The 108,351-nt window shown below is 58.4% G+C and carries 104 protein-coding genes, 1 tRNA gene, 3 pseudogenes and 1 riboswitch; of the genes and pseudogenes, 68 read left to right on the top strand and 40 right to left on the bottom strand.

The window, feature by feature from the left end:
• The 3 genes from NW828_RS01165 to NW828_RS01155 form a co-directional block, all read right to left on the bottom strand.
• Positions 1-630: hypothetical protein (locus NW828_RS01165; protein ID WP_414380933.1), on the bottom strand; the 630-nt coding region annotated here is incomplete at its 3' end.
• Between the two features lie 20 nt (positions 631-650).
• A complete protein-coding gene (locus tag NW828_RS01160; protein ID WP_414380932.1) occupies positions 651-845 on the bottom strand; it encodes a hypothetical protein in 195 nt (64 codons plus the stop codon).
• 401 nt (positions 846-1,246) lie between these two features.
• Entirely contained in the window at positions 1,247-2,146 is a 900-nt protein-coding gene (locus NW828_RS01155; RefSeq protein WP_414380931.1) for a vWA domain-containing protein, read from the bottom strand.
• Positions 2,147-2,582: 436 nt separating this feature from the next.
• Between NW828_RS01155 and NW828_RS01150 the strand changes: the two genes are divergently transcribed.
• Positions 2,583-3,293 (top strand): hypothetical protein, encoded by a 711-nt coding sequence (locus NW828_RS01150; protein ID WP_414380930.1) that lies wholly within the window; start codon positions 2,583-2,585, stop codon positions 3,291-3,293.
• Between the two features lie 39 nt (positions 3,294-3,332).
• On the opposite strand, the gene tyrS is transcribed toward NW828_RS01150, so the two are convergent.
• Positions 3,333-4,529, bottom strand: a complete 1,197-nt coding sequence (tyrS, locus tag NW828_RS01145; protein WP_414380935.1) for a tyrosine--tRNA ligase — start codon at positions 4,527-4,529, stop codon at positions 3,333-3,335.
• Positions 4,530-4,776: 247 nt separating this feature from the next.
• On the opposite strand from tyrS, the gene NW828_RS01140 reads away from it, so the two are divergent.
• The 3 genes from NW828_RS01140 to NW828_RS01130 all read left to right on the top strand — a co-directional run bounded on the left by NW828_RS01140 (position 4,777) and on the right by NW828_RS01130 (position 7,984).
• On the top strand, positions 4,777-6,765 hold the full coding sequence (locus NW828_RS01140) for a transglycosylase domain-containing protein (protein ID WP_414380929.1): 1,989 nt from the start codon (positions 4,777-4,779) through the stop codon (positions 6,763-6,765).
• The gene (locus NW828_RS01135; protein WP_414380928.1) at positions 6,762-7,121 is read left to right on the top strand and encodes a hypothetical protein; all 360 of its coding nucleotides are present in this window, start codon (positions 6,762-6,764) and stop codon (positions 7,119-7,121) included. Before NW828_RS01140 ends, NW828_RS01135 begins: the two co-directional genes overlap by 4 nt.
• A gap of 263 nt (positions 7,122-7,384) precedes the next feature.
• Complete coding sequence (locus tag NW828_RS01130) at positions 7,385-7,984, top strand: superoxide dismutase (RefSeq protein WP_414380927.1); 600 nt, start codon at positions 7,385-7,387, stop codon at positions 7,982-7,984.
• Between the two features lie 97 nt (positions 7,985-8,081).
• On the opposite strand, the gene NW828_RS01125 is transcribed toward NW828_RS01130, so the two are convergent.
• Positions 8,082-9,731 carry a protein kinase domain-containing protein gene (locus tag NW828_RS01125; RefSeq protein ID WP_414380926.1) on the bottom strand — a complete coding sequence of 550 codons (1,650 nt, stop codon included), beginning with the start codon at positions 9,729-9,731 and terminating at the stop codon, positions 8,082-8,084.
• A gap of 277 nt (positions 9,732-10,008) precedes the next feature.
• Here NW828_RS01125 and NW828_RS01120 point away from each other — a divergent pair, with 277 nt between their 5' ends.
• On the top strand, positions 10,009-12,087 hold the full coding sequence (locus NW828_RS01120) for a cation:proton antiporter (protein ID WP_414380925.1): 2,079 nt from the start codon (positions 10,009-10,011) through the stop codon (positions 12,085-12,087).
• Between the two features lie 179 nt (positions 12,088-12,266).
• Positions 12,267-14,459 (top strand): glycine--tRNA ligase subunit beta, encoded by a 2,193-nt coding sequence (glyS, locus tag NW828_RS01115; protein ID WP_414380924.1) that lies wholly within the window; start codon positions 12,267-12,269, stop codon positions 14,457-14,459.
• Positions 14,460-14,791: 332 nt separating this feature from the next.
• Here the strand turns inward: glyS and NW828_RS01110 are convergent, their stop codons facing one another.
• The 3 genes from NW828_RS01110 to NW828_RS01100 form a co-directional block, all read right to left on the bottom strand.
• Positions 14,792-15,715, bottom strand: coding sequence for a fructosamine kinase family protein (locus NW828_RS01110; RefSeq protein ID WP_414380923.1), 924 nt, complete (start codon positions 15,713-15,715; stop codon positions 14,792-14,794).
• A 161-nt stretch (positions 15,716-15,876) separates the two neighbouring features.
• Positions 15,877-16,146 (bottom strand): IS630 transposase-related protein, encoded by a 270-nt coding sequence (locus tag NW828_RS01105; protein WP_414328998.1) that lies wholly within the window; start codon positions 16,144-16,146, stop codon positions 15,877-15,879.
• Positions 16,147-16,370: 224 nt separating this feature from the next.
• On the bottom strand, positions 16,371-17,663 hold the full coding sequence (locus NW828_RS01100; RefSeq protein WP_071818173.1) for a D-alanyl-D-alanine carboxypeptidase: 1,293 nt from the start codon (positions 17,661-17,663) through the stop codon (positions 16,371-16,373).
• Positions 17,664-18,287: 624 nt separating this feature from the next.
• On the opposite strand from NW828_RS01100, the gene NW828_RS01095 reads away from it, so the two are divergent.
• From NW828_RS01095 to NW828_RS01080, 4 genes are all read left to right on the top strand, one after another.
• Complete coding sequence (locus NW828_RS01095) at positions 18,288-18,494, top strand: hypothetical protein (RefSeq protein ID WP_414380922.1); 207 nt, start codon at positions 18,288-18,290, stop codon at positions 18,492-18,494.
• Positions 18,495-18,768: 274 nt separating this feature from the next.
• Positions 18,769-18,897, top strand: coding sequence for a hypothetical protein (locus tag NW828_RS01090; RefSeq protein WP_414380921.1), 129 nt, complete (start codon positions 18,769-18,771; stop codon positions 18,895-18,897).
• A gap of 38 nt (positions 18,898-18,935) precedes the next feature.
• Entirely contained in the window at positions 18,936-20,258 is a 1,323-nt protein-coding gene (locus NW828_RS01085; protein WP_414331633.1) for a dihydroorotase, read from the top strand.
• A 275-nt stretch (positions 20,259-20,533) separates the two neighbouring features.
• Positions 20,534-20,935: a SaoD/DsrE family protein gene (locus NW828_RS01080; protein ID WP_414331634.1), complete on the top strand. Its 402-nt coding sequence runs from the start codon at positions 20,534-20,536 to the stop codon at positions 20,933-20,935.
• A gap of 15 nt (positions 20,936-20,950) precedes the next feature.
• On the opposite strand, the gene clpB is transcribed toward NW828_RS01080, so the two are convergent.
• The 3 genes from clpB to phoU all read right to left on the bottom strand — a co-directional run bounded on the left by clpB (position 20,951) and on the right by phoU (position 26,787).
• Positions 20,951-23,593, bottom strand: a complete 2,643-nt coding sequence (gene clpB, locus NW828_RS01075) for an ATP-dependent chaperone ClpB (protein ID WP_414380920.1) — start codon at positions 23,591-23,593, stop codon at positions 20,951-20,953.
• Between the two features lie 199 nt (positions 23,594-23,792).
• Positions 23,793-26,078, bottom strand: coding sequence for a ribonuclease R family protein (locus NW828_RS01070; protein ID WP_414380919.1), 2,286 nt, complete (start codon positions 26,076-26,078; stop codon positions 23,793-23,795).
• Positions 26,079-26,145: 67 nt separating this feature from the next.
• Positions 26,146-26,787 carry a phosphate signaling complex protein PhoU gene (gene phoU, locus NW828_RS01065; RefSeq protein ID WP_414343567.1) on the bottom strand — a complete coding sequence of 214 codons (642 nt, stop codon included), beginning with the start codon at positions 26,785-26,787 and terminating at the stop codon, positions 26,146-26,148.
• Between the two features lie 207 nt (positions 26,788-26,994).
• On the opposite strand from phoU, the gene NW828_RS01060 reads away from it, so the two are divergent.
• The 3 genes from NW828_RS01060 (at position 26,995) to NW828_RS01050 (ending at position 30,403) form a co-directional block, all read left to right on the top strand.
• Positions 26,995-28,317: a four-carbon acid sugar kinase family protein gene (locus NW828_RS01060; protein ID WP_414380918.1), complete on the top strand. Its 1,323-nt coding sequence runs from the start codon at positions 26,995-26,997 to the stop codon at positions 28,315-28,317.
• A 35-nt stretch (positions 28,318-28,352) separates the two neighbouring features.
• Positions 28,353-29,885 (top strand): FAD-binding oxidoreductase, encoded by a 1,533-nt coding sequence (locus NW828_RS01055; protein ID WP_414380917.1) that lies wholly within the window; start codon positions 28,353-28,355, stop codon positions 29,883-29,885.
• A gap of 128 nt (positions 29,886-30,013) precedes the next feature.
• Complete coding sequence (locus NW828_RS01050; RefSeq protein ID WP_414380916.1) at positions 30,014-30,403, top strand: hypothetical protein; 390 nt, start codon at positions 30,014-30,016, stop codon at positions 30,401-30,403.
• A 62-nt stretch (positions 30,404-30,465) separates the two neighbouring features.
• Here the strand turns inward: NW828_RS01050 and treZ are convergent, their stop codons facing one another.
• Positions 30,466-32,319, bottom strand: a complete 1,854-nt coding sequence (treZ, locus tag NW828_RS01045; protein WP_414380915.1) for a malto-oligosyltrehalose trehalohydrolase — start codon at positions 32,317-32,319, stop codon at positions 30,466-30,468.
• A 102-nt stretch (positions 32,320-32,421) separates the two neighbouring features.
• On the opposite strand from treZ, the gene NW828_RS01040 reads away from it, so the two are divergent.
• Positions 32,422-34,485 (top strand): prolyl oligopeptidase family serine peptidase, encoded by a 2,064-nt coding sequence (locus tag NW828_RS01040; protein ID WP_414380914.1) that lies wholly within the window; start codon positions 32,422-32,424, stop codon positions 34,483-34,485.
• On the opposite strand, the gene eno is transcribed toward NW828_RS01040, so the two are convergent.
• Together eno and ntcA are read right to left on the bottom strand one after the other, a co-directional pair.
• Entirely contained in the window at positions 34,482-35,765 is a 1,284-nt protein-coding gene (gene eno, locus NW828_RS01035; RefSeq protein ID WP_011434092.1) for a phosphopyruvate hydratase, read from the bottom strand. The two genes, NW828_RS01040 and eno, sit on opposite strands and share 4 nt — an antisense overlap.
• A 238-nt stretch (positions 35,766-36,003) precedes the next feature.
• Positions 36,004-36,678 carry a global nitrogen regulator NtcA gene (gene ntcA, locus NW828_RS01030; protein WP_011434093.1) on the bottom strand — a complete coding sequence of 225 codons (675 nt, stop codon included), beginning with the start codon at positions 36,676-36,678 and terminating at the stop codon, positions 36,004-36,006.
• 273 nt (positions 36,679-36,951) lie between these two features.
• Between ntcA and NW828_RS01025 the strand changes: the two genes are divergently transcribed.
• Positions 36,952-38,802 (top strand): M61 family metallopeptidase, encoded by a 1,851-nt coding sequence (locus NW828_RS01025; RefSeq protein ID WP_414380913.1) that lies wholly within the window; start codon positions 36,952-36,954, stop codon positions 38,800-38,802.
• A 71-nt stretch (positions 38,803-38,873) separates the two neighbouring features.
• Positions 38,874-40,181: a hypothetical protein gene (locus NW828_RS01020; protein WP_414380912.1), complete on the top strand. Its 1,308-nt coding sequence runs from the start codon at positions 38,874-38,876 to the stop codon at positions 40,179-40,181.
• A 30-nt stretch (positions 40,182-40,211) separates the two neighbouring features.
• Here NW828_RS01020 and NW828_RS01015 read toward each other — a convergent pair whose 3' ends face one another.
• Complete coding sequence (locus NW828_RS01015; RefSeq protein ID WP_414380911.1) at positions 40,212-41,099, bottom strand: hypothetical protein; 888 nt, start codon at positions 41,097-41,099, stop codon at positions 40,212-40,214.
• A 321-nt stretch (positions 41,100-41,420) separates the two neighbouring features.
• On the opposite strand from NW828_RS01015, the gene psbV reads away from it, so the two are divergent.
• Both psbV and psbV2 read left to right on the top strand, forming a co-directional pair.
• Positions 41,421-41,963, top strand: coding sequence for a photosystem II cytochrome c-550 (gene psbV, locus NW828_RS01010; RefSeq protein ID WP_011434097.1), 543 nt, complete (start codon positions 41,421-41,423; stop codon positions 41,961-41,963).
• A 26-nt stretch (positions 41,964-41,989) separates the two neighbouring features.
• Entirely contained in the window at positions 41,990-42,493 is a 504-nt protein-coding gene (gene psbV2, locus NW828_RS01005; RefSeq protein WP_414380910.1) for a photosystem II cytochrome PsbV2, read from the top strand.
• 449 nt (positions 42,494-42,942) lie between these two features.
• Here psbV2 and NW828_RS01000 read toward each other — a convergent pair whose 3' ends face one another.
• The gene (locus NW828_RS01000) at positions 42,943-43,683 is read right to left on the bottom strand and encodes an urease accessory protein UreF (protein ID WP_148202769.1); all 741 of its coding nucleotides are present in this window, start codon (positions 43,681-43,683) and stop codon (positions 42,943-42,945) included.
• 12 nt (positions 43,684-43,695) lie between these two features.
• On the bottom strand, positions 43,696-44,268 hold the full coding sequence (gene hpf / locus NW828_RS00995; protein ID WP_414380909.1) for a ribosome hibernation-promoting factor, HPF/YfiA family: 573 nt from the start codon (positions 44,266-44,268) through the stop codon (positions 43,696-43,698).
• A gap of 890 nt (positions 44,269-45,158) precedes the next feature.
• On the opposite strand from hpf, the gene NW828_RS00990 reads away from it, so the two are divergent.
• The 4 genes from NW828_RS00990 to NW828_RS00975 all read left to right on the top strand — a co-directional run bounded on the left by NW828_RS00990 (position 45,159) and on the right by NW828_RS00975 (position 48,301).
• The gene (locus NW828_RS00990) at positions 45,159-46,451 is read left to right on the top strand and encodes an aminotransferase class I/II-fold pyridoxal phosphate-dependent enzyme (RefSeq protein WP_414380908.1); all 1,293 of its coding nucleotides are present in this window, start codon (positions 45,159-45,161) and stop codon (positions 46,449-46,451) included.
• A 162-nt stretch (positions 46,452-46,613) separates the two neighbouring features.
• Positions 46,614-47,420 carry a PPC domain-containing protein gene (locus tag NW828_RS00985; RefSeq protein WP_414380907.1) on the top strand — a complete coding sequence of 269 codons (807 nt, stop codon included), beginning with the start codon at positions 46,614-46,616 and terminating at the stop codon, positions 47,418-47,420.
• Positions 47,421-47,749: 329 nt separating this feature from the next.
• Positions 47,750-47,956: a hypothetical protein gene (locus NW828_RS00980; protein WP_238376795.1), complete on the top strand. Its 207-nt coding sequence runs from the start codon at positions 47,750-47,752 to the stop codon at positions 47,954-47,956.
• Between the two features lie 27 nt (positions 47,957-47,983).
• Positions 47,984-48,301, top strand: coding sequence for a TMEM14 family protein (locus NW828_RS00975; protein ID WP_011434105.1), 318 nt, complete (start codon positions 47,984-47,986; stop codon positions 48,299-48,301).
• Here the strand turns inward: NW828_RS00975 and hypA are convergent.
• The 3 genes from hypA to argJ are packed head-to-tail and all read right to left on the bottom strand — an operon-like array spanning position 48,298 to position 51,111.
• A complete protein-coding gene (gene hypA, locus NW828_RS00970) occupies positions 48,298-48,696 on the bottom strand; it encodes a hydrogenase maturation nickel metallochaperone HypA (RefSeq protein ID WP_414380906.1) in 399 nt (132 codons plus the stop codon). The two genes, NW828_RS00975 and hypA, sit on opposite strands and share 4 nt — an antisense overlap.
• Positions 48,697-48,699: 3 nt before the next feature.
• Positions 48,700-49,878 carry an agmatinase gene (gene speB / locus NW828_RS00965; protein ID WP_414329053.1) on the bottom strand — a complete coding sequence of 393 codons (1,179 nt, stop codon included), beginning with the start codon at positions 49,876-49,878 and terminating at the stop codon, positions 48,700-48,702.
• A 15-nt stretch (positions 49,879-49,893) separates the two neighbouring features.
• Positions 49,894-51,111, bottom strand: a complete 1,218-nt coding sequence (argJ, locus tag NW828_RS00960) for a bifunctional glutamate N-acetyltransferase/amino-acid acetyltransferase ArgJ (protein ID WP_414374640.1) — start codon at positions 51,109-51,111, stop codon at positions 49,894-49,896.
• A 196-nt stretch (positions 51,112-51,307) separates the two neighbouring features.
• Here argJ and NW828_RS00955 point away from each other — a divergent pair, with 196 nt between their 5' ends.
• A complete protein-coding gene (locus NW828_RS00955) occupies positions 51,308-52,129 on the top strand; it encodes an ABC transporter ATP-binding protein (RefSeq protein WP_414380905.1) in 822 nt (273 codons plus the stop codon).
• 47 nt (positions 52,130-52,176) lie between these two features.
• A complete protein-coding gene (locus NW828_RS00950; protein WP_414380904.1) occupies positions 52,177-53,193 on the top strand; it encodes an ABC transporter permease in 1,017 nt (338 codons plus the stop codon).
• Between the two features lie 257 nt (positions 53,194-53,450).
• On the opposite strand, the gene NW828_RS00945 is transcribed toward NW828_RS00950, so the two are convergent.
• Together NW828_RS00945 and NW828_RS00940 are read right to left on the bottom strand one after the other, a co-directional pair.
• The gene (locus tag NW828_RS00945; RefSeq protein ID WP_414380903.1) at positions 53,451-54,464 is read right to left on the bottom strand and encodes a phosphate ABC transporter substrate-binding protein; all 1,014 of its coding nucleotides are present in this window, start codon (positions 54,462-54,464) and stop codon (positions 53,451-53,453) included.
• 103 nt (positions 54,465-54,567) lie between these two features.
• A complete protein-coding gene (locus NW828_RS00940; RefSeq protein WP_414380902.1) occupies positions 54,568-56,628 on the bottom strand; it encodes a ribonuclease catalytic domain-containing protein in 2,061 nt (686 codons plus the stop codon).
• A 514-nt stretch (positions 56,629-57,142) separates the two neighbouring features.
• Between NW828_RS00940 and NW828_RS00935 the strand changes: the two genes are divergently transcribed.
• Positions 57,143-57,781, top strand: coding sequence for a response regulator transcription factor (locus tag NW828_RS00935; RefSeq protein ID WP_414380901.1), 639 nt, complete (start codon positions 57,143-57,145; stop codon positions 57,779-57,781).
• Positions 57,782-57,854: 73 nt separating this feature from the next.
• On the top strand, positions 57,855-58,025 hold the full coding sequence (locus NW828_RS00930) for a hypothetical protein (RefSeq protein WP_414380900.1): 171 nt from the start codon (positions 57,855-57,857) through the stop codon (positions 58,023-58,025).
• Positions 58,026-58,353: 328 nt separating this feature from the next.
• Here the strand turns inward: NW828_RS00930 and NW828_RS00925 are convergent, their stop codons facing one another.
• Entirely contained in the window at positions 58,354-59,235 is an 882-nt protein-coding gene (locus tag NW828_RS00925) for a LysR family transcriptional regulator (RefSeq protein ID WP_414380899.1), read from the bottom strand.
• Between the two features lie 174 nt (positions 59,236-59,409).
• On the opposite strand from NW828_RS00925, the gene NW828_RS00920 reads away from it, so the two are divergent.
• The 4 genes from NW828_RS00920 to rpaB all read left to right on the top strand — a co-directional run bounded on the left by NW828_RS00920 (position 59,410) and on the right by rpaB (position 62,833).
• The gene (locus tag NW828_RS00920; protein WP_414343843.1) at positions 59,410-59,874 is read left to right on the top strand and encodes a redox protein; all 465 of its coding nucleotides are present in this window, start codon (positions 59,410-59,412) and stop codon (positions 59,872-59,874) included.
• A 205-nt stretch (positions 59,875-60,079) separates the two neighbouring features.
• Positions 60,080-60,775, top strand: a complete 696-nt coding sequence (gene deoC / locus NW828_RS00915; protein ID WP_414380898.1) for a deoxyribose-phosphate aldolase — start codon at positions 60,080-60,082, stop codon at positions 60,773-60,775.
• Positions 60,772-61,629 (top strand): DNA repair protein RecO, encoded by an 858-nt coding sequence (gene recO / locus NW828_RS00910; protein WP_414380897.1) that lies wholly within the window; start codon positions 60,772-60,774, stop codon positions 61,627-61,629. The genes deoC and recO overlap by 4 nt, the downstream gene beginning before the upstream one ends.
• 463 nt (positions 61,630-62,092) lie before the next feature.
• A complete protein-coding gene (gene rpaB, locus NW828_RS00905) occupies positions 62,093-62,833 on the top strand; it encodes a response regulator transcription factor RpaB (protein WP_414329445.1) in 741 nt (246 codons plus the stop codon).
• Here the strand turns inward: rpaB and NW828_RS00900 are convergent.
• The 3 genes from NW828_RS00900 to NW828_RS00890 form a co-directional block, all read right to left on the bottom strand.
• Entirely contained in the window at positions 62,806-64,620 is a 1,815-nt protein-coding gene (locus NW828_RS00900) for a tetratricopeptide repeat protein (RefSeq protein WP_414380896.1), read from the bottom strand. The genes rpaB and NW828_RS00900 overlap by 28 nt on opposite strands.
• Before the next feature lie 149 nt (positions 64,621-64,769).
• Entirely contained in the window at positions 64,770-64,970 is a 201-nt protein-coding gene (locus NW828_RS00895) for a DUF2811 domain-containing protein (RefSeq protein ID WP_041436785.1), read from the bottom strand.
• Between the two features lie 619 nt (positions 64,971-65,589).
• The gene (locus tag NW828_RS00890) at positions 65,590-66,258 is read right to left on the bottom strand and encodes a RibD family protein (protein ID WP_414380895.1); all 669 of its coding nucleotides are present in this window, start codon (positions 66,256-66,258) and stop codon (positions 65,590-65,592) included.
• A 124-nt stretch (positions 66,259-66,382) separates the two neighbouring features.
• Here NW828_RS00890 and NW828_RS00885 point away from each other — a divergent pair, with 124 nt between their 5' ends.
• From NW828_RS00885 to clpS, 3 genes are all read left to right on the top strand, one after another.
• Positions 66,383-66,778, top strand: a complete 396-nt coding sequence (locus NW828_RS00885) for a hypothetical protein (protein WP_011434124.1) — start codon at positions 66,383-66,385, stop codon at positions 66,776-66,778.
• A gap of 140 nt (positions 66,779-66,918) precedes the next feature.
• Positions 66,919-68,760, top strand: a complete 1,842-nt coding sequence (locus NW828_RS00880; RefSeq protein ID WP_414380894.1) for a hypothetical protein — start codon at positions 66,919-66,921, stop codon at positions 68,758-68,760.
• A gap of 177 nt (positions 68,761-68,937) precedes the next feature.
• On the top strand, positions 68,938-69,243 hold the full coding sequence (gene clpS / locus NW828_RS00875) for an ATP-dependent Clp protease adapter ClpS (RefSeq protein WP_011434126.1): 306 nt from the start codon (positions 68,938-68,940) through the stop codon (positions 69,241-69,243).
• On the opposite strand, the gene cobT is transcribed toward clpS, so the two are convergent.
• A complete protein-coding gene (gene cobT / locus NW828_RS00870; protein WP_041436788.1) occupies positions 69,192-70,319 on the bottom strand; it encodes a nicotinate mononucleotide-dependent phosphoribosyltransferase CobT in 1,128 nt (375 codons plus the stop codon). The two genes, clpS and cobT, sit on opposite strands and share 52 nt — an antisense overlap.
• A gap of 150 nt (positions 70,320-70,469) precedes the next feature.
• Between cobT and NW828_RS00865 the strand changes: the two genes are divergently transcribed.
• The 4 genes from NW828_RS00865 to NW828_RS00850 all read left to right on the top strand — a co-directional run bounded on the left by NW828_RS00865 (position 70,470) and on the right by NW828_RS00850 (position 72,600).
• Complete coding sequence (locus tag NW828_RS00865) at positions 70,470-70,793, top strand: DUF1825 family protein (protein ID WP_011434128.1); 324 nt, start codon at positions 70,470-70,472, stop codon at positions 70,791-70,793.
• 29 nt (positions 70,794-70,822) lie between these two features.
• On the top strand, positions 70,823-71,272 hold the full coding sequence (locus NW828_RS00860) for a Fur family transcriptional regulator (RefSeq protein ID WP_414380893.1): 450 nt from the start codon (positions 70,823-70,825) through the stop codon (positions 71,270-71,272).
• A complete protein-coding gene (locus tag NW828_RS00855; protein ID WP_414330730.1) occupies positions 71,269-71,772 on the top strand; it encodes an AbrB family transcriptional regulator in 504 nt (167 codons plus the stop codon). Before NW828_RS00860 ends, NW828_RS00855 begins: the two co-directional genes overlap by 4 nt.
• Positions 71,773-71,904: 132 nt before the next feature.
• Complete coding sequence (locus NW828_RS00850; protein WP_414380892.1) at positions 71,905-72,600, top strand: chorismate pyruvate-lyase family protein; 696 nt, start codon at positions 71,905-71,907, stop codon at positions 72,598-72,600.
• Positions 72,601-72,725: 125 nt separating this feature from the next.
• On the opposite strand, the gene NW828_RS00845 is transcribed toward NW828_RS00850, so the two are convergent.
• Positions 72,726-74,297 (bottom strand): photosystem II high light acclimation radical SAM protein, encoded by a 1,572-nt coding sequence (locus NW828_RS00845; RefSeq protein ID WP_414343837.1) that lies wholly within the window; start codon positions 74,295-74,297, stop codon positions 72,726-72,728.
• Positions 74,298-74,431: 134 nt separating this feature from the next.
• On the opposite strand from NW828_RS00845, the gene NW828_RS00840 reads away from it, so the two are divergent.
• From NW828_RS00840 to NW828_RS00830, 3 genes and pseudogenes are all read left to right on the top strand, one after another.
• Positions 74,432-75,823, top strand: coding sequence for a serine/threonine protein kinase (locus NW828_RS00840; RefSeq protein WP_414380891.1), 1,392 nt, complete (start codon positions 74,432-74,434; stop codon positions 75,821-75,823).
• Positions 75,824-75,921: 98 nt separating this feature from the next.
• A pseudogene (locus NW828_RS00835) lies at positions 75,922-76,475 on the top strand (IS5 family transposase); the annotation flags it as partial.
• Positions 76,476-76,569: 94 nt separating this feature from the next.
• Positions 76,570-77,328, top strand: a complete 759-nt coding sequence (locus tag NW828_RS00830) for a DUF92 domain-containing protein (protein WP_414380890.1) — start codon at positions 76,570-76,572, stop codon at positions 77,326-77,328.
• A 321-nt stretch (positions 77,329-77,649) separates the two neighbouring features.
• Here the strand turns inward: NW828_RS00830 and NW828_RS00825 are convergent, their stop codons facing one another.
• From NW828_RS00825 to clpP, 4 genes are all read right to left on the bottom strand, one after another.
• The gene (locus NW828_RS00825) at positions 77,650-77,982 is read right to left on the bottom strand and encodes a ribulose bisphosphate carboxylase small subunit (protein WP_011434136.1); all 333 of its coding nucleotides are present in this window, start codon (positions 77,980-77,982) and stop codon (positions 77,650-77,652) included.
• Positions 77,983-77,990: 8 nt separating this feature from the next.
• Complete coding sequence (rcbX, locus tag NW828_RS00820) at positions 77,991-78,398, bottom strand: RuBisCO chaperone RbcX (protein ID WP_011434137.1); 408 nt, start codon at positions 78,396-78,398, stop codon at positions 77,991-77,993.
• Between the two features lie 66 nt (positions 78,399-78,464).
• Positions 78,465-79,889 carry a form I ribulose bisphosphate carboxylase large subunit gene (locus NW828_RS00815; RefSeq protein WP_414380889.1) on the bottom strand — a complete coding sequence of 475 codons (1,425 nt, stop codon included), beginning with the start codon at positions 79,887-79,889 and terminating at the stop codon, positions 78,465-78,467.
• A 508-nt stretch (positions 79,890-80,397) separates the two neighbouring features.
• Positions 80,398-81,000 (bottom strand): ATP-dependent Clp endopeptidase proteolytic subunit ClpP, encoded by a 603-nt coding sequence (gene clpP / locus NW828_RS00810; RefSeq protein WP_011434140.1) that lies wholly within the window; start codon positions 80,998-81,000, stop codon positions 80,398-80,400.
• A 391-nt stretch (positions 81,001-81,391) separates the two neighbouring features.
• Here clpP and NW828_RS00805 point away from each other — a divergent pair.
• Positions 81,392-81,464: transfer RNA gene (locus NW828_RS00805), tRNA-Glu, on the top strand.
• Positions 81,465-81,774: 310 nt separating this feature from the next.
• On the opposite strand, the gene NW828_RS00800 is transcribed toward NW828_RS00805, so the two are convergent.
• The gene (locus tag NW828_RS00800; RefSeq protein WP_011434143.1) at positions 81,775-82,122 is read right to left on the bottom strand and encodes a DUF1815 family protein; all 348 of its coding nucleotides are present in this window, start codon (positions 82,120-82,122) and stop codon (positions 81,775-81,777) included.
• Positions 82,123-82,607: 485 nt separating this feature from the next.
• Here NW828_RS00800 and NW828_RS00795 point away from each other — a divergent pair, with 485 nt between their 5' ends.
• A complete protein-coding gene (locus tag NW828_RS00795) occupies positions 82,608-83,855 on the top strand; it encodes a URC4/urg3 family protein (RefSeq protein ID WP_414380888.1) in 1,248 nt (415 codons plus the stop codon).
• Here the strand turns inward: NW828_RS00795 and NW828_RS00790 are convergent.
• Together NW828_RS00790 and cobO are read right to left on the bottom strand one after the other, a co-directional pair.
• The gene (locus NW828_RS00790) at positions 83,852-85,255 is read right to left on the bottom strand and encodes a cobyrinate a,c-diamide synthase (protein ID WP_414380887.1); all 1,404 of its coding nucleotides are present in this window, start codon (positions 85,253-85,255) and stop codon (positions 83,852-83,854) included. The two genes, NW828_RS00795 and NW828_RS00790, sit on opposite strands and share 4 nt — an antisense overlap.
• Positions 85,256-85,271: 16 nt before the next feature.
• The gene (gene cobO / locus NW828_RS00785; protein WP_414380934.1) at positions 85,272-86,006 is read right to left on the bottom strand and encodes a cob(I)yrinic acid a,c-diamide adenosyltransferase; all 735 of its coding nucleotides are present in this window, start codon (positions 86,004-86,006) and stop codon (positions 85,272-85,274) included.
• Positions 86,007-86,225: 219 nt separating this feature from the next.
• On the opposite strand from cobO, the pseudogene NW828_RS00780 reads away from it, so the two are divergent.
• The 3 genes and pseudogenes from NW828_RS00780 to metK all read left to right on the top strand — a co-directional run.
• Positions 86,226-86,409, top strand: a pseudogene (locus tag NW828_RS00780) (hypothetical protein); the annotation flags it as partial.
• Positions 86,410-86,483: 74 nt separating this feature from the next.
• Complete coding sequence (locus NW828_RS00775) at positions 86,484-86,813, top strand: hypothetical protein (RefSeq protein ID WP_414380886.1); 330 nt, start codon at positions 86,484-86,486, stop codon at positions 86,811-86,813.
• Between the two features lie 67 nt (positions 86,814-86,880).
• Positions 86,881-86,992: riboswitch (SAM riboswitch) on the top strand.
• Between the two features lie 298 nt (positions 86,993-87,290).
• Entirely contained in the window at positions 87,291-88,550 is a 1,260-nt protein-coding gene (metK, locus tag NW828_RS00770) for a methionine adenosyltransferase (protein WP_414380885.1), read from the top strand.
• 28 nt (positions 88,551-88,578) lie between these two features.
• On the opposite strand, the gene NW828_RS00765 is transcribed toward metK, so the two are convergent.
• The 5 genes from NW828_RS00765 to NW828_RS00745 form a co-directional block, all read right to left on the bottom strand.
• The gene (locus NW828_RS00765) at positions 88,579-89,097 is read right to left on the bottom strand and encodes a MogA/MoaB family molybdenum cofactor biosynthesis protein (protein WP_414380884.1); all 519 of its coding nucleotides are present in this window, start codon (positions 89,095-89,097) and stop codon (positions 88,579-88,581) included.
• 36 nt (positions 89,098-89,133) lie between these two features.
• Positions 89,134-89,661: a hypothetical protein gene (locus tag NW828_RS00760; protein ID WP_414380883.1), complete on the bottom strand. Its 528-nt coding sequence runs from the start codon at positions 89,659-89,661 to the stop codon at positions 89,134-89,136.
• Positions 89,662-89,845: 184 nt separating this feature from the next.
• Positions 89,846-91,663, bottom strand: a complete 1,818-nt coding sequence (locus NW828_RS00755) for a tetratricopeptide repeat protein (protein WP_414380882.1) — start codon at positions 91,661-91,663, stop codon at positions 89,846-89,848.
• Positions 91,657-92,037 carry a hypothetical protein gene (locus NW828_RS00750; protein ID WP_414380881.1) on the bottom strand — a complete coding sequence of 127 codons (381 nt, stop codon included), beginning with the start codon at positions 92,035-92,037 and terminating at the stop codon, positions 91,657-91,659. The genes NW828_RS00755 and NW828_RS00750 overlap by 7 nt, the downstream gene beginning before the upstream one ends.
• A gap of 562 nt (positions 92,038-92,599) precedes the next feature.
• Complete coding sequence (locus tag NW828_RS00745) at positions 92,600-94,612, bottom strand: hypothetical protein (protein ID WP_414380880.1); 2,013 nt, start codon at positions 94,610-94,612, stop codon at positions 92,600-92,602.
• A gap of 484 nt (positions 94,613-95,096) precedes the next feature.
• Between NW828_RS00745 and rplC the strand changes: the two genes are divergently transcribed.
• The 23 genes and pseudogenes from rplC to NW828_RS00630 all read left to right on the top strand — a co-directional run bounded on the left by rplC (position 95,097) and on the right by NW828_RS00630 (position 108,278).
• Positions 95,097-95,741 (top strand): 50S ribosomal protein L3, encoded by a 645-nt coding sequence (gene rplC / locus NW828_RS00740; RefSeq protein WP_011434152.1) that lies wholly within the window; start codon positions 95,097-95,099, stop codon positions 95,739-95,741.
• A gap of 50 nt (positions 95,742-95,791) precedes the next feature.
• Positions 95,792-96,418, top strand: a pseudogene (gene rplD / locus NW828_RS00735) (50S ribosomal protein L4); the annotation flags it as partial.
• A gap of 316 nt (positions 96,419-96,734) precedes the next feature.
• Positions 96,735-97,034 carry a 50S ribosomal protein L23 gene (locus tag NW828_RS00730; RefSeq protein ID WP_414330452.1) on the top strand — a complete coding sequence of 100 codons (300 nt, stop codon included), beginning with the start codon at positions 96,735-96,737 and terminating at the stop codon, positions 97,032-97,034.
• Positions 97,035-97,083: 49 nt separating this feature from the next.
• Positions 97,084-97,968: a 50S ribosomal protein L2 gene (gene rplB, locus NW828_RS00725; RefSeq protein ID WP_414380879.1), complete on the top strand. Its 885-nt coding sequence runs from the start codon at positions 97,084-97,086 to the stop codon at positions 97,966-97,968.
• 66 nt (positions 97,969-98,034) lie between these two features.
• Positions 98,035-98,316, top strand: a complete 282-nt coding sequence (gene rpsS, locus NW828_RS00720) for a 30S ribosomal protein S19 (RefSeq protein ID WP_414331934.1) — start codon at positions 98,035-98,037, stop codon at positions 98,314-98,316.
• A 44-nt stretch (positions 98,317-98,360) separates the two neighbouring features.
• Entirely contained in the window at positions 98,361-98,735 is a 375-nt protein-coding gene (rplV, locus tag NW828_RS00715; RefSeq protein WP_011434157.1) for a 50S ribosomal protein L22, read from the top strand.
• 42 nt (positions 98,736-98,777) lie between these two features.
• The gene (gene rpsC, locus NW828_RS00710; protein WP_011434158.1) at positions 98,778-99,548 is read left to right on the top strand and encodes a 30S ribosomal protein S3; all 771 of its coding nucleotides are present in this window, start codon (positions 98,778-98,780) and stop codon (positions 99,546-99,548) included.
• A 55-nt stretch (positions 99,549-99,603) separates the two neighbouring features.
• Positions 99,604-100,071 (top strand): 50S ribosomal protein L16, encoded by a 468-nt coding sequence (gene rplP, locus NW828_RS00705; RefSeq protein WP_011434159.1) that lies wholly within the window; start codon positions 99,604-99,606, stop codon positions 100,069-100,071.
• 13 nt (positions 100,072-100,084) lie between these two features.
• Positions 100,085-100,306, top strand: coding sequence for a 50S ribosomal protein L29 (gene rpmC / locus NW828_RS00700; RefSeq protein WP_011434160.1), 222 nt, complete (start codon positions 100,085-100,087; stop codon positions 100,304-100,306).
• Positions 100,306-100,557, top strand: a complete 252-nt coding sequence (gene rpsQ / locus NW828_RS00695) for a 30S ribosomal protein S17 (RefSeq protein ID WP_011434161.1) — start codon at positions 100,306-100,308, stop codon at positions 100,555-100,557. The genes rpmC and rpsQ overlap by 1 nt, the downstream gene beginning before the upstream one ends.
• Positions 100,554-100,922 (top strand): 50S ribosomal protein L14, encoded by a 369-nt coding sequence (gene rplN / locus NW828_RS00690; RefSeq protein WP_011434162.1) that lies wholly within the window; start codon positions 100,554-100,556, stop codon positions 100,920-100,922. Before rpsQ ends, rplN begins: the two co-directional genes overlap by 4 nt.
• On the top strand, positions 100,922-101,320 hold the full coding sequence (gene rplX / locus NW828_RS00685; protein WP_011434163.1) for a 50S ribosomal protein L24: 399 nt from the start codon (positions 100,922-100,924) through the stop codon (positions 101,318-101,320). Before rplN ends, rplX begins: the two co-directional genes overlap by 1 nt.
• Positions 101,321-101,386: 66 nt before the next feature.
• Positions 101,387-101,929 carry a 50S ribosomal protein L5 gene (gene rplE / locus NW828_RS00680; protein ID WP_414355946.1) on the top strand — a complete coding sequence of 181 codons (543 nt, stop codon included), beginning with the start codon at positions 101,387-101,389 and terminating at the stop codon, positions 101,927-101,929.
• A gap of 46 nt (positions 101,930-101,975) precedes the next feature.
• Positions 101,976-102,386, top strand: a complete 411-nt coding sequence (gene rpsH / locus NW828_RS00675) for a 30S ribosomal protein S8 (RefSeq protein WP_011434165.1) — start codon at positions 101,976-101,978, stop codon at positions 102,384-102,386.
• 33 nt (positions 102,387-102,419) lie between these two features.
• Complete coding sequence (rplF, locus tag NW828_RS00670) at positions 102,420-102,965, top strand: 50S ribosomal protein L6 (RefSeq protein WP_414355944.1); 546 nt, start codon at positions 102,420-102,422, stop codon at positions 102,963-102,965.
• Between the two features lie 31 nt (positions 102,966-102,996).
• Complete coding sequence (rplR, locus tag NW828_RS00665) at positions 102,997-103,365, top strand: 50S ribosomal protein L18 (RefSeq protein WP_414380878.1); 369 nt, start codon at positions 102,997-102,999, stop codon at positions 103,363-103,365.
• 18 nt (positions 103,366-103,383) lie between these two features.
• A complete protein-coding gene (gene rpsE / locus NW828_RS00660) occupies positions 103,384-103,920 on the top strand; it encodes a 30S ribosomal protein S5 (RefSeq protein WP_414344276.1) in 537 nt (178 codons plus the stop codon).
• A 38-nt stretch (positions 103,921-103,958) separates the two neighbouring features.
• The gene (gene rplO / locus NW828_RS00655; protein WP_414380877.1) at positions 103,959-104,411 is read left to right on the top strand and encodes a 50S ribosomal protein L15; all 453 of its coding nucleotides are present in this window, start codon (positions 103,959-103,961) and stop codon (positions 104,409-104,411) included.
• Positions 104,412-104,563: 152 nt separating this feature from the next.
• Positions 104,564-105,862: a preprotein translocase subunit SecY gene (gene secY, locus NW828_RS00650; protein WP_011434170.1), complete on the top strand. Its 1,299-nt coding sequence runs from the start codon at positions 104,564-104,566 to the stop codon at positions 105,860-105,862.
• The gene (locus NW828_RS00645) at positions 105,862-106,443 is read left to right on the top strand and encodes an adenylate kinase (protein WP_011434171.1); all 582 of its coding nucleotides are present in this window, start codon (positions 105,862-105,864) and stop codon (positions 106,441-106,443) included. Before secY ends, NW828_RS00645 begins: the two co-directional genes overlap by 1 nt.
• A 38-nt stretch (positions 106,444-106,481) precedes the next feature.
• On the top strand, positions 106,482-107,255 hold the full coding sequence (gene map, locus NW828_RS00640; RefSeq protein WP_414344308.1) for a type I methionyl aminopeptidase: 774 nt from the start codon (positions 106,482-106,484) through the stop codon (positions 107,253-107,255).
• Positions 107,256-107,385: 130 nt separating this feature from the next.
• A complete protein-coding gene (infA, locus tag NW828_RS00635) occupies positions 107,386-107,610 on the top strand; it encodes a translation initiation factor IF-1 (RefSeq protein ID WP_011434173.1) in 225 nt (74 codons plus the stop codon).
• Between the two features lie 23 nt (positions 107,611-107,633).
• Positions 107,634-108,278 (top strand): alpha/beta fold hydrolase, encoded by a 645-nt coding sequence (locus NW828_RS00630; protein WP_414380876.1) that lies wholly within the window; start codon positions 107,634-107,636, stop codon positions 108,276-108,278.
• Positions 108,279-108,351: the final 73 nt, after the last annotated feature.

The following is a 108,351-nucleotide window of genomic DNA, read 5'->3' as shown; positions in this document are numbered from 1 at the left end:
ATCCTCTTCGTCGGCATCGTCTGATGTGTATAAGAGAGAGCAGGTCGGGGTCGCGCAGCGAGGTGGGGCTGTTGGTGTTGGCGTTGGCGTCGGTGTTAGTGTCGGGGTAGAGGCAGGAGTGGGTCGAGGTGTCGGAAAGTCCGTCGGTGCAGGAGGTAGGGGCACCGGAATGCGGAGGCGGCAGGGCTGATCCGATTGATTACCTTCTGGGGCATAGCAAACGCGAATAAGATCCTCCACAAAGCGGAGCTGATTAAAACTAAGTTGATCCGCTTGTCGAATGATGTCAGTGATGATCTCCTCCAAGTTTCGCGCTGTTCTGGAAAGAGGTACGCTGACAAACAAAATGTTTTCCAGATCCCTAATTTCTGGAGGCGCTAAGTTGAAGAAAGACACTCTATCCCGTTCCCGCAGCAAGATGCGATAAAGGGCTTCGCTCCAAGGGGAAACATCCACGGCTGCGCTGAAAATAAATCCCCGCAGGGGTGTAGGCTGGCCGGACTGACGCCCTTGGCCCAGGAGATTGGACTGAACCGATACCAATTTCCCCGGCGGTTGAATAATCGATCCGGAAAAGGGGATGGTGAACCGCAAGTTGCCCTCCAAGGCAGTGGTTGACAGGGCAGGCAACAAAATGTCCCCTCTTGAGCTTAGGTTGAACAACTCAACCTTATTGCCTCTTGAAAAGAGCGGCCCTCCCGAACAAAGGGCGGCTGTTGAGCCTGAAGGGCAAAGCTGAGCAAAGGGATCCACCACCAATCCCAAAATGGCAGAGGTAGAGCCAGAGCCAGAGCCGGGATCCCTTGGCGGCGACCCCACGGTCGAGGGGCTGCTGGAGGTACCACCACCGCAACCTTTCAGGAAAACCGTTAGGGAACCTGTAAGCACTGCCGCCAGGACAAGCGCAGCCGGTTGCCAAAATCTTCTGGGTATACCGAGTCGTCGAAACATTTGCTTATCGCCTCGCTCTCGATTAGGGATGTTGTCAGCCTGCGGAATGACTCTAGCGGGATCCCACCGTGAGAACAGCATCGCTGAATGGCGCCACAAAACGGCTGCCTTCTCTCTCAACTCTCAGCTCGCCACTGAGAAGATAAGAACCAGCAGATAGCGGAACATTGCTTTGCACCCTCATTTGCAGGCGGTGCTCCCCAATAGCAGCAGGGAATAAGTTGGCAAAGGGAGCTTCCAGCCCTTCAGAAAACCGTGCCAGCACAAAAGTCCCCTCAGTAGCTGCAGCCAGACGCTATAACTCCAGAAGATTCAAATCGACCCCCAACCCAACCACATACACGGTGAGTTTTTGTCCTCGCTCTCTGGCCAAAGTTGTCAGCTCCTGAGTAGCTTGGTTGATGGAGCGGGTGCTTTCGTTGTCAATCCCATCGGTGAATACCACCAAACGGCGGTTGAAACGCTCGGTGGGCCGAAAGTCGCTTAAGAAACGCCCCGCTTCCACCGTGGCATCGTAGAGGGCAGTGTTCCCTCCGGGAACAGCACGCAAAACCCCTCGTCTCAGCAGCTCTCTGTCGCCGGTGAAGTCTTGCAACAGCTGAGCCGTGCGCAGAGGCTGCCCCAGGGCTGTAACGCCAAAGCCTGCTCCCCGGTTGTCAAAGCGCAGAATGGCGCCCAGATCCAGGGGTGCAGGGCGAAATTGATCCAAGAGCCGAAAAACAGCCAGGAAGCGCCGAGATTGGGGATCCAAAACCAGCAAGCTGCCTGAGCCATCCATCAGCACTGCCATGAGCAAAGGCCGCTGAGCCAGATCCGGCGGGGGGTTCTCGATCCGGGTGGGTGTCAGGGTCAAGGTTACCGGCTGCGGGATCCCTAGCAAATCGGTTACCCGGTTCACCTGCAAGCTGACCTGGCCGGCGGAGAGCTGGGTTACCGGTTGGGGCGGATCCCCGCCTTGCAGGAGGGCGATGTTGAACTCCATTTCCCCTTGTGTGCCAGAAAAGGAGCGGGTCAGAGCCCCATTGAATGTCAGGCGAGCTTGGGATCCCACAGCAGACGGATCAATGCCTGTGCCGCCGGAAGAGCCACAGCCGGCAAGGCAGCTTCCCACGAGCACTAGGAGAAGCAGGGATCCGGAAATCGTCTGTTCATCCCCCGCCGCCAGCTTCCCACGAGCACCAGGAGAAGCAGCCAACCAGCTTTTTGGCTTTTTACTTGACCGGGCTGTATTTTTACAGTCATTGCAGCTGCCAGTGCAAGCATAGTGGGGTGGCATGAAAGTAGGGAGTTACAATACCACCCAGTAATTCCGAAAGCTACTGTAGCGCTTGGTGTAGGCGTAAAGATTTTTACTGCAGTTAGAGGATCTCGAGTTCATCTTTTTTCAATCTTTTTTCATAATGCGAGCACAGCGGGTCTCAGCTTTGAGCCTAGTAGGGCGGCTAAAGCCTGTCTGCTCCGAGAATTGCTTCGAGATAAAGACCCCTTTGTTTTGCCACTTGTGGCAAGCGTTCTCGCTGACCAATTGTCAAATAAGCCGGCGCTCTCCTCCGTGGCCTATAGTTCATAGCAGCTCATCAGTGCAGGTGTAAGCTCTAAAAGGATCCCCTGGGTGAGGAGGAGAACTGAACATGGCGGCAAAGCAACTCAAGTTCTATTGGAGCCCCCAACACCAGCTCTTTAGCTGCGATGGCGCCAAGTTGGAGGGGCACGGCTACATCCAAACCAACCCCTCCCATGACCTGGTTCACCTGCTCATTGCCGCCAACGGCAACATGCCCTGGCAGCCGGTGGAAAGCCGCGAGCAAACCTGCTTTGCCGAGTACAACGCGGTGATGCTGGAGCATCTGCTGGTGAACTGTTTTAATGCAGGAGCACTGGGATCCCTGCCCGCCCAGCAGATCATCCCAGAGGCGCGGAAATTCTTGCGGTGGTTTGTTTCAGAACACTACGCCCCTTTCCCGGTTTCTGAAGAAGAGGCTTTTCGTCGCTTTGCTGCGCACCTGGATATTGGGCGCATTGTGCGTTTGTTCCCCTATTTTTACAGTTTGCGAGCTTGGGAATGCTTCAGCCCCGATTACCGCGCCGAGACCTACGATCTGGAGTTCACCTCCGAGGATGATCCCGTTCGAGAGGCCCCGGAATGGGCGGCGGATCCCAACATTTTGGAGACTCAGGAGCTGGTGCGGCAAAAGCTCTCTGAGGCAGTAGCCGAGGCGGGCTCGATCCGGCCCAAACCGGAGCCCGTTTTCCCGCCAACCTCGTCAGCTTCTCCTCTGTCCGATCCCCCAGCCAAGACCAGGCAGAAAAAAACCGGACTCGGCTTCAAGCCTGCCCGTTGATGGATCCCCTCACCCCTTTCCCACAGGGAGAGGGGAAGACTAATCTGCGCCTTTCACTAGCCGACGAAAGGCCTTTTTGCCCACCTGCAAAATCCGCCCGGCCAGCTCCGAGGCATGGGCAAACTCCAGGTCGGGATCCTCCACCTTTTGCCCATCCAGCCGCACGGCGCCCCCTTGAATCTGCCGACGGGCCTCGGCGGCACTCTTGCACAGGCCACACTCACGCAGGATGTAGCTGAGTTTAACAGGGTAAGACAACCCATCGATGGCAAAGGTGGGGATGGATCCCGTTTCGGCAAGAATACCGTCTAGTACCAGGGCTTGGGCGGTGCGCTGGGCCTCTTCTGCCGCTGCAGGGGAGTGAAACTGGGCCACTAGGGTCTTGGCTAGGAGGATCTGCCGCTGGCGGGGATCCTGCGGCAGCTCGGCAAGGGGCACTGAGGTGAGCAACTCAAAGTAGCGCTCCACCAGGTGATCCGGCACCTTCTCCAGCTTGGAGTACATGGTGAGGGGATCCTCAGTCAGCCCCACGTAGTTGTTTTTGGACTTGGACATTTTCTGGTACCCGTCCAACCCCTCCAAAAGCGGCACCGTCACGCAGAACTGCGGCGCTTGGCCCTTCCAGATTTGCAGATCTCGCCCGGTGAGCAGGTTAAAGCGCTGGTCGGTTCCCCCCAGTTCTACGTCGGCTGCCAGAGCCACCGAGTCGTAGCCCTGCAGGAGGGGATAGAGAAATTCGTGCAGATAAATTGGCGTTCCAGCTCGGTAGCGCTGGGCAAAGTCTTCTTTGGCCAACATCTGCCCCACCGTCATCTGGGCCTGGAGTTCGATCAGCTCACTGAGAGTCAGGCGGGCCAGCCACTCGCTGTTGCGGCGCACCTCCAGCCGACCGGGGGTCTCAAAATCCAAAATCTTGCCGGCTTGCTCCAGATAGGTGCGGGCGTTTTCCTCCACTTCTGCCGGGGTGAGGCGGGGACGGGCCTCCGATTGGCCGGTGGGATCCCCGACCAGCGCCGTGAAGTCCCCGATGAGCAAAATAGCCACATGGCCCGCATCCTGAAACTGCCGCAGCTTGCGCAACACCACCGAATGCCCCAGGTGCAGATCCGGTCGGGTGGGATCGATGCCCAGCTTCACCCGCAGGGGACGATCCGCTTGCGCCAAGCGCTCCGCCAGGGCAGCAGCTCCTCCTGGAAAAATCTCGGCCACCCCCCGCTCAACAATTTGGGCTATCAACGGATCCCGGTACGCTGGCGAAACTGAGGCTGACGATATACTCAAAGCCTGATCCTCCGGCTGAACCCATGAGCAATTTTAAGCCCACGCAAAAGATGCTCGATTCTCAACTCAAGATCTTCTCCCCCTAGCCCGGTTGGAGTTGTCGATGGGCAGGGTTGGCCATCCTGCTGCCCCAATAGACGCCGCCCTATAATGGGTCTGGCTTGTTGTTGCTTTGCAACACGGACGTGACAGGGTTTTTGACGTGACCTACGGTCGCAGACCATTGGCCCGCCGGGCGAGAAAGCCGGGGTTGGAGCGTGTCTCCAATTCCCCTTTTTCCGGATCGGGGTTTGACGAGCATGCCGACTATACCCCACCCACCCGCCCCTCCCAGATTGCCCAGGTTGCCGGTGTGGTGGGCAATCTGTTGCTGGGATCCCTGCTCTTGGGATCCACGGCAACGGCTGCCGGATTGGTGGGGTTGGCCATCAGCTTTCGCAACTTGCCGGATGTGCATCAACTGCGGGATTACGTGCCCACTGCCACCACCCACATTGTCGATATTCGGGGCGAGCCCATTGCCAGCCTACACGGGGAGGCCAACCGGGAAGTGATCTCCCTTGAACAGGTCTCACCGGAAATGAAAAAGGCTTTGCTGGCCATTGAAGACAGCCACTTCTACACCCATCCAGGCATTAATCCGGTCAGCTTGGGCCGGGCGATCCTGGGCAGTGTAGAGGGGGGTATAGGCTCGGCGGGAGGGGGATCCACCCTGACAATGCAGTTGGTCAAGAACCTGTTTTTGAGGCCGGAGCGCACCCTCAGCCGTAAAGTCGCCGAGATCGTGTTGGCGGTGCGTCTAGAGCAAGTCTTCAGCAAAGACGAGATCCTGGAGATGTACCTCAACCAGGTGTACTGGGGGCACAACCTCTACGGCATCCAGGCGGCGGCCCGCAGCTACTTCAACAAGGATGCGTCTGAACTGAACTTGGCTGAAGCGGCGATGTTGGCTGGGATCCTGCCGGCCCCGGAAACCCTCAGCCCCTTTCGCAACCTGGAGGGAGCCAAACGGCGGCAACACCTGGTGCTGGATCGTCTGGTGGAGCTGAAGTGGATTACCCCCGAGGAAGCCCAGGCGGCGCGGGAGCAAAAGCTGACCTTAGGCCGCATTACCTCCTTTCAAAGTAACGCCCCAGCAGTTACCGACGCCATTGAGGCGGAGCTGCGGCGCCGCTATGGGGAACAAGCTCTAATGCAAGGAGGTCTGCGGGTTCAGTCCACCATCGATCTGCGTCTGCAGCGCCTTGCCCAGCGCATTGTCAATGAAGATGGCCCCCGCATTGCGGCAGCTCGTCGTGCCGATCAAATGGCTTTGGCGGCAGTGGATCCCCGTACCGGCTATGTGAAGGCCATTGTGGGCGGGATCAACGCTCAGCGGGGCCAATTTAACCGCGCCACCCAGGCGTTTCGCCAAACGGGATCCACCTTCAAGCCTTACGTGTACTATGCGGCCCTGGCTAGCGGCCGCTACACACCCTACAGCATCCTCTACGACACCCCCGTCACCTATCCCGGCTCGCCGCCCTACAGCCCGAAAAACTACGACAACACCTTTTATGGCCCCCTCACCTTTGCCCGGGCTTTGGAGCTCTCCCGCAACGTGCCCACGGTCAAGTTGGCCGATGATGTTGGGATCCGCAACGTCATCGTAGCGGCTCAGGCCACGGGTATTACTGCCGAGATGTTCCCCAACTTGGCCACAGCTTTGGGCTCGGCCAGCATCAGCCCCCTGGAGATGGCGGCTAGCTATGCGGTGTTTGCCAACGGCGGATATCGGGTGGAGCCGACCCTCTTGGCCCAGGTGGTGGATCGCAACGGCCAAATCCTCTTCGAGGCCAGGCCCCAGCCGCAGCGGGTTTTGGATCCCTGGGCGGTGGCCACCCTCAACCAGATCCTCAAAGGGGTGGTGACCCAAGGCACCGGGAGGGCGGCTCGTCTGGACGATGGGCGACCCGTAGCTGGCAAAACCGGCACCACCTCTGATTTCCGCGACGCTTGGTTCATCGGCTATGTGCCGCAACTGTCTACCGCCATTTGGATCGGCAACGACAACAACTCCCCCATGCTGCCCGGCACCGCCGGCGGGGCTTTTGTTGCCCCCACCTGGAAGCGCTTTATGACCGAGGCTCTCCAAGGGATCCCACCTCAGGACTTCCCCAGCCCGCATCAATTTCCCCCTCCCCGACCATGAGCTATAGCGAGGAGCGGCTGGCGCGTATCGAGCGCACGGTGGAGGCCAATGCCCAGGCCATCGCCCAACTGACCCGACAGAACCAAGAGGTGCTGCAAACCATTGCCGGCACCGAGGAGCGCATTGCCAGGGCCGAGGAGCGCATTGCCAGAGCCGAGGAGCGCATTGCCAGAGCCGAGGAGCGCCTCGAGGCCGAGGTCAAACGGTGGGACGAGCGGTTTTTCCAGCTCAGCCGCGATACCCTCAACTTCACCCGCAATGTGGTTACCATTGCCGCCATCACGGCTGTTTTGATCCCCCTGCTCAGGGATGTCGCTCCCCTGCTGATCGAGCTGTTGCGAGAGGGATCCCGTTAGCCCTCTGTAGCTGGGACATCTCGCTTTTCCAACCGCTGGCCAACAAGTGGTTATCGGCAATTGCGCTGAGACAGCCGCGATTCCACCTCTCTGGGGTCGAGCAGGGTTCCAACCGGAATCGAGGTGTCCAAGGGATCCCAGCGCGTACTGATTCTGAGTTACACTAAGACTGCAAAGAAAGGTAACGCCTTTTTCTGGTTCTCCTGACCCTTCACCGCGTTCTTTCTTGCATTCCTTGCACAAGACACAGAGGACAGACGATTATGGCTTTTGAACTCCCGGCTCTGCCCTATCCTGCCGACGCGCTGAAGCCCTACATGTCGGCAGAAACGTTTTCCTTCCACCACGGCAAGCACCACGCGGCCTACGTAGCCAACCTGAACAAGCTCATCGAGGGCACCGATCTGGCCAACAAGTCTCTGGAAGAAATCATCAAGGCCACCTTTGGGGATCCCAACAAAGCGGGTATCTTCAACAATGCTGCCCAAGTTTGGAATCACACCTTTTTCTGGGAATCCATGAAGCCGGGCGGGGGAGGTGCGCCTACCGGGCCTATTGCCGACAAGATCAACGCCGACTTTGGCGGCTATGACAAGTTTGCAGAAGCCTTCAAGACGGCAGCCGCCACCCAATTTGGCAGCGGTTGGGCCTGGCTGGTGCTGGACAACGGCACCCTGAAGGTCACCAAAACCCCCAATGCCGAAAACCCCCTGGTTTACGGCCAAACGCCCCTGCTCACTTTGGATGTGTGGGAGCACGCCTACTACCTGGATTACCAAAACCGGCGGCCTGACTTCATCAGCGCCTACCTGGAGCACCTGGTGAACTGGGATGCCGCCAATGCCCGGCTGGCTGCCGCCTGACTCTACCTGTTCTGGGATCCCTTGACGGGGGATCCCATCGAGGACTAGCCTCGCGTAGCTTTTTGCGGAGGGATCCTTGGGGATCCCTTTTTTGCCTCTAGTCTCTTCCCAGGCGTTCTCGCTCCTCGCGCAACCGCTCCAGAAAGCCGGGGGTAGGGGGTTGGGTTGGGGGTGCTGCAGGGGGAGCAGGAGTTGGAGCAACCCGGTTCATCTGGGGGAACAGGGGTTGGTTGATGGGCGGCGGGGGGAGAGGCTTGGCCGGGACAGGGGCTGGAGAAGGTGGAGCAGGGGGAGGGGGTGTGGGCACGGCAACCGGTCGGGGCGGCGGCGCAGCAGGCACTGGAGTGGGAGGGGACACCTGCCGAGTTGGAGCGGGGGGCTGAGGGGTAGAGGACACTGCCTCTGGAGTTGCCGCTGGCCTGGGTGTGGGCTCGCTTGCGGACTCACCCATTCCCGGATCGGGGGCGGGATCATCCTCAAACACCGGTTTGCCCTCCGGATCCCGTAGCAGCCAGTCCAGCAGAGGTTCAGGAGTGGCTGAGGGATCCCGCTCAGGGTGCTCTGCACCGCCGACTGGAAGGGGGCGTTCGGGGGCAGCAGGCGGTCTTTCGCTGCCTGGGCCCGGATCCAACAGCAGACGCAGGCCCCAGAAGGTGCTCCCCGCAATGGCCACAAAAAGGGCTATCCCAGCCCAGAGGGGAAACGGCTTGGCCTCGGGCTCTGCCTGGGTACTGAGCAGGTGTGTGCCCGACTGCCCTGCATCCACCGCCGCCAGGGTGCGCTCGGAGAAGATGGGTGCGGTTGGGGGGGGCGCGAGGGAAGAGCTGGCAGCGCTCTGGGAGTGCAGGGATCCCTCCAATTGGGCGCTGAGAACCTTCATATCTTGGGGCCGCCGGTCGGGATCTTTGGCCAGACAGGAGAGCACCACCTGTTCCAGCTGCAGCGGAATTTCATAGGGCAAATTCGAGCGATCGAAGGGCTGAGGCTGTTGGTAATTGTGGGCCTCGTACCAGCCGGGGAAAGAATCGCTCTTGGGTCGCAGAGGTTGTTGCCCGGTCAACATGCGGTAGAGCACTACGCCAAGCGAGTAGATATCCGAGCGGGCATCCAGGGCTTCCCCGCGCAGCTGTTCGGGAGAGGCATAGCGCACCGTACCCAAAAAGCCGGTGGTCTGGGTGCCGAGGGCAAGGGAAACGTCGCTGAGGAGCTTGGCAATGCCGAAATCCAAGATTTTGACGGTCTCCCCCAACGTTTCATCTTTTAGGACGAAGAGGTTGCTGGGTTTGATGTCGCGATGGATCACCCCCTTGATGAGATGGCCATCCTGCTCAGTCTCCAGGTTGTGGGCGTAATAGAGACCGGCGCATACTTGGCGGGCCATCCTCACCACCTGTTGAGGCGGCAGCACCGGCTGCTTGAGCATTAGCTCCCCCAAACTGCGCCCCGTTAGGTATTCCATCACCAGGTAAGGTTGGTCGTTCTCTAGACCGTAATCCAGCACCTTAACAATGGCAGGGTGCTCCCCCAACAACGCGCTGATGCGAATTTCCTGCTGAAAACGTTTGTGCAACTGGCGTCGGGTGTTGTCATCGCTTGCCAAGTTTTGGTGCAACAGCTTTACCGCTACCGGACGGTTGAACAGGCGCGTATCGACTGCCTTGAACACCTGCCCCATGCCGCCCGCTGCAATGCTGTGAACCAGTTGATAGCGCTGGCCGATTACTTTTCCAGGAGCAAGCTGGTTCATGGGCAGCCCAAGAGCATGTACCCTCTGATTCTAATGCGTGTTTCTCGGGGGTTTCTCCCGCCTTTCTCTGGGCACTACTGCCAAGCTGTTTTCACTGCTTAATGTGTCTTAATGTGTCTGATGTACTTACTTTTGAATACTTATTAAACGCCCTGCCAGTAATTGAAGGCCGGACAAAGTCTGTGGGGCATCGAGAGCTACTTGGATCTGGAGGGATCTGATAGACTCATGCGGGCGCTTTGCCGGGTCTGTTCATTAGCTGTCTGTCGGGTGATTTATGCTGGCTAACTGGCTGCAAATTTCGGGGATCCCTCTAGCCATGATCGGCCCTGTTGAGAATCCGGTGCTGGTGTTTTTGATCATCCTGACCATCATGCTGGTGGCTCCCTTGCTGTTTGAGCGGCTGCGCCTGCCGGGGATCATCGGGTTAATCTTGGCCGGGCTGGTGGTGGGGCCCTACGGCTTGGGCATCTTGCAGCGGGATGAGACCATCATCCTGCTGGGCACGGTGGGGCTGTTGTTTCTCATGTTCATGGCCGGGCTGGAGACCAGTCTGGAAGATTTGAAGCTCAATGCCGGGAAGGCCACCATCTTCGGGGCGTTTACCTTCCTGTTGCCCATGCTCATTGGCACGGTAGCCATGCTGGCCATTGGGTATGACTTCCTGGCGGCGGTGCTGGTGGCCTCCTGCTTTGCCTCTCATACCCTGATTGGGCTGCCCATTGTCTCCAAGCTGGGGTTGATGCGCCTGCAAACGGTAACGGCAACCCTGGGGGGTACCCTGATCACGAATGTCCTGGCCTTGTTGGTGCTGGCGGTGGTGGTGCGCGCCCATCAAGGGGAGCTGACGCCGCAATTTTGGCTGACGTTGATCCCCTCAATCGTCCTTTATACCTTCGCCACCCTCTGGGGGGTGCCCCGGCTGGGCCGTTGGTTTTTCCAGCGCTTTGGCCACGATGAGGGAGCAGAGTTTACGTTTGTGATTGCCACCTTGTTTGTGGTGGCCTATGGAGCAGGGTTAATTGGCATTGAGCCGGTGGTGGGAGCCTTTCTGGCCGGGACGGCCATCACCCCTATCATCCCGCCTCTCAGCCCCCTGATGAACCGGATTCAGTTTATCGGCAACACCCTGTTTGTGCCTTTCTTCTTGATCTCGGTGGGGATGCTGATCAATCCCGGTATTCTCTTGGGGGAGCCGCGCACGCTGCTGGTGGGAGGGGTGATGATCGCAGCGGAGGTGGTGAGCAAGTTTCTGGCCGCTTGGATCCCGGCCCAATTGTTTGGCTGGCGCTTTGCCAGCGCTATGGTTATGTTCGGCCTGTCGATGGCTCAGGCGGCGGCTACCCTGGCGGCCATCACGGTGGCCTTTCAGGTGAAGTTGGTGGATGAGCTGACGGTGAACGGCACCATTGCCATGATCCTCGTGACCTGTGTTGCCTCGCCTTGGATTGTGGCCCGCTGGGGAGAGCAAATGCAGCCAGCCGAAGTGGCGGCAGAGTCCACCGAATTGCCCAAGCCGGATTGGGGAGCTCGCGTCTTGGTGCCGGTGGCCAACCCGGATACTGAGAGGAACCTGTTACAGTTGGCTTTGATTTTGGCCAAAAAAGATGGGGGAACGCTGCTGCCGCTGCATGTTTTGTCTGACCGCGCCGGGATCTCGCCAGCAGCCCTGGCCCGGCAGGAGCAGTTGCTGACTTTCGCAGAAGCTCTGGCCCACAGCGCCGTGACCCGAGTGGAGCCGATTCGGCGGGTGGATGACTCGGTGGAAAAAGGGATCATTCGCTCGGCGGCGGAACGGCAGGCGACCTTGGTGATCCTGGGCTGGAAGGGCTACTCCACCTATGCGGAGAACTTTTTCGGCAGCATCATTGACGCGGTGGTGCGGCAGGTGGGGATCCCAGTCTTGATTACGCGGTTTCCGGTACCCATCGAGACGGCGCGCCGCATCCTCTTGGTTGCACCGGAGCTGGAGGTCTCTCCCGGATCCCTGCAGCAGACCATTGGGCTGGCGCAGACGCTGGCCGGCGAATTGAAAGCGGGTTTGCAGATCCTGCTGGTGCAAACCCGACCTGGGCGGGAACGCTCCCCAGCCTTGGTGGCAGAAAGCTATGCTCACCTGCCGGTTCAGCGGGTGCAGGGGGGGGTGGTGGCGGAAGTCTTTAAAGCGCTGCAGCCGGGAGATGTGTTGGTGTTGATTCCCAGTGAAACCGGCAACCGGTCGCGCCTGGGCCGAGAGCCGGAGACCATCGCCCGCAACCGACCCAGCCTTCCCATCATCGTGGCGCATTTGCCGCGGGATTCAGCTCATCCCTTGCGCCAAGGAGATGGGGTTCTGGCGGCCGCAGAGCCCACTTGACAGGGATGGCATTGGGGTGTTGTCTGGCGGACTGGAGCTCTTGTCTCAACGACGCCCCGGCTCCCCTGGTAAACTGGGATACCCCAGGTTCGGAGCAGTCGTGAGCCAGAAGGGAGGCCCAGAGCCATAGACTATGTTGATTGAGGAAGTGGGGATAGTGCCCTGCGGAGCACAGGAGTATGGTTGCCTATTTGCTAGAAGTCGGCTGTGAAGAGCTCCCAGCCAGTTTTGTGGATTCGGCTCTGGAGCAGTGGCGAACCGGGATCCCGGCCTCTTTGGCGGAGGCCCATTTGCAAGCGGAGCAGATGCAGCTTTTCGGTACGCCGCGCCGCCTGGCGGTTCTGTTGCAGGGGTTGCCCACCCAGCAGCCGGATCGCACTTTGGAGGTGAAGGGGCCGCCGGTTCAGGTCGCCTACCAAGATGGCCAGCTCACCCCTGCCGGGGAAAAATTTGCCCAAAAACAAGGGGTGGATCCCGGCAGCCTGGAAATCCGGCAAGTGGGCAAGGGATCCTTTGTGTTTGCGGTGCAGCGGGTGCGAGGCCGGCCAACAGCAGCTGTGCTCCAGGAACTGGCACCCGCCTGGATTACCAACTTGAGTGGTGAACGGCTGATGCGCTGGGCCTGCGGGGATCTGAAGTTTCCGCGCCCCATCCGCTGGCTGGTCTCCCTTTGGGATGATCAGGTGCTGCCTTTGCTGCTGCCGACCCACGAGGACAATTCCATGCCGGGCTTGGTGGCGGGGCGGGTGAGCCGGGGGCACCGCGTTTTGGGATCCCAGCAGGTCACTCTGGAGCGGGCCGAGAGCTACGTTCAGCAAATGCAAGAGGCGGGGGTCAGCCCCGATCCGGCAGTGCGGGAAGCGTACATTCAGGCCGAGGTAACCAAGCTGGCCAGGCAAGTGAATGGGGAAGCCCAAATCCCTGCTCCTTTGCTGCGGGAGGTGGTGCACTTGGTGGAGTGGCCGACGGCGGTTTTGGGGCGCTTTGAGCCAGAGTTTTTGCGCTTGCCCCCTGCGGTGATCGAGACGGTGATGATCACTCACCAGCGCTACTTCCCAGTACGGGATGGCCGGGATCCCAGAAAATTGCTGCCCTATTTCATCACCATCTCCAACGGCGACCCCCGGCAATCGGAGCGGATCGGGGCAGGCAACAGCCGTGTGGTGCGGGCGCGCCTGGCGGATGCCCGCTTTTTCTACGAGGAGGATCGGCGGATCCCCTTGGCGCAGCGGGTGGAACGCCTGCAGGCGGTTACTTTTGCCGAAGGGCTGGGATCCATGCGGGACAAGGTGGAGCGCATCCGCCACATCAGCCGCCTCATTGCCGCTGCCCTGAACTTGGATCCCCAGGAGCAGGCGCTGGTGGATCGCACGGCTTACCTGTGCAAGGCGGATCTGGTTACCCAAATGGTGTACGAGTTCCCGGAGCTGCAGGGGATCATGGGGGCCGACTACGCTCGGCAGGATGGGGAACCGGAGGCGGTAGCCGAGGGGATTGAGCAACACTACTGGCCTTTGGGAGCGGGGGACGCTTTGCCCACAGCACTGACGGGGCGGGTGGTGGGCTGGGCAGATCGCCTGGATACCTTGGTGGGCATGTTTCGCTTGGGGCGGATCCCCACCGGCTCCTCGGATCGCTTTGCCCTGCGGCGGGCCGCCAACAGCCTGGTGCTGGTTGCCTGGGATGCCGGCTGGACTTTTGACTTCAACTTGCTGTTGCAGAGCGTGGTGCAGGACTATGCCTTTGGCGATGTCCACACCTTGCGAGCCTTGCAGGAGTTTTTGGCCCAACGGATACAGACCCTTTTGCAGGAGGAAAAACGGATTGATTACGACTTGGTCAGGGCCGTGGTGGGGGATCCCGAGTCGGTCAAAGCGGAGGATCCCCAGAAGGCCGAGCTCACCATGCGGGCCCTGGGCAACCTGCCCTTGACTTTGCTGCGGGCGGAGTACCTGCAGCACCTGCGGGCCACCGGGGAATTGGCGGATCTCTATCCCACCCTCAATCGCTGCGCCCGCCTGGCAGCCCAAGGGGACTTGGACTACGCCGTGGTGGATCCGGCAGCCGCCGTGGATCCCGGTCAGTTGCAGGAGGCGGCAGAAAGGGAGTTGTACGAGGCTTGCCAGAAAATCTATCGTCTGGGGGTGGAGCCGGCCTTACGGGGAGATTTTGTTCCCTTGGTGGAAGCTCTGCAAGCGGCAGCCCCTCAGGTAGCCCAGTTTTTTGAAGCCGTTCTGGTGATGGATCCGGATCCTGTGCGACGGGCCAGCCGGCTCAATTTGCTGGGAGTATTGCGCAACCAGTCGCGCCTGTTGGGGGACATGGGGGCTGTGGTCATGGCAGGGGAATCCTCGCCGGAGAAGACCCCCTAGCCGTTTCAGATCAGTTTACTTCGAGACAGATCCCCCTCACCCCCAGCTTCTCTCCCAGAGGGAGCTACCCCCCAAGGACTCTGTCCCACTGGCGCGAACGGCTTGGGAATGGACATATCGTCATTTCCACTCAAACTCAGAACACTGTGCCCACACCTAAACCGTTGGTCGCGTCTTCGCGTCAGCGTTGCGGTTCCCGTCAGGGTGCCGTAGGCATAGCAATAGCGTTGCGGAGCAATAATGCAGGGGGTTAGAAGGTTTTTCAAGGACTCCGTCCCGCTGGCGCGATCAGTAGCCCAGGCGTCTCATCTTAACCTGAACAACCATACGGTTTATCCAAGAAATTGCAAACACTGCTGCAAAGCCCGCTGCACCGAGCCTAGGTAGCCCTCTCCAAACAGGTTGAGATGGTTGAGCCAGTGGTAGAGCTGGTAGAGGGGCTTGCGGTGAGGATATCCCTTATCCAAAGGATAGGTCTGCTGATAAGCCCGATAGAACTCCGGCGGAAAGCCGCCAAACAGTTCTGTCATCGCCAGATCCGTCTCCCGATCCCCGTAGTAGGTGGCCGGATCGAAAATCACTGGGGATCCATCGGGCAAGGCCCCGTAGTTGCCGCCCCACAGATCTCCATGCAACAGAGCGGGTTCTGGCCTGTAGTCCTGAAAAAAGGCTTCCAGCTCCGCCATTACCCGTTCGGCTTGGGCCACCCACGTGCCGCGATACCCCTGTTGGCAAGCCAATTTCACCTGGTAGAGCAGCCGCTGTTCCCGATAAAAATCCGGCCAATTCTGCCGCCAACTGTTGATCTGAGGCGTAGAGCCGATGGTGTTGTCGCGCTCCCAACCGTAGCTGCCGTTGGGGGATAGGGTGCGGTGCAACTGGGCCAACTGGGATCCCAACAAACCCGCAGTGTGCGGACGGGGCGAGGTTAGCTCCAGGTATTCCAGCACCAAGTAGGCCTGCTCTCCTACGGATCCCCAGACAATGGGCTGAGGTACGCGAATGGCCTGGGCAGCCGCCAGGGTTCGCAAGCCCGCAGCTTCCGCTGCAAACATCTCCAGCGCCCTTTCTCCCCCACGGGCCAATTTGACGAAGTAGTCTTTTACCCCTTCTGCAAGAGGGCTTTGGGAAGCGCAGGAAAACCGATAGGTGGCGTTGATGCTGCCTCCGCCCACAGAACGATACTGTAGGGGCTGGATGGGATCCCCTGTTGCTTCTGAAAGGTGCTGGGCGATGGTCTGCCAAAGAGTTTGCATCAGCAGCAAAAGTCAATTGTCGGAGAAAAACAGGTACTTATGGTCATTTCGGGTAGTCATTTCAGGTTAGGGTGAGACGCCTGAGCCATTGCCTGGGCCATTGAGAAAAGCCCTATGGCCCCGTGCATTCAAAGTTTTAGGTGTGGGCGCAGTCTCCTGGTTTAATTGAAATGACCATAACTCTTTTTTTGTGCTACTTTCACCTTCTCATTCTCAAGAGCACAGTCAATAGCGCGAGGACTCCGTCCCGCTGGCAGGACGGGTTGGACGCCAGACCGGGCTCTATCCTTCAGTCGAGCTTCTGGGTACTGGTCTCCGTCTTGCTGCAGGGCAGCCGAGTCTATCTTGCGCTTGCGGGTCTTGACTTTTGTCGGCCTCAGGTCTTCTCGGTTCAGCCAGCGATAAACTGTTGCACGACTAACCTTGTTCATCCGTGCAACTGCTCCCTTCCTGGACATACCCTATGACTCTCTCTCAGGTCTAAGCTTCCTCCTGAGGTCTACCTCCATGCCTTCTTAGCTGCAGGGCCGTCTCATTCTTAAATGAATTGACCCTGTTCCTAACCTGTGGGGCTCTGGGGTCTTGAGCTTCCGCCTCCTATGGGGAAAGTGGGGGGAGAGCTGTATCTCAAATTAAGTTCGAATTGAGGTCAGCATTAGCGGCGGAGAGGCTCAGAAATGGCCACCACATCCTGCAGAAACTGATCCTGTTGCTGGCGCAAAATGCCCAGGTCAGGACCTTGGTTGAGCAGGACAAAGTGGATGCCATTCGGCAGCTGCCCCATCGTCATCAGCCGATCCGCAGCGGATCCCACCTGAGCAGCCGTGCCTGGGGGCAAGGTGCGCGCCCGCAGGGTGCTGTGGCCAGTGCCCGCTCTAGGCAAGATCCGAGTCGGATCCCCATCTGTGAAATCTACCAGGTGTTCCCAGAGATGAGCTAGGGCGCGGGGGGAAAGGTACAGCGCTCGCCCTCTTTGCCCCAGGCGAATGTCTTGCTCGGCGGGGGCCATTTGGGAATCCAGGCGGGAAATGGGCTGAGCCACCAACCGCTGCCGCAGGTACTCCAGCAGGGCTGTTTCGCCCCCCAGTTCCGCCAACAGGGCTTCTGCCATGGCTCGGTCGTTGCTGCCATTGAGGATCTGCAACAGGGATCCCAGCCGTAGCGAGGTGTAGCTGGCCAGGCAGTGGGCGTCCGCGGGGAGGGCTGTTAGGACTGACACCGAGCCGCGAATGACAACCGGATGGGGTTGTTGAGTATTGCTGAGGAGTTCTGCCAAACGCTGAGCGCCGCCCAAAGGATCGGGTTGGCCCAGCAAACGGAAGGGGGGCAACACCTTCACATCCCCGTCGATCTGGCGAATGTTGAGGCTATGCAAATGGCGGGCCAGCTCTGCCACATTCGCTTCCGTGAAATAGGGATCCCCGCCACCCACCAGGATCAAATCTCCCGTCAAGCGATGGCCCAACCGATGGCCTGTGGTGTAGAAGCGGGTCTCAAAGCGATGCTCGTAACCCCAAGTCTCCAGGGCCATCAAGCTGATGGCCAACTGATCCAAGGCTCCCACCGGCAAAGGTCGATCCAGCCCATGCTCCGCCAACAGCTCCCCTTCCGGCGTCCAGAGCAGGATCCCCTGTTGAGAGAGCGCTCCCCCTTGGGCCGCCAATCCTTGCAAAAAGCCGGACAAGACCGAAGCGTAAGGAGAATCTTCCCACTGCGGCGATTGGGCGCGGGGCCACCAAGGGGGAAGGCCCGGAGTCCCACTTGGGGAAGGCAGCGGCGGCGGTGGAGTGGGGATGGGGGGGAAGGGATTCTGAGTCAATGTGGGAGACTCGACTTCAGCACCTGTGGGGTTGCTCCAGCAGGCCCCCAAGGCCAAAGCACCAGCTAACGGGATCCCTGCCCAGAGGAGACGACGATGGGGGCGCAACCCCTGTGGGATAAGCGGCATGATGACCTCACAAAGACACTTGCAAAGGACAACAGGCTGGCAAAAGACTTGACGCTACTCTAGTGCCATCCGAACTGCCTTGGCAAATCTCTGTGCCAGCCTTTTCCAGCGTTATCGACTCCGGCCAAGGCAAGCCCATCTTTTGCTTGTCAGGGATCCCAGTCGGCTGTGACGTAAACTACCCGACACCAACCGCTAGGCGGTACGGAGCGGGCTTTTAGTAGCCCTGCAGTTAGCAAGCCAACCACGAGCCTCTGGGGTGGTTTACAGCAGCCCCAAAGCGCTACGCGCCACCGTAGGTGAACGACCGTTACCAGTGCCTTAAACAACCGTTTCTGGTGTCCGCAGTATTAGCATTCCTCCCGGCACCGACCCTACGGGTACAGTGCGGGGCTCCTGCAATTTCTAGCTGATGGGTAGCCAAAAAATGTTGTATGGCCTGATGGATATCTTTATGGATATCTTTTGCAACTGTAATGGCCGCAGATCGTCTGTTGGCTGTGCAAGGGCTAGGCCGTACTGCAGATCACACAACCTTCTCGGCAAACCGTAAGCTCCTTCTCTCCTTCTCCTCAGTAAGAGATAAAATAGGGCGATTTAGATTCCGAGCATTCCAGGCCGCCGATGGGAAACAGTCAAACCGGGGAGATGGTTCAATCGGAAAAGCAGGCTTTCCTGGAACGGTGGCATGACATTCTCGCCCCCAACTCCCTGGGCTACCGCATTCGGCTGTTGTCTCAATTGGTGCGGCGGAAGTTGCAGTCTCATTTGGAGCCTTTTGGCGTAAACTACCCGACACCAACCGCTAGGCGGTACGGAGCGAGCTTTTAGTAGCCCTGCAGTTAGCAAGCCAACCACGAGCCTCTGGGGTGGTTTACAGCACCCCCAATCGACCGTTACCAGTGCCTTAAACAACCGTTTCTGGTGTCCGCAGTATTATTATAGCATTCCTCCCAACACTGAACCTACGGGTACAGTGCGGGGCTCCTACAATTTCTAGCTGATCCGGCGGCAGCGAGATCCTGAGGATCGGCGGATTTGGCGGGTCTACCTCACACCTGCAGGGGAGGAGCTGAAAGACGTTTTACCCCCTCTGATTTGGCAGTTGCGGGAGCAAACCTACGGCTGTCTCAGCCCAGAAGAACAGGCAACCCTCTCGCGGTTGGTGGATCGGCTGATCGCCCATCTGTCAGTGGATCCAGATGCGGCTGTGCTGGCGGAGCCAAGTCAATAGTCTTTATCTTGAGAGCGCCTTTGGGGGAGGGCGGAGCTTTGTCTGGAGATTTGCTGATCCGAAATGCTGAGCTGCTGGTGCCGGAAGGGGATCCCTGGCGGGGGGATGTGCTGGTGCGGGAGGGGCGCATTGCCCAAATCGGCCAAAACCTCTCGCCAGAAGGGGTGGCCAAGGTCATCGACGCCGAGGGCCATACCTTGATGCCGGGGGTGATCGATCCGCAAGTTCACTTTCGCGAGCCTGGCCGCGAGCACAAAGAAGACCTGCAGACGGGATCCTGGGCCTGTGCCCGGGGCGGGGTGACCAGCTTTTTGGAGATGCCCAACACCGACCCGCTGACGATTGACCAAGCGACGCTGGATGACAAGTTGGCCCGTGCAGGCAGCAAGTGTGTGGTCAATTACGGCTTTTTCATCGGGGCCACTGCCGATAACTTAGAAGAGTTGCAAACGGTGCAGGGAGCCTGTGGCATCAAAATCTTCATGGGATCCATGCATGGGCCCCTGTTGGTGGATGATCAGGCGGCGCTGGAGCGGATTTTCGGGGAAACGGATCCCAACTTCTTAATTGCCGTCCATGCTGAAGATCTGTCTCGCATCAAAGCCCGTAAGGCCCTGTTTGCCGGACGCACAGATGTAGCCGTTCACTCGCAAATTCAGGACGAGGAATCGGCCCTGATCGCATCACGGCGGGCTTTGGACTTAGCCACCCGCTACCGCCATCGGCTGCACATTTTGCACCTCTCCACCGGCCTAGAGGTGGAACTGCTGCGCCAGCACAAGCCGGCCTGGGTGACGGCAGAAGTGACCCCTCAGCACCTGCTGCTCAGCACCGCCGATTACGCCCGGCTGGGATCCCTGGCCCAGATGAACCCCCCCCTGCGGGATCCCCCCAATTCGGAGCAACTGTGGCAGGGGCTGCAGGACGGGATCCTGGATTGCATTGCCACTGACCATGCCCCCCATACTCTGGAAGAAAAGGCTCAGCCCTACCCCCACTCCCCCTCGGGTATGCCGGGAGTAGAGACGGCCTTGCCCCTGATGCTGACTGCAGCGCAGCAGGGCCGCTGCACGCTGGCGCAGGTGGTGCAGTGGATGTGTGAGGCGCCGGCCCGCCTCTACCGGATCCCCAACAAAGGGCGGCTGCAGGTGGGCTACGACGCCGACCTGGTGCTGGTGGATCGCCACACACCCAAACCGGTGCGGCGGGAAGAGCTGCTGACCAAATGCGGCTGGAGTCCCTTCGAGGGCTGGGAATTGGTGGGCTGGCCCCTAGTCACGATCGTGGGCGGACAGATTGCCTTTCAAAACGGCCAGGTGGATCCCTCGGTGCGGGGAAAGGCTCTTCAGTTTCAGCGCTAGCCAGGGATCCCTGCTATCCCGCAAGGGCTTCCGATAGCAGCAGGACAGAAGTGGCGCAGTAGCCTATCCTAGCTTCCCTCTCCCTTTGTGGGAGAGAAGCCAGGCCTGAGGGCGGGATGGCGCAAAAGCATCAGGAACGGTCTCAGGCTGGTTTGCCGATCACCACACACCTCGGCCTGCTGGGTCCGGCAACTCTGGCCCAGAAACTCGTGTTACTCTAAAAATGATAATTGATAATTACTGATAATCAAAATTGAAAACGGCAAGGGAGCCTCATGAAAGTTGCCTACGTGTTCACTCACCCTCGCTGCGGCACCTATAAGTTGGGCCAGATGATCCTGCCCCAGCTAGAAGCAGGGGTGCATGGAGCGCAGGTGGTGGGCATGTTCTTTTTCGACGACAACTGCTTTGTTTTGCGGCAGGGGGATCCCATTGGCGAGCGCTTGGCCAAAGTTGCCCAAGAGCAAAACATCCTGCTGATGATGTGTGACATGTGCGCTCTGGAGCGCAACCTAGCCGAAGGGGAACCCCGCTGGTGCGACGCTCAAGGACGCGGGCGCAGAGAGCCAGCTCGGTGCGTTCCCAAAAACGTCGTCAAAGGAGTGCAGGTGGGCTGTTTCCCTGACCTCTACGAGGCCTTGAAGGACAACCCACCTGACCAAGTGATTACGCTTTGACGGAAGGACCCCGACTTAGCTGACGGCCACAGCCGCCGGCGGCTCTTGGCTGGGCTGAGAGCCGATCTTGCGGAAGATCAACCGCTCGTTGGCTACATCCACCAAAATGCGGTCGCCGGGTAGGAACTCGTTTTCCAGCAGCTTGGTGGCAATGGGATTTTCGATCTCCCGCTGGATCACCCGCTTCAGGGGACGGGCCCCGAACACTGGGTCGTAGCCCACCTCTGCCAGGTAGTCCTTGGCTTCTTCGGTGAGCAGGATCTCGATTTGCTGATCTGCCAGCAGCTTTTCCACCCGCTGCATTTGCAGGCCGACAATCTGGCGAATTTGCTCTTTGGTGAGGGCGTGGAAGATGATCAGCTCGTCCACCCGGTTGAGGAACTCCGGTCGGAAGTGGTGCCGCAGCATGGCCAGCACCTGAGTTTTCATCTCCTCGTAGCGGCTTTCATCGGCCCCAATTTCCAGGATGAGGTCGCTGCCGATGTTGCTGGTCATGATGATGATGGTGTTTTTGAAGTCCACCGTCCGCCCCTGGGAGTCGGTGATGCGGCCATCGTCCAGCACCTGCAGCAGGATGTTGAAGACATCAGGGTGGGCTTTTTCCACCTCGTCAAACAACACCACCGAGTAGGGGCGTCGCCGCACCGCTTCTGAGAGTTGCCCCCCTTCCTCGTAGCCCACATAGCCCGGAGGGGCCCCCACCAAACGGGAGACCGAGTGCTTCTCCATATACTCGGACATGTCGATGCGCACCATCGCCTCGGAAGTGTCGAAGAGGAACTCCGCCAAAGCACGGGCCAGCTCGGTTTTCCCCACGCCAGTGGGCCCCATGAACAGGAAAGAGCCGATGGGGCGATTGGGATCCTTCATGCCGGCCCGGGCGCGCCGAATGGCTGCCGCTACGGCGGCTACCGCCTCGTCTTGGCCCACCACCCGCTGGTGCAAATGGGCTTCCAGGCGCAGCAGCTTCTGCTTTTCCGACTCCATCAGGCTGGTGACTGGGATCCCGGTCCAGCGGGAGACGATCTCAGCGATATCTTCAGGAGTCACTTGCTCCCGCAGCAGCGGCTCGCCGTTGGTCTGCAGCTTGGCCAGGTGAGCCTCCTGCTCTTGGATTTGCCGCTCCAATTCCATCAGCCTGCCGTACTTAAGCTCGGCAGCGCGGTTGAGGTCATATTTTTGTTCAGCCTGTTCGATTTGAAGCTTGACGGCGTCCCGCTCGGCTTTAAGGCTTTGCAGGCGTTCGATAGCCTCTTTTTCAAATTGCCAGCGAGCATTCAACTCCCGTTGTCGCTCCGTCAGGTTGGCCAGCTCCTGCTCAATTTTGCTGAGGCGATCTCTAGAGGCAGCATCATCTTCTTTTTTCAGGGAGAGCTCCTCCATCTGCAGTTGCATGATGCGCCGGTCGATCTCGTCCAGCTCGACGGGCTTGGAGGTGATCTCCATCTTCAGCTTGGCCGCCGCCTCGTCCACCAGGTCGATGGCTTTGTCGGGCAGGAAGCGCTCGGAGATGTAGCGGTTGGAGAGCACCGCTGCCGCCACCAAGGCGGAGTCGCTGATTTTCACCCCATGGTGCAGCTCGTAGCGCTCTTTGAGGCCGCGCAGGATGGAGATGGTATCTTCCACCGAAGGCTGATCCACGTACACCGGCTGAAAGCGGCGTTCTAGGGCCGCATCTTTTTCGATGTGCTTGCGGTATTCATCCAGGGTGGTGGCGCCGATACAGCGCAACTCGCCCCGCGCCAGCATGGGTTTGAGCAAGTTGCCGGCATCCATGGCCCCTTCGCCGGCCCCGGCGCCGACAACGGTGTGCAACTCGTCGATGAAGAGGATGATCTGGCCTTCGGATTCAGTGACCTCTTTGAGCACAGCTTTGAGGCGGTCTTCAAATTCCCCGCGGTACTTGGCCCCGGCAATGAGAGCGCCCATGTCCAGAGCAATGACTCGCCGGTTTTTCAGAGACTCCGGCACATCTCCCCGGTTGATGCGCTGGGCTAGGCCCTCCACAATGGCTGTTTTCCCCACGCCGGGTTCGCCGATGAGGACGGGGTTGTTTTTGGTGCGGCGGGAGAGCACCTGAATGACGCGGCGGATCTCGTCATCTCGCCCGATCACCGGGTCCAGCTTCCCTTCGCGAGCCGCCTGGGTGAGATCGCGGCCATAGCGCTCCAGGGCTTCGTAGCGGGATTCGGGGTTTTTGTCGGTGACCCGCTGTTTGCCTCGCACCTCTTTGATGACCGGTTTGAGGCGCTCTACCGTCAGGCCCAGGGGTGCCAAGACCCGCTTGCCCACCCGCTCATCTTGCAGGGATCCCAAAAACAAGTGCTCCACCGAGATGAAATCATCGCCGTACTCTTTGCGAAACTCCTCGGCCCGATCCAGGGTGGTTTCCAGGCCGCGACCCAAGTAGAGCTGATCCACCCGCGCCAACTTGGGCTGCTGGTTGATGAAGCTTTCCACTTTATCCCGCACCAGCCTCGGATCGATACCTGCCCGTTGCAGGAGGGTTTGGGTGAGCCCCCCCTCTTGATCCAGAAGGGAGATCAGCAAATGCTCGGTTTCCAACTGTTGCTGCTGGTGCCGCCGGGCCACATCTTGGGATTGGACAATGGCGCTCCAAGCTTTTTCGGTAAATTGGTTGGGATTGGTGGGCTGCATAGGAGTTCGGCAGAGCTTTGCTACTCAGTATAGGAAGGCAATACAGACACAGGAAGCACCCTGGACTCTTTCGGGGCAGTAGAGCTGGGTGCCGGAAGCTCCGGTAGGATCTTCCTGATCTAGGTATCGCCTATTTTGCCAGAGCCAGAGTTCGCAACAACCGCCCTCCCCAGCCTCAGCCTATGGAGGGATCCCCGCCTTATTCTTCTTCTTCGTAGGGACGGCCTTCCCCGATTACCGCCAGGTCAATTTGTTGGCGGTAGTAATCCACGTTCTTAATCTGCACCTCCACCCGATCCCCCAGGCGAAACTGGCGCCGACTCTTGCGTCCCACCAGCGCCTGCTGACGGCTGCGGTACTCGTACCAATCGTTTTTCAGGGTGCTCACCCGCACCAAGCCTTCCGCCAAGATGGGATCCACCTGGACAAAAAAGCCGTAGTTCTGGACGCCGATGATCAGGCCGGGGAACACCTCTCCCAGGTGCTTTTGCATGAACTCAGAGCGCTTCAGGCCCATCAGCTCCCGCTCCGCCTGCTGCCGGATCCGGTACCCCTCCTGAATTTTGGGCAGTTGCGCCTGGAGAAACGCCTGCCATTCCTCCTGCACCTTGGGCGGCAACACCTGCCAGTCGATTTGGCCGTAGCCGCTGGGGCCGTGCAGATCCACCACGGTTTTGGAGCGAGAGCTGCGGCGCTCGCGTCCTTTGCTCAGGGCCAGGTGCAGGGCACGCAAATTGAGCAAGTCGGCATAGCGGCGCAAGGGGGCCGTAAAGGTGGCGTAGGGTTCTTTGAGGCCCAACCCAAAATGGCCGAGTTGCTCTTCCAGAGGCTGGAGACGATACTCGACCGGGGGCAAGGTGGCCAGCATCTGCGCCACCAAGGCCGGGCTCGCGCCAGAGGCCAACACATCGGGAGCGGTGATGCGGGCACAAATCCGCTGCCAGTCCGCCAGAGTTACGACAGCGGGATCTTGCAAATTCAGATCCAGCTTCATGGCATTGGCCAGGCGCAAAAAGCTCTGCAGGGCCTCGGCGGCAGGGGCAGGCTGCACGCGGGCCAAAGCAGGGATCCCCAACTGGCGCAAATGGTGGCCCAGGATTTGGTTGGCCAGCAGGAGAATTTCCGTCATCAGGGCATGGGCGGCGAGGCGATCGCTGATCAAGAGGGGGCCGTAGCCGCTTTCATCGGCAGAGTGGGGAGTGAGCAAATCCAACAGGGGCAGGTCAAATCCCCCCGCCTGGTGACGTTTGGCCCGTAGGATCTGGCTAAGGCGCAGCAGGTTTTGCAGCAGGGCCATCAACTCCGGCACTTCTTCGTCGGGGCCCAAGTCGGCGGTGGTGGCCAAAAGAGCCTGCACCTGACCATAGGACAGGTGAGCCCGCGATTGCACCAGGCTGGGGTAAATCTCGAAGTTTTGTACCACCCCTTCTGGGTCGAGGGTCACTAGCAGTGAATAGGCCAAGCGCTCCTGCTGTGGCAACAGAGCCAGGCGGTTGTGCACCTCCGGCGGAAAGAGAGGCAGCACCATCGTATCGAGGTAGACGGTGGCCGTCCGCTGCTGAGCCTCTTGCTCCAAGGGGTGGTCGGGATCCAGCCAGTGGGCTACGTCGGCAATGTGGATCCCCAGCAGCCAGTGGTTATCCTCCTGCCGTTGTAGGGAGACGGCCACGTTGGGTTCCAAGCCGTGGGGATGCTGCAGATCCAAAGGCTCCAAAGTGATGCAAAACCAATCGCGCAGATCGCGGCGGCCCTTTTGGTCAGAGCGGCTGAGCTTTTTGGGCAGAGCTGCTGCTGCCTCCAACACTGGAGCGGGAAACTCCTGCGGTAGGTCGTACTTGCAACAGACCAAATCTGCATCGATGGAGGCCTCTGGGCCGTCGCCCAAAATTTTGCGAATGGTTCCGGTTGGGGGCAGATCCCCCAGCGGGTAGCGATTCACCTCCACATAGGCCACCCGACCTTCCGCCAGCTCGACAGGGGATCCCTCCGTCAGGGCCAGCTCGAACAGCAGCCGGTCGTCCAAGGGCACCACCCGAAAACCCTGTTCCGTCTGTTTGAGGCGACCCACCAGGGCAGAATTGGCCCGCTCCACAACGGCCACCACCTCTCCCTCAGGGCTGCGGCGACGGTTGCCATCTTTGGTGACCCGTGCCAACACCTGATCCCCATTCCAAGCGCCGCTGAGGTTGCTGCCGTGGATGTACACATCCTCTACCCCCGGCTCGTCCCGAATGGCGAAGCAAAAGCCTTTGCTGGAACAGCGCAAACGCCCCACCACCAAAGATTCGTCCGGCTTGCGCCGATAACGGGGTGGATCCCCGGATCGTTCCAGAAACCCAGCCCGCACCAGGCCATCGAGGGCAATCTCCAGCATTTCCGGCGCTTCTGGATCGGCGGACTGCAAGAGAGCAAGAAGAGTATCTTTGTCGGTCAATTGATCGGGAGGCTGAGAGAGAAAATGCTGAAAAATTCGAGAGAAGTCCATTTTGGGTATTGGCAAAAGAGGAGAGAAGAAGAGGGGTTAAGACATCACAAGACCCAACCCATTGGCATTAGTCACGCTGGCCGGTGACGATAAAAGCTACCCGCTGACCGATGTTGGTGCTGTGGTCGGCCAGACGCTCCAGGTAACGGATCGCCAGCAACATCAATAGAATAGGCTCGACCGATCCGCGAATGTCAGACTGCTGCGCCAACGTATTGTAAAGGTTAGTGTAATCTTCATCAACGGCGTCGTCTTCCCGCTTCAGTTGTCGGCCCAGGTCAGCATCCAATTCCGTCAGGGCCACCAGGCTGTGGCTGAGCATTTTCTGGCAACGCTGCATCATCACCTGAATACGACCCAGCTCCGGGGGCGGCGGGTACATGACCAAGCGCAGGGCCACTTCGGCCAAATCTTTGGCGTAGTCGCCAATCCGCTCCAGATCCCGCACCAGTTGCATCAGGGTACTGATCCAGCGCAGATCCCGCGCCACCGGGGAGCGCAAGGCGATCAAGTTAATACAGTCTTTCTCGATTTGACGATAAAAACGGTCAATTTGCTTGTCTTGGGCGATCACCTGTTCGGCGGCGGCCAAGTTCTGTTCAAACAGGGCCTGCTGGGCCAAGACCACCGATTTTTCCACTAATGCCCCCATACGCAGCACATCCTGCTGAATCCGCTTAATCTGAAGTTGCAGCTCAGCTTGCCCCATGGCTTTCTCCCATGGATGTGGGCAGGGGGGGGAAGGGTTGCAGTTGTTTTGGATCACCAGAGCCAGCTGATCTCAATCATGGCAAACTTCGCCTGGAATAGGGGCAGGGAAGATGGCCAACTTGGGGGAAGATGAAAATAGCGGTTGCCCTCTGAGGGGGATTCGTCCTCTGGAGTTCTCGGGTTGCTTTGTCATTGAGACGGTCTCATGGCTCTTCCCCCCATCATTGTGTTGGACGATGATCCCACCGGATCCCAAACCGTTCACAGTTGCTTGCTCCTCACCCGCTGGGATCCGGAGACCTTGAAGCTGGGGTTGCAGGATAGCTCGCCAATTCGCTTTATCCTCACCAACACCCGATCCCTGCCGCCGGCCAAGGCCGAAGAGGTGACGCGGTCGGTCTGCCGGGCCCTCAAGCAGGCCATGGGGGAGCTGGGGTGGGAGCGGGCCCTTTTTGTTAGCCGCTCCGACTCGACTTTGCGGGGGCACTACCCCTTGGAAACCGATGTGATGGCAGCGGAGCTGGGGCCCTTCGATGCTCATTTTCTGGTGCCGGCTTTTTTTGAAGGGGGGCGCATCACGCGGCAGAGCACCCATTACCTGCGGGTGGAGGGCCGCTGGATCCCGGTGCATGAGACGGAGTTTGCCCGCGACTCGGTGTTTGCCTACCACCACAGCTATTTGCCCGCTTATGTACAGGAGAAAACACAGGGGCGGATCCGGGCTGACCAAGTGGAGCGATTTACCCTGGAGCAGATTCGCTCTGGCTGTTTGCCGCGGCTGCTGGCCTTGCAGGGGAATATCTGCTGTGTAGTGGATGGAGAAACTCAAGCGGATCTGGATCGGTTTGCCCAAGATGTTTTGGCGGCAGCCTCTCAAGGCAAACGCTTTTTGTTTCGCAGTGCCGCCAGCCTCCTGACGGCTCTGGCCCAGTTGCCGCCACAACCCGTTCCCCCGGAACAGATGGGGCAGTTTGTTCGCTCCTCTCAACCGGGGGTGGTGATCGTGGGATCCCATGTGCAAAAGTCCAGCCAGCAGTTGGCCCGCCTTCTGCAGGAGCCTGAAACCCAAGGCATCGAGGTGAAGGTGAGGCGACTATTGGATCCCGACGCGGAGCTGCTGCCTGGGATCCTGGCCCAAGTTCACAGCGCCTATGAGCAGGGTCTGACGCCGGTGGTCTACACCAGCCGAGAGGAACTGACGTTCGAAAAGGACGCCGTAGAAATGCGCCTAGCTTTTGGACAGAAGGTTTCCCGGTTGTTGATGGGTGTGGTGCAGGGGCTGCCAGAAGGGATCGGCTATCTCATCAGCAAGGGCGGCATCACCTCCAACGACACCCTCAGCGTTGGCCTCAACTTGCCGGCGGTGCGTCTGCTGGGGCAAGTCTACCCTGGGATCTCGATGGTGATCACCCCGTCCGATCATCCCCGCTTTCCCAACCTGCCGGTGGTGTTGTTTCCGGGCAATGTCGGCGAGGCGGATACGCTGCTTTTGCTCCACTGTCGCCTCAAAAGTCGGGGCTTGATTTAGGGTGAAGAGGATGGTCTTGTGGGTTCCTCCTGCCGATGGCTGAAGTTGTCCCCCCGCCAGAAGCCCTGCCCACCTTGGATCGCTGGTGGGGATCCCTGCGGCAGCCGCAGGCGGAACTGCCCCCGGCAGTGGTTCACCCTTCTTCCGCTCGTTTGGGCAGCCAATCCTGGGATGCCGATGTGGTGATTGCCGGCGGCACCTTGGGGATCCTTCTGGGGGCGGCTTTGGCCAAGCGGGGCTGGCGGGTGATCCTGCTGGAGCGCGGGATCCTGCGGGGTCGGGAGCAGGAGTGGAACACCTCACACCAGGAGCTGCAGGTGTTGTTAGAGCTGGAGCTGCTTACCCCGCCCGAGTGGGAGGCAGTCCAGGTTACCCACTACCCGAGGGGGCGGATTGGCTTTGGGGAGGGCCCCCACTGGTGGGTGGAGGGAGTGCTGAATGTGGGCGTGGATCCAGTCAGCCTCCTGGAGTTCCTCAAGCAGCATTTCCTGGCCTGGGGGGGCCAAGTGTGGGAGCAGACTGCCTTTCAAAGTGCCACCGTTCACCCCGATGGGATCTGCCTCCAGACCACCAAGGGACAGATCCGTGCTCAACTGCTGGTGGATGCCATGGGGCACCGCTCCCCCATCGTGGCCCAGGCCCGCCAAGGGCAGCCGCCGGACAGCGTCTGTCTGGTGGTGGGATCCTGTGCCCAGGGGCTGCCCGACCAACCCACGGGAGATCTCTTCTACAGCTTTACCCCAGCCCAGAACGGCTACCAGCCCTTTTGGGAAGCTTTCCCTGCCCGCGATGGGCGCACCACCTATCTTTTTACCTACTGCGACCGGGATCCCCGGCGGCCTAGTCTAGAGCAGCTCTGGCGGGATTACTGCCGGCTGCTGCCAGCCTACCAGGGGGTGGAGCTGGCCCAGATCCGCTGGGTGCGCAAGCTATGTGGCGTTTTCCCCGCCTACCGCCGCAGCCCGCTGCAACTGCCCTGGGATCGCCTATTGGCGGTGGGGGATAGCAGTGGCAGCCAGTCGCCTCTAAGCTTTGGCGGCTTTGGCGCCATGTTGCGCCACCTGGATCGCCTACAGCAGGGGATCCACGAGGCCCTGGCGCAACGGCAGTTGAACCAGGCAGCCCTGGCCCTGCTGCAACCCTACCAGCCCAACTTGGCCGTGACCTGGCTATTTCAGAAGGCCATGATTCCCCCTCTGCAGAACAAAAGTTGGGATCCCAATAGCATTAACCGCCTGTTGAGCAGGGTGTTTGCGGCCATGTTTGCCGCCGGCCCCCAGGTGGTGCAGCCCTTTTTGCAGGATGTGGTGCAGTTTGGCGGCTTGGCCCAGGCCCTGTGGGGGGTGACGCGTCGGGATCCCAGCTTGGTAGCCAGACTTTTGCCTCGGTTGGGGTTGCCGGAGCTGGTGGCATGGGCGGGCCACTTTGGCGCCCTTGGCCTCTACGAGCTGCTGCAAAGGCTAACAGATCGCCCGGAGCCGGAAACCAACCCCCAGGACTACTTCTGGAAGCGGCGCCGCGAGGCTTGGCGCTACGGCTGCGGTCAAGATTACAAGTTATTTCCATAGTGATATCGAAACATTGTCAATGTGATTCAATGTGATCAAGCTCACCATTACGTTTCATGACGTTTGATATCCATAGTGGAAGAGTTGGGAATTCTTTATCCATCCACTTGTCAGTGTAGGAGTTAGCCATGGTTATTCTCGACTGCAGCGATGCAGACAGTGGCTTCTGGGCTTCGACTCCTCAGGGTTTGGTGGAGGTGATCAAGTTTCAGAATCACTTCTACGCCCGTCGGCAAGTGTACAAACGCGCCCAAGACGCGATATCTGCCTGTCGCGCCGACATTGAAAGGGGATTTCTTAGCATTGTGGTGCAGTTTGAGAATCACGCGGAAGTGTGGGCTCAACTGTCGCCGGGCGTACCCGTGCAGTCCCAACCAGAGGCTGCTCCTACGGGCAACCCTGCCGAGCCCAAGCTGACCTATCGCGGCCAACCGGTGAGCAAACCTTCCCGAAATCCCAGCCTCGCCCGCAGTCCCTTGCCTGACTCCCTCTATTTCCGCGGCGCGAAGATCGGCTAGACCGTTTCCGTTTGCCAGGTCTGGAGCGGTCGAGATTTCCCTTCTGGCCGCAGCCATCTGCGTTAGCGGTGCAAAGCACCATAGAGGCCCACCCCATAGCCCAGTACCTCAACCGGATCCCCTTGGCTTTCTGCCGGCAGTTGGGATCCCTTTCCCAACCACTGGGCCTCGTGGCTATCCAAAAGCTTCTCCCAGGTGCCGCCGGGCCAATGGGCATAGGTGACCGCCTGATTGGGGCTGAAGTTGAAAAGGGCAAGCAAAGCCTGGGATCCGTGGCGGCGGTGCAGGGCAAGGCCAGCGCCCGAAAACAGCTCCACTTCCACTCCATCCCGCTCCAAGTGCTGGAGAGCCGGTTGGGTTTTGCGCAGCTGGATCAGGGCCTGGTACCACTTCCAGAGAACCTGGTGGTGACCGGCCTTTTTCAACTCCCAATTCAGCTTGGAGCGCAAGAAAGTCTCTTCAGCTTGGGGATCCGGCGGCTCTCCCTGCCAGGCAAAGGCGCTGAACTCGCGGCGGCGTCCCTGTCGTACCGCTTCCACCAGGTCGGGATCCCCGTGGCTGACAAAATACAGAAAGGGGGCCACTTCCCCATACTCTTCCCCCATAAACAGCAGCGGCAGCATGGGAGCTAGCAGCAGGGCAGCGGCAGCCAATTTGAGGCCCTCGAAAGAGGTGAGCTGGCTAAGGCGCTCTCCCAGCCTGCGGTTGCCCACCTGGTCGTGGTTTTGAATGCAGACAACAAATTGGGATCCCGGTCGCCCAACAGCGGAGTTGCCGTGACGCCTGGCGCGGTAGCAGGAGTACTGGCCAGAATAAACGTAGCTCTCCCGGTAAGCCTTGGCCAGGTGCTCCAATTCGCCAAAGTCCTGGTAGTAGCCTGTCTTTTCCCCGGTAAGCAGGGTGTGAAGTGAGTGGTGGAAGTCATCGCACCACTGGGCATCTAGCCCGTAGCCCCCTTGCTCTCGGGGAGTGATGAGGCGGACATCGTTGAGGTCGCTTTCGGCAATGAGAACCCTGGGCCGGCCAGTGCGAGCTTCTAGGGCATCCACCTGCTCTGCCAATTCCTGCAAGAAGGGGTAGGCGCTGAAGTCGTAGATGGCATGCACCGCGTCCAGCCGCAGCCCATCGAGATGAAACTCCTCCAGCCAGTACTCGGCGTTTTGTAGGAAAAACTCTCGCACGCCGTCAGAATAGCGGTCGTCGAAGTTGAGGGCATCCCCCCAAGGGGTGTGGTACTTGTCGGTGAAGTAGGGGCCAAAATCCCGCAGGTAGTTCCCCTCCGGCCCCAGGTGGTTGTAGACCACATCCAAGATGACGGCCAGGCCCTGCTGATGGCAGGCGTTCACCAACGCTTTCAGGCCCGCTGCTCCCCCATAGCTAGTCTGCACGGCATAGGGATAGACGCCGTCATAGCCCCAGTTGCGCTCCCCTGGAAACTGGGCTACCGGCATCAGCTCCAATACGTTGACCCCCAGCTCCACAAGTTGCGGCAGGCGAGGAATGATGGCGGCAAAAGTGCCCTCCGGGGTAAAGGTGCCCACGTGCAGCTCGTAGAGGATCCACTGGGAGAGAGGGATCCCCTTCCACCCCTGATCCTGCCAGTCAAAGTGGGGATCCACCACCCGCGAGGGGCCATGGACGCCGTAGGGCTGGCAGCGGGAAGCGGGATCTGGCCGCTCCACCACCCCCACTGCGGTGTGCAGGCGGTAGAGGTAGTCCACCGGCCCAGGCGGGATCCCCTCCACCTCCCCCTGCCAGTAGCCCTGCTCATCTTGGGTCAGAGGGATGAGCCGTCGGACGGGGCTAGTCAGCTTTAGCTCGACTCGTTCAACCAAAGGCGCCCAAACCGAGAAGCGATAGCGGCCCTCGCCCAAGGGATAGGCGCCAATTCGTCCAACTGGGGAACGCGGAAGCACGAAACCTGTCTGCACAACTCGGCTTCTACTATAGCGAGGCTTGCCCCCCGGCGGTTTTAGGCTTCTGCCATAGTGGAATTGACCTTTTGCTGCTCCGTCTCTATGCTCAACTACCCTCCTAGCTATCCGGATCCCACCGTTGTCGACATCTACCACGGGCAGCCGGTGCCGGATCCCTACCGCTGGCTAGAGGATCTAGATTCGGAGCGGACGCGGGCCTGGATTGAGGCGCAAAACCAGCTTACCTTTGACTACTTGCAGCGAATCCCGGCGCGGCAGCGGCTCCTGGAGCGCCTAACCCAGCTCTGGAACTACGAAAAATACAGCCAGCCTTTCAAAGAAGGGGGCCGCTACTTCTACTTCAAAAACGACGGCCTGCAAAACCAGAGCGTTCTCTATACCCAAGAGAGCCTGGAGGCCGAGGCCCGGGTTTTGCTAGATCCCAACACCCTTTCCGAAGATGGCACCGTGGCCCTTTCGGGCATTGCCATCAGCCGCGATGGGCGCTACTTGGCCTATGGCCTCTCCCGCTCCGGCTCCGACTGGCAAGAATGGAAGGTGCGGGACATCGAAACCGGCGAGGATTTGCCGGATCACCTCCGCTGGGTCAAGTTTTCCGGGGCGAGCTGGACGCTGGATGGGCAAGGATTTTTCTACAGCCGCTACGACGAACCGGCCCCCGGCAGCGAATACGAAAGCGTCAACTACTTTCAAAAGCTCTACTACCACCGCCTGGGCACCTCCCAGGCAGAAGATGTTTTGGTCTATCACCGCCCCGACCAAAAAGAGTGGGGCTTTGCCGGCGGGGTTACTGAAGATGGGAATTACCTCATCATCTCCGTCTGGCGGGGCACGGATCCCAAAAACCTCATCTTCTACAAAGACTTGCGGGATCCCCAGTCTCCTGTAGTAGAGCTCATCCGCGAGTTTGAGGCCGAATACAGCTTCGTGGGCAACGACGGATCCTGCTTTTGGCTGTTGACGGACTGCCAAGCTCCTCGGCGGCGACTGGTGGCGATTGACTTGGAGCAGCCCGACCAGGTGCAGGAGGTGATCCCCGAGGCGGAGGAGACCCTCCAGGGGGTTAGCTTGATCAACAATCAGTTTGTGGCCTTCTACCTCAAAGACGCCCACACCCAGATCAAGACCTTTGCTTTAGACGGTAGCTACCTAGGAGAAATCCCGCTGCCCGGGCTGGGATCCGCCAGCGGCTTTGGCGGCAAGCGCTACGACACCGAGACCTTCTACACCTTCACCAGCTTCACCACCCCACCCACCATCTACCGCTACGATTTCACCAGCGGCACCAGCACCCTGTTCCGTCAGCCCCAGGTGGATTTCAATCCCCAGGCCTACGAGGTGCAGCAGGTGTTCTACACCAGCAAAGATGGCACCCGCATCCCCATGTTTCTTGTCCACCGCCGCGGCCTGGCTCGGACAGGGGATCACCCCACCCTGCTGTATGGCTACGGTGGCTTTGGCATCTCTCTTACCCCCAGCTTTTCAGTGGGCCTGGTGGCCTGGCTGGAGATGGGAGGGGTTTACGCCCAGCCCAATTTGCGCGGCGGCGGCGAATACGGGGAGGCCTGGCACCAGGCGGGCACCAAGCTCAACAAGCAAAAGGTGTTCGACGACTTCATCGCCGCGGCTGAGTGGCTAATAGCCCATGGCTACACCAACCCCTCCAAATTGGCCATCTCTGGTGGCAGCAACGGCGGCCTCTTGGTAGGGGCTTGCCTGACCCAAAGGCCGGATCTCTTTGCGGCAGCCCTGCCCGCCGTGGGGGTGTTCGACATGCTGCGCTTTCACAAGTTCACCATCGGCTGGGCCTGGATCTCGGAGTATGGATCCCCGGAGAACCCGGAGGAATTCAAGGCCCTCTACGCCTATTCCCCTCTGCACAACCTCAAGCCCGGCACTGCCTATCCCGCCACCCTGATCACCACCGCAGATCACGACGACCGGGTGGTGCCCGCCCACAGCTTCAAGTTTGCCGCTGCCCTGCAGGCAGCCCAGGGGGGATCCCAGCCCATCCTCATCCGCATCGACACCAAGGCAGGGCACGGGGCCGGCAAGCCCACCAGCAAGCTGATTGAGGAAGCTGCCGACCGCTGGGCCTTTTTGGTGCAGGTGCTAGGGATCCCCTGGGACGGAACGGGAAGTTAGCGAGCTCTAGGACCCAGGCCCACCCGACCGGCATAAACTGCCGCTTCCCCCAGCTCGTCTTCGATGCGCAGCAGTTGGTTGTACTTGGCAATGCGCTCGCTGCGGCAGAGGGATCCGGTTTTGATCTGCCCGGCACGGGTGGCCACCGCCAAGTCGGCAATGGTGGTGTCTTCCGTCTCGCCAGAGCGGTGGCTGATGATGGTGCGAAAGCCGGCTTGAACTGCCAATTGGATGGCCGAGACGGTCTCCGTCAGGGTGCCGATTTGGTTGGGCTTGATCAAAATGGCGTTGGCGGCGGCGCTGTCGATACCCTTTTGCAGGCGGGTCAGGTTGGTTACAAACAGGTCATCTCCCACCAGCTGTACCCGGGATCCCAGTTGAGCGGTCATGGCTTGCCAACCGGCCCAGTCTTCTTCCGCTAGCCCATCTTCAATGGAAAGGATGGGATAGTTGGCCAGCAGTTGCTGGTAGTAAGCCACCATATCAGCCGCGCTGTGGGCTTTGCCCTCAAAGTGATATTGCCCATCCTGCAGCAGCTCGTTGGCGGCCACATCCAAGGCCAAGGCGATATCTGCTCCCGGTTTGTAGCCTGCCTGTTCAATAGCCGTCATCAGCAGATCCAAAGCCGCCGCATTGGAGTCGAGATCAGGAGCAAACCCCCCTTCATCCCCCACACCGGTGGACAGCCCCTTCTGCTGCAGCACTTGTTTTAGTACCGCAAACACCTCAGCCCCGTAGCGCAGCGCCTCGCGAAAGCTGGCCGCTCCAATGGGCACAAGCATAAATTCTTGAATATCGACGTTGTTGTCGGCGTGGGCGCCGCCGTTGAGCACGTTCATCAGCGGCACCGGCAGCAGGTTGGCAAAGGGCCCCCCCAGGTATTTGTAAAGAGGCAAGCCCACTGCTTCCGCAGCCGCTTTGGCTGTCGCCAGAGAAACTGCCAAAATAGCGTTGGCCCCCAGGCGGGACTTGTTGGGGGTGCCGTCCAGGTCGATCAGCAACTGGTCAATACGGGCTTGGTTGAGGGCATCTTCTCCCTGCAGCTCCGACTGGATGGGGCCAAGGATGTTTTCCACCGCCCTCAGCACACCCTTACCGCCGTAGCGTTTGGGATCCCCGTCCCGCAGCTCATGGGCCTCGAAGGTACCGGTCGAGGCACCGCTGGGAACCTGCGCCAAGCCCGTTGCTCCATTGGCTAGACCCACCAGGGCTTCTAGGGTGGGACGCCCTCGCGAGTCGAGGATCTCATGGGCGGTAATCCACTCGATGGCTGTTTCCACAGTTACACCTCAGCAATTGGCTAGATAGCTCTGGCCAAAGCCAGATCCCCCCATAGACTAGTGGATTCTTGCCCGCGATCCGGTCAGCTTCCAGAAAACTTTAAGTCTGTCCTTCGGGCACAGAGATTCTTCAAGGCTGCAGCAGTAGATTGAACATAGGCCGGCCAGAGCTTCAACCAGCCGTCGAGCGGGGTTTGCCTGGGCAAGGTGCTGCTCAGGAAGTGTTCTCCTCTTCCTTCTAGGCAAAGCGATGGCTCAGCCGCATCGGGTCGTGTACGGTGATCTTCTTCTTGTGAATGGAGATGTACTTCTTCTTGCGCAGCTCTCCCAACAGGCGGGTGATGGTGACGCGGGTTGAGCCAATGGCCTCGGCAATGGCCTGGTGAGACAGCTTGAGATCGATGGTGACCCCATCTGGGCCAGGCACCCCGAAATCGCGACAGAGGATCAACAAAAAGCTGACCAGACGGGATCCCATGTCGCGATGAGCCAGCGTCTCGATCATCATCTCCGTTTGCAAAATGCGGGACGACAGGCTTTTAACCAGCAACATGGCCAGTTCGGCGTTCTCCTGTAGGGATTTCTCCACCTGCTCGATCGGTAGAGAGAGTAACTCGGTAGGTGTAAAAGCCACCGAGTGATAAAAGCGGTCGGAGCGCTGTCCCGTGATAAAGGAGAGCACGCCGAAGATGCTGTTTTCGCGCAGGAGGGCAACGGTGATTTCCTCTCCCATTTCGTAGACCCGCGAGAGCTTAACGGCTCCCTTTACCAAAAAGTAAACCCGCTCCGCCGGATCCCCTGGAAAAAAAATGGTCTTCCCGCGCTCGAACGTTTCGATAACCGGAGGATGGTGAGGGCCTCCCAATTGCTTGAAGGCTGTGATCAGAGATTTTTCCGCTACGGCCACCGCCATACTCATCAACCTTTTAAGGTCAGTTTATACCTAAGATCAACCTACTAAGATCAATCTAGAAGCATTAGGCTAGGTTGCAACCCATTGACTTCAGAATCTACGAGGATACCAAGATTTACCCTAAAGTAGAAGGTTCTGCCTAGGTATCTTTGTAGCACGCGCTACATTTTTAAGTCTCGTTGCTGCTCTCCAGCCAAAGGCAGAGGTTAGGATAGGAGCCATTGCCGCTGGGGGCTGCGCCAGCCCTTGGCAGTAGAGGGTAGGGTGGGTTCTATGGGGATCCCGGAGGTTACTGGTGCTGCACCTTCTCAACTGAGCCGCCAGCATTTCACAGTGCGGATGCCGGATCCGGCCAATCACCTGCTGGAGGTGGAACTGCAGATCCAAGAGGTGGATCCAGAGGTGCCTTTGCGGCTGCGACTGCCGGTGTGGACGCCGGGATCCTACCTGGTGCGGGAATATGCCCGTCATGTGCAGGAGTTTCAGGCGGCAACTGAGCAGGGGATCCCTTTGGACTGGCGGAAGGTGGACAAGAACACCTGGCAAATCGATCCGCCGGGTTCTTCTGCTGTGAAGGTGTGCTACCGGGTCTATGCCTATGAGCTGACGGTGCGCACAAACCATCTGGATTTGACCCACGCCTATTTCAACGGGGCAGCGCTGTTTCTCTACGTGCCCGGTCGCGAGCGGGAACCTTACACCTTGACGGTGATCCCCCCCCAGCCCGATTGGCACATCGCCACCAGTTTGCGGCCCTTGACCTCTCCTTCTGAGGATCCCACTTCCGGCCAGTCTTTTGTGGCGGAAGACTACGACGAGCTGGTGGATAGCCCGGTGGAGGTGGGCCTGCATCGGATGCAATCGTTTGAGGTGGAAGGGATCCCGCATTACCTTGTGGTTTGGGGGTCGGGCACTCTGGATGTCGATCGGGCCGTTGCCGATGCCAAGGCCATTGTCGAAACCACAGCCGCATTTTTTGGTGGGCTACCCTATGACCGTTACTGGTTTATCGTGCATTTGTCGCCGGGAGGATTTGGTGGCCTTGAGCACAAGTACAGCACCACCCTTCTTTACTCTGGGCTAGAGCTGCATCAGCCAGAGTCCTATCGTCGGTTTTTGGCTCTGATGGCCCACGAGTTGTTTCATGCCTGGAATGTCAAGCGTCTGCGTCCGCTGGCATTGGAAAAGATCGACTACAACCAAGAAAACTATCTGGAATGCCTGTGGTTTTGTGAGGGAGCGACCAGCTACTACGAAAATGTCATCTTGTTGAGGGCAGGGATCCTCAGTGCCGGCGATTTTTTAAAAGTTCTTTCCGAACAGATTGGTCGCTTGCAGCGTACTCCGGGCCGGGCCGTGCAATCGCTGCGGGAGTCCAGCTTCGACACCTGGATCAAACTCTACCGCCCCCACGAAAACACCCTCAACAGCCAGGTTTCTTATTACTTAAAGGGGGCTTTGGTCTGTTGGCTGCTGGATCTGCACATTCGCCACCTTTCCGGCGGTCGGGGATCCCTGGATACGGCTTTGCAGGATCTGTGGCAGCGCTTTGGTCGGTCAGAGAAGGGCTACAGCGACCAAGACTTGCGGGAGGCGTTTGAGCGGGCAGCCGGTGCCGATCTTGGCCGGTTTTTCTCCGCCTATGTGGAAGGCACGGAAGAGCTGGATTACAATGCCTACCTACATCCTTTTGGCCTCACCCTCAAAGCCCAATTCAGCCGCCCCAACCCCAGCCCTTACTTGGGCCTCAATTTCAACGGCGAGGGCAATCGCATCAGCGCAGTGGAGATGGGATCCCCGGCGCAAAAAGCAGGCATCTGGGCCGGCGATGAGCTGGTGGCCCTGGATGGGTTCAGGGTGAGCGCTGCCAACTTGGCGGAACGCTTGACGGCCTATCAGCCCCACCAGATCATTTGTTTGAGCGTTTTTCAAGCCGATCAGTTGAAACATTTCTGGATCCCGTTGGATCCCCCTCGGCCTGATGTCTATAGGTTGGAGGTGTTGCCTGAACTGACTCCTGCTCAAGAAGCTCTTCAGCAAGGCTGGCTGGGATCCCTTGTCGGCGCCCAGCTTCGGTCAGAGGCAGGTCCCCATCTGCTTGAAAATTCACCTATCTCCTCCTAGCATGTTGAGGCAAGCAGGTAATCCAGTTAACTGGAAAGAAAAGTAACAGCAGCAGAGGACAGGAGTATCTGATGGACTTAGTTTTGGTTTTATTGATTGGGGCAGCTGTTGGTTTCTCGGTAGGCATTTACGTTGCTCGCCAGTATGGGGCCAGTCCTAAACTGGAAATCTGGAAACGAGAGATTTTCAGAGATATATCTTCGCAGCTAAGCCAACACAGCCAAAAACTCAACGACCCGGACAAAGCACTCATCAAGTTGAGCGAAGGATTGGTAGACAAGATTTCTCAAAAGTTACAGGAAAAGTTACAGGCCGTCCAAGCTACCCTTGAAGAGTTTAAATTTCGCCTTGCTGACAGCCAGCAAAGCTTGCTACAGGACTGGGTCAGAGACCTTCTACAAGCTATATCTGTAAAGTTGGCCGAACATGGCCAGCAACTGAACAATCAGCTAGCTATTCTGGAAAATCTAGTGGAAGAGGCCAAAGATATTTATCGGCAACTACGGGTTACTATTCAAAGTTCTCATGGATCCGAGATATGCCCAACTGCAAATCAGGACTCCCAGAATGAGCAGGTTACTCAGGTCATTGGTAAAGCACCAGATCCTGAGACACCAGACGAAGTACTAAGAGACAAGGATGGGACAGCTACTGTTGATATATCAAAGATAGAGTCGTTCTTAAACTCAAAAAACATAAAGATAAAAAGCATAGCTGTGGGAGAGAAAGAGGGAAAGCTAGACCAAATAGCTACCTTTATGGGCAGCCGATACTCTTTTATCAAGAGATTTTATGGAATGGTTAAGTCAAATATGAATAGCGGCAGTTCTTTCTCCCTAAACCTTAGAGACGAACCTCCACAAGTAATCAGTTTAACTTGCAAAGTTGCTAAGGAGTTACACGGCATCGCATTTTTGGAAGAGTACAGATACTCTAAGGCACCCAAATGCCTCTTGGAAGCAAGACCCAGTAGGTCGCCTCAGGCGCTGAATTTTCTGGCAGGGAACTGGCTGGAAAGATATGTTAGGGGCACGCTGATCCGCCTTGTTGCGGCTCACACCAAAAAGATCAGTTTCTCTTACGTCGCGAATGCCCAAGTTACTTTATCGAATGGAGCCGATTTTGAGATGGATCTTTTCTTCCATATCAATGATAAATTCTACTGGGTGGAATCGAAGACAGGTGGGTACCAAGATAAAATACGGAAATACTCCGAAATCGCTGATGAACTCGGTCTTCAGGGAAGCCAAGCTTTCATAGTTTTAACTGATGTTAGTCAAGATACAAGAAGTAGTCTATCTTCCCTCTATCACCTGTCAGTGATTGGCGTCGATGAGGTTGAGTCTACCTTTGATGGGATCCTGAAAAGCCATCTCTGAAAGTCTGAAAAAGTCCCCAAGAGCATCGGCTCAGGCCACAATCTTGACGGCTTGCTCCATACACCACCAGGGATCCTCCGCAAAAGCTGGCATGGGAGTGCTGCCTGCTTTGCCCAGAATGGCCAGCCGGACTTCCCGATCCAGGCGGGATCCGGCCCCGTAGGGATCTTCTGAGGGAGGTTCCAGCCGTTGCCCCAGAGGGGGCATCACCATAATGCCTGGCTGCATGCTGGTGCTGCTGACCCAGATTTTGAAGCGATCCACCGCTACGTCTGTTCCTTCTGGCAGCTGCATCTGCAGCAGGTAGCGGGGGCCAGAGCCAATCAGCAGGCTCTCGTTGGGGCGTAAACGGGCAGGCAGATCTGGTTGATAGGGGTAAACCAAATCCACGCTGTACCGCCGCTCGTCAAAGACGGTGACATAAACATGCACTGGAGTGGGGGCTCTGTTTCTCAAGGCAATGGCCAGGTTGCGGCCTGCTTGGATTTGCACTTTCCCTTGGGGATCCCGCGGCAGGGGGCTCACTTCGGCAGGGTCAGAGCTGCTGGCCGGGGTTTCCAGTTGGAGAAATTCCACTTCCAAGATGCTGCTCAGCGCATCGCTGGCAGGTTGCAGGTTCAAAAGATTACCAAAAGCAGCCACGTGCTCCAACAGCCGCACCAGCTTGCGAGGCAGGGCCAGTAGCTTCTTCACCGGGATCCGGAAGGCCGCCAGAGCCACCTCTTCCCCCCGCCGGTAAAAGTGATAAGTGGCATCGGGCAACAGCTCTACCCGCAAGTCCGCTGCTTCCGGGTCTGCGTAGGTCAGAAGCGGTGAGGCCGGCAAGGCCGCCAGCAAATCGGCAACGGGCATTTGCACTTGACTGGGATCCGCACAGGTGAAAGCCACCCGCAACGGCTGGAATCGGATAGAGGACATGGGGAAAACCTGGAACGGAGTCTGCCGTATTCTCCTGCTCTGAGGTTGCCAGGCAAGCAAGCCAAGCTCTATATTACCTGCTCATTACCTGCTCAGTTCTCTCGACTGGGCTGTGGCCAAGTCAGCTCTCGGCCAACAGACTCCCAACAGGCCATAGCTCCGTAATCAAACTTAACACCAAAGGCAAATGGAACCATTGGGAAACTATCCCGGATCCCATCTGCAAATGATCTCTTAATGGTCTATTCTTGATCCTGTTGTCGGGTTTGTGGCTGGAGTGGAGCCCACCTCTCCTCTTTCTAGGCTGATCTACGGAGAACCATGTTTAGCAAAGCTTTTTCTTTTCAGAAGGTGTTTGCGCCAGCGCGTCGTCGGTTGCTTGTCCTGCTGTTGGCTGCGTTGATGGCTGGGTTTGGCTGGGGTCTGGCTCCAGTGTTTGCAGCTAGGGATATTCCTGCAGTGGCTCTGTCGCCAACTGAGTCTATTACCTTTACCGAAGCCCAGTTGGCCAAAGGGAAGAAGCTATTCAACACCGCATGCGCCCAGTGCCATGTGGGCGGCCAGACCTATCCCAACCCGGATGTGAGCTTGAAGCTTTCGGATCTGGAGGGGGCAACTCCCCCACGGGATAATGTGCTGGCGATTGTGGATTACATCAAGAATCCAGTCACCTATGACGGGGTGGAGTCTCTGTTGGAGTATCACCCCAACACCCAGCTCACCAGTGAGTATCCACGTCTGCGCAACCTCACCGACGAGGATCTGAAGCTGATTGCGGGCTACATTCTGGTGCAGGCCAAGACCGTTCCCGGCTGGGGTGGTACCAAGAACGAAAGCCACAGCGACCTATCAGCCTATCTCTAATGCCGCATCTGGATCAGAAGTTGCCTATGAGATGGCGGATCCCGTCTCGCCTCTGGGCCTGGGTCGGGATCCTAGCTTTGTTGTGGCTGGGGCTGGCCAGTCCGGTGGCTGCCCGCATTGATCCTTACGTGAACCAGTATTTGCGGGTGAGTGGCCCTGTGGAATTGCCTCTAGATGCCGCAGGGCATACCCTCACCTTTACCCCAGAGCAGCTCACGGACGGCAAAAATCGTTTTCAGTCCGCCTGTTTGAATTGTCATGTGGGCGGTGCCACTTTGCCGGCTCCCAACATTTCCCTCTCTTTGAAGGACTTGCGCGGTGCCACTCCACCCCGAGATACCCTTCAAGCCTTGATGGAGTACCAGCGGGATCCCCGCAGCTACGATGGCTCGGATTCCAGCTATGGATGCCGACCTGTACCCCCTTCCTGGATGGACGACGAAGCCCTGAGAAATCTGGCTGCCTTTATTCTCAGAGCGGCTCAGGTTGCCCCTGGCTGGGGATCCAACGATTTGATCGATGCCGGTTAGGGTGTAGCACAAAAGCCACCGTGCTAGGCCCGCCAAGGCGAGCTGCATAGCGGTACGGCAGGGCTTTAGACCCAATTCTTTGGTAAGGGCACCTTCTTTTCGCTTTTCAATGCGCTTCTGGCCGCGCGAACCCATCTTTGCCCAAGAGAAGCAGAGGAGAACTGAGCAGATCAGGGGTGAGCGAATAGCCAACCAATCCTCAAAAAGGAAGGCAATTGTATACTCGTTTCAGCTTGGGGTGAGATGCCTGGGCTACTGAGAAAAACCTTTTGGATCCCTTGCATTATTGCTCCGCAACGCCATTGCTCCGCAACGCTGACGCGAAGACGCGACCAAGGTTTTAGGTGTGGGTGCAGTGTCCTGGTTTGAATCAAGATGACCCTAAAAACTCTTCCCTGAACTCCCCTCTCCCTCTGGGAGAAAGGTTTAGGGGTGAAGGTTGACGGCTTTCAAGATTGAAAAAGGCGGGAATAGAGCTGTTGGTGGACTTGACAATCGCGTTCTTGTAGGAGGGTGAAGCTGCCCAAAGCCGGCCAGCTGGGGGAGAGGTTTGGCCTTTCGGCCCGCTTCACAACCGGCAGGATCTCTTGGTGTACCACTGCCTCGATGGGCTCGTACAACTGAGCCAATAGGCTTTGCCCCTCGGTATGCCCCAAAGGTACCAGACGCACCGCTGCCGAGACCAGCCCAGTGAGGGAGGAGAACAAGAAGGCACGCAGGGTATCTTCCAACCCAATGCCCGCCTGAGCGCAGATCCAGCCAAACACCACGGAATGATGCAGTGGATCCCCCTCTGCCTTGGGGACAGAGATTCCCCAGGTGCGTTCTGCCAGTTGAGCTAGGCGTTTCCCCAAATCTAGGCTGGCTTGGCGCGGCTCTGCCGCCCAACGGGTTGCTTGCAGCTGTTGCTGCAGCTTCTCCACTCCCGACTCGGATCCCAATCGGGATAGACGATGGGCCAAGGCACAGGCTCTGCCCTCGGTGGGGGCTAAGCCCATGTGCAAAACCCCCAACAGGTACTGCTGCACCCCAGCCCGATCGCGAAGTTGACCCGCTTGAACGGCAGCTTCCAAGCCCCAGGAGTGGGAATAAGCCCCAATCGGCAGGGCAGAATCGGTGAGCTGTAGCAACAGATAGAAAGTGCCGCTGGATCCTGGAGAAGTAAGTTGGGAGGAGAGCTCACCACGCATCTTCACCAAGCCTTAGCGGGGGCGGATCAGGCCATAGCCGCCATGGTTGCGGACGTAGATAACGTTGATCTCGCCATTTTCGATATTGCGGAAAACGTAGAAGTCGTGATCCACCAGCTCCAACTGGTGCAACGCTTCCTGAACCGTCATGGGTGGCATGGCGAAGTATTTGGTGCGCACCACCTCTGCGGGTAACTCCGCTTGCCGTTCCGTATTTAGCGGATCGGTGATGGGCTGCTGGGCCACTGCCACGGAGGTTTTGGGGGTGTGGCGGACGCGGTGAATGCCGTTCCGTTCTTTGTATTTGCGCAACTTGCGGGCCAGCTTGTCGGCCACACGGTCGATGCTGGCATAGAGGTTTTCGCTGCTTTCTTCCGCCCGGATCACGGTGCCATTGGCGTAGACGGTCACTTCGGCAGATTGGCTGGCACTGATACGGGGGTTGCGGGCTACCGATAGATTGACATCAACCTCACTGGTGATCTGGGCAAAATGACTGACAGCACGCTCAATTTTTTCTTGAACGTAGCTGCGGATGGCGTCGGTAATCTCGACGTTTTTCCCTTGGATCACAAGCTTAGTCATGAGGAATCTCCCAGTCATGTCGGTTTATACCTGAGATAGCGCCTCATCCCCACCCGGGATCCCTCTAACTCTGGAAAGCGATCCCAGCTCACAGGCGACGTCAGCCCTTTAATTGGCAAAAATGGAGCCCTGTCATCAAGGGTGAGCAGATCGGCTTTGGGAGTGGCACTAACCTCTTGGGTTAAGTCTAGGTTAACATCTCGCTCAAGGATCTCTGCCAGAGGTTAAGAATAAATTTAGGCTCTCTTAATGTTTCAGAGATGTTGAATTGATGTTGAATTCCAGATTTTCCCGAATCGCAGGAGCTCTGTAGAGAAGCGGGATCTCCGCCCTGCAAGACATGCACTTCTATTGGCTGTGTTGAGTGTCTTTGGGAAAGGTTTTTTAGAGTTTAAGTTGCAAGTTCCTCAGTCAAAAGCCAAATCTATCATCAAACCCATAGACAGATCTAGCCTGCTAAAAATCTTCCTGAGCTGGATTTTGAGTTGGTTAAACAATGTCTCTAACTCTGACCTGTTTTTGAGAGACTAAACGTGGGCCGTATTGCCCATAAGCTCGGCAATCCAGATGCTTCAGCTCTCCTCCAGTGTATGTTGGTATTATTCTACAGCCTAGCAGCATCTTGATTGGATAGCCATTGACAGCAAAAATGAAGGGATATTGATATAAATTAAGCTTTTTATCGATTTTTTATCAATATGAGGCTCTCGACTTGAGAGATGGTGTTGTTGTCGGTATTAGCTTTGACAAGCCTGTTGTTCACTGTTCCATGCTGTAAGGTTTCTATCGGAGAGCTACATAAGTACATAAGAACTTGGAACTCGGTTCTGCCGCTGCAGTCACCTTGAGGAGCGGTGGGGAGAAGGCCAACTCTTTCCGGGGTGGCTGAAATGCTACTCTCGGAATCGCCTTGGTGTGCGAAAGGTGAGGCAGACGGTGTGGGCGGAGGGATCCCGTTGAAGGCGGCAGAGCTTTTAGACAGAGCAGAAGAGGCTCTACAGGAGCAGTTTCAGGCGGTGGAGAAGACCCTCAGAGAGAACCTGGCGCGGGTGCTGCGGGCCTTTCGCGACCAGCGGGTGGGATCCCATCACTTTGCCGGGGTGTCGGGGTATGGCCACGACGACCAGGGGCGGCAGGTTTTGGATCGGGTGTTTGCCCAGATTATGGGCTGTGAGGCAGCAGTGGTGCGGCTGCAGATGGTGTCTGGTACCCATGCCATTGCCTGTGCTTTGTTTGGGGTGCTGCGTCCGGGGGATGAGCTGCTGAGCATTACCGGCCCCCCCTACGACACCCTTGAGGAGGTTATCGGCCTGCGGGGCTCCGGGCGGGGATCCCTACGGGAGTTTGGCATCGGTTACCGCCAGTTGGATTTGCGGGAGGGAACTGTCGATTGGCAAGCCCTGAAAACCGCCCTCAGACCGCAAACCCGGTTGGTTCACATTCAGCGCTCCTGTGGCTACGATTGGCGGCCCAGCTTTTCCATTGCCCAGATTGCCGAGATGATCCAAATGGTCAAAGCGCAAAACCCCGAAGTTGTGGTTTTTGTGGACAATTGCTACGGCGAATTTGTGGAAACCCAGGAGCCAACCCATGTGGGCGCAGATCTGATTGCCGGATCCCTGATCAAAAATCCGGGGGGCACCCTTGTTCCCGCCGGGGGCTATGTGGCCGGGCGGGCAGAGCTGGTGGAGCAAGCGGCCTGTCGGCTGACGGCTCCGGGCATTGGTTCTGAAGGGGGGGCAACTCTAGATCTCAACCGCCTTCTGTTTCAAGGCTTGTTCTTGGCCCCGCAGATGGTGGCCGAAGCGGTGAAGATCGCCCATCTGGCGGCGCAGGTGTTTTCTGATTTGGGCTACCCGGTCTCGCCTCTGCCTCAAACTCCCCGCACCGATATCATCCAGGCCATTCAATTGGGATCCCCGCAAAAGCTGCAGGCTTTCTGCCAAGCGATTCAAAACAGTTCTCCTGTGGATTCCTACCTCACCCCAGTTCCGGAGGTGATGCCCGGTTATGCAGACCCGGTGGTGATGGCAGCAGGCACCTTTATTGCCGGGAGCAGCGCCGAGCTGTCTGCCGATGGGCCGATGCGGGATCCCTACACCGTCTACTTGCAGGGGGGAACCCATCTCTACCATGGGCGGCTGGCCCTAGAAGCCGTCTTGCAAGCTTGGGAGGCCCTGTAGACCAGTATGCTCTCGGCTGGAAAAGCAAGGAAGGGGCAGGCCAACAATCTCAAAACTCAGCATGAAGTTCGGCAGAAGTTGTCGTCTCTGGCCAACCTTTTCCCTCAATCAGGGGGTAGGATCAGTCCACAGTGGCCATTCTTCAGAGAGGGATCCCTTTTGATGCTGAGCTTGTACCGTTCTTGCGTGTCTCCTCGCCGTTGGGGATCGCGTTTGACTCTGGCTCTGGTGGCATTGGGGTTGGCCGGCGGCTGTCGGCTGCTGGATCGGGTGGGAGAGAGAGGCTTGCCGGTGGGATCTGCGCTGACCCGTTCTGCTCTGTGGAGAGGCAGCCAAACCGTGACGGGAGCGCTGGAGGTGGGAGATCAAGTCAGCCGCCAGTACGGCAGCTTTTGGGATGGGATCCCCGTCACCGCTGAGCCGGGACAGATTTTGATTGCGGCCCTAGAGAGCGAAGATTTTGATGCTTATCTGGAGCTGGTGGACGGTCAAGGGCGGGTGATTGGCTTTGACGATGACTCTGGCCTGGATGTGAATGCCCTGTTGGCAGTGCGTCTGCCGGAGGGAGGCACCTATACCCTGCGGGCCACCAGCTTTGAGCCGGAATCCACCGGCAACTACCGGCTCACTTATATCCTCACCCAGGTAGATTGGCAGCAAAGCCTATCGGGCCGTCTGCAGGAGGGATCCCTTCAGCATCCCGAGGATGGCAGTTGGATGGACGAATATCCCATTGCCGCCCGCGCCGGCCAGATCCTGATCGCTTCCATGACCAGCTCCGATTTCGATGCCTTTTTGCAGCTGCTGGATCCCAGTGGAGAAGTCAGGGCTTGGGATGATGACCAAGGGGGTGGAACCGATGCTCTGATGATTGCCTTTCTGCCCCGCACCGGCACTTATACCCTGCGGGCCAACACCCATAAGCCACGAGAAGAAGGAGCCTATAGGTTACAGTACGCCTTGCACTAGCCCCTGCTCGCCCAGATTCCCTGTCTTACAGCTTGGATAAGGGGGCTTGTGAACCTTCTGATGCTGATGTCGAGATTTTGACAGGAATCATCGTTTTTTAACGCCTAATGTTGATATATGTCAGGAGTTGCCAGTTTACCTTCCTAAGATCCTCACAAAGCCAGAAGGGGCACTGCTTGCTGAGCTTTGTGGGAAAGCATAACATCTTATCCTAAGTTGTGACGGAGCTGAAATATTGTCCTCGGGGATGAGGTCTTTTTTCTAGAATCGAATCGATGGCCTAGACCATTCTTTTGCAGTTCAGCCCCTATCTCCACAAAATGGATGCCATGACTCCTGAAATGGTACGCCAGTTTTGGTCTTTGGTCAGCGAGATTGGCAGGCCAGATTGGCTCACAAAGCGTGACGATGACTTGGTGAACCTGCTTCTGAGCGCCTGTCAGAAAAAACACGCCCTCAGCAGTGTCGATGCCTCAATTCTCAATCGCTACATCAGCATTCGCTTGCCCTTGATTCGCGATATCCTCGTGGATTAAACCTAGAGAGGACAAGGTTTTCCCATCATGCTGGCCGCACAAATCACCTTGCTGGTCTACGGGGCACTGCTTTTGGTGGGCGGAGCAATCGGCTATAGCAAAGGCAAAAGCTCCAAGTCTCTCATCGGGGGGCTGGTTGGGGCCGCCCTCAGCGGAGTCAGCTATGGGCTGCTGGGGGTGGATCCCCGCTGGGGGCTGGGCTTGGGCCTGGGGACGACAGTGCTGGGATCTATCGTATTCGCCCTGCGCTACCGCAAAACCCGAACGTTAATGCCTGCCGGCTTGATGTTCATCCTCAGCTTGGGAGCAGCTGTCCTTCTGGGACTTAGCTTTGGAGCGGCCTAGGCGACTTCTGGTTGCGCCGGTGGGGTGAAGTTTGTTGAACATTCGATGTAGTCAATTTCGATGTAGTCAATTTTCAGCTCTCGGCCCGAGCGAATCTCTTCCATCGGGGATCCACAGTTGGGGCAAGCATAGCGCCGGCCTATTTCTGGCTTGTATTCTTGGCCGCAGGGATGGCAATAGGCAATGAGCGGCGTTTCCCGGATGACCAACTGGGATCCCTGTAGGAAAGTACCCTGGGTTTGTGCGACATAGGCAAAGGTTAGGCTGGCCGGCTCTACACAGGTGAACTGTCCTACCACCAGGTGCACCCGAGCGATCTGAGGCTGTCCCGGCTGACTTTGCCACCAGTCACGTAGTGTTTGGATCAAGGCGCGGGTCATGTCGGTCTCGTGCATCTCTTACCTCCAGTCGCCGGCCATTTCTGGCGTCGCCTCCGGGTGGATGTAGGCGGGCTTCTCTCGGCGCGGCAGTTGCCCAGATACCACCAAATGGGCCAGCGTATCGCAAATAACTCGGGTGGCCATTAGAGCTGTGATATCGCTAATGTCGTAGGGGGGAGAGACTTCCACCACCTCCAGGCCACAGATCGGTGCTTCCCGCACAATGCGCTTGAGCAAGTAGAGCGCTTCCCGCGGCAGCAGCCCACCCGGCTCTGGCCAGCCTGTACCGGGTACAAAGCCGGCATCGATGCAGTCGATATCGAAGCTGATGTACACACAATCGGTGCCGTCTAGGGCTTTTTCGAGGGCGAAATCGGCGGCTGCATCCAAGCCCATTTCGGTGATGTCGGTAACGGTGAGGATGTGGGTGGCCCGCTCCCGGCACACTTTCACCCCTTGCCGTGGCACTTGCCAGCCACCAATGCCCAGTTGCACCAGGTTGTGGGCCGGTGCGTTGCGGATGTTGGTGGCATGAAACCAAGGACAGGTGTGCATGCGCTCATCCAAGTCGGTTTCTTGGGTGTCCACATGGCGGTCGAAGTGGATGATGCCCATCTTCTTGTCCCCCAAGTGGCGACAGATCCCCCGCACCGTGGGAAAGCCAATCGAATGATCCCCGCCCAGGATGACGGGAAAGGCGCCAGACCCGAAAATGTGAGCTACCCCTTTGGAGATTTGGTCGAAGGATTTTTCGTTGTTGGCCGGGATCGTAAAAATATCGCCGACATCGCAGAGGGTGATCTGCTCTCGCAGATCGACGCCAAACTCAAAGTTGTAGGGGGTGTACAGAGCGGAAATGCGCCGGATCCCCTGTGGGCCAAAGCGAGTGCCGGGCCGATAGGTGGTGCCGGAATCGTGGGGTACACCCACCACTGCCACATCGTACTCCCCAACTTTGCGCACATCCTCCAGGTAGGGAGCCTTGAGGAAGGTGTTGATGCCGGCATAATGGGGCAATTCGCCACGGGAAAAGGTGGGGATGGAGCGATCGCCGATGCTGGCTGCTGCCTCGAGGCCAAACTCTAAGCCTCGACTCACCTCTTGCTGCCAACCGGATAGGGAAAGCCTCGCTTCCTTGGCCAGAGCCGCTTGGGCTTCGGTAGAAAAGCCGTTATTTGCGTTCGATTCGGTGGTCATGGTTGGGATCCCCCATTAGGTGGTGTATTCGGCGTTGATGCGCACGTAATCGTAGCTGAGATCGCAGCCCCAGGCCACGCCCTGGCCGGATCCCTGATGGAGATCCACGGTAAAGGTCACCGGATCCCCTTTCAAGTACTCAGAGGCTGCCTTGCGATCGAAAGCCAGGGGCATTCCCGCCTGCATGAGCAGAAAATCCCCCAGACGGATATCCAACCGGCGGCTGTCAAAAGGGATCCCGGCTCGGCCGGCGGCGGCTGCCACCCGTCCCCAGTTGGGATCGTTGCCAAAAGCTGCCGCCTTCACCAAGGGAGAGCTGGCGATCACACGGGCCATATGCCGGGCTGCCCCATCATCCACAGCCCCACACACCCGAATTTCCAGCAGCTTGGTAGCTCCTTCCCCATCGCGGGCAATGGCCTTAGCCAGATGAATGCAAACTTGGTTGACCATCTCCGCCAAAGTCTGGGCAGCTTCTGTGCCGGCTTGCAGGGTTGGGATCCCACTTTGGCCGTTGGCCAGAGCCAAGAGCATGTCGTTGGTGCTGGTATCCCCATCCACCGTGATTTGGTTAAAGCTGAGGTCGGCAGCTTGCTTGAGGATCTGCTGCCACAGGCGGGGATCCACAGCCGCGTCGCAGGTTAAAAAAGCCAGCATCGTGGCCAAGTTGGGGTGGATCATGCCGGATCCCTTGGCAATGCCCCCGACCCTGACGGTGTACCCGTCGATCTCAGCTTGCAGGGCAACGCTTTTGGTCACCAAGTCGGTGGTGATGATGGCGCGGGCGGCGCTCTCCCCCCCCTCTGGAGAGAGGCTGTCGATAAGGCCAGGCAGGGCTGCTTGGATTTTCGGCATTTCCAGTTGTCGCCCGATGACCCCTGTGGAGGCCGTGAGCACCTGATGGGCCGGGATCCCCAACCGTTCTCCCACCCAGAGGGCCAGTTGGGCGTTGTTGCGCTCTCCTTCTTCTCCGGTACAGGCGTTGGCTTGCCCAGCATTGCAGAGGATGGCCCGCACCGGCTGCTGTTGGGCGAGGATCCCTTGGTTGTAGGTAACACAGGCTGCTTTGACCTGATTGGTGGTAAAAACGCCTGCCCCAACCGCATCGCACTCGGAAACGATCAAAGCCAGATCCGCAGCTCCTGAGGGCTTGAGGCCAGCGGCCACTCCAGCGGCTCGAAATCCTCGCGGGGCTGTAACAGCACCTGCAACCGGTTTAAATGGGGATCCCATGTGTTCCTTGGCCAGAGGGTGGTCGGCAACATCATACCGACTTGCTGCTCCGATTTGGGTCATCGCAAGCTTTCCGTGAGAAACTCTCTGGAAACCGGTTCTGAGGGAAAGAGTTGTAGTTACGCCTACCAAGCAGAGGCGGCAGAGAGGGTTATTTTGAAAGTGTGTGCTTCCTCTGCTCCGGGAATTGCCAGCCATGCCCACCCCTGTCATTACCCTCAACCATGTCAGCAAGGTCTATTCCAATGGCACGGTGGCTTTGCAGGACATGAATATGACCATCCAAGAAGGGCAGTTCGTTAGCTTGGTGGGGCCATCCGGCTGTGGGAAAAGCACAGTGCTACGGTTGGTGGCAGGTCTGGGGCATCTGACCACAGGCTCTATCGAATGGGGGCAAAATCTTGAGAAGGATGCTCCCCAAGGGGAACCCAAGTTGGCCTTTGTGTTTCAGGAACCGGCCCTTATGCCTTGGGCGACGGTGATGGACAATGTGGGGCTACCCTTAAAGTTGGCAGGTGAGCCCAAGCCAAAAGCCAATCGAGATGTCTTGGAAGCTCTGCAACTGGTGGGCCTGCGGGGGTTTGAGCGCAGTTTTCCCCGCGAGCTATCGGGCGGCATGCGCATGCGGGTTTCCATTGCTCGCGCCCTGGTAACCAAGCCGCAGGTGTTGCTGATGGATGAACCCTTCGGAGCTCTGGATGAAATCACCCGCAGCAAGTTGAACAGCGACCTGTTGGAGCTGTGGCAAGAAAAGCGCTGGACGGTGCTCTTCGTTACCCACAACATTTACGAGGCCGTCTACCTGTCCAACCGCGTGGTGGTGATGGCGGCTCGCCCAGGGCGGGTGATAGCCGATATTCCCATCGATGCGCCCTATCCCCGCTCGGAAGACTTTCGCACCTCTTCCCTTTACAACAACTACTGCCGTGAAGTATCGGCCCGTCTGCACGAGGCCATGCACGGCTCAGCTCAGGATCCCCCCTATTTGCGCCCCCTCTCTGCTGGACGTTTGCGCTGATGGGATCCCTGGCTTAGCGGTGTTCTCTCTGTTGCGTAAGTCCCTTGATGCCCCAACCTCACGATATGTTCGACCTGTTTGTCCAGCTTCTCGAGCCATGGCGCCGTTGGCTGGGATCCCTTGTTGGCTTGGGGGAGAGCTGGCCTCTCCATTGGCCAGATTGGTCTCTGCCCAAGCTGACCGGCGCAGTTGGAGAAAAACTCGGATCCCAACCCATGGATGAGGCAAACATGCCGAGTGCCGGCTCAGGGGTGCCTGCAAAGGGGTTGAATCTGGGCCGTTGGTTCAACCTGGAAGTGATTGCCCCCCTTATCGTCGGGATCCTCTTCTTGGTGGGCTGGGAAGTGGCGGTGCGGGTAACGGGAGTGCCCCACTACCTCTTGCCGGGGCCGATTTTGGTGGTGCAAACCCTCATCCGCGACTGGGGAACGCTTTTTCCTTCCCTGTTGATCACTGTGCAAATTACGGTGGTGGCCTTTTTGGCTGCCACAGTATCGGGGCTTTTGGTCTCGATTGTGTTCACCCAGAGCAAGTGGATTGAGCGCAGCTTTTTCCCCTATGCGGTGATTTTACAGACGATGCCCATTGTCTCCATCGCCCCGCTGATCATCATTTGGCTGCGCAACAACACCTTTGCCGCGATGGTGGTGTGCGCCTGGATTGTGGCTTTTTTCCCGATTCTTTCCAACACCACTCTGGGGCTGAACAGCGTCGATCACAACCTGCTCAACCTGTTCCAACTGTACAAGGCCAACCGCTGGCAAACGTTGATCTACTTGCGGCTACCCAGTGCCATGCCCTATTTCATGGGGGGCCTGCGCATCAGCGGTGGCCTCTCTTTGATTGGGGCGGTGGTGGCGGAGTTTGTCGCTGGTACTGGCGGGCAGCGGGCCGGGATCGCCTACCAGATCTTGATCTCCAGCTTCAACCTGCAGGTGCCCCGCATGTTTGCGGCCTTGATCTTGGTCACCGGCTTGGGGATCCTGATCTTTATTTCCTTAAGTGCTCTATCCGACAGGGTGTTGGGCAAGTGGCATGAGAGCGCTGTGCGCCGAGAGAACTGAAAAATTGAACTTTGGTGAAAATTAGGGCCCCCTCTCTAACATCTAGGGTCATTTGGATTCAAACTAGGACGCTGCACCCACCCCTAAAACGTTGAACGCACGCGGCCAAAGGCTTTTCTCAATAGCTCAGGCGCCTCACTCTAACCTGAAACGACTAAGTGCCTTGAATAGGAGCAGGTGGAAGGCGTCTTCTGGAAAAGCAGAGGAACCGCGCTGCGCTTGCTGTCAGCGGCTATCTCAGTCCTACTTGTGGGTTGCTATCGGAGGGGGATGAACTCGGTGCGGCCAATGATTTGCTGGCCTTGATCCGAAAGAGCATAGTTGATGAAGTCGGCCACCACAGGGCTGGTTCTTTGAGGTGCCACCAAAAACACATTCCGCGCCAAGGGGTAGCTGCCCCTCTGGATGGCCTCACGGGTGGGCATCTGGCCGTCGATGGGCACAATCCGCACCGTTTGCTGGTTTTGCACCTGATCGACAGTGCTGTAGGTGATGCCATCTTCTCCCAAAGCCCGCAGCAGCGGGGTGGTGACATCTTCTGTGGCGGTGGTGAAGTAGGGAGGGTTATCGGGAGCGAAGGGCAGCCCCAACAACACGAGTTCTTGGAAAACGCTGTAGGTGCCGCTCTGGGGGGCGCGATTGAGGACCCGAATCCGCCGATCCGGGCCGCCCACCTGGCTCCAATTGGTGATCCGACCCTGGAAGATATCGGCCAATTGCTGCAGCGTCAGTCCTCCTTTGTAGGGGTTGTTCACCCCCACCGCCACCGCCAGGGCATCTTTGGCCACCGGGATCGCCTGTAGACCCGCCTGCACTTCGCTGGCATTGAGGGGGCGGGAGCTAGCGGCCATCTGGATGCGACCTTCCATCAGGGCCTTCAGGCCGGCATTGGATCCATTGGGCTTGCCATCCGGGATCCCATAGGTGAGGGGAATGCCGGGGTTGCGCTGGGTGTAGCCTCCCTTCAGGGCCAAGACGATCCGGATCATCGTGACGCTGCCATCCATCTGGAGCACTGCTGGGTTGGGCAGAGAAGTATCCAGATTAACGGCGTTGGCAGGCGGGTTGTGTACCTGGGCCTGAGGGGGGTTGGGCGCTGTTGGGGTTTGGGGCTGGGCAGCTGGAATCTGGCTGGGGATAGGAGGCGTGTTCCTTCTATTCAGGAATGAGTCCAACAGGCCGGAACGATAGGCATACCAGCCGCCGCCTCCCAGTATCGCGAACAAAAGAATGTAAACGATTGGAGGTGGGCCGGAAGGTCGTGCAGTCATGGGATCCCCCCTAAAGAAAATTCACGATCCAGACTTTTGAGACTTCCCCCTCTGTTGTATCAGCTATCCGCGCAGATTGGGTGAGCAGCAGGTTAAGGTGCATCTATCCGCACATGGCCGCCTCTCGTCCCACCTCGCGCAGCTCAATTACGTCCGCACGGGGATCCGCCTGCACAACTTCCAACTCGATCCAAGCCCCCAGAGGAATCTGGCGTTCTAGGCGCACCGGCACCCGAAAGGCAATCTCATCCAGCATGGCCAACACCAAGTTTTCCTGCTCGCGCAGGTAGCCCAAGACCAGAGCCCGCCAAGTTTGCCCCGGTCGCAGGCGCAGGTATTCGATGCTCCAATAGCGCTTGGATTTCCGCTCCACCTGGTTGGCCTCAGCGGTGCCCGGCTCAATCCCCACCAGCAACTGCTGCACATCCGCCTCCGTCAACGGCAAGGGATCCCCGCGCAAAAAGGCCTTGATCTGGTAGTGGGCCACCAAGTCCAGGTAGCGCCGAATCGGGGAGGTAACCTGACAGTAGGCCTCAAGCCCCAGCCCTGTATGTCGCCCCGGCTGGGTGGCTACTTCCGCCCGCGATAGACAGCGCATGATGGCAAAAGACCGAACTGGCCCCTGGGGATACCTATCCAGCACTTCGGGAGGAGGTAAGTCGGGAGCCGGCTGCAGACGATAGGGCACCGGGATCCCATTTTGGCTGGCGAAGCGAGCCGCCACCTCGCCGGTGAGCACCATCATTTCCGCCACCATCTGCCGCGCAGGAGTATCCTCGATTACCCGGAGGTGGGGGATCTCGTCGATGACCTTGATATCTTGCTCGGGCAAGCCAATTTGGATTGCCCCTTGAGCCATCCGCCAGGCATAACGCCACTGGGCTGCCCGGGCAATGGCTGTCAGTTGAGCCTCTGCCCCCAACTCCAACATTTCATCGGCATCTTCGTAGGTGAGGCGGTAGGTCACTTTGATCTGGCTGAGGCAAATCTTGGAATCGCGGATCTGGCCGTCGGATCCCAGTAGAATGCCAAAGCTAAGGGCAGGCCGCACCTCTCCCTGCACCAAGCTCATCGGGCCGGTGGACAGCTCCGGCGGGAACATCGGGATCACCCGCTCCGGCAAATAGACACTGGTGCCACGCTTGCGGGCTTCCAAATCGAGGGGATCCCCCCACTGCACCCAACAACTGGGATCGGCAATGTGGATCCAGAGCTTCACCGCGTCATCCGACCAGAACTCGACGCTGAGGGCATCGTCAATGTCGCGGGTGCTGGCATCATCGATGGTGTAGGTGTGGAGATGGGTGAGATCCTGCCGCAGGTGGGGATCCCAAAAGGAGGGAGGCTGGCTGAGCAGGGCTTGGGTGTATCGCTCCACCGCCTTCGGGAACTGGGTTGGGATCCCGGTGAGGCGCAGGGCCAGGTTCTCGTGGCGGCTCCACAGGCCCAGGGCCACCAAAGCTTCAAAAGCCCCCTGCGGAGTGTCAGGAAACCCCATCAGCTCCAGCAGTTGCGAGGCCCGTTCCCGATCCGACGGGTTGAGATTGGAAGAGAGATCCTCGTGGCTGCGAATGGCTGCCGCCGCTCCCTGTAAGGCCAGGCGTTCCAGCACCTCCAGGCGGGCCCGCTCGGCAGGAGTCCAGGGATACCCTTGGCCGGGATGAGCCAGAGCCTCCCGCAGATGGGCCTCAAACTCTGCTTGTTCCTGCTGCCGTTGTTGGGCGACGGCCATTTGATGGAGGATCTCCTTCACCTGAGCCGGAGTGCGGGGTTCGTAGCTCTCCCCCTTTTGCTTGAAGTAGGTGCGATCCTCGCTCAAGAGGCGGTAGGCGGCATAGGTGGAGACCGGGGAATCATCAGAAAACAACAGCCGAGCCATCTCCGCCAAGCTCAGGGGCTGACGCTCCTCCTGCACCAGTTCCCAGGCCAACGCCAAACTTTCGGGATCCAACTTTGCTTGCACCGCCTGCCAAAAGCCGGGAATGTCGGAAGCCGTGAAGCTGGATCCCCCGTTCAAAGCAAAGGTAATCTGGCGAGGGTGAACACTATGAACCTGCCCAGAAGGCACCCCCAGCAGTAGGTTCTTCTTACCCTCAGTGCCCTGAACCACTGCCAACACACGGTCGTTATTGTAACGAAACTCCACCAGTGTGCCCTTTTCCACCCGTTCTCCTTATGTCTGCTGTCGTCAGATTGCAGGCTCTCTTCCATTCTCCACCAGCTCTGTCCGCCTGCCTACCTGGAAACCCCAGCCAGAAGACATACGGGCACTTGAATAGGTAGCAGATGTTAGATATATCGGTACTTAAGCATATAGGTATGTGATATACAGACACACGAGATACAAATTTTTGGGTAGATTGCGGTTATGTGTTGGGCACTGCGATTTCAGAGCAGAGGCCAGCTCTGCCAAGTTCCTGGGATGAGGTTACCAACTGGAGTCCCTAAATTGCGTAGAGATACTGTTGCCAGCATTTCGCAAGTGGATACTTCCACTTCTTCCATGTGTGATATCCTAGAGACTACGGGTAGGGCACAGTTACCATAGGCTGCTCCCCAATTGAGCAAGCAAAAGGGTGGTACTCAAGAGTCGTTTCCCTACAGTGAAAGTCACGGAAACAGGAGATTCCGTATTTCTTCACCTAAAACTTTTTAGCTTAGCGCTCAAAAGGTAAACCGTGGACAACCCGAAGCGACTGTTGCTCATCGATGACGATCCGAACTTAATCCTGCTGGCCAAGGACTACCTAGAGTTTCGCGGTTATGAGGTGGTGGCGGCGAGCAACGGTCTGGAGGGGTTGGAAGCGATGCGCCATTTCACACCAGACCTGATCATCTGCGATGTGATGATGCCAGAGATGGATGGCTATACCTTTGTTGAAACCATTCGCTCCAACAGTGCTACAGACTGGATACCTGTGATTTTTCTGTCGGCGCGTGGGCAGACGGCGGATCGGGTGCGCGGCCTGACCACAGGGGCAGATGTTTACATGGTCAAGCCCTTTGAGCCGGAAGAATTGGTGGCGCAGGTGGAGTCTTCTCTCAAACATACCGAGCGCCTGTTACAAGTGCAGAATGTGGGCATTCAGCCGGTCATAAAACTGGATCGGGAAATTGAACTTACGCCAACGGAAACCAAGGTGATCCAGTACGTGGCCAGGGGCATGTCCAACCGCGAGATTGCCGAAACTCTTGGGGTGAGCCAGCGCACCGTTGAAAGCCACGTCAGCAACATGCTGGGCAAAACCGGCCTGCACAACCGCACAGAACTGGCCCGCTGGGCAATAGAAAGTGGTTTGGGCAAAAAACCGTTGTAATTCCCGCCACCCCTTTCAACGGTTGGAGAACTCTATCTCCTCGGCGCGATTGGAGATAGGGTAGTGATCGCACTTGAAGGGCAAGGTAACTGGGGTGGGCAAGTCTTTTCAAAAATTGGCGGGGGAGGATCTGCTGGCCTTGCCCCAACGTACATTGGCCGCCGATTTTCACTGCGTTACCCAAAAACTGGGTCTAAAGCCCCGTCCTTCCAGGACAGTTTTTGCCCTGTTGTTGTCATTTTAAACAGGAATGAAACATTTCCGTTGCATTGCTTCCTAGCTCCTTTCTCCCTCTGGGACAGGATCTAAAGGTGATTGTGGAAGCGGCGTGGAACGTTTGGGCAGCAGCGGGGGTGTCTCAATCTAGTTTGAAATGACTATAGACCTGCAATGATATAGACCTGCAATGAAATAAACCCATGCTGGTCAGGGAAGCCAAACTCCTCAACGCCGCTCCAGCGCCATACCAAGCCTTGGATGAGGCCCTGCCCAGTTTGTCCGCAACCAATGCTTGCGTCACTGGATGGATGAGCGTGGTGTCAACAAAGCTGCCTTGTACTCCCGATGCAATGTTAACTTGGCAACTGGGATGGGTTTCCCCGCAAGGCTTCCAGGAAGGCAAATACTGCAGGCGGATGCAGCGCAGAGGCCAGAACGGCAGCTCCGATCACCCGCTCCAGTGGGATCGGCAGCCGGCGGATCTGGATCCCTTCGGGAATGGGAATGGCGGCCAAGCGAGGCAAGATGGCAGCCCCCAGACCCTGTGCCACCATGCTCACAATGGTGGAGTCTTCCTTCACCAAGTAGGCTACCTTGAGGGTTTGGTGAGCGGCTTCCCAGTGGTTCCGCACCGCGGTGGTGCATTCGGCGTAGTTGTAGAGAATGTAGGAAAAACGGGAAAGATCCTCCCAGGTCAGGGTTTCCGGCAGGGGCCCAAAACTCAGCGGAACCAACACAATGAACTCATCGCGGGCAATCTCCCACGTCTGGAGATCCTCAGCAGCCCGCGGCAGGGGCAACAGGCCAATATCCACCTGGCCCGATCGCAACAGATGTTCAACAGTGGCCGGATCTTCTTCTGTGAGGGTGAGGGTAATCTGCGGAAATTGTTGGCGGAAGCGGGCGATCACCGGCGGCAGCAAATGGGTTGCAGCACTGCGAAAAGCGGCAACTCGCACATTTCCCCCCCGCAACCCTTTTTCCAGGTTGACCTCATAATCCATTTGTTCCCGCAGTTGCAGCATTTTGCGAACATGGCGCAGCAGTCGCTCCCCCACCGGGGTTAGGCGCGCCCCAAAGCGACCGCGCACCAACAGGGTCACCCCCAGTTCTTCCTCCAGGCTGGCAATGGCCCGGCTCACCGCCGACTGGGAAATGTGCAATTGCAGGGCAGCATCGCTGAAATTTCCCCGCTCCACCACAGCCACCAGGGTTTGCAGTTGCGAGATGTTCATGGATCCCATCTATTCGATCTGCGCATAGATGTGATGCTATCTCAGGTTTGAACCCTCCGCCGCACCTGACTAAACTACGACATAACTTCTCCTTCACACTGCGAAACAGCGGGAAACAGTGTGAAAACCTCTTTATCTTCCTGTCGTTGGTCAAGTGTCCCTATGTCGAGATCCATGTTTGCCCTATTGCCTTTCCATCAATTTCGAGATACTCCCGGCGTGCGTTTTTTTGACATCACGGTTGCGCGATCCAACGCCCGCGATTTGGTTTACCACGATGGGCCGGCCATCAGTCCCCCCAATAATCCTCAGGGCTATTGGCAGTTTTATATGCATCCACACCAAGAGGACAACCTACTGGCTCTATGGGGCGGACGGACGTTTTACCTGGTGAATTTTAGCTGGAGGGATCCCTTCCATATTGTGCGCCTGGAAGCGAACCGAGGCATTTTGCGCATTCCTCCCGGCACTTTTCACCGTTCCGTCTCCGATCCAGAGGGATCCATTGTGCTGAACCAGGCGGTGCGCGACGAAAAAGCCATCTTGGAAAAGGAATTTCGCATCTACGACAGCAGCCGTATTCCCCGATTGCTGCAGGTGACCTCGGCGCCTGCACCTTTGCCCCGCATTTGTGCCTGAGTACAGTTAACCCATGCCCCCCCGCGAGTCAATCAGGGCTCGCAATCGGGCAGCAGCCTGTGTGAGCTGTGCCGAGGGAATGGACACTGTGGGGTCGAAGGGATGCCCTGGTGGGTTGGCTGTGGCCAGAGGCTCAGCCCTCTTTGGGGATCCCTGCAGGTGAAAACTGAAGCTAGAGTAAAGATGGGTGCTGGGGGATCGACCAATGCTCTCTCTGGAGCGCAAGGGCATAGCGGATAGCTCGCTCAATTTGGCGGAGTACATCGACCATACTCTGCTGTTGCCGATGGTTACTCCAGAACAGATTGACCAGGGGTGTGAGATTGCCTTGCGCTATGGCTTCCCCACTTTTTGTGTTCCTCCTTGCTACGTGCCGCGGGTGGTGGAGCGGCTGCACGGATCCCCGGTCAAGGTGAGCACGGTGGTGGGGTTTCCCCTGGGCACAACCACTGCAGAGGCCAAGCTTTACGAGGCCCAACTGGCGGTGGAGCAGGGGTGCCGGGAGCTGGATGTCCGCATCAACTTGGCTTGGCTCAAGGCGGGAGAGCTGGATCGCCTCCATGCCGAGATTGCCCAACTGGTGGAAGAAACGGGGGTTTGCGTCAAGGCCATTTTGGAAACGGCTCTGCTGACCGAGGAGGAGAAAAAGCTGGCCGGGGAGATTTGTATCGATGCGGGGGCGGCTTTTTTGATGACCTCCACCGGCTGGATGGGGGGGGCGACGCTGGCAGATGTGCAACTGTTGTGGCAACTCAGCCGCGGCAAAGTGGGGGTGAAAGCGTCGGGCGGCATTCGCACGGTGGCTCAAGCAGAGGCCATGATCCAGGCGGGGGCCAGCCGTATCGGCACCTCTTGGGGGCTGGAGCTGATGCAAGAGCTGAAAGCCAGAGGAACCCCATGAGTGGGCGCACCTATCGGGTTACGGGCATCAATCTCAAAGGGATCCCCCTGGGAGAGGCGGATCGGATTGTAACCATCTTGACTCGCGAGCAAGGGTTGATCCGGGCGGTGGCCAAGGGATCCCGTAAGCAGCCTTCCAAGCTGGGAGGGCGGATGGAGCCTTTTGTCATCAACGACTTGCTGATGGTGCGGGGGCGCTGGTCTGCCCAAGCAGATACCTCCCAGCGTTTACAGCGCATTGTCCAAGCGGAAACCCTCCAGACTTTTCCTCGTCTCAGCCGCAGCTTAGCCCATCTCACAGCAGCGCAGTATTTGGCGGAGGTGGCCTTGCTGTTGGCCTTGCCCGATCAAGCTCAGGAAGAGCTGTTTGTGGTGTTGGTCGAACACTTGGAACGCATCGAGCGGGCTGCTTCGGAACGGGCCGTTTTGCCCTTGCTCACCCACGGGTTGTATCACCTCCTGGCGTTGGCAGGGTTTGCCCCTCAGGTACAAGCCTGCTACTTCTGTCAAGGGGGGTTGGTCGGCAGCGTTTTTTTCAGCCCCCAATGGGGTGGCTTGATCTGTGATCCCTGCCGGGTGGCCCAGCGGCCCAGCCCAATTGCCTGGGTCTCCGCTTCTGCCTTACGTGCCTTGGGATCCCTGCCCAACTCGACATTGCCTCTGCCTGAGGATTCGCTGCCTTTGGCTGCTTGGCTGGAAGCAGAACGTCTGTTACGGCGTGTTTTGGAGCATCATACAGATCGAGAAATCCGTTCCGCCGAGCTATTGGCCAGTTGCTATGCTGTTTCCACTGCAAACGGTCAAGGATCCCCGGCTTTTCCTGAGGGACATCCCGGAAAATGGGCATCGGTCTGAAAAAGTTGTGAAGGTATGTATCAAGTCCGGCCCAATAGCCGCAAAATAGAGCATCGAGGCGGGTTGGCAGCCGATTTTGGATGATAAATTAGGTTATGGAAAGTAACTTCTTACGAAGGCCTCTCAGGTTTGAGCAATGGTTTGGGGGGAGGAGTGCCTTGCACCAGGTACTGGACAGCATAATCAGGTGGGATTGAAGTTGGAGCTTTTAACAAGATTGAATCGACTGCTGAGAGGGCCTTCTGCTTGGTGCTTGTTTCCCGGAGCTGCATCCCTGGGGTGCGGCTTTGGTTAATTGCAGATGATTGCTTGTGAGTGTTCAATTTCACTCGGTGAGTCTGCCCAACTGAGGAGCAGCCCCTGAGGTTCCTGTATCCGCCCAACTCAAGTTAGCGCCCACCTCAGTTCTTTTTCAGATTTCTCTTTTACCGAGTACCGTTAGAAGTTCAGGAGTTGCAGCACCGTGGAAGCACAGCGTAAGGAACGGATTCTGGTGGTCGATGATGAGGCCAGCATTCGACGCATCTTGGAAACCCGTCTGTCCATGATCGGATACGATGTGGTCACAGCTTCGGACGGCGAGGAGGCGCTGGAGGTTTTCCACAAGCAGGATCCCGACCTGGTGGTGCTGGATGTGATGATGCCGAAGCTGGATGGCTATGGGGTCTGCCAGGAGCTGCGCAAAGAATCGGACATCCCCATCATCATGCTGACGGCGCTGGGAGATGTAGCCGACCGTATCACAGGGCTGGAGCTGGGGGCAGACGACTATGTGGTCAAGCCCTTTTCCCCCAAGGAGCTGGAAGCTCGCATTCGGTCGGTGTTGCGACGGGTGGCGCGGTCGGCCCACGATGGGATCCCCAGTTCCGGGGTGATTCAAGTGGGGGACATCCGCATCGATACCAACAAGCGGCAGGTCTACAAACGGGACGAGCGCATTCGCCTGACGGGGATGGAGTTTAGTCTGCTGGAGTTGTTGGTCAGTCGGTCGGGGGAGCCTTTTTCCCGCTCCGAGATTTTGCAAGAGGTGTGGGGCTATACCCCGGAGCGCCATGTGGATACGCGGGTGGTGGATGTCCACATCTCGCGGCTGCGGGCCAAGCTGGAAGATGACCCCAGCAACCCAGAGCTGATCCTGACGGCCCGAGGCACCGGCTATCTATTTCAGCGCATCATTCAGGGGGAGGAACAGGCACGGTCTTGAGAAGGGATCCCTCGCAACCTCTCTTCAAGAGCGACCTGCACCCGCCTCAACACGCCAACCCAGTCTCCCGGTGTGTCTTGTCGAAACAGTCGCATTACCCCGGGGTACCAGGGGCTATCTTCTCGATGGAGGAGCCAGCGCCAATCGGCGGCAAAGGGGAGCAGCACCCATACCGGCTTGCCCATCGCCCCGGCCAAATGAGCAACGGCTGTATCAACGCTGATCACCAGATCCAACTGGGCAACGGCTGCGGCTGTATCGACAAAACTGCGGAAACGGGATCCCAGCTCCACCACCTGGTACTGCTCCAATAGGGATCCCAGCGGCCTTAGATCTTCCCCCACCTGCAGGCTAACCCACTGGATGGAAGGCACATGCAAGTGCTGGAGCAGCAGATCCAGAGGGCAACTTTTCAGCCTTTGTACGCGGTTGAGCTCAGGATGGGCACGCCGACCGCTGGCCCACACCAGCCCCACTTTCATCCGCTCCTGGGAAAGCTCCGGCCAGTCTTCCCGCCAGGAGAGGCTCAAAGGGATCTGCGGCCCGCCGGCATGAACGGGATAGACAAGATAGGGGATGCGGGCCGGGATCGTCTCCAGGGTGGTACCCAACCGCTGTGGCAAGCTGAGCAAAGGCAGATGGCAATCAAAAGAGGGCAAGGGATCTGTTTCCGAGATCACCTGCACCTGGGGCAGGCACCCTCTGAACAGCTCCACGAGGGATCCCTGACAGCGAAGGCAGATTTGCGCTTGGGGATGGGCCTCGGCCAGCAGCGGCAAGTAGCGCACAAACTGAAGCGTGTCCCCCAACCCTTGTTCGGCGTAGATCAGCAGGGTCTGGCGGCCCAGAGGGGATCCCGTCCACAGAGGGGAAAGAAAGCGCGGGTAGGTCGCCCCTTGTCGCTGCAGCCGCCATTCGTATTCTCGCCACCCCTCCTCGTAGCGGCCCAGGGTCAGCAAAGCCGTGCCCAGGTTGTAGTGGATCTCCGGCCAGTGGGGGGCCAACTGCAAGCTGCGCCGATAAGCCTCAATAGCCGCTTCCAACCGGTTTTGTTCCTGCAAGATGGTGCCCAGGTTGTTGTGAGGCTGGGCGTCCCTCGGCAGCAGCAAGATGGCCCGTTGCAGACAATCGGCGGCCTCCTCCAAGCGATCTTGCAGGTGCAGGCAGTGGCCGAGGTTAACGAGAATTCGCCCCTCCTGGGGTGCAAGGGCGAGAGCTTGGCGAAACCAGCCTTCCGCTTCCTCAGCTTGGCCATCGAGCATCAGGGCATTCCCCAAAGCTGCCAAGGCATAGACCTGGGGAGGCTGGGCTGCTGCTGCCTGCCGTAGCGCCGCAATCGCTGGGGCCAATTTCCCCAGGGTGAGCCAACAACTGCCCAATCGGAAAAGCAATTGCCCATCACCGGGGGCAAAGGCCAGGCCCTGTTCGTAGGCTCGCGCCGCTTCCTCTGGGTTGCCGAGCTGCATCCAGGCATCGCCCAGATCCTGCCAGGCCGGTACCCAATCCCCCCGTAGGTGCAGAGCCAGTTGCAAGGGGGTCAAAGCTTGGCGGGGATCCCCCATCTGGAGATAAAGGGATCCCAGCAACGCCTGAGCGGCGAACAGATGGGGATGGGCGCGGGTAAGCTGCCGGCAGAGGTGCAGAGCAGCTTTCAGATCCCCCGCCTGTCGGTAGCGTTGAACCCACGTCAGAGCCGCCTCTGGGGATGGGATCTCGGATCCCCGCTCTGGATCCTGTGACTCAGCCGCTTGCCGGTTGTCTTTTCCTCGCCCAAAGCCCCGTGGCACGTCTTTGCCTCTTTTTTGCCTCTTTTGAGATCCTTTTCACTTCTTAGCGCCCTCCCCCCAGTGTCCAAATGACAGCGGTGGGACAGGATCCCTACCCAGGCTCACAAAAGGTTCCCACTGCCCCGGTTTTCACGGGCCATCCTTGGGGCTCAGTTGCGGCGAAACAGGCTGTCCAAGTAGATGCGTGCCGCCCGCCGGTCGCTCTCCCCGCTTTGGAGCAGGAATAACGAGAGCGCTGCCGTCACCACCCGATCCTGATCCCAGTCGGGATGGCGGGAGAGGTAGTTTTGGAGGGTGTCATGCAGCTCCTCGGGAATTTCACTCAAAATGCTAACGCTGTGAGAACTCATAGTCCAACCACTCACTCGGGGTCAAGAGGGGAGAAAACGGCATCCCGCAAAACCTGCGGCCACAGCCAAAACTTGGGCAGCTCGAACAGAGCGAACCCGCAACATCAAAACCCAACCTAGATAGGCCAAGAGCCTCAGCAGGCCCGCAAGAAGAAAAGCAAGCGATATAGGTTCATAGCTTGCCCCTATCCCGGCGGATGGGAGGGAGGGCATTCACAACTGTTCCTAAGCCTGTCGTGGGCCGTAGAACAGATGAAGTCTTTTCTTTCTAAGGAGAGCGCTCGGGAAAATCTCCACACCACTCGCCCTCAGGTGGGGCTATTCTGCCCTCTGCCCTATGGGGGATGTCAATCCCAAGCCAGGGATCCAACCGGACAAAAGCCTGCCATTGGCCTTGATGGGATGGGAAAAAATGGCGCGATCCCGTTACGTTTCTCAGGGTGTAGTCGCCTGAACCTTACCGACCTCAACTTTTCCACAGAAACCCCCGATGCCGCCCCCCGAGGAAAAAGCCCTGTGGAAAACGGCCCGCCCGCCTGTGGAAAGCCTGGGGAAAACCTGTGGATTTCTGGGAAATCTGAATTTGTCCAAAAATTTTTGTGTTTGTATAGAGCATTTCTCAGGGCCACTCGACTCGGTAGCGCAAAAACAGCTCCTTGGAGCCACGGCGGCATTCCAGCAGCTCCAACTGGGGCGGGGATCCCTGCACTTGCCAACCCTCAATGCTGGCAGGGGCATCGGCGTATCCACTCAGCAGCACCGGAGCGAGGGTAACCCACAGCTCATCCAAGGCCCCTGCCTGGAGAAATGCCCCCAAAAGCCGCCCCCCGCCCAACAACCCCACCCGTTCAATGCCCAAGCTGCGCAGGCGGGCCAGCCGTGCCGGCAGATCCCAATCGGCAGCCACCCAGATGTCCTCAAAGCCGGTTCGGTTCCGCCAAATCCGGGATCCCTTGGGAGTTGTCCACAGCCAACGGGTGAGGGGCTGGCGAAAAAACGGCAAATCCTCAGGAATATCTCCGCTGCCGGAACAGATGATCGTCAGAGGCTGGGGAGAGAGGCCCTGAGCAGTTCTGCGTTGGATCAACTCGGGATCCCGAATACGCAGACTGGTGCCGTAGGCCCGCAGAGTGGCTGCCCCCATGATCAAAGCCTGTTGCTGGGCAGCTTGGGTTTCCAAGTGCCGATAGTCCTCAGGGCTGCTGAAGGAGGGCCTCTGCGCTCGGTGGGCTGCGATCTTTCCATCCAAGCTCTGGGCAAAGATAGCTACCAAATGGGGACGATTCAAAGACAAGATTGCTGAGAAAGGGTGGGCAAACCCTACAAATTGACCAGAATAGAGTCAGGCATCGCCGGGGGAACCGTGGCACAGACTGTTGTGCCGGTCACCAGCTCGCCCATGCGGAACGGATATGTTAGGAACATTTCAATCCTCCACCATCCGGGTTGAAGTCGAGGCCAGTGCATCGACGATGCAGCGCTGTCTGACAGAAGTGGGGTTGCTGCAGCAGTGGATCTGGCCCCAGCAACTGCAGGGATCCCTTCCCGAAAGGCTGGAGCTGGGCAGCACCTTTGCGGCCCAATGGGGCCCCCTCTCGATCATGCACCAGGTGGAAACCCTGCTGCCGGAACGGCTGCGCCTGCTGATGTGGGGAGGAGCCGATGGCTACTGTGACTGGCTGTGGGGGAACGGCTGGGTGCAGTTGCGGGTAGAGGCCGTCTCTCTCCTGCCCTTGGGCTTGGGACAATTGCTGATGCTGCGGCGGCTGCAACAGTTCGCCCAAAGCCAAGAACAGCGCCCCTCTTAGGACTTAAAAAGCGACCTTCCGGCAAAATCCGTGGATCCTCGGCTTGACAAAATGCGTTTCGGTTGCAGCATGCTACTTCTCTAAGGATTTTCCACTACGATAGTTGTAGCAGAACTTACTCTTCCCGTCCGAGAGGCCCAATGAATCCGCCGACCAGCCCCACCCCAACCGCCATCGAGCAGGAAAAGTTTGAGATCCGCTTGGGAGAAGCCCTCAACCGAGCAGGACTGCTCACCCCCGCCCAACTGGCTCAGGCCATGTGGGAAAAGGCCGACAACCCCTTGATGTTGGGGGAGCTGTGTATGCAGCACGGCTGGGTTGCCCCCCGAGATCTCTACCCATTGATTCCGGTCGAACTGGTGCGCATCGGCGAGATCTTGATGCTGCATGGGTATCTGGAGCTGGAGCACATCCATCAGGCTCTGATTCAGCAGCGGCAGCACCCGGAGCGCAAGCTGGGGGAGATCTTGGTGCAGCAGGGCTGGGTGCAACCCCACTGGTTGGAATGGGCCTTGGACAAGCAACAGCGGCTGCGGCGCCAGAAAGGAGCTGCCAACAGTTGGGAAGTGATGGTGGAGCAGTGGTCCACCATTCCCGATCAGCCCCCTCTTTACGTCTCACCTCTACAGGTAGCCCAAGAGACCTACAGAGTTACCCAGCAGTACAAAGCCCAGCTGGAGCGCTACCAAGAGCAAATTGCCATCTTAGAAGCGCAACTGGAGCAGCAGCGGCAGCAGCAACAGCTCCTGGTCGAACAATCGCTGCAGCAGGTTGCCGACCATCAAGCCCGCCAGCAGGAACAGCAGCAGCGCATTGCCCAATTGGAAGCCCAAATTCAACAGGAGACAGAACAACAAAAGGCTGCCCAACAGCGCATTCGGGAACTGGAGGAGCAACTCCAAGCCCAGCAAACTCAGGGATCCGCGCAACTGCAAGCCGCCCAAGCAGAGCTGGAGACCCTGCGGCGCCGCTGCCACGAGTTGACAGAATGGCAATCTCAGGCCAAACACCAGCTGCAAAAGCTGGGATCCCAACTGCAGGAGCAGCAGAAGATACAGCAGGCTCAGGCACAGCAGCTCCAAGAGCAGGCCCACCTGCGTCATGCTCTGCAGCAAATGGAAGCCCAAGTGGCTGCCCTGAACCAGTCGCTGCAGGAGCACCAACACCAACTCCAACTGGCCCAGTCTACGAAGCAGCGCTTAACTGCCGACCTGGCCCACGTTCGCCAAGAAGCTGCCGAGGCCACCCACCGCCTGCAAGTGCAGCTCCAAGAAACCCAAGCCCAACTGCGAGAAACTCAAGATCGCTTGCAGCAAGCCCAAGCCCAAGTGAGCCAGCTCCAGGCCCAACTGCAGGCGGCTCAAGCGGAAAACCGTGCTCTAGCCGCAGCGGTAGCCGAAGCCCGGCGAACTTCCCCACCTGCAGCTGCACCGACCCCAGCTTCGGAGAAAGCCCGGCCAGAGGCAGAGGATCTCAAGACCCTGACCGTAGCCGACTGGGCAGCCGAGCTGAGTGCCCCAGAAAGCGAATTGCCCCCGCAGCAGTATTTGGGGGAAGAGGACTTGGAAGCCTTGCAGCGGGCCACCCCCTGGGTACAGCGGGTATTGACCCAATTGCGGGCGGCTGGCCTGATCGACAATGCCGGCATCGAAACCGTCATTCACGCTTGGGAAAAGGAAGGGGGCACTTTCACAGATGTGCTGGCCCACCACAGCGGCCTCAAGCCGGAGACCGTCAAATTTTTCAGCGAAGGGGGCTACTCTGTTCAACTGGCGGGGGGACGCCACGTGGCCGACTACCTCAAGGCTTCTGGATTGGTCAGTGCCACCCAAATCGAACAGATCCAGAAGCACCTGCCGCCAGGGGGATCCCTGTGTCAGGCCCTTGCCCAAGCCGGGATCCTACACCGGGCCACCGCTCTGTATTTCGAGCGCCACTTCGGCGGGCAAAAGCCCCGCCGCCCGCTGCGGGAAGAGCTTTAGAGGAACCATGCTCTATCGCTGACGCCAACGACCGACAAGGGATCCGAATACAGACACAAGCTGCCAACAAGATGCCAATTAGACTAGAAACTAGATAGAGACAGATCATCAGAAGCGACCGGTTTCTCACCCCTGAGAGACCCAAGTTACTCGGTAGTTGTGTCGATCTCTTCTGCTATGACTACGGAAGCTCCAACTCGACCTGCTCAGCAGTTCTCGCCCTCGAGAACCCAGGTTCGCCAGCCCTACCCCCACTTCAAGGTGATCGTCCTGGATGACGATTTCAATACCTTTCAGCACGTTACGGAATGTCTGCTGAAATACATCCCCGGCATGACTTTGCCCCTAGCGCGGCAACTGACCGTGCAGGTGGATGCCGAAGGGCAAGCAGTTGTTTGGGTCGGCCCTCAAGAACAGGCGGAGCTCTACCATCAGCAATTGCTGCGGGAGGGGTTGACCATGGCCCCCTTGGAGCCGGCCTGAAGCACCAGGCGTTCGTAGCTGCGCTCAACTGCTGCCAACAGCTCCGCTTGGCCCCAACCGGCGTAAAGGCTGCTGGCAATGGCCAGCCCACCCGCCCCCACCCCTTCCTTGACATAGCCCCGCTCGTAAGCCTGTAGAGGCAGATAGCGGCTATTGGCAAAGCTCAGTTGGGTGGCCAAAAGGGGAGCAACCCCCAACAACTCTGCCAAGGCCACCGTATTGCCCGAGGGATCCTCTGCCACCCAGCGGGTGGTTCCCACAACCACGTTCTCTGGGGGCCAAGGGATCCCCTGCTCTTCCCCCCAGCGCTGCATCAAGGCCAGCACCGCCAACATTTGGGTTCCCCCTGCCAGCAGCACCGCTCCCCGTTGCGCTGCGCCCATCGCCAACCCGGCCACAAAGGGCTGCATGGGATCCCCCACTGCCGCCACCACCTCAGCAGCAGAAGCTCCCCTTGGCAGACGGGCCAATCCCTGCCGGGCCAAGGCCAGCTTTTGGGCGTGGTTGCAGACCGGGTGGCTGCTGTTTACCATGCCCTCTGCTGCCCACCCCAGTCCCAACAACACCGCCAGCGCCGTGGTGGTGCCCCCTGCCACACACTCCCCAATCACACAGTAGCCTTGCTCCAGCCGGGATCCGCGGTCGTACCCTTCTTGCCAAAGGGATCCCACCTGCTCCAAAGACAGAGCCTGTCCTGTGCTCAAGCAGCGGGCCACTCCCCCAGAGCTCACCATTTCTGCCCCCGGCAAAGGTTCCGGCAAGCCACAATCGAACACTCGGCACGGGATCCCCAACTCCCTCAGGATGGCGCAGCTGATCACCACCGGAGAAGGATAGCCATCCGGAGAGGTGGGCAAGCGGTGAGAATGGCCCGCCAGCAACACTTCGCCATCGGCAAGAGCTGTGTAGCGACGCAAGGAGGGGGTAGCGCCGGCAGCCGAAATGCCCGGAACAAGAGCCGTTTCGGTAAACCCCAAGCAGGCCAGAAACAGAGGTCGGGATCCCTGCACCCGTTCGCACCACCGCCGGGCCACAGCCGGCTGAGTGTAAGCCTTAACGCAAGGAAACGGAAGCATACCGGACACCGAGGCAAACAAGCCAGAGTCTATCCTGAGCCAGAAGGGCGGGATCCCGTACTCGCAGGAGGGGTTGCCTCCTGCTGAGGCAATCGGATTCGGATAGGATGGGTATACCCAATGCAGTTTATTCAGGGCAAACGGAAGGCCATGAGCTTCTTCGACTCTGAGATCGTCCAAGAGGAAGCCAAGCAACTGTTTCAGGATTTCCAAAACCTGATGCAGCTTGGTCAACGGTACGGCCAATTCGACCGAGAAGGCAAAAAAATCTTCATCGAACAGATGGAGGAGTTGCTGGAGCGCCAGCGCATTTTCATGAAGCGGCTGGAACTCTCCGACGACTTTATGGCTCAAATGACCATCAAACAACTGCAAACTCAGCTTGGGGGGTTTGGGCTCTCCCTGACCCAAATGTTTGACCAGATGCACCAGACCCTAGAGCGCATGAAAGCTGAGGCAGACGCTGAGCGTTGACCCCCAAGAACGACCTACACGAAGGGATCATGTCTTCTTCCCGCCAGACCCGCAACCAGAAATTGATTCTGGAGGTGCTAGAGCAGCAGTCGCAGCCCCTTTCGGCGCAAGAGATCTTTCTGGAGTTGCGCAATGCCAACCACACCGTCGGTCTGGCCACGGTTTATCGAGTTTTGGATGCTCTGCGCAATGAGGGCAAGCTGCAGGCGGTCAACTTGGGAGACCAGCAGACCTACTACCAGGTTCTGCCCAGCAATGGCCACAACCGCCACCACCTGATCTGCACCGAATGTCGGCGGGTGGTGCCTTTGCCCGATTGTCCGGTGGAAGATTTGGAGGCACAGCTTTCCAGTCAGTACCAATTCGCGATCGAGTACCATGTGCTTGACTTCTACGGCGTCTGTGCACAGTGCCGTGGAGGAGTTGGGCCAAGCCCGGATTCACAGCGTTCCTCTCTTCTCAAGGCCAAGCCCAAATGATGAGCTATCTCTGGACGGTGTTGATCGGGCTGGCTGGCGCCCTGATCGGGGTCAAGCTGAGGCTTCCGGCAGGAGCGCTGGTGGGCTCCATGGTGGCGGTGGGTCTGGTGAATGTTTGGGGAGCGATCCCGATTCCCGCTCCCCCAGCCGGGATTCGCTTTGCCATGCAGGTGGTATTGGGCATCCTCTTGGGTACCAAGCTCACTGCCGATACGCTTTTGGCCCTGAAAGATCTGTGGCGACCAGCCCTGCTCTGTACAGTGATTGCGGTGGGCACGGGGGTCTTGTCGGGGTACCTGATCTCCCGTTGGCTGGGGATCGAGCGCTTGACTGCCATCTTGGGCACAGCTCCAGGAGGCATTTCCGACATGAGCCTGATAGCCCTGGACATGGGAGCCCAAACCAGCACAGTGGTGGTCATGCACTTGGCACGCCTGATCAGTGTCGTCGTGGTCGTCCCCTGGGTGGTGCGACTGCTCGTTCAGCCGGGCACGAGTTAGCTAGACCGCCGGGAAGCCCCGCCCTCTGTGCATCAGCATGAGTGCCGGAGTATGTCACGAAAGTCCTCGGAGCAGAGACGGTGGGTGGGTTAGACTAAGGGCGATACAGAACTTAACAACTGAACCGCTGCCTTGGAACTTTCCCCTTCTCCCCCCACCTGCCATGCCGACGCTGCCGGATCCCCTTGGAGCGCTGCTCTCCGTTCTGCAGATGGCTCTTTGGGCAATGTCTCCTCTGGCCAAGGCGATTGGTGGCCTCTACAGCTGCATTGGCAGGGGGAGCCAGACCCGGTACAGCCTAAGCTGGTGCAGGTGGATCCCGTGCTGCGCTTGCTGCTTTTGGGGGATGGCTTTACCACCCGTAATCTTGCTGCCTTGATCCAAGAGCCGATTCAGGCTCATCTGCTGGACACGGGCCGGGTTGATTTACAGGCAGAGCAGGGCACTGCCCCCAAGCCTATGCAACGGCTGGCCAGAGATTTGGGGCGGCTGGGATCCCCTTTGATGCGGCGGCGGGTTTGGCTGTGCGGAGTAACCTCTCAACAGCCCTTGCTCTATGCCACCTCTTGGTGGAACTCTGAACATTTGGCCCAATACTTGCCCCATCCCGATCGGCCCATTGGCCAAAATCTGATCCAAGAAAAACTGGAGACCTTTCGCGAGCTGCGCGGCCTTTACCACGGCGAGGCAGACCCGGTTGCCCGGCTGCTGCAGTGTCCCGGTCCCTTCTGGGCTAGGCATTATCTTTTGTTGCACAGGGGCCAGCCTTTGACCGTCATCTACGAGGTGTTTTCTCCACGGCTGGCCGCAAGGGCCCTGTCCCGCTAGCGCGACGGAGACCTCCAACGGCGCACGGCTGCGGTGATGGCGGCTGCCACCTGCGGATCTGATTGGGCGCTGGCGGAGATGCGCTGATAGTCCTCCTAAGGTTAGAGAGGCTGCCTGGCCAAGAGCTAAGACACGTAAACCCCTGTTAGAGGCGCGCTCAGGGCTTCTTCCAACTCTGCCAGGCCAAGACGACGCTCCAGGATATCCATCACCTCGCGGCCAAAATCATGGGGGTTGCGATCCCAGGCTTCCAGACACACTTCCCCAAAAAAGGATCCCAGGGGTTCTGGGTTCCAGAGCAGTTTGCGCGCCGTCCAAGGAGTCATGTGCATGGGGTTAAAGCGGTCGTCGATAACACCGATTTTGCGGGCAAAATCTTCCAGGTGGGTGTGGGGTTGCAGGCCGATGAAGAAGATGGCCGGCTCAACTTTGTCGCGACCAAAGATGGCTTCCAGCTCGCGATGGTACCGTACTGTTTGCCGAATGGTTTCCGGTCGCTCGTCGATAACATTAAAGGAGTAATTGACCGAAACCAGGTCGTTAAATCCTGCCTGTTTGAGGTAGCGGCAACTCTCCAGTACCGTGCGCAGGTTATAGCCCATGCGCATTTTGCGCACCAGCTCCTGGGATCCGCTGGTGATGCCGATCTCGAAGTAGCTCATGCCAGTTTTCACCATGAGCTCGGCCAGCTTTGGGGTGAGGTTGTCGGCCCGAATATAGGCAGCCCAACGAATATCGGTCATGCCGGCATCAAGGATTTTCTGCAGCAATTCCTCCGCATCCTCAATGTAGCGGCGGGCAGGGATAAACTGGGCATCGGTAAACCAAAAGTTTCGCACTCCTCGCTCGTACAACTGCATCATTTCTCGGATCACCTCATCCACAGGGTTGAGGCGCACCTGCTTGCCTTCGATGACGGTGTAGATGCAGTAGCAGCAGTTGTGGGGGCAGCCGCGCTTGGTTTGTACCCCAATGTAAAAGTCGCCCCCTTCTAAGTAGTAGTCAATTTCCGGCCAAATGGCGGTGATGTAGGTGTAATCACAGGCGGTTTTTTGCAGAGGTTGAGGCGGCTCGTGGATCAAACCTGGGCGAGGTTGCTCCAGCTTGGCCCGATAGCAGCGCTCTGTGGCTAGGCTTTGCCCTTGGATGACTTTTTCCAGCAGCGTTTCTCCTTCCCCCACCGAGATGATGGTGCCTTGGGGCAGGTAGCGGCCCAATTGTTCGTAGAAGACGCTGACTGCCCCACCCCCCAACACCGCTTCAGCGTGAGGTTTGTAGCGCCTGGCTCTGCGGATCCCCTGCCAGACCAGCCGGGTGTTGCGCCAAATCTCGCCATAGTAGGCCAGCACCAGCCTGAGGCTATTCAGGGATCCCCGCAATTTTTTCAGGGGGTTGCGGGCGTAGAAAAACTCAAAAGAGTGTTGCAACAGGTTGCCGGCCCGCCCGTTCACCGGCGCATAGACTTGAATATCCCGCCAAGAGAAAACCAGCAAATCCGGCTGAAACTGATCAATTTGCTCCAGCATGCGGCGGCGAAAATCCAAGGGCGGGAAGGTGCCCATATCGAAAATGCGCTGCTCAACTTGGGGGAACAGCTTGTGGACATGATCGGCCAAATAAACCACCCCAATGGGAAAGATGGGGTTGCAGGGCAGCCGCACATAGAGGATTTTTTGAATCTTCAGGTTCGAGGCCATACAACCTGAGAGCTTACTTCACATCTCTTCACTCACTCTAGTCGGTTTTTGAGGGGCGCGGCGGCAGGGATCCAAAAGGGACAAAGATAAGCTAAAGCTGAAGCAACCAGCAGGGTCGGACCTGAGGAGGGGATATGGCTCCAGAGCGTCCAATTTGGCACAGTCGCTATCGGCCAGAGCGGCGATTGAGCAAGCGCAGCGGCAGACACACCTACCTGGCTCAGGATTTGCTCACCTCGGAACAGATGGTGATCAAGCTGCTGCTCTTTGGGCCAGACTTCGATTGGGCCGACCTGAAGCTGTTCGAGCGGGAAGCCCAGATCCTGCAGACCCTCTCCCATCCAGCCATTCCCCAATACCGCGACCACTTCGAGATCAGCCTAGAAGGAGGACGGGGCCTGGCCCTGGTGCAAACCTACATCGACGCCCCCTCTTTGCAAGAGTGGATGGAGCAAGGGCGGCGCTTTGCCGAGCCGGAGGTGCGGGATCTGGCGCAAAAGCTGCTGCGCATTCTCGTCTACCTGCACGAACTCCATCCCCCCGTCATTCACCGAGATCTCAAGCCCAGCAACATTCTCTTGGGATCCGACCAGCAGGTGTATCTGGTGGACTTTGGTTCGGTTCAGGCGGCTGCCCCCCGGGAGCAGGGATCCTACACCGTGGTGGGGAGCTACGGCTACATGCCCCTAGAGCAATTTGGCGGCAGAACCGTGCCCGCTTCCGATCTCTACAGCTTAGGTGCCACCCTAATCCACCTGCTCACCGGCCAACACCCGGCGGATCTGCCCCAGGAGGGAGCCCGGATTGTGTTCGAGCAAGCGGTGCAACTGAGCCCGCCCTTTCGCGACTGGCTGCGGTGGATGACGGAACCTGTGGTGGCGGATCGTCCTGCTTCCGCCCGGCAGGCCCTGGAGGCGCTGGAGCATTTGGATCGTCGTCCCGCCTTGATTCCCTCAGACGCAGCAGCAGTCCCTACTCGACAGCCAGCAGGCAGCCGGATTCAACTGCACAAGTCCGAACAGACCTTTCAGGTGGTGATCCCGGCCCGGCAAATCGGTGTTTTGGCGTTGCTGCCTTTCGCCATCGCTTGGAACTCCTTCATCACCTTTTTCACGATCACGTCGGTTGTGCTTGCGCCTTTTCCGGCCAATTTGGTGTTTGGCCTGTTCACCCTGCCCTTCTGGACGGCGGGGTTGGGGATGGTGGGCGGGATCCTCTACGGCCTATTCGGCAAAGTCCACCTGCAGATCGACACAGAATACATTCGCCTGGTTCACGAGGTGTTTGGCCTGAGGCTTGGCAATGTTCCCCCCAGTCGGCGATGGGATATTGACCGGCTGGAGCTGATCCCACGCCATACCCGACGGGATTCGGATGGGGATCGGGTGGAGGTAAGCCCACAGTTGAACATCTGGGCGGGCAACCACAAGTACGAGCTAAAAGATCTGCAGGAGCCGGAGTTGGAGTGGCTGGCCGTGGAGCTAAGCCGTTGGCTGCAGATCCCAGTTGAACGGCAAAAGGTGTAGTCGTTAGGTTTTTTGCATTTAGTTATGATAAGGACAGTTTTTGGGTAAGGTCTGATGAGTTATCTTGCTGCAGATCACAGCAAATAAAATAGCAAAAAATTATAGCTTTCCTGAAAACAGAATCCAGATCCACATCGGCAAAGAGGCAGGATGCAAACAGTTTATCCAAGGCCTGCTGTAATAGCTCGCTCTGGATCCCCGTGGCGCTACCTCCCAAAAAGATATGGAAAATGATACACCAGAGATTCCATCGCTGGAGTTGCTTGGGAGTTTGGGAAAGACCCTGACTTAGAGCATCTTATCCTTGACTCAACTGTCGTTCGTGCTCACCCCTGGGCAGCCGCAAAAAAAGGGGAGCAAGCTTTGGGGAGGAGTTGAGGTGGATACAGCACTCAGATCCATGTGAGTGTGGATGGTTTGGGGAAGCCGTTAGTGTTTAGAATCACAGCAGGGCAAAGCAGGATATTACCCAAGCAGAGGCATTACCAGAGAGTTGGCAAGAAGAGCATACGAAGGTGATAGGGGATAAGATTCTCAGGAATTCAGGGAGAGGATAGACAAGGGAAGGCCGGGTGCTGATTCCTTCTAAGAGGAATAGGAGGGTGGTGGGAGATTTGACCGGCACGTTTACAGGGAGAGGCATTTAGTCGATAAAAGATTTTTTTGCGATTTAACACGGATTGCTATATTGGTGCTTGTGCTGAGAATTATCTGGCCAAATTGCTGTGGCTAAAGTTTAAGGGTATATGTGGCAAGCGTGGCTTCTGAGTCAGTGGGGGGTGGCACTCTGGCTCAACCTGGCTCTGGTGGTGCTGGGTCTGCTGAGCCCTCAGAAGGCTTTGACGCGAGCAGGGGTCATCCACGCGGGCCTGCTGGGCCTGCTGGTGTGGGGGGGGCTGGGGGGGCGGGGCTACGCGGTGGTAGCTGCCTATTTTTTAGTGGGAACAGCCGTAACCAAACTGGGGATCCGGCGCAAGCAGGCGCAGGGGATCGCCGAAAAGCGAGAGGGGGCGCGAGGGCCGGAGAACGTCTGGGGATCCGCTTTAACCGGGGCAGGATGTGCGCTAGGATACGCTTTCTTCCCGCATCCCCTGTGGTGGTTGGGATACAGCGCCAGCTTTGCAGCGAAATTGGCCGATACCGTCAGCAGCGAGGTGGGGAAAGCCTATGGCCGCAAGACCTTTTTGATCACCACCTTCCAGTCCGTGCCGGCGGGCACAGAAGGAGCCGTGAGCCTAGAGGGATCCCTGGCGGGGGTGGCGGCAGCGGCAGGGATGGCCGGGTTGGCCTGGGGGATTGGCGGGGAATGGGTAGGGGGAAGCCCATTTTGGCTGGGCATCTGCTGGCTGGCTGGGATCCTGGCCACCCTGGCGGAAAGCTGGATGGGAGTGGTGTTACAACCCCGTTTGGCCTGGATGACCAACGAAGTTGTAAACAGTATTCAAACAACCCTGGCCGCTCTTCTGGCGGTAGGGCTGGGATCCCTTATGGGCATCGGATCCTAGAAATAGGGTCACCATGAACTACCCCACCGTATAGGCAGATGGGGTTTCTAGTGCCCCATCCCCTTAACAGTGAGGTTTTTGTCCCTTCCTCTGTCCCAGTTGCTTCATAGACCCGCAGGTCTCTGAAGGAGTGCTGCAACATCCGAGACCAACGAGGCTGGTTCCCAACCCCGGTTGCCCGTTGACGGCAACGTTGTACATGACCATTACCGAACCACGGTCTCTATTGCCGTGCCACCGAGAACGGCCATACAAAGAAGTCAAGCCAGGAGGCTTGACCAAAAGGGGAGAAGCTCTCCCCTTTCGCTGACCAGAGCTCCCTTAGCGCAGGCCGCTGGGCTTATAGACCAGGAAGCTGAGCACTTGGCACTGCTTAATGTTGTCGAACCCCACCACGCGAATGAAACAGTTGGGGTAGGCGCTGCGGCAAGCCTGCACTTCGCTGAGCACCTCCTGGGGAGAAGTGGCGCTGAACAGGGGCAGCTTCCACAGCGTCCAATAGCGAACCGTTGGTTCAGACGATTCGTTGAACTCTATGGCCGGGATGTAGCCCTGATCCAAGATGTACTGCACCTGCTTGATGATCTGCAGATCCGTCAGCGGCGGCAGATAGGAGAGGGTTTCGTAGCGGCGCTCTTTTGGTAAGGTTTGCATGATCGGTGTCACTCCGTTTCGAGCCTAGGGTTTTGTGGGGGGGATCCCGCTTCCGGGTGGGTAACGGGTAGGGATCCTGTTGCTGAGGTGATCCGTTCTAGATGATTGCGGCGGTGCTCCATGTTGGCTTGCTGGATGCCGGCTTTGGCCATTTCCGGCAGGTAATCGACCACCTCCGCAGCAATGTGTTCACGAACGGTCATGATGCGATAGGCCAACTCAGGACGCTCAGCCAGCAAAGCCCGCAGGTAGGCTTCCCCATCCTGAAGGTTTTGCCGAGCGGAGAACTGCTGTAGCCAAAGAGCCCTGGGGGGATCTGTTTCGCTCAGTTGGGCCAGCACCGTGCGCATCGCCTGATAAGTCAGGTAGCTGATCAAGGTCTTGGCAGTGTCCTTGGCGATCTGTTTCAGATCCATTGCCGATCCAGGGAGGGAGCCAGCAGGGCAAGAGAACCGTGGGGATCCCCTGCCCCCAGCAGATCTCTAGAGGGTGTCGACGGCCTTGAACTCGAACTTGATTTCCTTCCACAGCTCGCAGGCAGCCGCCAGCTCTGGCGACCACTTGGCTGCTTCCCGGATAATGTCGTTGCCTTCGCGGGCCAGATCTCGACCTTCGTTACGAGCTTGGATACACGCTTCCAAGGCCACCCGGTTGGCGGTTGCGCCCGGCGCGTTGCCCCAGGGGTGTCCCAAGGTTCCGCCGCCAAACTGCAGCACCGAGTCGTCGCCGAAGATTTCCACCAGCGCCGGCATGTGCCAAACGTGGATCCCACCGGAAGCCACCGGCATCACCCCTGGCATGGAAGCCCAATCTTGGGTGAAGAAAATGCCGCGGGAGCGATCGGCCTCTACGTAGTTTTCCCGCATGAGATCCACAAAGCCCATCGTGATGGCGCGGTCGCCTTCCAACTTGCCCACCACCGTCCCAGAGTGCAGGTGGTCGCCACCGGACATGCGCAAACACTTGGCCAACACCCGGAAGTGGATGCCATGGTTTTTCTGCCGGTCGATCACCGCGTGCATGGCCCGGTGAATGTGCAGCAGAATGCCGTTATCCCGGCACCACTTGGCCAAGCTGGTGTTGGCAGTGAAGCCAGCTGTCAAGTAGTCGTGCATGATGATAGGGGCGCCCAACTCCTTGGCAAACTCGGCCCGCTTGAACATCTCTTCGCAGGTGGGCGCCGTCACGTTCAAATAGTGGCCCTTGATCTCGCCGGTTTCCGCTTGGGCCTTGTGGACAGCCTCCATCACGAACAAGTAGCGATCCCGCCAGCGCTGGAAGGGCTGGGAGTTAATGTTTTCGTCATCTTTGGTGAAGTCCAGGCCGCCCCGCAGAGCTTCATACACGGCCCGCCCGTAATTTTTGGCAGAAAGGCCCAACTTGGGTTTGATGGTGCAGCCCAGCAGCGGACGGCCATACTTATTCAACTTATCCCGCTCCACCTGAATGCCGTGGGGAGGGCCTTGGAAGGTTTTCAGGTAGGCCACCGGGATCCGCACATCTTCCAGCCGCAGCGCCTTTAGGGCCTTAAAGCCAAAAACGTTGCCCACAATCGAGGTGAGCATGTTGGTCACCGAGCCTTCCTCGAACAGATCCAGCGGATAGGCGACGAAGCAGAAGTACTGGTTCTCTTCGCCGGGAACCGGCTCGATGTCATAGCAGCGGCCTTTGTACCGATCCAAGTCGGTAAGCAAATCGGTCCATACCGTTGTCCAGGTGCCCGTCGAAGACTCAGCCGCCACGGCTGCCCCCGCCTCTTCGGGAGGAACGCCCGGCTGAGGAGTAACCCGGAAACAGGCCAAGACATCGGTATCCTTGGGTGTGTAGTCGGGAGTGTAATAGGTGAGTCGGTAATCCTTCACACCGGCTTGATAGCCGCTTTTGGATTGGGTTGCTGAGTAGGCCACGTTGATCTCCCTCTGAACGAATTACAGAACCAGAAAATGCCCTTCACGGATGCAACCAAGAGGAAAAACTCAGGGCCAAAACTCGAGACCGCCGAGTTTCCGTGAATAAGACCGCCCCACGACCATGAGGCCAAAGTTGGGCCTTAAGACACTCTTCATCCCAGGGAATGGAAGCCCCAAACCCTTCTTTTCGAGTGCCTTCAATTGCTAGCTTGGACTCCCTGGACTTGCAAATCCAGTAGAAAGATTTTTATACAGTGCCTAAGCTAGAATCTCGGCAAACACAACTCTATATTGGTTTAATCCTAAGCTATCATCCGCAATAGTGGGCTGAACATTACTTTCTTTATGAGTTTGATTAGTTTGGTTAAAGTGAGTCCCGTTGCTGCCTGCCGAGAATACAGATTTCTTTGGCTTTCTTAATATCCTTCGGGTGGGATCCCCGGCCAAAACCAAAAGCTCCCTTCTTTGAGGGAGCGGAGCAAGTCCACCCACAGGATCTGGAGGGTCAAGAAACGGCTGCCAGGGTTGGCTGGGGTCTCTTGCTGATCACTTGGTCGATGAGGCCGTACTCTTTGGCTTGTTCTGGGGTCATGAAGTTGTCGCGGTCGGTATCTCGTTCGATGCGCTCTAGAGGTTGACCGGTGTGGTAGGCCAGCAAGCTATTGAGGCTGTTTTTGATGAAGAGGATCTCTTTGGCCTGAATTTCAATATCGGTAGCTGGCCCCTGAGCTCCACCAAGGGGTTGGTGGATCATGATGCGGGCGTGGGGAAGGGCAATGCGCTTGCCTTTGGTGCCCCCTGCCAGCAGAAAGGCTCCCATGCTGGCAGCCAAACCAATGCAGATGGTGGAGACATCCGGCTGAATGTGCTGCATGGTGTCGTAAATGGCCATGCCAGCATAGACAGAGCCGCCGGGGGAGTTGATGTAGAGGTAGATGTCTTTTTCAGGGTCTTCGGACTCCAAGTAGAGCATCTGGGCCACAATCAGGTTGGCAATGTCGTCGTCCACCTGGGTGCCCAAGAAAATGATCCGATCCCGCAAGAGACGCGAGTAAATGTCAAAGGCGCGCTCGCCTCGCGCAGATTGCTCAATAACGGTGGGAATCATGCCAGTCCAAGCGATGGGTCAGTTCTTAACTAGTGTAGTCTAAGCCACTGGATGGATGCTTTGCTTAGGACGGCTCACCGGCCTTGCTCGGTACCGGGCTCGACGGGGTGTGAGCCGGCTAGAACAGCAAGGAGACGGGGTGGTTATAGCGGGATCCCTCTTCTTCTGGGATGTGGAACGGGTCTGAGGTGTGGCTCTTTGTGATGTGGTGAGGTGAAGCCAAGATGGACGTGATCCCAGATGAACCGATTGTGATTGCCAGCCTGCTGAGCCTGGCTTTGCTGGGGATCTTGATTCTGAACTTGGCAGGGCGTGGGTCTGGGGATGCAGATTAAAAGGTTGACAAGCTTACTTATCCTTCTTTAGGATTAGGATCGCCTTGTCGGAGAGCGCCCCCATCGTCTAGAGGCCTAGGACACATCCCTTTCACGGATGCGACAGGGGTTCGAATCCCCTTGGGGGTATTGGGTCAGAGTTATAAGATGAAGCCGTCAACAGGGGATCCCTGGCAGCGGTGACACCTTACTCAGACTTTACTCAGAGAGGCTTTGCCGCCACAAACCACTCCAGATACAAGCTGGGAGAGCGGGTCATCTGGGATCCCCATACAAGCGGCATGGGCAGCCAGCCAACTGCCACTCCGTCGAGGGGGAGCCCTATTCCACCCTTACTCCTCAACAGGGGAAAAATCTCCAAAGCAGCGGCCTAGAAGGTTAGGCTTAGTTGTCCAATCGGCTACGGCTTGGGTTTGAGCAGACCTAGGGCCTGCCAGGATCAGGTGCTGGCCACCAGAGCTTCAGCCGGCGTGGCGGCGACCAACAGCTCATCTTTGATAAGCTCTGCCAGCTCCTGCAGTTGGCGAATCGCCTCTGCCCCTTCCAATTTCATAAGCTCCCGGTCATCCCGCATTTCTGTCCAGCTAATGGAGCATTCGGAAACCAAAAAGCGGATTAGGTGCCCCTCTCGTAAACTGACCATAAACGAGGCACTCTCGAAAGACGTACCACAGGTGTAGCAAGAGGCTGGGTAGCCCCGCTTCTCCAAAACGATGGCCAGGGCCTGCAAACTCATCACCAGATCTTGAACATAGCTGCGGTATTGTTCCGCCAACCGTGTGAACATCACACTCCTCCCTAACGGATTGGCACTTTTGGGGCTTAGCCTAGCTGCAAATGACCTAACTAGTAATTTATGCTTAGGGCTAGGATTACATCTATCATAACAATCGACAACCCCTCAAGGAAGTGATTAAGGCCACAGAGTGGGCAAAGTCTACTTCAGGGAAATGTAGTATTCAACACTTCTCTTAACAGGGACATCAAAATTTACCTCGAGTCAATGCTCTTATCTATCGGGATCCTCACCCAGTGCTTGGCCCAGTCTTTTCTCAAAATGGCTCAGGGCTGCTCGTGTCAGCAGGACAGTTGCCTCAAAGCTTTCTCTTGCAAGGGTCTCACCGATCGCGAAGTAAGACGCGGTCTTTTGACAAGAGACCGGCGGGAGTGTCAAGTGGGCCAAGGCTTGCAGACGAATGCAGATCAAGGTGGGTTCCCGCCCGATTATGCTGAGAAAATTCTCGGCATGGACAATTGAGAAGGAACGGCTCGATGCTGACACCTGTTGATCTGGAGAAACGAGTGGCTTATTTGCAGAGTCCCCAAGCCATTCGGGATCGCTGTCAGTTGCTATTGGAAAGGGTTTTGGCCGATGAATCAGAGCACTTTCGCCTCGACCTGAATCGGATGGGATCCGTAGCCGACTATGTGATCACCACAATGCGGGCCCATTATCCCAACGGGGAAATTCCCTTCCACAGCCGCTGGCAACATTTTCAGGTGGGATCCGGGGAGCGCCTAACCCGTCTGGAAAATCGACTTAAAGACATGGATCCGCTGGAGCGGCTGCGATGCAAGTGGGATCTGGCCATCGTCAGCGTGTTGCTGGACGCAGGCGCAGGCTCTGCCTGGAAGTACTGGGATCCAGAAAGTCAGACGGTGGTGGGTCGTTCCGAAGGTTTGGCCTTGGCCAGTTTCGACTGGTTCTGGCAAGGTGGGTTTTCCAGCGATCCCCAGCAGCCTCTGCAGGTGGATGCGGCGGGCCTGGAGCGGATCACCTTGGCGGATTTGGCAGCAGCTTTCCAGGTGGGGCCGGAAAATCCTTTACTGGGACTGGAGGGGCGCTGGCAACTGCTGCAAAGGTTGGCACAAACTTTGCGGGCTCAACCTCATTACTTTGGATCTGGTCACAATCTTCCTCGTCCAGGCCGGTTGTGGGAAGCAATCCAACCCGAGGATCCCAGCCGTGGGATCAAAGCAGCACAGGTCTTCCAGGCAGTTCAGAGGGGGTTTAGCTCCATTTGGCCTGGGCGAGTCTCGCTGGCCGGGATCCCTCTGGGGGATGTCTGGCCCTATCCCCACCTGCCCCAAACGGAGCCGGGGAGCCATTGGGTGCCTTTTCACAAGTTGTTGCAATGGATGACCTATTCCCTGCTGGAGCCGTTGCAGCAGGAGGGGATCCCAATCGGGGGTTTGGATGAGCTGACGGGTTTGGCGGAGTATCGCAACGGGGGGCTGTTTGTGGATTTGGGGGTGATCCAGCTCAAGCAGCCGGAGATTGGGCAGCAACCGCATCCCCCAGATTCGACGGTGATTGTGGAGTGGCGAGCCCTGACGGTGATTTTGCTGGATCAAGTTGCCTCCTTAATCCGGGAAAGGCTTGGCTGCTCTGCCCAGGAGTTGCCCCTGGTGAAAATACTGCAAGGGGGAACCTGGACGGCAGGGCGGCAAATCGCTGCCCAGCTCAGGCCAGATGCTTCTCCCCCCATCCAACTGCTCAGCGATGGCACGGTTTTTTAGGGATCCCCTTTCGAGATTCTTAAGAAGTTCTGTAATAATCTCAGGGCCAAATCAGGACGGGATCCCCAGTGCAGATGCAGGTACGAAGCGTGAAGGCGCTCGGTGGCCCATCCTTCCTGTTGAGGCTGGGCGGGGGATCCCCAGCTGTAGATTGGGCTGGGGGAGATGGGGGTGCTGCGGGAGCGGTGAAATTCATGCCCGCGCAGGCGATCCCCAGCTGGGGCCAGCAGGGTTGGGCGCAAAACGGCAGCTGCGCGGTAGCCCAAACATAGCCGGTTGGCCATGTCTACTGTGATGGGCAACAGCCCGGCCATCGGGTAGGTCTTTCCCTGAAAATCGGTAAGGGATTGGCCCAGCACCATCAGTCCGCCGCACTCGGCGTAGAGGGGTGGGTGGGTGGGCGGGGGAGGTTGTTGGTTAATGCTCTCAGATAGAGGTGCTGCAAACAATTCCGGGAACCCTCCCCCCAGCAGTACGCCATCGCAGGGATCCGGCGGCCATAGCCCCACCTGGAGGGGGGAATACTCCAGCAGCTCGGCTCCACAGGCCCGCAACAGATCCAAGTTGTCGGCGTAGTAGAAGTTAAAGGCGTGGTCTTGGGCCACCGCCACCCGTACCTGTTCGCAGCGGCGGGGCGGAGTCCTTTCGGTGAGAGGGGGGATCCCTGGCCACAGCTCTCCTACCGCTGGAGGAAGCCTCCGAATGAGGGGCAATAGGCTATCCCAATTGACGTGTTGCTCGGCCAGTTCGGCCCAGGCAGCTTGCCAGTGGGGGAAGTGATCCAGTTCTGAGACAGGCACCAACCCCAGGTGTCGGCTGGGCAACCGCAAATCCTCCCGCCGGGGAAACTGGCCCAAGACTGGGATCCCCGCTGCAGCCGCTGCCTGCTGCAAGATTTGTCCATGCCGCTCCGAGGCCACCCGGTTGAAAATCACCCCAGCAATGGAGAGGCGGGGATCCCAGCGGCTCAAGCCGTAGAGCAAAGCGGCCACCGTCGTTCCCATGCCGCTGCCATCGATCACCAGCACCACAGGGATCCCGAGCAGGCGGGCCACATGGGCGCTGCTGGCAAAAAAAGGCTCCGTTCCGCCCTCGGGGAGGGGCAGGGATCCCGGCGCTCGTCCATCGAAGAGGCCCATTACCCCCTCCACAATGGCTCCATCCTTGCCCTGGCAATGGTGGCGAAAGCAGCGCTGCACAAAGTCCTCGTCGGTCAAGAAGGGATCCAAAGTGCGACAGGGGATCCCGCTCACCGCCGTGTGAAACAGAGGATCGATGTAATCCGGCCCCACCTTGAACGGTTGGATGCGCAGGCCCCGTCGCCTCAGAGCGGCCAACAGAGCCAGAGTGATGGTGGTTTTGCCGCTGCCGCTTGCTGCCGCCGCCAGCAGAATGGCCATCTTTCCTGCCCAAGGGTTAGAACTCGATGCCGATTTGCGCCTTGATCCCCTGGTCACGGAAGGGATGCTTGACCAAAGTCATCTCCGTCACCAGATCGGCTCGGTCGATCAACGCTGCCGGTGCGCCCCGCCCCGTCAAGATCAGGTGAACCCGCTCCGGTTTCTCCGCTAGCCCGGCCAACACCCTGTCCGGCGAGAGATATCCCAACTTGAGGGCGACATTGATCTCATCCAGAAGCACCAACTGAAACTCCCCGCTGGTGAACAGCTCCCGCCCCTTTTCCCAGGCCGCCTGTGCATGGGCGATGTCTCGCTCCCGGTCTTGGGTTTCCCAGGTAAAGCCCTCCCCCATGGCGTAAAAAGCTATTTTCCCCAGGCCCAGCTCTGGATGCTCGGCCAATTTCCGCAATAGCTTGGCTTCTCCTGGATCCCAGGCCCCCTTGATAAATTGCACCACCCCCACCGACAATCCCTGGCCGAGGGCGCGGAAGATCATGCCAAAGGCAGCCGTGGTCTTTCCCTTGCCCTGCCCGGTGTGTACGATGATCAAGCCCTTGTCATCTCGCATGCCCGACAGACGCTGCCGCTGCCGCTGCTGGCGTTTTTGCATTCTTTGGCGGTGCCGCCAGTTTGGGTCAGCCTCTGTGCCCGGTGAGCTATCGCAAGCAGCCTCAAGTTCTGTTGTCGAGGGGGGCAGGGGCTGGGATCCCGAAGCCGGTGCAGGCCAGCCAGACAGGGCGGGTTGGGCCATAATCATAAAAATTGAGATTCGCCACACAAGCTGAGGGAAAGGTGCTGTGCCTACGGCAGGGGAACTGCACCGCTGACGCGACTGTTAGGGCAAACTCAAGTTCCCCCACAGCAGACCGCCCCCATCCTAATCCCTCATCTGGTTGCATTGGCTGGGATCATGAGAGCATGACTCTAGTCAATAATAAGCTCAACTATACTGAAAATAATGTATAATATGTTCAGTACGGATTACTATCAGTTGATCTTTCTGTTTACTTTCGAGTCTGCCAACATGGTAGCCAAAGCAAAGCAGAAAATTGGTAGTAAGACGACACGGAAACTGCGCTTTGGGTATTCTACTCAAAGCTTTGCGGGATACCGCCATTCTGGTTGGAAACAAACAGAATGCTATCGCTGCATAGTTGAACAGTGATGTTCAGCAGTGTTCAGCGTAAATGTATCAGAACCGGCTGCTGCTTTCCGAGATAGCCTGCTAATGTACTGCTTCATCTGGGCAGTGCTGGCAATAGGGTGTTTTCAAGTCTTGCCCCGCATCCAAGTCGTATCTGCCGCCGAGTTGCAACCGTGGCTAGCGCCCAGCTACTTTGCAGGTCTGGGGGGATCCCTATTGGCAGCCTTGGGATCCCTGTTGGCCATCTCAGCCGAAACGACGCCAAATCCTGCCGACAAAAAGCATCTGCACCGCTTGGCTTGGGGATTGGGGACAGTTGGCTTTCTCGGCGTTCTCTCCCCCCTGGGCTTGGCCGGCGCATTCTTTCTCAAAGCCGCTCAGGGGACAGACTGGTGGCAGGGTCTGTTTGGCTGAAGCCGCCCACAGCTTATTTTTTTGACAAATGGGCGGAGGTTGGGGGTACTATAGGGACAAGTTCCGTTCTTTATCCAGAGCAGACTGAGGGACCAGGCCCAATGAAGCTGCGGCAACCCGGCGGAAGCCTCCGCTACGGTGCCAATTCCTGCGGTTAGTCAGTAACCGAAAGATAAAGGCAATAAAGTTTTCTCTAGAGGATAGCCCTCTTTGGCGGGGGACTTTTCTGGCAACTTTATCCTTTAGCAGCTCCCATAGCTCTGGTCGCGGCAGCGGGGCAAGGCCTTCGCGGCAGTGCTGGTGCGTCAGCGGTGCAGAACGCTTGCTGGTTGCTGGGCCTTTCCTCTGGCTGAGTTGGGGCTGGTGCGGAGCACCTGGGGATCCCTGGTTGGCTCTTTCTCCGACGGATAATGAACGAGCGGGTGAGCCTTGTTTTTTGTTCAGGTTCTCAGTTCTAGCTTTTAAGGAGAAGGTTCGTTGTCCAAGTCGTTTTTGTTTTCCTCGGAGTCGGTGACGGAGGGGCACCCCGACAAAATCTGCGATCAGATCTCCGATGCCATCGTGGATGCCCTCTTGACGGCGGATCCCCTCAGTCGGGTGGCCGCCGAGGTGGTGGTCAATACGGGCCTGGTTTTGTTGACCGGGGAGATCACCTCGCAAGCGCAGGTCAACTTCACCCGTCTGGTGCGGGACAAGGTGGCCGAAATTGGCTATACCGATGCCAAGAATGGGTTTTGTGCAGAAAGCTGCGCGGTGTTGGTGGCTTTCGATGAGCAATCTCCCGATATTGCCCAAGGGGTGAACATGGCCCTGGAAAGTCGCGGCTCCCAGGAAGATCAATTCGACTTGGTCGGGGCCGGGGATCAGGGGTTGATGTTTGGCTTTGCCTGCGATGAAACTCCCGAGTTGATGCCCTTGCCCATTAGCTTGGCCCACCGCCTCAGCCGCCAGTTGGCCACGGTTCGCAAAAACGGCACCCTGCCCTATCTGCGCCCGGATGGCAAAACGCAGGTGACTGTGGCCTATGAGGAAGGTCGCCCGGTGGGCATTCACACCCTGCTCATCTCCACCCAGCACACACCCACGATTGGCGCCATTACGGAAGAGGCGGCGGTGCAAGAGCGGATCCGCGCCGATCTCTGGGAGGCAGTGGTCACGCCGGTGTTTGCCGAGCTGCCCATCAAGCCGGATAGCCACACCCGCTTCCTCACCAATCCCACCGGCAAGTTTGTCATCGGCGGCCCTCAGGGAGATGCGGGCCTGACCGGACGCAAGATCATCGTCGATACCTACGGCGGCTATTCTCGCCATGGGGGCGGGGCCTTCTCCGGCAAGGATCCCACCAAGGTGGATCGCAGCGCTGCCTATGCGGCTCGTTACGTGGCCAAGAACATCGTGGCAGCTGGCTTGGCGCAAAAATGTGAAGTGCAGGTGAGCTACGCCATTGGGGTAGCCCGCCCCATCAACATTTTGGTGGAAACCTTTGGCACAGGGCGCATCCCCGACGAAGAGCTGTTGCGGCTGGTGCAGCGCCACTTCGATCTGAGGCCGGCAGCCATTTTGGCCCAGTTCCAACTGCGGGAGCTGCCCCGCCAACGGGGAGGGCGCTTCTACCAAGACGTAGCGGTCTATGGGCACTTCGGGCAAACCCATCTGGATCTGCCCTGGGAGCGCACCGATAAAGCCGCTCTGCTGCGGGAGGAGGCTCTTGCCAAGGCGACTGCCCTCTTGGCCTAAGAGGGGATCACTAAGACGGCCTGCTGCCTCAATGCTTGCCCTGGTGCAGTTGCTTAACCAGGTGGGGTAGCTCCGGCAGGATCAGGCTGCGCATAGCCAGTTGCACGGCTGCTGGGGAGCCAGGCATGGAAAAGATCAAGCACTTTCCGTGGATCCCGGCGATGGCCCGAGAGGCGATGGCCCGACTGCCAATCTGGGCATAGCTGAGCTGGCGGAAGATCTCCCCAAAGCCGGGCAAGGTCTTTTCCAGGAGAGCCTCGATGGCGTCGTAAGTGGTGTCGCGGGGGGCGATGCCTGTGCCACCATTCAACAAGAGCACCGGCAGGGATCCGGCCCAATCCTGAACCTGCTCTCGAATGAGCTGCGGTTCATCTCGGAGAATGCAATATCTCTCCACCCGGTGGCCGGACTCCTGGAGGGCTGTGCAGATAAACTGGCCGCTGTGATCGGTTTCAGGGGTGCGCGTGTCGCTGACGGTGATCACCCCACAGGGCAAGGCGGCAAAAATGTGCTCCGCACCGCTGTCGCAATCGAGGGGAAAGTTCATGGCCAGGATCCCTGAGGAAAGAGAGTGGCAAGCCCATCAAGACTGTCCCTGAGGGGGCTCGGCAGGAGTTGGAGGGTCAACGACCGTCTGCTGGAGCTCTAGGATCCCTGAGGACTCTGCCCCACCGGCACGGGCAAGTTGGGGAGGAGGGGACTGGGCGAGCAGGCGGCGCAGCTTGGGGGGAAGCTCCTGCAACTGCTCCAACAACAAGTTTAGAGATATGGCCGGTTCTCGGGAAAACAGGGATCCCGCGGGGGGTACCGGCGGCAGAGGAGAACAGGCAAAGGCAGCCGCAGCCAAAGAGCGGATCCGCTCCTGCTGCTCCTGCCAAAGGAACTGGCCGATTTCTGGGGGAAAGGTAAGATGAGGAGAGCCGCGACGCTGCCAAAGGCGGAGAAGCTGCTCCACAGAGGCGGCCTTGTACCGCCCCTGGTAGAGGGCTTCTAGCAAGGCTGCCGGGATCCAAAGATCCGGGAACAACTGGCTCCAGCGCTCCACCCAAACCTGGCTGGGTTGACCTTCCAGCTCAAACCCATAGTGCTCCAGAAAGGTGGCAGGATCCATCAGCCCATGGCAGCCCAAGGAAACTCAACCCAAGCTAGTCCAGATCCGCCGAGACAAAGGGGAGATAAAGCCTTTCTCCCTGGATCTCGTAAGACAGCTCTCGTCCAAGAATACCCCTATTTGCCTTTCATGAAGGCTCTGTGAAGAGGCTATAAAGCTGCAAAGCTGCGGTACGCTTAAAGACTCAGTGGCTGACGGGCCCCAGCTCAAGCGCTGCCTCCAGAGCGCGCTCGCTATCAGGAAACTGCGTCAGCAGCCGTCCTAGGAAGGCGACATCTCCCGTCAGGCCGTACAGAGCCATGAGCACATCCCCAGCATAGCGGCTCTGGGGGAAGCGGTTCAGCAGCTCATTGCCGGCGTAGATCGCCTGGCGGGCATAGCCATCCTGCAGGGCTTTGGCTTCCAGAAAGTAGCTGTAGCTGAGGCTGCCAGGATCCACGTAGTCCGGCAGTGACGTGTCGAACAAGCTGGTATCTTCTGTCACTCCTGGGGGGAAGCCCGGCAGCGGATAGATGGCTGCCGTTTCCTCGGGAGGGTAGGTGGTGTACTGGCGGTAGAGGATCAGCACCTGCCGGTACAGGCTTTCTTCCTGAAGATGGGCAGGGGCGGTGGGATCCGCCAGCACAGAGCCGAGTAACTCTGCTGCTACAGCATGGTGATTGGCCCGCTGATAGTCCGATAGAGAACTGGAGGAAGCTGGTTGCGGCGGCGCGCTTCCATCAGCATCCCCACTCAGGCCACCGGCACGGGTTTGGTTAAACAGCCACAGGTACCCATTGCGCCAACCGTCGGCAGCGGCCCAGTGGGCGGCCAGTTGATGTTGATAGCGTTGTTGGGGAGTGGATTGGGCTTGCCAACGGCTCAATTGGCGCCAGCGTTCTCGTTGGGCCTGGATTTTGGGTTGCAGAGGGGTGCGGCTGGCGGGCACGGGATCCCAGTCGTCCAGCCAGTAGCCGCCATCCAGCAAGGGGTAGCGATCCAACACAGCATCCAAAGCCAGATTTTCCGTCAGCTGCAGGGCTAGGTCGTAGCGGTGTTCGCGGGCGAAGCGAACCGCCAGAGCATAGCGGACGGCGGCGGCCAGAGGATGCTCGCCGTGGCGGTCGAGAAAAGCTTGCAACTCGCTGGGGGTTGCACCGCTGTCTAAGAGCAAAAGCAGGCGGCGGCGCAAGACGTAGCGCATGTCTCCATCGCCGAAGGGATCCGCCAGCCAATTGGCCAAAAGGACCAGTGCTTCTTCCCTTTTGCCCTGCCACTCCAAGGTGCGTGTCAGCCAGAAGAGGGCATCGTCGGCACCGGGATGATTCGGGTAGACGGTCAGCCAAGTCCGCCAAAGGGTCTCTTCCTCTGCCGGGGGGAAAGGCCGCGGGATCGGTTCGCCGGTCTCGGGGTTGTAGAGGGAATGGCCAAAATAGCTGCCCCCCCGAATGCGGGCGTATTCCCGGCAAGCTTGCGTAAAGCGGGAATTGGGAAAAGCTTCTGCCAACTGCAGCAAAACCAGGTGGTCGTCGATGCCGTGAAGAGAGGCAAAGTCCTCGTTGAGAGCCTTCTGCAGCAGCGGCTCCCCGCTGGGATCCCCTTTTAAGTAGAGAAGAGCCGCCGCCAAAAACCGCTGCGGGTCAGCATCATCGCCCACCACGCTGCGCAGCAACACCTGAGCGGCAGGGGGGAGAGTTTCTGGATCCGCTATCTGCAGCAGAAAAAAGTGTCGGGATGGGGGCGGTAAATCTTCGTACAAAGGGCGCACCGTTTGCACCGTCGGCTGTTCTAGGATCAACACTTGGCCGGCACGCCCATAAACATCAGTGTATGGAGAAACATTCCCCGCAACCCGCTGCCGCACCGCCTGCACCTGCGACAGCGCCCAAGAGGGGATCCTTTCCTCCTCGTAGGGCAAGGCGCTCAAGAGTTTCTTTGCCCGCTGCGGAGAGCTGCTTTCCAAGGCGGGGAGCAGCGCTCTGTAGACCTGATCTCGCAAGGGAAATTCTTCTTGGGTCAGCAAGCTGTTGAGCCAGTTGAGATTAAAACTCCACTCGGGGCTATGGCTTGGATCCCGGCCAAGGCCAGCTCGGTGAGGCGCTGCACCGACTCTGGCCGATCCAGCCCAAACAGCTCGTATTGAGGCGCAATCTCCTGCCCGCTTGAGTAGTCATAGCCCCCGAACAAAGCTGCTGGGGCGAAAAACTGAGCCGAATTTTGCCGCAGCCGATCCTCCAACCACCAACGGCTGTAGGGCAGGCCATGGCTTTGCAAGGTGTAGAAGGTGTAGCTGCGGCGGCTCGGGTCGGCGGATCCCCCCCCAGCGGGCCAACACCGGATAGGTAAGAGGAAACCAGCGATCACTTTGGCCGGGATCGAACGCTGGCGAGCCTCCATAGCCAAACTCAGAAAAGACGGTGTACCGATAGAAGATCAGATCCCGGTGCATCTGCAGCCGTAGCCGCTGCAGTAAGGCATAGCCCCCCGCTCCTAACCTCGCCAAGAAGCCGGCAGTGAGGGCCACCATTGCTACGGGACGAAGGGGAAAGCGGCGGGACGAGGGCGCAGCAGGAGGGGTAGCTGGATTCATAAAACCCAATCCAAATCAAAGCAGGCGCCCCCACTCTACTCGATACTCGACTGTGTTGGAAGACAGAGGGAATGCCCACAGCCGTTTCCAGCCGGCTTGAGACGCCGGCCCTCTGCGCCACCCAAGGTCATCAGTCTTACCCCTGCCTGAGAGGGATCCCGGCCAGCCATTTCTTGGAAAGGCTCTGCTGTATTGCTTTATCGTTGTTTCAAACAAGATTAAGACACTTTGCCGCCGACTCCTACCCCCACAATAAGAGGGGCGGCTGCGCCGCTCTTCTAAAACCCTTGCCTTTGACCATTCCTGCAGTGCATCCCCCGATTTTTTGGAGGCCTGAGTTGCCAGCACCCTTTCAGGATAGGCTCTCCCTTAGCCGGCGGTTGCCATGGCCTTCAACCCCTTCAAAATCAGGTAGTCCAGAATACTGGTGTTCTCCTCGCCGCGATAATTAAAATTGGAGCGCACCAGCCACAGCCCCTTCTGAGTGCGGCAACAGAGGTTCAGCAGCGTGCGGGCCAAAATGCGTTGACGCGCCTGTAAATCCCGCGCCGCATCGAAAACCTCCCCGTCCCATTCCGGCGTCAGCACACGGCTGTTGTAGAGCACATGCCAGAGGGAGCGGGACCAGCTGGGGTTGGTGATATCAAACCAAAATTGGTAATCCGCCTCCAAACCCCGAGTGATGTAGGCCCCCGGAGTTGCAACTACCAAGTAACGGGAATAGTCGGGCTCGAAGCGGCTGCTGCTGGGGGTCTGTCCCGAGCGGATCATGGCCAAAAAGGCGGGATCCCCTTCGGCAGGGAAGGCCTGGCGAAACCGCCGTGCCGCTTCCATCAACACGCGCAGCAGCTCTTGATCCTGAGGGGAAGCAATCGCCGGGGCTAAGTGATCGGCAAAAAACTGCTGGAAGAAAGCGGCCAATGAAGGGCCGGGATGATAGCCGCGCAGCCAATCGAACAGTCGCTGGTAGCGCTCCAGGTTGGCAAACCCTACTCGCTCTGGCTGCCGTACTGCCGTTCGGGGACGCAGAGAACGCCCCACCGGATCCCAGGTATCTTCGGCTAACAGAGCTGCCCGGATGGGATCCAGCCCCAGCACCCAGCTCAACATCAGCCGCCAAGCCGGCAAAGTGGGAAAAGCACCCCACTCGGGATGGGCCAATTCTGCTGCCGTCAGCACCGCCCGCACCAAGGGATAGCGGATCAACGCCGGGAAGGGGGCAATCGACAAAACCGGCACTTCCGACAACTGCTCCTGCAAGCTCAGGCTCACCCCCACATCCATACGGGGCAGCAAAACAGCAATGCGATGGGCCGGGATCCCGGCCCCCAAAAGCCGGCGAATTTGAGCAACCATCACCTCCACTGCCGCAAACTGGGTCTCTTCCTCCAGCGTTTGCACCAGCGGCAGTCCTCCCCCCTGCGGCTCGGGCAGCGGATGAGAAAACTGGGGATCCAACACCCGCGCAATCTGCACCCCTAAGCGGATCATGCCTGCTGAAGCGCGATGGCTCCCCTCCAGAAACCGAACCTGCGTTTTTGCCATCAAGAAGTCAGCTACTGCCTCTGGGATCCCGGTCAAAGAGACCCCGCCGCCGAGGGTGTAGCTGAAAAATTGGCTTTGCAAATGGGCTTGCCCCTGCCGGTAAAACTCCAGCGCCACCCCGCAACTGTCTTCCGCCTGATCTACGATCAGATGATCCCACTCTTGCCAAAACTCCGCTAGCGGCAGGATGTGTTCGCCAAACAGCCGAATTTGCAGACCAAAATCCAAGGATCCCAACCGAAGTGCTGCCTCCCACAGCCGCCCCACACAGCAGCCCATTGCCTGTAAGGCCTCTGCCCGCCGTGGATCTGCCTCCTCGGGCCAAGCCCGGGCCAGCCGGGATCCCACCACCTCTGCCGGCAAACCCGAAGCCCCCGCAATATAAGCAGCACTGCTGATCTGATCCCAGATCTGGAACTCCTTGAGCCCGACCCCGGCAAAGGCCTCCCCATGCCGAGGGCACAAAGCGCAGGCTCGTTCGCAGAGAAATTGAGTGAGATCTTTGGCCAAGGGGATCGGCTCAAACTGAGGAGGCAACTGAGGAAGGCGGGCACACACCTGCGGCCAATGATCGGCCAGAGAGCGCCCAACCCGCTGCAAGAACGTCTCGATCCGCCACGGCCCCACCAAGCCCGAACTGGACTGCTGCAAGCGCCGCAACACCTCATCCGCTTGCCGTTGACTCCGCACCAAAAACAAGACCCGGCCCGGATCGGATCCCGCCTGCAACAAACTTCGATAGTGATCCACACAAGCCTGGGTCAGCCCACTGCCTGCCCAGCCCATCACACTTTTGAAGGGAGATGGCTTCCCTGGCCAATGGCTCTTTTCTTCCACTTGAGCTGCCCTTACCCTCTCCGGCCTCTCCAACCAACCTATTTTCTCAGCAAAAGTCTGGACAAACGGGCCTTCGCTTCATTATGATTGTTTTCCGTTGCCAACTAAGCCCATCCGCTTTGGCGACCTGGTGCGCTGCTACCCCAGATACTGCCTCTTTGCAGGCAAGTCTGAGCAGCTCTCAACAAAAGCAGTTTGGCGTGTAACTTTGGGGTGAACTAGGCGAGAGGATCAGCGTTGCCGATGCTGATCTTAGGCTCTGGGGACAGGGATCCCTGATTCTCCCTGCCTCGCTTTTTCGCCTGAGTTGGCAGACTCAGCCTTGTTCTGAGCTTTCTGCTGCCACGCTGTTGCTGTATGTCTATCCATCCGGCTGACTGAGCCATTGGCCTACAGCCCGCTTCGCGAAAGGTCGGCTGATTGTCAGAGTGAGTCGGCTCTGAATTGATGAAAGCGAGTCGTGCAGGCTCGATTGGAGGTTCTTGTGGCACTTGGCATCCTTGGAAGAAAAGTCGGCATGACCCAGATCTTCTCTCCAGAAGGGCTGGCCATTCCGGTTACCGTCGTACAGGCGGGGCCTTGCACCGTGACCCAGATCAAAACCCAGGCCACAGACGGCTACAACGCCATTCAGTTGGGCTACTTGCCCACTGCCGAAAAGCATCTCACGCGGGCGCAGCGGGGCCACCTCACCAAAGCGGGGGTGACAGAGCTGCTGCGCCACCTGCGGGAGTTCCGGGTTGACCAGCCAGAAGCCTACCAGTTGGGGCAGAAAATTACTGTCGAGATGTTCTCCCCTGGCCAATTGGTGGATGTGGCCGGTACCTCCATCGGGCGAGGGTTTGCCGGCTATCAAAAGCGCCACCACTTCGGTCGTGGCCCCATGTCCCACGGCTCCAAAAACCACCGCCGACCGGGTTCCATTGGCGCCGGCACAACCCCAGGCCGCGTGTTTCCGGGGATGCGCATGGCAGGGCGGCTGGGAGGTGGCCGAGTCACCACCCGCAAATTGCAGTTGGTGCAGGTGGATCCAGAGCGGGATCTGCTGGTGATCAAGGGTTGCGTGCCCGGGGTAGAAGGAGGGCTGCTGGAGATCACCCCTGCCAAGCAGGTGGGCAACAAGCGCTAAGGAGGGATCCCTGGCAAAGGCTGACCCGCATCCGCAAAGACGAGGGAACCATGGCAAGTTGTGTGGTGAAAAATTGGCAAGGGGAAACGGTGGGCAGCGCGGAGCTGAGCCTTAAAGTTGCTCGTCCCGAAACAGCCGCCCACATCCTCTATCTGGCACTGCGCCGGCAGATGACCAATGCTCGTCAGGGCAACGCCCACACCAAGACCCGAGCTGAGGTGCGCGGCGGCGGTCGCAAGCCTTGGAAGCAGAAAGGCACCGGTCGGGCCCGTGCCGGCTCCATCCGCTCCCCACTTTGGCGCAAAGGGGGGGTGATCTTCGGCCCCCGCAAGCGGGAATACAACCTGGCCATGAACCGCAAAGAACGGCAACTGGCCCTGCGCACCGCTCTGCAAAGTCGGGTGGAAGACCTGATCGTGGTGGAGGATTTCCAGGAGCAGCTCAACCCGCCCAAAACCCGTGCTGTGGCCCAGGCTTTGCTGCGCTGGGGGGTGATGGAAGATCAATCGGCTCTGCTCATCGTTGCCGAACGCTCGGAAGCCGTAGAGCGGGCCGTGCGCAACATCGCCCGCGTTAAGCTGATCGGCCTGGATCAGATCAACGTTTTCGATCTGCTCAACGTCGATTGGGTGCTGATCACCGTTTCTGCCCTAGAGCAGCTCAAGGCCCGTTGGGGATCCGACGCTGCGCCGGCAGTTCTGGAGACTCCCTCTGAGGATGCACCTCAGGCCGACATAGCCGAAGATCAGGCCCTGCCCGGAGATGGGCCGGAAGATCAGGCCGTTCCAGAAAGCGAACACGAGGAAGCAGAGCAAACCCCAGTCCAACCTGAGGCCCAGGAAAACCAAGCTGCCCTCCAAGGACGTCCAGCAGATCCGCAGGGGCCAGAAGAGCAAACCGAAGAGCCCCAAGATCCAGCAGAAGAACTGGCTCAAGGAGCAGAGCCGTCAACGGTAGAAGAGGCCGAAGCAGCCCCAGCAGAGGAGGAAAGCGATGACTGAGAGCAAGCGGATCCTGGCCGACGTCCTGTTGCGCCCCGTCATCACCGAAAAGGCAACCGCCTTGATGGAGCAGCGCAAATATGTCTTTGAAGTGCTGCCCACCGCCACCAAGCCGCTCATCCGAGCTGCCGTCGAAGAAATGTTCCGCGTGCGAGTTACTTCCGTCAACACCCTGAAGCTCCCGCGCAAGCAACGGCGGGTGGGCCGCTTTGTGGGCTACCGCACCCGTCCCAAGCGAGCCATCGTGACCTTGGCGGAGGGAGATTCCATCACCCTCTTCCCGGACACCTGAACGCCCCTTTTGAGCTGTTGTTGTCCCGTCCCCCACCCCTACCTGAGCCATGGGCATTCGTACTCTCCGACCCTACACCCCCAGCACCCGTCACATGACGGTCTCTGACTTCGAGGAGCTGTCCCGTGACGAGAACGGCAAGCGGCCCAGACCGGAAAAGTCGCTGCTGCAATTTATTCACCGCAAGAAAGGGCGCAACAACCGTGGCGTCATCACCTGCCGGCACCGCGGTGGTGGCCACAAGCGGCTTTACCGCATCATCGACTTCCGTCGCGACAAGCGGGGGATCCCGGCGACCGTCAAAACTGTGGAGTACGATCCCAACCGTAGCGCCCACATCTGCCTGGTGGAATACGAAGACGGCGAGAAACGCTACATCCTCGCTCCCCGCAACCTACAGGTGGGAGCCACCATCATGGCCGGGCCAGAGGCCCCCTTTGAGATCGGCAATGCCATGCCCCTGGAGCGGATCCCCCTGGGAACGGTGGTTCACAACGTGGAGCTGTATCCTGGTCGCGGCGGACAGATGGTTCGCGCCGCCGGGGCTGGCGCTCAAGTGGTGGCCAGAGAAGGCAAATATGTCTCCCTCAAGCTGCCCTCCGGCGAAGTCCGCATGATCCGCGGCGAGTGCTACGCCACCATCGGCCAACTGGGCAACGTTGACCACAACAACATCAGCCTGGGCAAGGCGGGTCGTAGCCGTTGGTTGGGGCGCCGTCCCAAGGTGCGTGGCTCGGTGATGAACCCTGTGGATCATCCCCATGGCGGCGGGGAAGGGCGAGCCCCCATAGGCCGCAGTACCCCTGTCACCCCTTGGGGTAAGCCCACCCTGGGGTACAAGACCCGCAAACGCAACAAGCCCAGCAACAAATTCATCGTGCGCGGTCGCCGTCGCGGGGGCCGTCGAGACAAGGGCGGAAGGGCTGCCCAATAGCCGTCTGGCCATGCGCTTCCTGAAGCTTCTTCGATGGTCATTGCTTGTCAAACAGTTGAGGTTCTTATGGGACGTTCGCTGAAAAAAGGCCCCTTTGTGGATGCCAAGCTGCTTCTCAAGGTGGAGAAGATGAACGAGCGCAACGAGAAGCACATGATCAAGACCTGGTCGCGGGCCAGCACCATCTTGCCCGTCATGATCGGTCACACCATCGCTGTTCACAACGGCAAGCAACACGTGCCCATCTACATCACCGATCAGATGGTGGGTCACAAGCTGGGGGAATTTGTCCCCACCCGTACCTTCCGTGGCCACGCGGGTAGCGACAAAAAAGCCGCCCGCCGTTGAGATAAACAACGAGTAGGACAGTATTGAGCAGGAGGGAGAGCGCCATGGCTGATTCATCCCCTGAGGTTAAAGCGGTAGCCCGCTACATCCGCATGTCCCCCTTCAAAGTGCGGCGGGTGCTGGATCAGATCCGCGGGCGCACCTATGCCGATGCCCTCATCCTGCTGGAGTTCATGCCCTACGCTGCCTGTGAGCCGGTTCGTAAGGTGCTGCGCTCGGCGGTGGCCAACGCAGAGCACAACAACGGCCTGGATCCCCGGGATCTGGTGATCAGCCAGGCCTATGCTGATCAGGGGCCCGTCCTGAAACGGTTTCGCCCCCGCGCCCAAGGGCGGGCCTACCCCATTCGCAAGCGCACCTGTCACATCACCATCGCCGTCCGGCCCATAGAGGAAGCTGAAGCGGCGACGGCCTCTTAACCTCCTGTATTTCTAGCCCTTTACCCTTCAACCGACACCACCATGGGACAGAAGATCCACCCCACCGGTTTCCGCCTCGGCGTGATTAAGGAGCATCGCAGCCGCTGGTTTGCCGATCCAGCCCGCTACCCAGCCTTGTTACAGGAGGACGACCAGATTCGCACCTACCTGACCAAGCAACTGAGCAGTGCTGGTTTGGCCGATATCCAAATCGAGCGCAAAGCGGATCAAATTGACCTGGAGATCCGGGCTGCTCGCCCTGGGGTAGTTGTGGGTCGGGGCGGATCCAGCCTAGAGACTTTGCGCCAAGGTCTACAGAAAGAGCTGTCCGCGCTAGCGGGACAAAGCCCTGGTTCACGAGGTGGTGGCGAGCGAACCATTCGCATCAATGTAGTAGAGGTCACCCGTGCCGATGCCGAGGCGACCTTGTTGGCGGAAAACATTGCCCAACAGTTGGAACGGCGGATTGCCTTTCGCCGCATCGTGCGCCAGGTGATCCAACGGGCCCAGCGGGCAGGTGTACAAGGGATCAAAATCCAAATTGCCGGGCGTCTGAACGGGGCCGAGATTGCCCGCACCGAATGGACGCGGGAGGGGCGGATCCCTTTGCATACTTTGCGGGCCGACATCGACTACGCCGAGCACCTCGCCCACACCACTTTCGGCATCATCGGGGTCAAGGTCTGGGTCTTCAAAGGGGAAGTTCTGCCCGGGCAGGAACGCCACGAACAGAAGTTTCCCCTGCAACAGCCCAAACGTCGGCAGCAGCGGCGGCGGCCCACCTTTGAAGATCGCTCGGCTCAGGAGGCCTGAGGGCCAACACCGGAACGTCCAGGGATCCCTATCGCAGTTGACTTAAGGAACGGCCATGTTAAGCCCCAAACGCACCAAGTACCGCAAGCAACAGCGCGGGCGCATGAAAGGCAAAGCGACCCGTGGCAACCGCATCAACTTTGGGGAATACGGCCTTGTGGCCCTAGAACCCGCCTGGATTACAGCTCGACAGATCGAGGCCAGCCGTCGAGCCATGACCCGCTATGTTCGGCGGGGTGGCCAAATCTGGATTCGCATCTTTCCCGACAAGCCCGTTACTCAGCGAGCTGCTGAAACCCGCATGGGATCCGGCAAAGGCAACCCTGAGTACTGGGTTTGTGTCGTCAAGCCGGGCCGTATCCTCTTCGAAATGGGGGGAGTGGCAGAGCCCATCGCCCGCGAGGCCATGCGCCTTGCCGCCCAGAAGCTGCCCATTAAGGTCAAGTTTGTAACCAAAGCCGACTTTGAAAAGCCAGAGCCCGCCCAGGCAACGGCTTCAGAGGTGGCCACCAGCAGTGTATGAGGAGAGTTCAGCCATGCCCATGCCCAAAATTGCTGATGCCCGTGCTTTATCGGACGAAGAGCTGAGCAACGAAATCTACGCCGTCAAGAAAGAGCTGTTTGAGCTGCGTTTGCAGCAGGCCACGCGGCAGTTGAACCAGCCCCATCTCATCCGGCTGCGCAAACACAAGCTGGCGCAACTACTAACTGTGGAGGGAGAGCGTAAGCGGGGCAAACGCCCAACCAAGGAGGAGTAATGGCTGTTCGGGAGAAGATTGGCATTGTTGTCAGCAACAAGATGCAAAAAACGGTGGTTGTTGCTGTGGAAAATCGAGTTGCTCACCCGAAGTACGGCAAGATCGTCGTCAAGACCAAGAAGTTTAAGGCCCACGACGAGGAAAACCGCTGTCAAGAAGGGGATCTGGTGCGCATCACGGAAACCCGTCCCCTCAGCCGCACCAAGCGTTGGCAAGTTGCCGAAATCCTGAGGGAGGTGAAGAAACTATGATTCAGCAGCAAACCATGCTGACGGTGGCCGACAACACAGGCGCCCGCAAAATGATGTGCATTCGCGTGCTGGGCAGCAGTGGCCGTCGCTACGCCAGCTTAGGCGACGTGATCATCGGCGTCGTCAAAGATGCCTTGCCCAACATGCCCGTCAAAAAATCCGATGTTGTCAAGGCCGTTGTTATCCGCACCGTCGATACGGTACGTCGCCCTGACGGCATGTGCATCCGCTTCGACGACAACGCCGCCGTGATCATCAACAATGATGGCAATCCCCGTGGAACTCGTGTTTTCGGCCCTGTAGCCCGTGAGCTGCGGGAGAAAAACTTCACCAAGATCATCTCCCTTGCCCCGGAGGTACTCTGATGGTTCGCCCCCTCAAACCCAGCCAAATTCGGCGCTTAGTTCGGCGACCGGGCATTCGCAAGCACCGCAACAGCCTGCGCTACAAAATGCGTATCAAGCAAGGGGATACCGTGCAGGTGATCTCCGGCGATGACAAAGGCAAAATCGGCGAGGTGCTGCGCGTTTTTCCCGAACGCAACATGGTTTTGGTGGAAGGGGTTAACATTGTTACCTACCACCGTAAACCCCAGCGAGAAGGGGAAAGTGGCCGAATTGAGACCAAGGAAGCTCCCATTCCCGTCTGCAAAGTGATGGCCTATTCCAAGAAGCAGGAGGTGGCCAGCCGTATCGGCTATCAAATCACCGCCGATGGTCGCAAGGTTCGCGTCCTTAAGAAAACGGGTGAGATTCTCGACTAAGCTTTTGATCCCTTTCCACCATTGGTTTGGCTCTGACCCAGCCCAGAGCCGCAAGGAGAAGCCACCATGCCCCAACGTCTGCAAATCCTCTACAACACCGTCATCGTCCCCAAGCTGCAAAAGGAGTTGGGCTACACCAACATCCACCAGGTGCCCCGCCTGGAGAAGATCGTCATCAACCGCGGCTTGGGGGAAGCTTCCCAAAATGCCAAGGCTCTGGAATCTTCCATTGCCGAGATCAGCGCCATCACCGGTCAGCGTCCGGTGATCACCCGCGCCAAAAAGGCAATTGCCAGCTTCAAGATTCGCAAGGGCATGCCGGTTGGCCTGATGGTAACCCTACGGCGGGAGCGCATGTATGCGTTTTTGGATCGCCTGATCAACATTGCTCTGCCCCGTATCCGTGACTTCCGCGGCGTCAGCCCCAAAGCCTTTGATGGACGAGGCAACTACACCCTCGGCATCCGTGAACAACTGATTTTTCCCGAAATCAACTATGACTCTGTGGATCAGTTGCGAGGTATGGATATCTCCATTGTGACCACTGCTAAAACCGATGAAGAGGGCCGTGCCCTGCTCAAAGCCTTTGGCATGCCCTTTGCCTCTTAGCTTTGCCCACCCTGAGTTTCCTTGATTGATCTTCCGAGGAGCACTGATGGCCCACACCAACGACACGATCGCCGATATGCTCACCCGCATTCGCAATGCCACCATGGCTCGGCACGAGTCGGTGGCAGTTCCGGCCACCCGCATGACCCGCAGCATCGCTCGCGTTCTTCATGAGGAAGGGTTCGTCAGCGAATGGAAGGAGGAGGGAGAAGGGATCCAAGCCCGAGTGGTGTTGCGATTGAAGTACAAGGGCAAAGGCCGCAACTGCAGGCCCATCATCAATGGCTTAAAGCGGGTGAGCCGACCCGGCCTGCGGGTTTACCGCAACCACAAAGAGCTGCCCCGAGTGCTGGGAGGAATTGGGATCGCCATCATCTCCACCTCCAACGGCATCATGACCGACCGGGAGGCTCGTAAGCAGGGCATTGGTGGTGAAGTCCTCTGTCTTGTCTACTAGACCTTAAGTTTTCTCTGGTCAGGAGTTTTTCCCATGTCCCGTATCGGTAGACGCCCCATCGCCCTTCCTGCCAAGGTGGAGATCCAGATCGACGGCCAACACATTGCAGTGAAAGGCCCGAAAGGTCAACTGTCCCGCAGTTTACCGCCCTTGATCACAGTCCAGCAAAACGCTCAGACGCTCACGGTCAGCCGTCTCAACGATTCTCGTCCTGCCCGCCAACTCCACGGCCTTTGCCGCACCTTGGTCGCCAACATGGTCGATGGAGTATCCAAGGGATTTGAGCGGCGGCTGGAATTGGTGGGCGTGGGCTACCGGGCTGCCATCCAAGGCAGCAAGTTGGTTTTGAACGTTGGCTACAGCCATCCTGTGGAGATCCCCTTTCCCCCCGGCATCCAAATTGCCGTTGAGGGAAACAACATCATTGTTGTCTCAGGCACAGATAAAGAACTGGTGGGCAATACTGCCGCCCGCATCCGAGCCGTCCGGCCCCCAGAGCCCTACAAGGGGAAAGGGATCCGTTATCTAGGGGAACAAGTTCGCCGCAAGGCGGGTAAATCCGGGAAAGCGAAGAAGTAAATAGCCCATTGCGAAAGCGGGACGGAGTCCTATGAAAACCAGCCGCAAAATTACCACCCAACGTCGTCATCGACGCATTCGCCGCAAGGTCTTTGGCACTGCCGAGCGGCCTCGCCTGGCCGTGTTTCGCTCCCATCGACACATCTACGCCCAGGTGATCGACGATGTAGCCCAGCATACCTTAACCTCCGCCTCCACCTTAGACAGGGAGCTGCGCGAAAAATTCAAAGAAACCGGGACGGCTACTCAAGAAGCGGCTGCCTTGGTGGGCCGCTCAGTTGCCGAACGAGCCTTACAGATGGGCATTTCCCGCGTGGTTTTCGATCGGGGGGGCAAGCTTTATCACGGGCGCGTTCAAGCCCTGGCAGAAGCTGCCCGAGAAGCAGGGTTACAGTTCTAGCTACTGAGGACACAGCACATGGCTGAGCAGAGGGAACGTCGCAGAAGCAAGAAAAGCCGCGAAGAGCAGCCCACGGAGTGGCAAGAGCGGGTCATCCAGATTCGGCGCGTCACCAAGGTGGTCAAGGGCGGCAAGAAGTTGAGCTTCCGCGCTGTGGTGGTGGTCGGCAACGAGCGGGGCCAAGTCGGGGTTGGCGTGGGCAAAGCCAACGATGTGATCGGAGCAGTGCGCAAGGGAGTTGTGGACGGTAAAAAACACCTGATTGAGGTGCCCCTCACCAAAGGTTTGTCCGTACCCCATCCCATGCAGGGGGCAGGCGGCGGTGCCACTGTCTTGGTCATGCCAGCAGCTCCTGGCACAGGAGTCATTGCAGGGGGGGCAGTCCGCACCGTTCTGGAGCTGGCGGGTGTACGCAACAGCTTGGCCAAGCAACTGGGATCCAGCAACCCCCTCAACAATGCCCGTGCTACCATCGATGCGCTGCGGCGGATGCGTACCTTTAAGCAGGTGGCCCAAGACCGAGACATCGATGTGCGCCGCCTATTGGGCAAGTGATGGACAGGTGATATTGAGCAAGTGAGCTAGAGGTAGACATGCGACTGGAAGACATTCGGCCTCAAGCAGGTTCGACGCGGCGGCGGCGGCGGCTAGGTCGTGGCGTTTCTGCCGGGCAGGGGGCCTCCTGTGGCAAGGGGATGCGGGGGCAAAAGGCCCGCAAGGGGGGCAGTACACGGCCCGGCTTTGAAGGGGGCCAGACTCCCCTCTACCGGCGTTTACCCAAGCTTAAGCATTTCCCTCGCTACAGGCGGCGTCTGGAATACACCCTGGTCAACCTGCGCGCCTTGGCGGATCTGCCTGCCGGCAGCGAGGTCAGCCTGCAAAGCTTAATGGAACGAGGGATCGTCACCACCAACGATGGCCCGCTGAAGATCTTGGGAGATGGGGAAGTCAGCGTGCCCCTGACGATCAGGGCGGCGGCCATTACTGCTTCAGCCAAAGTCAAGGTCGAGGCAGCCGGAGGTCGGGTGGAGATTTTGGGATCCTAAACCCCTTCTTCCCGTTGCTCTGGCCGGCTTCTGCCGGGTGGCGCTGAGTTGCACTTTTTTGATTTTGCTTTGATTTTGCCGACTGCTCCACCAGCAGCGTAGAGTGGTAGATAGCTAACCTTGCCCTTTGCTCCCGCGAGATTCTCTTCCCTATGGTTGACACACGAGGTTCCGCCCCCTCTGCCCAAGAGACCTTTATGCAGATGGCTATGGCCTCTGGCCTGCGCAGCCGTCTGTTTCTCACCTTGGGCTTGCTGCTGTTGGTCAGACTGGGCATTTACATCCCCATTCCCAGTATCGATCGGGCCCGCTTTGCTGCCGAAGCTGCCAACAGCCCTGTGTTTGGCTTGCTGGATGTCTTCTCCGGCGGGGGGATTTCTGCTTTGGGAATTTTCGCCCTTGGGATCCTGCCCTTCATCAATGCCTCAATTATCATGCAGTTGCTGGTCTCGGCCATTCCAGCCTTAGAGAACCTGCAGAAAAACGAGGGAGAACAGGGGCGGCGGCAGATTTCTCAGTACACCCGCTATGTCACCTTGGTTTGGGCCATCATCCAGGGCATTGGCATTTCCTTTTGGGTGCGGGAGTTTGCCAGTACCACCAATGAGTTGGCCTTCATGGCCTCCACCACCCTGGCTCTGGCGGCGGGATCCCTGTTTGTGATGTGGCTGGGAGAGATGATCACGGAGAAAGGGGTGGGAAGTGGCCCTTCGCTCTTGATCTTCGTCAACATTGTTGCCACTCTGCCCCGTGCCCTCGGACAGACTATTAGCCTGGCCCGTGCCGATAGCAGCACCATCGGTGGCATCTTGCTGTTGCTGGCAATCTTTTTGGTCACCATTGTCGGCATTGTCTTTGTCCAAGAAGGCAGCCGCAAGATCCCTATCGTCTACGCCAAGCGCCAGGTGGGCAACAAGCTGTTCCGCGAGCAGAAAAGCTATCTGCCCCTGAGGCTAAACCAAGGGGGGGTGATGCCGATCATCTTTGCCTACTCGGTGATGTCCCTGCCTCTGGCCCTGGCCCAGTACACCCAAAACCTGACTTTGGTGCAAGTGGCCAACTTCCTATCCCCCACCTCCTGGTTCTACATTCCTTTTTATTTCGTGCTGATCCTCTTCTTCAGCTACTTCTACGCCTCTTTGCTCATCAACCCGGTGGATCTGGCTCAAAACTTGAAGAAGATGGGGGCCAGCATTCCAGGGGTACGCCCGGGCAAGGCCACTGCCGAGTATGTCGAAGGGATCCTCAACCGCCTGACGCTGCTGGGGGCTTTGTTCCTGTGCGCGGTGGCCATCATCCCGACGACGGTGGAACGGGCAACCGGCATCACCACTTTCCAAGGTTTGGGGGCGACCTCGCTACTGATTTTGGTGGGGGTGGCGATCGAGACCTCCAAGCAGATCCAGACTTATGTCATCTCACAACGCTACGAAGGGATGGTCAAACAGTAGTGCCGAGGTTGATCTTTCTGGGGCCGCCGGGGGCGGGCAAAGGTACACAGGCGGAGCGACTGGCGGCCATTTACCACACGCCCAAAATTTCCACAGGCGATCTGTTGCGGGCCGAGGTGAAAGCCCAAACGCCCCTGGGGTGCCAGGCCAAGGTTTACATGGATGCGGGAGAGCTGGTGCCCGACGAGGTGCTGATCGGAATGGTGAAGGGGCAGTTGCAGCAATCTCCAGAGCAGGGCTGGATCCTAGATGGATTTCCTCGCACCTTAGCCCAGGCAGAGGCCTTGGAAGAGCTGCTGCAAGAGCTGGGCCAAGATTATGACTACGTCCTCAACTTGGAGGTGCCGGATGAGGTGGTGGTGGCCCGGCTGCTGGCCCGGGGCAAGGAACAGGGGCGCAGCGATGATGCGGATCGGTCGGTGATTCTCAAGCGTCTGGAGGTCTATCGGCAGCAGACGGCTCCCCTAATTGATTTTTATGAGGCCAAGGGGCGCTTGCAGCGGGTCAACGGCAACCAGCCGATGGAATCCGTACAGGAACATCTGCAGGCTCTTTTGGAAGGCTTCAGGAGGACGGCGTGATCAGAGCAGGAGCTGGAAATCCCTCCCAGCGGCGGGGCATGCAGCTTATTGAGATCAAATCTCGCCGCGAAGTGGAGAAAATGCGGCGGGCCGGTCGGGTGGTGGCCCAAGTATTGCAGGAGATCGCGGAGCGCCTAGAGCCGGGCTGGACTACGGCAGATATCGATACCTATGCTGAGAGACGGGTGGCCCAACTCAATGCTTTGCCCAGTTTCAAGGGCTACTACGGCTTTCCCGCCTGCGTCTGTGTCAGTGTCAACCATGAGGTGGTGCACGGGATCCCCAGTCCCCGTAAAGTGGTGCAGCCGGGAGATGTGGTCAAAGTGGATTTTGGTGCCATCGTCGAGGGCTGGCATGCGGATTCCTGTATCACCATCGGCCTGGAACCCCTGAGCGACGCAGCTCGGGATCTGATCGATACTGCGGCCAAAGCCCTGCAGACGGGCATCGACTGTGTGCGCCACGGCGTTTGGCTTCAGGATGTCTCGGGTGCCATTGAAGATTACATCGAGGGGCGGGGCTATTCTGTGGTGAAGCAGTATGTTGGTCACGGGGTGGGGCGCAACCTGCACGAGGAGCCGCAGTTTCCCAACTATCGCACCCGCGATCTGCCCAATCCCAAGCTGCGCTCCGGCATGACAGTGGCCATTGAGCCGATGGTGAATGCGGGGGGAGAGGCAACCCGAGTGTTGCCAGACCAATGGACGGTGGTCACAGTAGATGGCTCTTGGTCAGCTCAGTTTGAGCACACGGTCTTGGTCACCGAGTCTGGAGCAGAAATTTTGACCGATCGCACGCCTTTTCAGTCCTAAGGGATCCCCTGATGAAGGACTGCAACGGTTAGGATAGAAGAGATGGAGTATATTTTCATTTCTTAACAGCGCGTGTCGTCGCGGCTGTGGATTGTTCTGTTGTTTGTTATGTCGTTTTTGGGAGGGCTCATTGTCTAAGGAAGATGCCATTGAAATGGAGGGGGTTGTTACGGAATCCCTGCCCAACGCCATGTTCCGAGTGGATCTGGACAACGGCTTCAACGTGCTCGCTCATATCTCCGGCAAAATTCGCCGCAACTACATCAAGATCTTGCCCGGCGACCGGGTTAAGGTGGAGCTGAGCCCCTATGACCTCAACAAAGGGCGCATCACCTACCGCCTTAAGAAAAAGTAGGTTCCCTAGCTGGGCTGCTGAGGATGAAAGAGCTGAGCCAAGTTCTCAAGATCGGGCTCTGGACTACTGTCGGCGGGTTGGGTGCTCTAGCCGTTTTCAACGCTTGGATCCCTTCCCAAACTCAGCCTCTGCAGAGCCTGCTGCCGGGAGAGGAAAGGCATCACTTCTGGCGCGGCCATCGCCTGTTTTACAAGGTCATGGGATCCGGCCAGCCGTTGTTGCTGGTGCACGGCATTGGGGCAGGCTCCTCCAGCTATGAGTTTCGTGCCATTATGGCGGAGCTGGGGCAGCACTATCAAGTCTATGCTCTGGATTTGTTGGGGTGGGGCAACTCAGAACGTCCAGATTTGGAGTACACCGGCAGTCTCTACGCCGAGATGATCGGGGATTTTGTCCAGGAGGTGATCGGGCGACCCTGTCACGTCATTGCAAACTCTCTCTCGGCAGGGTTTGCGCTGCGCTCGGCCCGCCTACAGCCCCACCATTGGCAGAAGCTGCTGCTCATCGCCCCTCTGGGAGACAACAGCCTTATCCCCGATGCGCTCGGGATCCCTTTGGCTCAGATTGCCTATGGATTTCTCAGCCTGCCCGTTTTGGGGTTGGCTTTCTACAACGGCATCACCGCCCCCTGGAGTGTACGCTTGTTTACAGAGCAGAGCTTGTTCTGATACATTTACGCTGAACACTGCTGAACATCACTGTTCAACTATGCAGCGATAGCATTCTGTTTGTTTCCAAACA

The organism is Synechococcus sp. W55.2 (assembly GCF_047461635.1).
GTDB lineage: Bacteria > Cyanobacteriota > Cyanobacteriia > Thermostichales > Thermostichaceae > Thermostichus.
The sequence above is the reverse complement of the archived record's forward strand: the minus strand, read 5'-3'. Positions and strand labels throughout refer to the sequence as shown.

Coding starts and splice junctions, on each gene's coding strand:
- NW828_RS01150 (WP_414380930.1), top strand. CDS start 2,583: ATGGCGGCAAAGCAACTCAAGTTCTATTGGAGCCCCCAACACCAGCTC.
- NW828_RS01135 (WP_414380928.1), top strand. CDS start 6,762: ATGAGCTATAGCGAGGAGCGGCTGGCGCGTATCGAGCGCACGGTGGAG.
- NW828_RS01130 (WP_414380927.1), top strand. CDS start 7,385: ATGGCTTTTGAACTCCCGGCTCTGCCCTATCCTGCCGACGCGCTGAAG.
- NW828_RS01125 (WP_414380926.1), bottom strand. CDS start 9,731: ATGAACCAGCTTGCTCCTGGAAAAGTAATCGGCCAGCGCTATCAACTG.
- NW828_RS01120 (WP_414380925.1), top strand. CDS start 10,009: ATGCTGGCTAACTGGCTGCAAATTTCGGGGATCCCTCTAGCCATGATC.
- glyS (WP_414380924.1), top strand. CDS start 12,267: ATGGTTGCCTATTTGCTAGAAGTCGGCTGTGAAGAGCTCCCAGCCAGT.
- NW828_RS01110 (WP_414380923.1), bottom strand. CDS start 15,715: ATGCAAACTCTTTGGCAGACCATCGCCCAGCACCTTTCAGAAGCAACA.
- NW828_RS01105 (WP_414328998.1), bottom strand. CDS start 16,146: ATGAACAAGGTTAGTCGTGCAACAGTTTATCGCTGGCTGAACCGAGAA.
- NW828_RS01100 (WP_071818173.1), bottom strand. CDS start 17,663: ATGCCGCTTATCCCACAGGGGTTGCGCCCCCATCGTCGTCTCCTCTGG.
- NW828_RS01095 (WP_414380922.1), top strand. CDS start 18,288: ATGGGAAACAGTCAAACCGGGGAGATGGTTCAATCGGAAAAGCAGGCT.
- NW828_RS01080 (WP_414331634.1), top strand. CDS start 20,534: ATGAAAGTTGCCTACGTGTTCACTCACCCTCGCTGCGGCACCTATAAG.
- clpB (WP_414380920.1), bottom strand. CDS start 23,593: ATGCAGCCCACCAATCCCAACCAATTTACCGAAAAAGCTTGGAGCGCC.
- NW828_RS01070 (WP_414380919.1), bottom strand. CDS start 26,078: ATGGACTTCTCTCGAATTTTTCAGCATTTTCTCTCTCAGCCTCCCGAT.
- phoU (WP_414343567.1), bottom strand. CDS start 26,787: ATGGGGCAAGCTGAGCTGCAACTTCAGATTAAGCGGATTCAGCAGGAT.
- NW828_RS01060 (WP_414380918.1), top strand. CDS start 26,995: ATGGCTCTTCCCCCCATCATTGTGTTGGACGATGATCCCACCGGATCC.
- NW828_RS01055 (WP_414380917.1), top strand. CDS start 28,353: ATGGCTGAAGTTGTCCCCCCGCCAGAAGCCCTGCCCACCTTGGATCGC.
- NW828_RS01050 (WP_414380916.1), top strand. CDS start 30,014: ATGGTTATTCTCGACTGCAGCGATGCAGACAGTGGCTTCTGGGCTTCG.
- NW828_RS01040 (WP_414380914.1), top strand. CDS start 32,422: ATGCTCAACTACCCTCCTAGCTATCCGGATCCCACCGTTGTCGACATC.
- ntcA (WP_011434093.1), bottom strand. CDS start 36,678: ATGGCGGTGGCCGTAGCGGAAAAATCTCTGATCACAGCCTTCAAGCAA.
- NW828_RS01025 (WP_414380913.1), top strand. CDS start 36,952: ATGGGGATCCCGGAGGTTACTGGTGCTGCACCTTCTCAACTGAGCCGC.
- NW828_RS01020 (WP_414380912.1), top strand. CDS start 38,874: ATGGACTTAGTTTTGGTTTTATTGATTGGGGCAGCTGTTGGTTTCTCG.
- NW828_RS01015 (WP_414380911.1), bottom strand. CDS start 41,099: ATGTCCTCTATCCGATTCCAGCCGTTGCGGGTGGCTTTCACCTGTGCG.
- psbV (WP_011434097.1), top strand. CDS start 41,421: ATGTTTAGCAAAGCTTTTTCTTTTCAGAAGGTGTTTGCGCCAGCGCGT.
- psbV2 (WP_414380910.1), top strand. CDS start 41,990: ATGAGATGGCGGATCCCGTCTCGCCTCTGGGCCTGGGTCGGGATCCTA.
- NW828_RS01000 (WP_148202769.1), bottom strand. CDS start 43,683: ATGCGTGGTGAGCTCTCCTCCCAACTTACTTCTCCAGGATCCAGCGGC.
- hpf (WP_414380909.1), bottom strand. CDS start 44,268: ATGACTAAGCTTGTGATCCAAGGGAAAAACGTCGAGATTACCGACGCC.
- NW828_RS00990 (WP_414380908.1), top strand. CDS start 45,159: ATGCTACTCTCGGAATCGCCTTGGTGTGCGAAAGGTGAGGCAGACGGT.
- NW828_RS00985 (WP_414380907.1), top strand. CDS start 46,614: ATGCTGAGCTTGTACCGTTCTTGCGTGTCTCCTCGCCGTTGGGGATCG.
- NW828_RS00980 (WP_238376795.1), top strand. CDS start 47,750: ATGACTCCTGAAATGGTACGCCAGTTTTGGTCTTTGGTCAGCGAGATT.
- NW828_RS00975 (WP_011434105.1), top strand. CDS start 47,984: ATGCTGGCCGCACAAATCACCTTGCTGGTCTACGGGGCACTGCTTTTG.
- hypA (WP_414380906.1), bottom strand. CDS start 48,696: ATGCACGAGACCGACATGACCCGCGCCTTGATCCAAACACTACGTGAC.
- speB (WP_414329053.1), bottom strand. CDS start 49,878: ATGACCACCGAATCGAACGCAAATAACGGCTTTTCTACCGAAGCCCAA.
- argJ (WP_414374640.1), bottom strand. CDS start 51,111: ATGGGATCCCCATTTAAACCGGTTGCAGGTGCTGTTACAGCCCCGCGA.
- NW828_RS00955 (WP_414380905.1), top strand. CDS start 51,308: ATGCCCACCCCTGTCATTACCCTCAACCATGTCAGCAAGGTCTATTCC.
- NW828_RS00950 (WP_414380904.1), top strand. CDS start 52,177: ATGCCCCAACCTCACGATATGTTCGACCTGTTTGTCCAGCTTCTCGAG.
- NW828_RS00945 (WP_414380903.1), bottom strand. CDS start 54,464: ATGACTGCACGACCTTCCGGCCCACCTCCAATCGTTTACATTCTTTTG.
- NW828_RS00925 (WP_414380899.1), bottom strand. CDS start 59,235: ATGAACATCTCGCAACTGCAAACCCTGGTGGCTGTGGTGGAGCGGGGA.
- NW828_RS00920 (WP_414343843.1), top strand. CDS start 59,410: ATGTTTGCCCTATTGCCTTTCCATCAATTTCGAGATACTCCCGGCGTG.
- deoC (WP_414380898.1), top strand. CDS start 60,080: ATGCTCTCTCTGGAGCGCAAGGGCATAGCGGATAGCTCGCTCAATTTG.
- recO (WP_414380897.1), top strand. CDS start 60,772: ATGAGTGGGCGCACCTATCGGGTTACGGGCATCAATCTCAAAGGGATC.
- NW828_RS00895 (WP_041436785.1), bottom strand. CDS start 64,970: ATGAGTTCTCACAGCGTTAGCATTTTGAGTGAAATTCCCGAGGAGCTG.
- NW828_RS00885 (WP_011434124.1), top strand. CDS start 66,383: ATGTTAGGAACATTTCAATCCTCCACCATCCGGGTTGAAGTCGAGGCC.
- NW828_RS00880 (WP_414380894.1), top strand. CDS start 66,919: ATGAATCCGCCGACCAGCCCCACCCCAACCGCCATCGAGCAGGAAAAG.
- clpS (WP_011434126.1), top strand. CDS start 68,938: ATGACTACGGAAGCTCCAACTCGACCTGCTCAGCAGTTCTCGCCCTCG.
- cobT (WP_041436788.1), bottom strand. CDS start 70,319: ATGCTTCCGTTTCCTTGCGTTAAGGCTTACACTCAGCCGGCTGTGGCC.
- NW828_RS00865 (WP_011434128.1), top strand. CDS start 70,470: ATGAGCTTCTTCGACTCTGAGATCGTCCAAGAGGAAGCCAAGCAACTG.
- NW828_RS00860 (WP_414380893.1), top strand. CDS start 70,823: ATGTCTTCTTCCCGCCAGACCCGCAACCAGAAATTGATTCTGGAGGTG.
- NW828_RS00855 (WP_414330730.1), top strand. CDS start 71,269: ATGATGAGCTATCTCTGGACGGTGTTGATCGGGCTGGCTGGCGCCCTG.
- NW828_RS00845 (WP_414343837.1), bottom strand. CDS start 74,297: ATGGCCTCGAACCTGAAGATTCAAAAAATCCTCTATGTGCGGCTGCCC.
- NW828_RS00840 (WP_414380891.1), top strand. CDS start 74,432: ATGGCTCCAGAGCGTCCAATTTGGCACAGTCGCTATCGGCCAGAGCGG.
- NW828_RS00830 (WP_414380890.1), top strand. CDS start 76,570: ATGTGGCAAGCGTGGCTTCTGAGTCAGTGGGGGGTGGCACTCTGGCTC.
- NW828_RS00825 (WP_011434136.1), bottom strand. CDS start 77,982: ATGCAAACCTTACCAAAAGAGCGCCGCTACGAAACCCTCTCCTATCTG.
- rcbX (WP_011434137.1), bottom strand. CDS start 78,398: ATGGATCTGAAACAGATCGCCAAGGACACTGCCAAGACCTTGATCAGC.
- clpP (WP_011434140.1), bottom strand. CDS start 81,000: ATGATTCCCACCGTTATTGAGCAATCTGCGCGAGGCGAGCGCGCCTTT.
- NW828_RS00800 (WP_011434143.1), bottom strand. CDS start 82,122: ATGTTCACACGGTTGGCGGAACAATACCGCAGCTATGTTCAAGATCTG.
- NW828_RS00795 (WP_414380888.1), top strand. CDS start 82,608: ATGCTGACACCTGTTGATCTGGAGAAACGAGTGGCTTATTTGCAGAGT.
- NW828_RS00790 (WP_414380887.1), bottom strand. CDS start 85,255: ATGGCCATTCTGCTGGCGGCGGCAGCAAGCGGCAGCGGCAAAACCACC.
- cobO (WP_414380934.1), bottom strand. CDS start 86,006: ATGGCCCAACCCGCCCTGTCTGGCTGGCCTGCACCGGCTTCGGGATCC.
- NW828_RS00775 (WP_414380886.1), top strand. CDS start 86,484: ATGTACTGCTTCATCTGGGCAGTGCTGGCAATAGGGTGTTTTCAAGTC.
- NW828_RS00765 (WP_414380884.1), bottom strand. CDS start 89,097: ATGAACTTTCCCCTCGATTGCGACAGCGGTGCGGAGCACATTTTTGCC.
- NW828_RS00760 (WP_414380883.1), bottom strand. CDS start 89,661: ATGGATCCTGCCACCTTTCTGGAGCACTATGGGTTTGAGCTGGAAGGT.
- NW828_RS00750 (WP_414380881.1), bottom strand. CDS start 92,037: ATGGAGGCTCGCCAGCGTTCGATCCCGGCCAAAGTGATCGCTGGTTTC.
- NW828_RS00730 (WP_414330452.1), top strand. CDS start 96,735: ATGACTGAGAGCAAGCGGATCCTGGCCGACGTCCTGTTGCGCCCCGTC.
- rplB (WP_414380879.1), top strand. CDS start 97,084: ATGGGCATTCGTACTCTCCGACCCTACACCCCCAGCACCCGTCACATG.
- rpsS (WP_414331934.1), top strand. CDS start 98,035: ATGGGACGTTCGCTGAAAAAAGGCCCCTTTGTGGATGCCAAGCTGCTT.
- rplV (WP_011434157.1), top strand. CDS start 98,361: ATGGCTGATTCATCCCCTGAGGTTAAAGCGGTAGCCCGCTACATCCGC.
- rpsC (WP_011434158.1), top strand. CDS start 98,778: ATGGGACAGAAGATCCACCCCACCGGTTTCCGCCTCGGCGTGATTAAG.
- rplP (WP_011434159.1), top strand. CDS start 99,604: ATGTTAAGCCCCAAACGCACCAAGTACCGCAAGCAACAGCGCGGGCGC.
- rpmC (WP_011434160.1), top strand. CDS start 100,085: ATGCCCATGCCCAAAATTGCTGATGCCCGTGCTTTATCGGACGAAGAG.
- rpsQ (WP_011434161.1), top strand. CDS start 100,306: ATGGCTGTTCGGGAGAAGATTGGCATTGTTGTCAGCAACAAGATGCAA.
- rplN (WP_011434162.1), top strand. CDS start 100,554: ATGATTCAGCAGCAAACCATGCTGACGGTGGCCGACAACACAGGCGCC.
- rplX (WP_011434163.1), top strand. CDS start 100,922: ATGGTTCGCCCCCTCAAACCCAGCCAAATTCGGCGCTTAGTTCGGCGA.
- rplE (WP_414355946.1), top strand. CDS start 101,387: ATGCCCCAACGTCTGCAAATCCTCTACAACACCGTCATCGTCCCCAAG.
- rpsH (WP_011434165.1), top strand. CDS start 101,976: ATGGCCCACACCAACGACACGATCGCCGATATGCTCACCCGCATTCGC.
- rplF (WP_414355944.1), top strand. CDS start 102,420: ATGTCCCGTATCGGTAGACGCCCCATCGCCCTTCCTGCCAAGGTGGAG.
- rplR (WP_414380878.1), top strand. CDS start 102,997: ATGAAAACCAGCCGCAAAATTACCACCCAACGTCGTCATCGACGCATT.
- rpsE (WP_414344276.1), top strand. CDS start 103,384: ATGGCTGAGCAGAGGGAACGTCGCAGAAGCAAGAAAAGCCGCGAAGAG.
- rplO (WP_414380877.1), top strand. CDS start 103,959: ATGCGACTGGAAGACATTCGGCCTCAAGCAGGTTCGACGCGGCGGCGG.
- secY (WP_011434170.1), top strand. CDS start 104,564: ATGGTTGACACACGAGGTTCCGCCCCCTCTGCCCAAGAGACCTTTATG.
- map (WP_414344308.1), top strand. CDS start 106,482: ATGCAGCTTATTGAGATCAAATCTCGCCGCGAAGTGGAGAAAATGCGG.
- NW828_RS00630 (WP_414380876.1), top strand. CDS start 107,634: ATGAAAGAGCTGAGCCAAGTTCTCAAGATCGGGCTCTGGACTACTGTC.